The sequence below is a fragment of the Psychrobacter fulvigenes genome (assembly GCF_904846155.1).
GTDB lineage: Bacteria > Pseudomonadota > Gammaproteobacteria > Pseudomonadales > Moraxellaceae > Psychrobacter > Psychrobacter fulvigenes.
Genome location: NZ_CAJGZP010000001.1, coordinates 1,498,691 through 1,614,033 on the forward strand (window position 1 = coordinate 1,498,691; position 115,343 = coordinate 1,614,033).

78 protein-coding genes, 1 other RNA gene and 3 pseudogenes (2 of these 82 running past the window's edge) are annotated in these 115,343 nt (G+C 44.3%); 50 read left to right on the plus strand and 32 right to left on the minus strand.

The window, feature by feature from the left end:
- Positions 1–832, minus strand: partial view of a TonB-dependent receptor plug domain-containing protein gene (locus JMX03_RS06555; protein ID WP_201595367.1) — the start only. The gene continues 1,097 nt to the left of window position 1, outside the view; only the first 832 of its 1,929 coding nucleotides appear in the window; its start codon is at positions 830–832; the stop codon falls past the left edge of the window.
- 340 nt (positions 833–1,172) lie between these two features.
- Here JMX03_RS06555 and JMX03_RS06560 point away from each other — a divergent pair, with 340 nt between their 5' ends.
- Positions 1,173–3,092, plus strand: a complete 1,920-nt coding sequence (locus JMX03_RS06560; RefSeq protein WP_227695416.1) for a mechanosensitive ion channel family protein — start codon at positions 1,173–1,175, stop codon at positions 3,090–3,092.
- Positions 3,093–3,228: 136 nt separating this feature from the next.
- Here the strand turns inward: JMX03_RS06560 and JMX03_RS06565 are convergent, their stop codons facing one another.
- The 5 genes and pseudogenes from JMX03_RS06565 to JMX03_RS06585 form a co-directional block, all read right to left on the minus strand.
- Positions 3,229–3,861, minus strand: coding sequence for a DNA-3-methyladenine glycosylase family protein (locus tag JMX03_RS06565; protein ID WP_201595371.1), 633 nt, complete (start codon positions 3,859–3,861; stop codon positions 3,229–3,231).
- Between the two features lie 408 nt (positions 3,862–4,269).
- Entirely contained in the window at positions 4,270–5,001 is a 732-nt protein-coding gene (locus JMX03_RS06570) for a Smr/MutS family protein (protein WP_201595373.1), read from the minus strand.
- Positions 5,002–5,107: 106 nt separating this feature from the next.
- A pseudogene (gene trpC, locus JMX03_RS06575) lies at positions 5,108–5,977 on the minus strand (indole-3-glycerol phosphate synthase TrpC).
- A gap of 75 nt (positions 5,978–6,052) precedes the next feature.
- Complete coding sequence (gene trpD / locus JMX03_RS06580; RefSeq protein WP_201595375.1) at positions 6,053–7,159, minus strand: anthranilate phosphoribosyltransferase; 1,107 nt, start codon at positions 7,157–7,159, stop codon at positions 6,053–6,055.
- Between the two features lie 80 nt (positions 7,160–7,239).
- Positions 7,240–7,863: an anthranilate synthase component II gene (locus tag JMX03_RS06585; RefSeq protein ID WP_201595377.1), complete on the minus strand. Its 624-nt coding sequence runs from the start codon at positions 7,861–7,863 to the stop codon at positions 7,240–7,242.
- Positions 7,864–8,062: 199 nt separating this feature from the next.
- On the opposite strand from JMX03_RS06585, the gene JMX03_RS06590 reads away from it, so the two are divergent.
- The 3 genes from JMX03_RS06590 (at position 8,063) to JMX03_RS06600 (ending at position 11,476) form a co-directional block, all read left to right on the plus strand.
- A complete protein-coding gene (locus tag JMX03_RS06590) occupies positions 8,063–8,536 on the plus strand; it encodes a hypothetical protein (RefSeq protein ID WP_201595379.1) in 474 nt (157 codons plus the stop codon).
- 524 nt (positions 8,537–9,060) lie between these two features.
- Positions 9,061–10,470: a type I glutamate--ammonia ligase gene (gene glnA, locus JMX03_RS06595; protein WP_201574860.1), complete on the plus strand. Its 1,410-nt coding sequence runs from the start codon at positions 9,061–9,063 to the stop codon at positions 10,468–10,470.
- 205 nt (positions 10,471–10,675) lie between these two features.
- Positions 10,676–11,476: a DUF4124 domain-containing protein gene (locus JMX03_RS06600; RefSeq protein WP_201595381.1), complete on the plus strand. Its 801-nt coding sequence runs from the start codon at positions 10,676–10,678 to the stop codon at positions 11,474–11,476.
- Positions 11,477–11,644: 168 nt separating this feature from the next.
- Here the strand turns inward: JMX03_RS06600 and JMX03_RS06605 are convergent, their stop codons facing one another.
- A complete protein-coding gene (locus tag JMX03_RS06605) occupies positions 11,645–12,361 on the minus strand; it encodes an SIMPL domain-containing protein (protein WP_201595383.1) in 717 nt (238 codons plus the stop codon).
- Positions 12,362–12,630: 269 nt separating this feature from the next.
- On the opposite strand from JMX03_RS06605, the gene ffs reads away from it, so the two are divergent.
- The 10 genes and pseudogenes from ffs (at position 12,631) to JMX03_RS06655 (ending at position 25,821) form a co-directional block, all read left to right on the plus strand.
- An RNA gene (gene ffs, locus JMX03_RS06610) (signal recognition particle sRNA small type) lies at positions 12,631–12,727 on the plus strand.
- Between the two features lie 205 nt (positions 12,728–12,932).
- Positions 12,933–13,529 (plus strand): LemA family protein, encoded by a 597-nt coding sequence (locus tag JMX03_RS06615; protein WP_201595385.1) that lies wholly within the window; start codon positions 12,933–12,935, stop codon positions 13,527–13,529.
- Between the two features lie 50 nt (positions 13,530–13,579).
- Positions 13,580–16,591, plus strand: a complete 3,012-nt coding sequence (locus JMX03_RS06620) for a M48 family metalloprotease (RefSeq protein ID WP_201595387.1) — start codon at positions 13,580–13,582, stop codon at positions 16,589–16,591.
- Between the two features lie 123 nt (positions 16,592–16,714).
- Positions 16,715–17,635 (plus strand): hypothetical protein, encoded by a 921-nt coding sequence (locus tag JMX03_RS06625; RefSeq protein WP_201595389.1) that lies wholly within the window; start codon positions 16,715–16,717, stop codon positions 17,633–17,635.
- A 169-nt stretch (positions 17,636–17,804) separates the two neighbouring features.
- Positions 17,805–18,914: a 3-phosphoserine/phosphohydroxythreonine transaminase gene (gene serC / locus JMX03_RS06630; RefSeq protein ID WP_201595391.1), complete on the plus strand. Its 1,110-nt coding sequence runs from the start codon at positions 17,805–17,807 to the stop codon at positions 18,912–18,914.
- Positions 18,915–19,204: 290 nt separating this feature from the next.
- Entirely contained in the window at positions 19,205–21,037 is a 1,833-nt protein-coding gene (locus tag JMX03_RS06635; RefSeq protein WP_201595393.1) for an extracellular solute-binding protein, read from the plus strand.
- Positions 21,038–21,123: 86 nt separating this feature from the next.
- The gene (gene gloB, locus JMX03_RS06640) at positions 21,124–21,903 is read left to right on the plus strand and encodes a hydroxyacylglutathione hydrolase (protein ID WP_201595395.1); all 780 of its coding nucleotides are present in this window, start codon (positions 21,124–21,126) and stop codon (positions 21,901–21,903) included.
- Positions 21,904–21,945: 42 nt separating this feature from the next.
- Positions 21,946–23,016 carry a microcin C ABC transporter permease YejB gene (yejB, locus tag JMX03_RS06645; protein WP_201595397.1) on the plus strand — a complete coding sequence of 357 codons (1,071 nt, stop codon included), beginning with the start codon at positions 21,946–21,948 and terminating at the stop codon, positions 23,014–23,016.
- A pseudogene (locus JMX03_RS06650) lies at positions 23,016–24,098 on the plus strand (ABC transporter permease). The gene yejB and the pseudogene JMX03_RS06650 overlap by 1 nt, the downstream one beginning before the upstream one ends.
- A gap of 31 nt (positions 24,099–24,129) precedes the next feature.
- Positions 24,130–25,821 (plus strand): ABC transporter ATP-binding protein, encoded by a 1,692-nt coding sequence (locus JMX03_RS06655; RefSeq protein WP_455233741.1) that lies wholly within the window; start codon positions 24,130–24,132, stop codon positions 25,819–25,821.
- A 113-nt stretch (positions 25,822–25,934) separates the two neighbouring features.
- Here the strand turns inward: JMX03_RS06655 and folE are convergent, their stop codons facing one another.
- Positions 25,935–26,531, minus strand: coding sequence for a GTP cyclohydrolase I FolE (gene folE / locus JMX03_RS06660; RefSeq protein ID WP_227695427.1), 597 nt, complete (start codon positions 26,529–26,531; stop codon positions 25,935–25,937).
- A gap of 356 nt (positions 26,532–26,887) precedes the next feature.
- On the opposite strand from folE, the gene JMX03_RS06665 reads away from it, so the two are divergent.
- Positions 26,888–27,694 (plus strand): enoyl-ACP reductase FabI, encoded by an 807-nt coding sequence (locus tag JMX03_RS06665; protein WP_201574849.1) that lies wholly within the window; start codon positions 26,888–26,890, stop codon positions 27,692–27,694.
- A 144-nt stretch (positions 27,695–27,838) separates the two neighbouring features.
- A complete protein-coding gene (locus tag JMX03_RS06670; protein ID WP_201595401.1) occupies positions 27,839–28,540 on the plus strand; it encodes a YoaK family protein in 702 nt (233 codons plus the stop codon).
- 58 nt (positions 28,541–28,598) lie between these two features.
- Here the strand turns inward: JMX03_RS06670 and JMX03_RS06675 are convergent, their stop codons facing one another.
- Complete coding sequence (locus JMX03_RS06675; RefSeq protein WP_201574847.1) at positions 28,599–28,760, minus strand: hypothetical protein; 162 nt, start codon at positions 28,758–28,760, stop codon at positions 28,599–28,601.
- 412 nt (positions 28,761–29,172) lie between these two features.
- On the opposite strand from JMX03_RS06675, the gene JMX03_RS06680 reads away from it, so the two are divergent.
- From JMX03_RS06680 to mmsB, 9 genes are all read left to right on the plus strand, one after another.
- Positions 29,173–30,594: an SLC13 family permease gene (locus JMX03_RS06680; RefSeq protein ID WP_201595403.1), complete on the plus strand. Its 1,422-nt coding sequence runs from the start codon at positions 29,173–29,175 to the stop codon at positions 30,592–30,594.
- 217 nt (positions 30,595–30,811) lie between these two features.
- Entirely contained in the window at positions 30,812–32,011 is a 1,200-nt protein-coding gene (locus JMX03_RS06685; protein WP_201595405.1) for an MFS transporter, read from the plus strand.
- A gap of 256 nt (positions 32,012–32,267) precedes the next feature.
- Entirely contained in the window at positions 32,268–33,938 is a 1,671-nt protein-coding gene (locus JMX03_RS06690) for a fatty acid--CoA ligase (protein WP_201595407.1), read from the plus strand.
- A gap of 235 nt (positions 33,939–34,173) precedes the next feature.
- The gene (locus tag JMX03_RS06695) at positions 34,174–36,204 is read left to right on the plus strand and encodes a propionate--CoA ligase (protein ID WP_201595409.1); all 2,031 of its coding nucleotides are present in this window, start codon (positions 34,174–34,176) and stop codon (positions 36,202–36,204) included.
- 231 nt (positions 36,205–36,435) lie between these two features.
- A complete protein-coding gene (locus JMX03_RS06700) occupies positions 36,436–37,920 on the plus strand; it encodes a CoA-acylating methylmalonate-semialdehyde dehydrogenase (RefSeq protein WP_201595412.1) in 1,485 nt (494 codons plus the stop codon).
- A 194-nt stretch (positions 37,921–38,114) separates the two neighbouring features.
- On the plus strand, positions 38,115–39,275 hold the full coding sequence (locus JMX03_RS06705; RefSeq protein WP_201595414.1) for an acyl-CoA dehydrogenase family protein: 1,161 nt from the start codon (positions 38,115–38,117) through the stop codon (positions 39,273–39,275).
- A gap of 214 nt (positions 39,276–39,489) precedes the next feature.
- Positions 39,490–40,272, plus strand: a complete 783-nt coding sequence (locus JMX03_RS06710; protein ID WP_201595416.1) for an enoyl-CoA hydratase — start codon at positions 39,490–39,492, stop codon at positions 40,270–40,272.
- A 154-nt stretch (positions 40,273–40,426) separates the two neighbouring features.
- Positions 40,427–41,680 carry an enoyl-CoA hydratase/isomerase family protein gene (locus JMX03_RS06715; RefSeq protein WP_201595418.1) on the plus strand — a complete coding sequence of 418 codons (1,254 nt, stop codon included), beginning with the start codon at positions 40,427–40,429 and terminating at the stop codon, positions 41,678–41,680.
- A 256-nt stretch (positions 41,681–41,936) separates the two neighbouring features.
- Entirely contained in the window at positions 41,937–42,878 is a 942-nt protein-coding gene (gene mmsB / locus JMX03_RS06720) for a 3-hydroxyisobutyrate dehydrogenase (protein ID WP_201595420.1), read from the plus strand.
- Positions 42,879–42,980: 102 nt separating this feature from the next.
- Here mmsB and JMX03_RS06725 read toward each other — a convergent pair whose 3' ends face one another.
- Positions 42,981–43,739 (minus strand): IclR family transcriptional regulator, encoded by a 759-nt coding sequence (locus tag JMX03_RS06725; protein WP_201595422.1) that lies wholly within the window; start codon positions 43,737–43,739, stop codon positions 42,981–42,983.
- A gap of 764 nt (positions 43,740–44,503) precedes the next feature.
- On the opposite strand from JMX03_RS06725, the gene JMX03_RS06730 reads away from it, so the two are divergent.
- Positions 44,504–45,373, plus strand: a complete 870-nt coding sequence (locus JMX03_RS06730; protein WP_201595424.1) for a hypothetical protein — start codon at positions 44,504–44,506, stop codon at positions 45,371–45,373.
- Between the two features lie 1,241 nt (positions 45,374–46,614).
- Here the strand turns inward: JMX03_RS06730 and JMX03_RS06735 are convergent.
- The 3 genes from JMX03_RS06735 to JMX03_RS06745 form a co-directional block, all read right to left on the minus strand.
- A complete protein-coding gene (locus JMX03_RS06735; RefSeq protein WP_201595426.1) occupies positions 46,615–47,409 on the minus strand; it encodes a 4'-phosphopantetheinyl transferase family protein in 795 nt (264 codons plus the stop codon).
- Between the two features lie 124 nt (positions 47,410–47,533).
- On the minus strand, positions 47,534–48,094 hold the full coding sequence (pal, locus tag JMX03_RS06740) for a peptidoglycan-associated lipoprotein Pal (RefSeq protein WP_201595428.1): 561 nt from the start codon (positions 48,092–48,094) through the stop codon (positions 47,534–47,536).
- A 140-nt stretch (positions 48,095–48,234) separates the two neighbouring features.
- Positions 48,235–48,951, minus strand: coding sequence for a DUF6231 family protein (locus JMX03_RS06745; protein WP_201595430.1), 717 nt, complete (start codon positions 48,949–48,951; stop codon positions 48,235–48,237).
- A 301-nt stretch (positions 48,952–49,252) separates the two neighbouring features.
- Here JMX03_RS06745 and pepN point away from each other — a divergent pair, with 301 nt between their 5' ends.
- The 4 genes from pepN to JMX03_RS06765 all read left to right on the plus strand — a co-directional run bounded on the left by pepN (position 49,253) and on the right by JMX03_RS06765 (position 55,969).
- Complete coding sequence (pepN, locus tag JMX03_RS06750) at positions 49,253–51,895, plus strand: aminopeptidase N (protein WP_201595432.1); 2,643 nt, start codon at positions 49,253–49,255, stop codon at positions 51,893–51,895.
- Positions 51,896–52,132: 237 nt separating this feature from the next.
- A complete protein-coding gene (locus tag JMX03_RS06755; protein WP_201595435.1) occupies positions 52,133–53,701 on the plus strand; it encodes an inorganic phosphate transporter in 1,569 nt (522 codons plus the stop codon).
- 110 nt (positions 53,702–53,811) lie between these two features.
- Positions 53,812–55,656 carry a Na/Pi cotransporter family protein gene (locus JMX03_RS06760; RefSeq protein WP_201595438.1) on the plus strand — a complete coding sequence of 615 codons (1,845 nt, stop codon included), beginning with the start codon at positions 53,812–53,814 and terminating at the stop codon, positions 55,654–55,656.
- Positions 55,643–55,969: a hypothetical protein gene (locus JMX03_RS06765; RefSeq protein WP_201595441.1), complete on the plus strand. Its 327-nt coding sequence runs from the start codon at positions 55,643–55,645 to the stop codon at positions 55,967–55,969. The genes JMX03_RS06760 and JMX03_RS06765 overlap by 14 nt, the downstream gene beginning before the upstream one ends.
- A 51-nt stretch (positions 55,970–56,020) precedes the next feature.
- On the opposite strand, the gene JMX03_RS06770 is transcribed toward JMX03_RS06765, so the two are convergent.
- Entirely contained in the window at positions 56,021–57,103 is a 1,083-nt protein-coding gene (locus tag JMX03_RS06770) for a 3-deoxy-7-phosphoheptulonate synthase (protein ID WP_201574827.1), read from the minus strand.
- A gap of 267 nt (positions 57,104–57,370) precedes the next feature.
- Between JMX03_RS06770 and lpxB the strand changes: the two genes are divergently transcribed.
- The 3 genes from lpxB (at position 57,371) to JMX03_RS06785 (ending at position 61,125) form a co-directional block, all read left to right on the plus strand.
- On the plus strand, positions 57,371–58,666 hold the full coding sequence (lpxB, locus tag JMX03_RS06775; protein ID WP_201595444.1) for a lipid-A-disaccharide synthase: 1,296 nt from the start codon (positions 57,371–57,373) through the stop codon (positions 58,664–58,666).
- 227 nt (positions 58,667–58,893) lie between these two features.
- Entirely contained in the window at positions 58,894–59,676 is a 783-nt protein-coding gene (locus JMX03_RS06780; protein WP_227695430.1) for a ribonuclease HII, read from the plus strand.
- 255 nt (positions 59,677–59,931) lie between these two features.
- A complete protein-coding gene (locus tag JMX03_RS06785; RefSeq protein WP_201595447.1) occupies positions 59,932–61,125 on the plus strand; it encodes a spore germination YkwD domain-containing protein in 1,194 nt (397 codons plus the stop codon).
- 274 nt (positions 61,126–61,399) lie between these two features.
- Here the strand turns inward: JMX03_RS06785 and JMX03_RS06790 are convergent, their stop codons facing one another.
- Positions 61,400–61,981, minus strand: coding sequence for a DUF924 family protein (locus JMX03_RS06790; protein ID WP_227695915.1), 582 nt, complete (start codon positions 61,979–61,981; stop codon positions 61,400–61,402).
- Between the two features lie 184 nt (positions 61,982–62,165).
- On the opposite strand from JMX03_RS06790, the gene nspC reads away from it, so the two are divergent.
- Positions 62,166–63,398, plus strand: coding sequence for a carboxynorspermidine decarboxylase (nspC, locus tag JMX03_RS06795; RefSeq protein WP_201595453.1), 1,233 nt, complete (start codon positions 62,166–62,168; stop codon positions 63,396–63,398).
- A gap of 284 nt (positions 63,399–63,682) precedes the next feature.
- Positions 63,683–64,957: a saccharopine dehydrogenase family protein gene (locus JMX03_RS06800; protein ID WP_201595455.1), complete on the plus strand. Its 1,275-nt coding sequence runs from the start codon at positions 63,683–63,685 to the stop codon at positions 64,955–64,957.
- Between the two features lie 181 nt (positions 64,958–65,138).
- Here the strand turns inward: JMX03_RS06800 and JMX03_RS06805 are convergent, their stop codons facing one another.
- Positions 65,139–65,702 carry a biotin transporter BioY gene (locus JMX03_RS06805; protein WP_201595457.1) on the minus strand — a complete coding sequence of 188 codons (564 nt, stop codon included), beginning with the start codon at positions 65,700–65,702 and terminating at the stop codon, positions 65,139–65,141.
- Positions 65,703–65,817: 115 nt separating this feature from the next.
- Between JMX03_RS06805 and JMX03_RS06810 the strand changes: the two genes are divergently transcribed.
- A complete protein-coding gene (locus JMX03_RS06810) occupies positions 65,818–66,618 on the plus strand; it encodes a BPL-N domain-containing protein (protein ID WP_201595459.1) in 801 nt (266 codons plus the stop codon).
- Between the two features lie 98 nt (positions 66,619–66,716).
- Here the strand turns inward: JMX03_RS06810 and htpX are convergent, their stop codons facing one another.
- The 5 genes from htpX to tolQ all read right to left on the minus strand — a co-directional run bounded on the left by htpX (position 66,717) and on the right by tolQ (position 71,899).
- On the minus strand, positions 66,717–67,631 hold the full coding sequence (gene htpX, locus JMX03_RS06815) for a protease HtpX (RefSeq protein WP_201574819.1): 915 nt from the start codon (positions 67,629–67,631) through the stop codon (positions 66,717–66,719).
- Between the two features lie 435 nt (positions 67,632–68,066).
- The gene (locus JMX03_RS06820; protein ID WP_201595461.1) at positions 68,067–69,359 is read right to left on the minus strand and encodes a PD40 domain-containing protein; all 1,293 of its coding nucleotides are present in this window, start codon (positions 69,357–69,359) and stop codon (positions 68,067–68,069) included.
- 176 nt (positions 69,360–69,535) lie between these two features.
- Positions 69,536–70,564: a cell envelope integrity protein TolA gene (locus JMX03_RS06825; protein WP_201595463.1), complete on the minus strand. Its 1,029-nt coding sequence runs from the start codon at positions 70,562–70,564 to the stop codon at positions 69,536–69,538.
- A gap of 139 nt (positions 70,565–70,703) precedes the next feature.
- The gene (gene tolR / locus JMX03_RS06830) at positions 70,704–71,165 is read right to left on the minus strand and encodes a protein TolR (protein ID WP_201595465.1); all 462 of its coding nucleotides are present in this window, start codon (positions 71,163–71,165) and stop codon (positions 70,704–70,706) included.
- Complete coding sequence (gene tolQ, locus JMX03_RS06835) at positions 71,162–71,899, minus strand: protein TolQ (RefSeq protein WP_201574817.1); 738 nt, start codon at positions 71,897–71,899, stop codon at positions 71,162–71,164. The genes tolR and tolQ overlap by 4 nt, the downstream gene beginning before the upstream one ends.
- Before the next feature lie 699 nt (positions 71,900–72,598).
- Here tolQ and JMX03_RS06840 point away from each other — a divergent pair.
- From JMX03_RS06840 to JMX03_RS06850, 3 genes are all read left to right on the plus strand, one after another.
- Positions 72,599–73,894 carry an NCS2 family permease gene (locus JMX03_RS06840; RefSeq protein ID WP_201595468.1) on the plus strand — a complete coding sequence of 432 codons (1,296 nt, stop codon included), beginning with the start codon at positions 72,599–72,601 and terminating at the stop codon, positions 73,892–73,894.
- Between the two features lie 322 nt (positions 73,895–74,216).
- Complete coding sequence (gene putA / locus JMX03_RS06845) at positions 74,217–77,501, plus strand: bifunctional proline dehydrogenase/L-glutamate gamma-semialdehyde dehydrogenase PutA (protein ID WP_201595471.1); 3,285 nt, start codon at positions 74,217–74,219, stop codon at positions 77,499–77,501.
- An 11-nt stretch (positions 77,502–77,512) separates the two neighbouring features.
- Complete coding sequence (locus tag JMX03_RS06850; protein WP_201574814.1) at positions 77,513–78,205, plus strand: 1-pyrroline-5-carboxylate dehydrogenase; 693 nt, start codon at positions 77,513–77,515, stop codon at positions 78,203–78,205.
- Positions 78,206–78,395: 190 nt separating this feature from the next.
- On the opposite strand, the gene JMX03_RS06855 is transcribed toward JMX03_RS06850, so the two are convergent.
- Positions 78,396–79,853, minus strand: a complete 1,458-nt coding sequence (locus JMX03_RS06855; RefSeq protein ID WP_201577326.1) for an anion permease — start codon at positions 79,851–79,853, stop codon at positions 78,396–78,398.
- Positions 79,854–80,182: 329 nt separating this feature from the next.
- Here JMX03_RS06855 and JMX03_RS06860 point away from each other — a divergent pair, with 329 nt between their 5' ends.
- The gene (locus tag JMX03_RS06860; RefSeq protein ID WP_201595474.1) at positions 80,183–80,500 is read left to right on the plus strand and encodes a hypothetical protein; all 318 of its coding nucleotides are present in this window, start codon (positions 80,183–80,185) and stop codon (positions 80,498–80,500) included.
- 194 nt (positions 80,501–80,694) lie between these two features.
- On the plus strand, positions 80,695–84,927 hold the full coding sequence (gene hrpA, locus JMX03_RS06865; RefSeq protein WP_201595476.1) for an ATP-dependent RNA helicase HrpA: 4,233 nt from the start codon (positions 80,695–80,697) through the stop codon (positions 84,925–84,927).
- Positions 84,928–85,003: 76 nt separating this feature from the next.
- Here the strand turns inward: hrpA and JMX03_RS06870 are convergent.
- Positions 85,004–86,416: pseudogene (locus tag JMX03_RS06870) on the minus strand (aspartate ammonia-lyase).
- 238 nt (positions 86,417–86,654) lie between these two features.
- Between JMX03_RS06870 and JMX03_RS06875 the strand changes: the two are divergent.
- Positions 86,655–87,254, plus strand: coding sequence for a class I SAM-dependent methyltransferase (locus JMX03_RS06875; RefSeq protein WP_201577324.1), 600 nt, complete (start codon positions 86,655–86,657; stop codon positions 87,252–87,254).
- A gap of 32 nt (positions 87,255–87,286) precedes the next feature.
- Here JMX03_RS06875 and JMX03_RS06880 read toward each other — a convergent pair whose 3' ends face one another.
- Positions 87,287–87,616: a hypothetical protein gene (locus JMX03_RS06880; protein ID WP_201595479.1), complete on the minus strand. Its 330-nt coding sequence runs from the start codon at positions 87,614–87,616 to the stop codon at positions 87,287–87,289.
- A gap of 456 nt (positions 87,617–88,072) precedes the next feature.
- Between JMX03_RS06880 and JMX03_RS06885 the strand changes: the two genes are divergently transcribed.
- The gene (locus JMX03_RS06885) at positions 88,073–88,672 is read left to right on the plus strand and encodes an SAM-dependent methyltransferase (RefSeq protein ID WP_201595482.1); all 600 of its coding nucleotides are present in this window, start codon (positions 88,073–88,075) and stop codon (positions 88,670–88,672) included.
- Positions 88,673–88,710: 38 nt separating this feature from the next.
- On the opposite strand, the gene JMX03_RS06890 is transcribed toward JMX03_RS06885, so the two are convergent.
- Positions 88,711–89,202 (minus strand): M48 family metallopeptidase, encoded by a 492-nt coding sequence (locus JMX03_RS06890; RefSeq protein ID WP_201595485.1) that lies wholly within the window; start codon positions 89,200–89,202, stop codon positions 88,711–88,713.
- Positions 89,203–89,800: 598 nt separating this feature from the next.
- On the opposite strand from JMX03_RS06890, the gene JMX03_RS06895 reads away from it, so the two are divergent.
- A complete protein-coding gene (locus JMX03_RS06895; RefSeq protein ID WP_201595488.1) occupies positions 89,801–90,772 on the plus strand; it encodes an OmpA family protein in 972 nt (323 codons plus the stop codon).
- 96 nt (positions 90,773–90,868) lie between these two features.
- A complete protein-coding gene (locus JMX03_RS06900; protein WP_201595491.1) occupies positions 90,869–101,602 on the plus strand; it encodes a VCBS domain-containing protein in 10,734 nt (3,577 codons plus the stop codon).
- Between the two features lie 61 nt (positions 101,603–101,663).
- Here the strand turns inward: JMX03_RS06900 and JMX03_RS06905 are convergent, their stop codons facing one another.
- Positions 101,664–102,980 carry an IS4 family transposase gene (locus tag JMX03_RS06905; protein ID WP_265090456.1) on the minus strand — a complete coding sequence of 439 codons (1,317 nt, stop codon included), beginning with the start codon at positions 102,978–102,980 and terminating at the stop codon, positions 101,664–101,666.
- Positions 102,981–103,064: 84 nt separating this feature from the next.
- On the minus strand, positions 103,065–103,865 hold the full coding sequence (locus tag JMX03_RS06910) for a hypothetical protein (protein ID WP_201595495.1): 801 nt from the start codon (positions 103,863–103,865) through the stop codon (positions 103,065–103,067).
- 273 nt (positions 103,866–104,138) lie between these two features.
- Here JMX03_RS06910 and JMX03_RS06915 point away from each other — a divergent pair, with 273 nt between their 5' ends.
- The 3 genes from JMX03_RS06915 (at position 104,139) to JMX03_RS06925 (ending at position 109,173) form a co-directional block, all read left to right on the plus strand.
- Entirely contained in the window at positions 104,139–105,599 is a 1,461-nt protein-coding gene (locus JMX03_RS06915; protein WP_201595498.1) for a TolC family protein, read from the plus strand.
- A 105-nt stretch (positions 105,600–105,704) separates the two neighbouring features.
- A complete protein-coding gene (locus tag JMX03_RS06920; protein WP_201595500.1) occupies positions 105,705–108,011 on the plus strand; it encodes a type I secretion system permease/ATPase in 2,307 nt (768 codons plus the stop codon).
- Positions 108,004–109,173, plus strand: a complete 1,170-nt coding sequence (locus tag JMX03_RS06925) for an HlyD family efflux transporter periplasmic adaptor subunit (protein WP_201595502.1) — start codon at positions 108,004–108,006, stop codon at positions 109,171–109,173. The genes JMX03_RS06920 and JMX03_RS06925 overlap by 8 nt, the downstream gene beginning before the upstream one ends.
- Positions 109,174–109,284: 111 nt before the next feature.
- Here JMX03_RS06925 and JMX03_RS06930 read toward each other — a convergent pair whose 3' ends face one another.
- The 5 genes from JMX03_RS06930 to pnuC form a co-directional block, all read right to left on the minus strand.
- Positions 109,285–109,656 (minus strand): MliC family protein, encoded by a 372-nt coding sequence (locus JMX03_RS06930; protein WP_201595505.1) that lies wholly within the window; start codon positions 109,654–109,656, stop codon positions 109,285–109,287.
- A 219-nt stretch (positions 109,657–109,875) separates the two neighbouring features.
- Positions 109,876–110,757, minus strand: coding sequence for a DMT family transporter (locus JMX03_RS06935; protein WP_201595508.1), 882 nt, complete (start codon positions 110,755–110,757; stop codon positions 109,876–109,878).
- Between the two features lie 156 nt (positions 110,758–110,913).
- Positions 110,914–111,528 (minus strand): hypothetical protein, encoded by a 615-nt coding sequence (locus tag JMX03_RS06940; RefSeq protein WP_201595511.1) that lies wholly within the window; start codon positions 111,526–111,528, stop codon positions 110,914–110,916.
- Positions 111,529–111,652: 124 nt separating this feature from the next.
- Positions 111,653–112,270: an AAA family ATPase gene (locus tag JMX03_RS06945; protein ID WP_201595514.1), complete on the minus strand. Its 618-nt coding sequence runs from the start codon at positions 112,268–112,270 to the stop codon at positions 111,653–111,655.
- Positions 112,221–112,967: a nicotinamide riboside transporter PnuC gene (gene pnuC, locus JMX03_RS06950; protein ID WP_201595517.1), complete on the minus strand. Its 747-nt coding sequence runs from the start codon at positions 112,965–112,967 to the stop codon at positions 112,221–112,223. Before pnuC ends, JMX03_RS06945 begins: the two co-directional genes overlap by 50 nt.
- A gap of 235 nt (positions 112,968–113,202) precedes the next feature.
- On the opposite strand from pnuC, the gene tnpB reads away from it, so the two are divergent.
- The gene (gene tnpB / locus JMX03_RS06955; protein WP_201595520.1) at positions 113,203–114,351 is read left to right on the plus strand and encodes an IS200/IS605 family element RNA-guided endonuclease TnpB; all 1,149 of its coding nucleotides are present in this window, start codon (positions 113,203–113,205) and stop codon (positions 114,349–114,351) included.
- A 184-nt stretch (positions 114,352–114,535) separates the two neighbouring features.
- Positions 114,536–115,343, plus strand: the 5' portion of a protein-coding gene (locus tag JMX03_RS06960) for a beta-ketoacyl-ACP synthase III (RefSeq protein WP_201595524.1). Its footprint extends 338 nt past the window's final position; only the first 808 of its 1,146 coding nucleotides appear in the window; the start codon lies at positions 114,536–114,538; its stop codon lies off the right edge, out of view.

Consider the following 115,343-nt stretch of genomic DNA (forward strand, 5'->3'; position numbering starts at 1 on the left):
TATTATTAAAATCATCAAATTCAGTCGTTGATTTGGCAAACAGGCCAGTGGCACCGATACTGATACTATCAGTTAAAGGAACGCTAGTATTGATCGCAAAGTTGTTACTTTCAAAACCATCTTCGTCCTTGTTATTACCTGTTTGGTATTTAATAGCACTGATACCATCGGTTTGGTTACGACTGGCAGATAGACTGAGCTTGGCACCTGCTTCGTTTGCAAACTGCGCGGCTGCGCCATAGACGTAGTGGTCGTGTGAACCAACGCCAGCAGTCACAGAAAAATTGCTTTGATCAACATTACTACCTTTGGTAAATACTTGAATAACACCGCCCATTGCGTCAGCGCCATAAATACTAGAGCCTGAGGCACCGTATAATATTTCAATACGATCGATCTGATCGGTTGGTAATAAGGCTAAAGCGGGCTGACCTGTTGACATTGAGCCATAGCGTACGCCATCAATCAATATGAGTACACGCTTGCTATCATAACCACGTACATAAAAGTTACTGCTACTACCCATGCCGCCATCTTGTTTAATGCTGAATCCAGGCTGACGCTTTAGAACCTCTAAAGCCGTTTGCCCTTGATAACGCTTGAGTGCTTCACTATCAACGACGCGAGTCTGGGCAATGGTATTGCTGATTTTAGTTGGCGTACGCGTGGCGGTTACCACAATTTTATCAAGCTCGACCTGTGGCAGCTCGTTATCATTAACAGTACTAATGTCTGTAGTAGCAGCCATTGCTGTATTGACAGCAAATAAACCAAGCGCGCTTAAGATACTTAAGCGAAGATAGGTGGTCGAAGAAGAACGTAAAAAAATCATAAATAATCCAAAAGTTATCAAGCAAAAGTTACCAAAACGTTAGACAGTTACAGCAGCGCTTATTATCTACAAAAGTTACCACTTTATAAACTTATTTAACCTAATGTTTCTTCACGGTAAGCTGAGTTATTTTCATGACGAATCGCCATGTATGCACTTGAGTGCTGATATTGTTATTTATGTCAGTGGTTTATTATGAATGTTGGCAAGGTAAGTGTGAGAAGTAACAACACTGATGACTATAAAAACCTGCAATCAAAGCCACTACTGTGATAAATAATTGTTATCATAAGCAGATTTTATGATTAGTGGTCACACATCAAAAGCTAAGAGGTTTGTTTTGTCTATTAAGCACTATTCTATACCTAGTATTGCCTCGTCTGTATTGGTGCCATTAGTAAAAGCACCGCTAATGGTGGCAGTACTTCTAATTGCGCTGATATTAAGCTTGGTATTACCAAATAACAAGGCGGTCGCTGCTGAGGCAGGAGTGCTTGGTGTTGGCGGTGGTACTGAAGAGGTCGTCCGCGAATCGATACCAGACTCATTTGGGCGCGATACACCGCGGCAGACAGTACAAGGGTTCATTAGTGCCTTAGGAGAGAATGACTATCTGCTGGCGAGTAACTATCTAAACTTGTCCAAATCTGACAATCCCACCACAGAAGTGCGTCAGTTCAAGCAGGCGCTTGATGCGGGTGGCCGCTTTCAAGCTGACTTGCAGATTAATAACACGCCTGAGGGTAACTTAACCGATCAGCTGCCACCAAGCCAAGAGAATGTGGGTAGCATTAAGGTCGGTGAAAAAAGCGTGCCGCTGATACTTGAGCGTGTCGTGTCAAAAAATGGCGAGCAGTATTGGCAGTTCTCTTCTGAGACGCTCAGTTCGGTGCCAGAGGTGATCGAAAATACTGAGCCGACTTTGGTATCGCGTTATACCATTGATTCGTTAGAAGGTAAAAAGCTGCTTGGCTATCAGTTGGCAGATTTGGTGGCTGCCATCATCATGATTGTTGGTAGTTTTATACTGACTTATATCGTGGTTTGGTTAGGCTATCACTTGCTAAGAATTGCTTATCCACGAGTGCGCGGCGTACCATTACCCCTGCCAAATAGAGTCATATTGCCTTTATCTGTCGTGGTGATGGCACTGATGCTGTCTGAGATAATGGTCTCTGCTGGCGTGTCAGTAACGCTACGCGAGCCGATTAATCGTTTCACTGAAATTGCTTCTTGGCTGGCGGTAACTTGGCTGCTACTAAGGGTGATTGACGCTATATTCACCCGAGCGGTCAACCTAAGTTATAAGAAGAACTATACTGAACGAGTCTCTATCTTAGGTTTGCTGCGTAAAATCGTCAAAGCGCTATTATTAATATTTGCGGTTATTGTCATCTTCGGTAATTTGGGCTTTGATTTGACGACCGGTATTGCCGCATTAGGGGTGGGTGGTTTGGCCTTAGCCCTTGGTGCGCAAAAGACGATCGAAAACCTCGTTGGTAGTGTCGTGGTGGTTGCAGATTCGCCAGTGCGGATAGGCGACTACTGTAAGTTTGGGGATCAAGAAGGGACGATTATTGATATCGGTATTCGCTCATCACGAGTACGTACCTTGAACCGTACGGTAGTTACTGTGCCCAATGGCGACTTTTCATCGATGCAGATTGAAAACTTTGCCTCGCGTGACATGTTTCACTTTTTGCACAGTTTATACATAAAACGCAGCGCTGATATTAATGAAGTGTTCAAAATGGTGGGCGCTTTAGATAAGCTTTTGAAAGAGCATGAGCTGACCAACCAAGAATGGAATCAGGCCAATATTTTGGAGCTGCGTCAAGACTGCTATGTTATTCAACTAAGAGCTTACGTGAATTCTGTTGATGTTATAGAGTTCTACGGCAAACAAGACACATTATTGGTCGATATATTGACAAAAGTGAAGAGGTATAAAGTTGAACATGCGCTACCAACACAGCAATTAATTGTTGAACAAAGTGAGTTTGACCATCATATAGAAAACAGCATCGAAAATGATGCTATTGATTCTGTCGATGAGACATCAGAGGCTACTGATTATAGCGAAGCAGAGGCTGTTGAGTTGAAAAAGGAAGTTGATAACACTGAGGAAAACAAACAAGCTGATGATAAGCAAGCAGTGCGAAAGATTAACAGGAAGAAAGCTCGCCGCTATACGTTAGCAAAAAGGAAGTTTAGGTATGTCAAAAAGAACCTTAAAATCTCTATCTGGAACCAACCTTAATACTGACTTTAGGGGGCTTTTTAAACAGTTTGCATAGCCAGTTATAAAGATAATAGCCGCTCATATACTCATGTAATTAGTGCGATTATGGCTATTTTTACTACAAATCTGACTACATAACTTACTACATAAATTACTACAAAGGCACTGCGGTTTTATTACGTAAAAAACCGTAGTGCTCCCATAGCAGTAAGCTTGCGGCACTAAGGTGTGGCGACCAGTCTTGGGTTAAATTCTTTAGCTGTTTCGGCGTTGGGCGCTCTGTCAGGCCTAATAAATGCATGGCAGCGACTTTGATTGCCAAGTCATCGACAGCGAGTATGTCCGCGCGCTTTAGGGAGAATAACAAATACATCTCAGCTGTCCAGTTCCCAATGCCAGTCACAGCCGTAAGGGTCTTGGCTACGTCTTGATTGGTCATCGCTTCCAGTGCTGCAAAATCTATATCATGCTCTACTAAAGATCGAGTATAGCGGATTTTTTGCTTAGACAATCCTTGTGCTCGCAAGGTGTCATCGGTTGCTTCACGAATGGCTTGCGGAGCAGTCAACCCAGCATCTATGAGTCGTTGCCAGATACTTGCCGCCGCTGCCACAGACAGTTGCTGGCCAACCATCGCTCTCATGAGCTGCTGAAAGCCACCTGCATTATGTCTCAAGTTGGGTACGCCAACTTGCTCATAGATAGCAGCAAATCTTGGCTCGAGTGCAATGAGTTCGATGATATGCTCTTTTAGCTCTTTTGCAGTTTCGATGGTCTGTCGGCTCATAAGTGACTCATAATCAATAGTTTGAAAGGCAGTGGTAATAAACGGACAATATCTTAGATAGTTTAATAATACCAAACCCAAAAAGTGCGATTAACTTTGTCAAACTTGCTGAGCCTATTAGGTGTAGTGCTTGCACAAGTTTTCCGCGTTACTCTAATTTTTGGTAATGGTATAATATCTAAATAGTTATTTAAATAACTATAGTCAGCTGAATGTAAAACTGTTGTGGATTTAAACGCGCTACTGGTATAAATTTTACTTGCGTTCTGCGTATCCAGAGGCTGCGCAACCTATATTTTGAACAGAAAGCATCCCAGTAGCGCTATGATATTTTTAGAGTGTATGGACTATATAATCACAAAAAGGACTGCAAATTTGCAGTCCTTTTCTGTTTTTAATCATTAAGATTTATTTGCTATCGGCTTTAGGCTTTTTGAGTAGTACCAATATCGCGCCATTGCCACCATCTTTTGGCGGTGCAGAGCAAAATGCCATTACTTCTGGTATTTGACGTAGCCAACCGTTGACGCACGTTTTTAGAATGGCTTCACTGCCTTTACCATGGACAATTTTTACCATGGTTTCATTGTTTTGCTTGGCTTGGTTCAGTAGTTGGGTCATGGCCACGCGTGCTTCTTCGATGGTACAGCCATGAATATCGACCGCGTCATACCAACGTAACTGGCCTTTTTTGAGCTGATCAAAGATCTTGTTTTGCAGGGTAGGGTGTTTGTAAGACAAATACGCTTCACCAGCCACAGGGTTGAGTAGAGCCTGCATGTCCGATAAACCCGCACCTAAGTCTGCATCATCACTGCCTTGGGCGGCGGCACGTTTTGATAGGGTTGCTGCATCAAGCTTGTTCGCTTTTGTCGCACCAGCAGGTGAGCGCACGTTTTTGTCTTCTAATGGGTTGACGCCATGCATGGCTTGCATAAACAAGACTTTGTCGTCATCGACATGCTCACTGCCCAGCTGTTTGACGGTTTTTTTAACCTGCTTTTGGGTTGGTAATGAAACAGGCTCAGTGGGCTTTTGGTCTTCGCCGTCAGGTGATGTAGTATCGCGGCCTTTGCTCAGTTGGCCTTTGAGCTCTTTGAGCTGGTCTTGCATTTCTTTAGAAAATAGAGAGTTTGACATAAAAGTTAACGTATCATTGGTTAATGGATGAATGAGTAGATTAATCAGTTATACAGTTGATAACAGTTAATAATCAGGCTAAAAATATTGCAAATATGGTCATACTTTACGCCTGTGCTGCGACGCCCGCAAGTAAGGATTGTAACGCTTGTCCAGGGTGATCGGTCTTCATGAACTGCTCACCGATTAAAAAGTGCTGAATGTCGTGATTCAACATCAAACGAATATCTTCGCTACTATGAATACCACTTTCAGTAACTATCAGGGGGTTTTGCGCTGTAGCATCAGCATCAGCAGCTAATGCTTCGAGCAAGATGTCTTTTAAATTGAGCGTGGTTTGTAGGTCAACGTCAAAGGTATTTAAATCACGATTGTTAATACCGTAGATATTGTGCGCTGAACGAGGCAGTTCTAGTGCGCGCTCAAGCTCAGCCTGTGTATGGACTTCAATCAATACATCCATGCCTAGCTCGATACTCAGCGCATGTAGCTCTTGTACTTGCGTATCATCGTGACAGGCCATGATTAATAGAATGCAGTCGGCACCTAGTAAATAGGACTGATAGATTTGATACACATCAATCATAAAGTCTTAACGTAGCACGGGTAAGCTGGCGGTATTAGACGCGGCAATAAGATAGCTGTCATCGCCTTGGAAGTAGTCACGATCGGTGAGTACTGACAGACAGCTGGCACCAGCTTGCTCATATTGCTGGGCAAATAATGCTGGCGAGAAGTTATGATTGATAATGCCTTTAGAGGGTGAAGCTTTTTTGATTTCAGCAATAATACCGATGCCGTTTTCTTTAGTGCTCGCAGCTCGTAGGGCCGCTGCAAAGCCTCGGCGTGGTTTGTTGTCAGCGGCTACTTGTGCTTGTAAATCTTCAAGAGGTAATGCTGCACGAGCAGCTTTTACTTCCTCTTGTTTGGTAGCGACAATGCGTTGTAATACTGAGGGAATATCTGTATTGGTCATGCTCATATCCGAATATAATTAAATTTAAAAGGGCAGTAATGGCTACGTTTGCTTCTTTATTTTGTATGAAATAGGCTAAGCGCTCACCGCCAGCTGCTGTGTATATTTGGCTAAGGACTCAAGTTTGGCTAGCGCATCGCCATTTTGAATGATTTTTTGTGCTCGGCTAACACCATTAGGATAGTTGCTGGCAAGTCCTGCCGTATAAATAGCTGCTCCAGCATTTAGGGCAATCATATCACGCGCTTTGAGTACCGCCCGATCATAAGTATCTGCACCTGATAAAGCGGCGCGTATCAGCTCGAGACTTTGCTTAGGAGAGTCGACGTCAAGCCCGATAAGGGTTTGTGATTCGATACCCGCATCCTCTGGCATCAGCTCATATACAGATATCTCACCGTCTTTTAATTCAGCAACAGTTGTTGAAGTTGCTAAGCTAATTTCATCTAAACCATCTTTTGCGCCGACGACCATCACATGACGTGCGCCTAAGTTTTTCATCACTTTTGCGATAGGCTCGCACAGTTGAGCGGTGAATACGCCGATAACGAGATTGGGCGTGCTAGCAGGGTTGGTTAATGGCCCTAAAATGTTAAAAATCGTCCGTGCCTTTAGCTCACGGCGTACTGGATTGGCATAGCGCATCGCACTGTGATGATTGGGCGCAAACAAAAAGCCAATGCCTTCGTTCTCTATGCAGTCTTTTGCTTGCTCAGGGGTGAGCGCCAGACTGATACCCGCTTGCTCAAGTAAGTCGGAGCTGCCAGAGTTGGTAGAGACGCCGCGGTTACCGTGCTTAGCAACTTGCGCACCAGCTGCTGCTGCCACTAAGGCTGAAGCGGTAGAGACGTTAAATAAATTGGCTCCGTCACCGCCTGTACCAACGATATCGACCAGATAATCACAGCCTTTTGGCTCAATATTAGCCGCCAAAGCACGCATGGCACTCGCGGACGCGGTAATCTCATCGATTGATTCGCCTTTCATACGTAGGCCAGTCAAGATAGCGCCCATCATGGCATTACTACATCTGCCTTGCATGATGATAAGCATGACTTGATACATCTCATCAAAGGTTAGATCAATATGCTGAAAAATCCTGCCCAGTGCAGTCGTCAGTAGTTTATGAACATCGTCATCAGACAGTTGAGCAATATCATCCGGTGTAGTTGCAGTGGTCATTAGGGTCTCGCTTATTATTATCTTTTGTATGTATTTATAGATGTTTGGGTTGTCGTTAACCGTTTAGGATTGCTCAGTCTTTAGCCTACTTGCGGCAATTCCTCTGAGCTTAATACCGCTAATCTGTGAGTTTGCAAGAAGTTATTAAGCAGTTGATAGCCTGCCTCACTTAAGATGGACTCAGGGTGAAACTGTACCCCTTCAATGGCAAAGCTGTTATGGCGTATTCCCATGATTTCTTCAATGCTACCGTCGGTGTTTTGTGTCCAAGCAGTTATCTCGAAGCAATCTGGCAAACTGGCTTTGTCAATCACCAGTGAATGATAGCGCGTGGCTTGCGATGGGTTAGGCAGATCTGTAAACACACCCTGTCCATTGTGATAGACGGCGGACAAGCGTCCATGCATAACTTCACCAGCTTTGACCACCTTGCCACCGAATGCTTGCCCAATCGCTTGATGACCTAGGCAAATTCCTAAAATGGGAATGACGCCTTTAAAGGTATCAATGACTTCTAGCGAAATACCTGCACGATCTGGATCACAAGGGCCAGGGCCAATGACGATAATGTCAGGCGCTAGAATTTTAATCTGTTCGATGGTGACCTGATCGTTACGCCAGACGATGATATCCTGCTGCAATTCACCGAAGTACTGTACAATATTGTACGTAAAGCTGTCGTAGTTATCGATCATCAGAATCATTATGGTTTCAACCTATTGATGTGGTGGTGCTTATAAGCTTTGTATCTTACCACTATTTTGCAAGGTATCAAATGCGGCTAATAGTTGGCAGTCGTTTTCTGCTTATCAATGAGCAGAAACTAGCCGTGAGCCGTAATTTAGGTAGCTACTGTTATACCTATTGAAATGTTATGCCTATTTAAAAATTAAGAGGTAAGAGATGAAAATTTTTTATAGAGCGGTGTTATGTGGCTTGTTATTTTATATGCCCGCTTATGCTGTCGCTGTAGAGTTATCCGAGACTGATAAAGAGCTGATCCGTCATGGAATTATTGATAATACGCTTAGATATACAGATTTGGCGTTAGCAGCAGACTACTTTGGTTCAGTGACCAGTGCTGTTGCTGCCACTTTACCTATGCAGGTAAATAATCAATTGCAGGTTGAGCGTGTATTTATGAGTCCTTACTTTAGTGAGTTTACGTATCGTTATACCGTAGCATTTACTGCATTAGAAAAGAGGATGCTCAAAGAGGAGTTTTTATCTGAGCGTTCTATCAAGGATTTTTGTAACGATGATTATCTCTCGGAGAATTTCATGCCAGCGAATGGTCACATTTTAGTCTTTAAATATGTGGATGAGAGCTTTGATCCCATTGTCGATATCAAAATGAGCCCAAAGACGTGTCAGTAATCATCGAATATTTTTTAATAAGTAAGTAATACCAAACCCAAAAAGTGCGATAAACTTTGTCAAACTTGCTAAGCCTACTAAGAGTAGTACTTACACAAGTTTTCCGCGCTACTCTAATTTTTGGAAATGGTATAAATATAGTATATTTAGATGCACCATTTTAATGTTTTACAAATATAAAACGCACTAATTTGGTGCGATTTTTATTTAAATACAGACCATTATTGTGCATAATGTTTGAGTCTTATAAATTAGCAACGTTATTTTCGTACCTTTAATTTTCGCTTATCAAGTCTGAAGCTAGAGTAGGATTGGTCTACAGGCTTTTAGCCAAATTTCTTGGCACAGCGATTGCACTTTGTATTTTGTAAAAGCTTATTGCGATAGTCCAAGTGACAGATAAGCGAGGAAAGAGGTTATATCAGTTCAGCATTATTGATCGGATATTGCTAAAATAGCGCCAGCACTGTGTGCGCACAGCATATTAAAACGCAGAAACATGATAACCATTAGGGAGACCATTCATGTCGAATAAATTATTAGAGCTTATCGAATCATCAAATGCTAAATGGGTTGATTTTCGCTTTACCGATACCCGCGGTAAAGAGCAGCATATCAGCTTCCCAGCGCATAGCGTTGACGAAGAGGTGATGGAAGATGGCAAGATGTTTGATGGCTCATCCATCGCTGGCTGGAAAGGCATTGAAGCCTCAGACATGATTTTGCGCCCTGACCCCGAAACTGCTTTTATCGACCCGTTCTTTGATTCGGTGACTGTGGTAGTGACTTGTGACATTATTGAGCCAACGACCTTGCAAGGCTACGACCGCGACCCGCGTTCTATCGCTCGCCGTGCTGAAGAGTATTTAAAATCAACGGGTATCGGTGATACCGCATACTTCGGTCCTGAGCCTGAGTTTTTTGTATTCGACGAAGTGAAATGGTCGATTGAGATGTCAGGTGTCAGCCACAAGATTGTCGCTGAAGAAGCGGCATGGTCGACCAATAACGACTATGAGTGGGGCAATATGGGGCATCGCCCACGTGTCAAAGGTGCTTATTTCCCAGTACCACCAATCGATAGCTCACAAGACATGCGTTCTGTCATGTGTGAGCGTCTAGAAGAAATCATCGGCGAAGGCTGTGTTGAAGTGCATCACCACGAAGTCGCACCTTGTCAGTCAGAGATTGGTGTCGCGTTCAACACCCTAGTACGTAAAGCGGATGAAGTGCAGCAGTTGAAATATGTGGTACACAACGTGGCGCATCAGTTTGGCAAAACAGCCACCTTTATGCCAAAGCCTGTGGTTGGTGATAATGGTTCAGGTATGCACGTGCATATGTCTATCTCAAAAGATGGCGTAAATACTTTCTCTGGTGATGAATATGCTGGCTTGTCTGAGACAGCGCTATACTTCATCGGCGGTATCATCAAGCATGCCCGTGCGTTAAATGCGATTACTAACCCATCGACCAACAGCTATAAGCGTCTGGTGCCGCATTATGAAGCGCCGATTAAGCTGGCTTACTCAGCCTCTAACCGCTCAGCATCTATTCGTATTCCACACGTTAGCAGCCCAAAAGCGGTACGTGTAGAAGCGCGCTTCCCAGATCCTGCGGCCAACCCTTACCTCACGTTTGCTGCGCTATTGATGGCTGGCCTTGATGGTATTCAAAACAAGATGCACCCTGGCGATGCAGCGGACAAAAACTTGTATGATTTGCCACCAGAAGAAGAAGCACAAATCCCAACGGTTGCAGAGAACTTAGAGGTCGCGCTACAAGCATTACGTGATGATCATGAGTTCTTATTAAAAGGTGATGTGTTCACCGAAGAGATGCTAGAAGCATTCATCGCGCTAAAAGAGGAAGAAGTACAGCGCGTCAATGTCACTGTGCATCCTGTTGAGTTTGACTTGTACTATAGCTGTTAATTAGCTGTTAAAACTTTAAATTCTTGATTAAGAAGAACCAGTTGAGGGAATCTTAGCTGGTTTTTTTATGCTTGTAAAAAGAGACAGTTGGGTTAAATCACCAACTTTCTAGGACACACTTACTGATTTCACAAGTTAAATACCGCATAATAGTATTTGTAGCATTATATTTATTAATAATAAGCACTGATTAGGTTGACTGACTATGCACCCAACTTTCCAAGCAACAATAAAAACCCAGCCCATACTGCAATTCAACAATCATAAACTCACTGGGCTATTGCTAGGTTTGGTCATGGGTGCAGCAAGCCTTTGTGCGCCTATGGTCAATGCTGCGCCCATTTACAAAGTAATCGATGAAAAAACAGGCCATGTCACCTTTACCGATCGTCCGCAAAACTATGAGCAGGAAGCGGGTAAACAGATCAGTCAAACGGATGTAATTAGTAATGCTAACATTAATAGCAGCTCTAACAATGCACCTGCTGCAACACAAACAACAAGCTCGGCGGCGGTAACAACGCAATTAGCCGCCAATGCATCCACAAAAGCACCAGTGAACTATCAGCTAACAATGACTGAACCTAATGAGGAGCGCGCTTATCGCCGTCCAGCACAAAGCATTGAGGTGAATCTGCAATTAAAACCTGCGCTACAAGGTGGCGATAGGGTGGTTATTTATCTAGATGGTGATGAAGTAGCGCAAGGGCTTAGTGCTTCTATTGCGACGGTAGATATCATGCCAGGTGCGCATAATATACAAGCTATCGTCAAAGATGATGCTGGACGGACACTGGCGCAAGCTGAGCAGACGGTTTATGTTATTCAAAATACGCAAACACTGCAAAATAATAAGAAAATTGCCCAACAGCTTTTGGCTTATGAGCGTCTACCTTGGCATCAAAAAGTGTTGTTGAGGTTGCGTCAAAAAGAGAATAGTCAGCAAAATATACAAAACAGCCAGCCTGTGACTAATGATGCTTTTGCCAAAAAAGTTGGGAGATAGCTTAATTTGGGCAATAGATAAATATAGTATGACGCCTAAATTATTTGGTCTTTAGGAGTTGGAAAAAGGGGCAGTTACTGTGATAAGTAACTGCCCTTAGCTTTTGTTCAATGGTTCAAGAATTATTATAGCTCAGTGTTTAATTTATCCTGAATAAACTTAGCGCACTTATTTGGTCAGCTCAATCGTACCATCAGCAGAGACTGAAATGGTACTGTTGCCCGATTCAAAGCTTTGGCTAGGTACTGAGGCATCCGCTGCTTCTGCTCTCATATTCATGCTGCTATACATGGGGCGAGGGTAGTTGCTACCCGTATTTAGATTGACATTCACCACTCGGTAACCGCTCGCATCCCATGCGCGGGTTAGGTTTTTGGCTTGACTTTGAAAGGCGCGAGAAGCTTCGGTCATGAGCTTTTGTTCTATTGCATCTTTTTTGGTATCTGAGACCCCAAAGTTTAGGTTTTCCATGACCAAGGTTTCTTGCAAGTCGGCAATGAGCTGGCTGGTCGCTGCAAAGTCTGTGCTTTTTAAATCTATACTTGCCTGTCCTGTCCAGCCGATGATTTTGTCATTTTTGTCATAGCGAGGGTAGGTGCGCTGCTGACCCGTACTAACCGTTACGCTAGGGTAGCGTTTGGCAATTTTCATGGCGTTATTGATTGAAGTATTGAGCGTTGTGGCCAGTGCTTTAGACGTGGTTGCTTGCGCTTTTTTGTACATACTTGCGCGAACTTCATCATTTTGAATCTCTTCTTTGACTTCGGTTTGAAAAGTAAGTTGATTGTAGCCCGTTGGCTCTGCATGGGCGCTACCCATCATTACTGTCAGCAATGCAGCGGTACCAGTGGCTAGTGCTGCTTTATTAAGTAGAGTGGTTTTCATTATTATCTCCTAAGTGAGTGATGGTATTAATATTTATATGAGTCGTATAGTGATGAGCTCATTTTTATACTGACGTGACTATATTTACATTCATTTATTTATATTCATTTCTTATTCAACACGCCCTAACTAAAATAGTAAAATTTAAAAGTGCTGCTATGAGAATTTTGTCACTTAAGTTACAGGGTTCTTTGTCCCATAAATCAAACAGTTTTGAGCTAGGGGTTGCAATACTAAAAAATCCTTGTATAATCTGCAACTGGTGGCTCCATTGGTAGCCTCGCAACATTGTTCTATGAATCCCGCCAGGACCGGAAGGTAGCAACGGTAATAGTTATAATGTGTGCCGAGGATGTGCTGGTGGAGTCGCTTTTTTTTGCCCAAAATTTGAGTAAGGCCCTAAAAAAATATTAAGAATGCTAGATTGAGATAGTAAGCCCTTTATTATAATGGGCTTTTTTTGTGCCTGCATTTCGTCTGATTCTGAGGTTTCAGTGGTTCAGATGGGTTAAAATAAGATGATTAAATTTATCACTATTGGTATTAATACTGAAAGCTTTGAGGGTCACTTATGAAAACGTTCGTTTGGCTGTTTATTATTATTGCGGTGCTAGCTGTTGTTTTTGGCGTGTCGATATTTAACAAGTTGGTGCGGGCGCGTAACCAAGCGAAGAATGGCTTTGCACAGATAGATGTGCAGCTAAAGCGCCGTCATGATTTGATTCCAAACTTGGTAGAGACTGCCAAGCGTTATTTAACCCATGAAGAAGAAACACTGACCCACGTGATTAGTGCGCGGAATCATGCCCAAAGCTTGCAGGATTCTAGTAAGCATCAACCAGACTCGCTTGAGCATATGGCGCTATTTGCCAAAGCAGAGGGTATGCTGTCCAAAGCATTGGGGCAATTCTCAGCGGTCGTAGAAGCCTATCCTGAATTAAAAGCGGATAGCATGATTAAAGAGCTGATGGATGAGTTGACCAATACGGAAAATCGTATAGGTTTTGCCCGTCAGCATTATAATGACAGCGTAATGTTTTATAACAATGACCGCGAAGTGTTTCCAAATAATCTTGTCAGCAGCACCTTTGGCTTTCGCCCACTTAGCCCGTTAGTGTTTGAGGATAGAGAAGCAATTGCTCAAGCGCCTACCGTCAATATGGGCTGATATTTCATTATATTCAGATGCGTTTAGCTATCTTTAAGTCAGGCATATAGATGGATTTTTTTGGTGAACAGCGGACACGTACTCAGCGCAGCCTGTTGCTCTATGGGCTGTTTTTTCTCATCGTATTTGCACATATAGCAGTGGCGCTTGGGGTAATGGCGCTGCTGCTTACCTTATTTACTGGTGGTGTGTATTATTGGGCACTGGTACTGGTCATTGTTTGGACGTTGGCTAGCTTTATTGGTGGTAGCTTTTTAGAGTATCGCCGTTTAAAGGCCGGTGGTCGTGCTATTGCCCAGCGCGTGGGTGCGGTGCGTTTGTTTATTGATAACAGTCAGGACGCTTGGGAACATAGCAGCGGAGTCGCTCATCAGCATGAGTCTGTTGCCAAGGTTCGCTTTAGTGACCGTCATATAGCGGTACGTGATGAGCGTGATTTTCCGCCTGTTTATCGGCGTTATTATGAGATTGCCCAGCAGTTAGCCATTGCTTCGGGTTTGCGTATGCCGATTCTCTATGTGCTGCCTGATGAGCAAGGCATCAATGGCTTTGTCGCGGGTCGCCATAGTCAGGATATGGTGTTAGTTGTCACCCAAGGCGCGCTTGATAAGCTGTCTGATGAGGGGCTATACGGGCTTATAGGGCATGAGTATGGTCATATACTGCATGGCGATGCGACGTTCAATTTGCAGCTAATGGTGGTATTGGCAGGCTTGCAGATAGTCTATGACTGGAGTGATCCTATCAGTAATAAAGTCTCTGATTATAGTCGGCAAGGCAGTTATTTCAATAGCTCGATTGATAGCTCTTTCAATAGTGCTGTCAATCGAGACACGCCTTTGCCACAAAGCGCAATCGATAGTCGTGCACGCAGCACTGAGGCGCAGACAGCAAGCTTTACGAGCCATAGCGATTGGGTATCTTACTGGCAAACCCAATCGAACAGCCAGCAGTCGTCAGCTAAGAGCCAGTCACGATGGCTAGAAAATAGACCTGAGATTGATCGGCAAGCACCGCGCAGTGTTTGGACATTGCTGTTACATGGGTTGAGCTTTTCGAGTATGGCAAGTGCGCAGCTGATTAAGCATAGCTTTAACCGTCAGCGTGAATTGCTCGCTGATGCGACTAGCGTGCAGCTGACACGCTCGCCTGCGATCATGGAAACTTTAAAAGCCATTCATCAAGATTCACTTGGTTCACGCTTATCAAATATCGCTGATATTAACGGGCTGAGTCACTTCTTTTTTGCCAGCAGTGGGGCGGATCTGGGTGATGTTTCGTGGTTTGCTACGCATCCTAGCTTAAGCGAGCGTATGAGTGCCATCAATACCAATGCTTATCATGACTTTGCCGTTCAGGTCGCAAGAGAGAAGCGCATAAATCAGCAAAAAATAAAAGAGATATATGAACAGCGTCGTCTTGGTGATTGGGGAGCAATAAAAGAAAATAGCCTAAGCAGCAATAAAAAAGTAATCACACCCCAATCTCATATATCTAAAGTTCAATCAACATCTTTTAACCATGCTGTTGATAATAATTTCATCGAAAATCCTAATGATATGACTGACAATGAAGTTTCAGCTTTTTCTACTGATGAACCTAGCAGTAAATTGGAAACAGATGCAGGGCTTGAATTTGTCGTAGAAGACGATGTGGTTGTTGATGGGCGTTTGCAAGTAGCAGAAGATATTGGTACTTATCAGCTGTTAAAACCATGGATGGCAAAACCTGACAGCGATTTGCCATCAGCAGCTTTGATTAGTGTTGACGATATAAACAAAGTGACATTATCACAATATGTGCTCAATCACAGTCATCATCCATTAGGGGCGCAAGCTCTAATAGAAGCCATCATGCTTTGTCATCAAGGACAGGCAATATCTACGACTGGCATGTATGATTTAAAAGATATTTGGCTTGGGCTTCCAAACGATAGAGTATTTGCTGCTGACACCAATGCTAATACTAAGATGAAGACTGTTACTTTCAGTAACCCTCAAGTTTTAGCACATACGCTAGACCATAAATTATTAAAAATAATTGCAAATCTTGATAGACGTTTAGACAGTGCTTTGATTGCACTCGCTGTAAATAAACTACGCCAGCATGATTTATCAGAAAGCATCATTGATCAATTACGTCTAAAAAGCGAAACCAGTCATAGCAACCAAGCGCATCAACATTATGTAAAGCAGCAAAAATGTCGTACGATGCTGTCGCGCTATCAACAAGGCATGCTTGAGCTGTTTGGAAAACAGCTATCAGCTGATCTGACCAAAAGTTTTTCTGATAACCTATCAGATGAAAAAGATTTAATGGTTAATGAACAATCAATACCGACTCATTCAAAAAGTGCTTCAATCTCAACTGTAACGCAGCAAGCTTCACCAATTCTATCGTTATGGCAAGCACTGCATTTACAGCAATTACTGCCAATATTTTCCGAAATTTTAAATGATAATGATGGAGACACACAGGCTGAATGGCAACCGTTATTACAGAGGGGCATGAGTGATATATGTGCTCAGCTTGACCCTTCTGGACAGGTGTTTAACGGCCTTGATGTTGCTAAGAGAGCTATAGTGACGTTGCTTGCATACCGGCTATCGAAAGATGTCAAAGGTCAAGTGATATCGACGTTAGATAGCTCAATACATGTATCAGGGCTCGGCTATAATAACGACAGCGTTGCGCATTATATCGTCGATTTGCGCCGCCATGCGCGCCTGATTGATATTAATTTAACCACGGTCAGTGATGCCAACTTGCAGTGGTTATTGTTAACCGCTCAAAGTCTAAATAGCGTTCAGCTATTGGTTATTATTAATGCTGTGACTGTCTGTCGCGCGTCTATTGCTACGGACTCTATAATAGAGACTCAGGGCAAAGAGAATTATCCAGAGAGACAACAGGAAAGCCGTCAAATAGACTATAATGAGTATCGACAATGGCTAAGTACATTGCATACCGTCATGTTACACGATACGATAATCAGTCAGGATGAATACGACTGCTTGATGGTACTCGCAGAGCGATGGCTAGGCGTTCGCGAGCTTTTTTGAATGCAGCTTAGTTGACACCTCAGAAGTCATTCAGCAGCTATGATGAATACTTTGGTTAAGCTGTCAAACTGATCAGCACATCTTTAAATGATTCAAACAAAATAAGTAGGGTAATAGAGACACATGAGTGATATCCAAGAACCGCTAATTGTATTGCAGCGCCGTATGCAGCAGCGCCAAATCCTAGCGATGATGGGTATTGAGCAATGGGTACAGCCGAATTCAGCGACGTTAAATATTACGGATATTGAGGCGGCTGAAAGCCAATTTGGCTTATCAAATCAAAGCGCCTCTAACCAAAATATTGCACAACCAAGCGTTGAAGCAGAAGTCGTGGCGCGTTTAAATCATAACTCTTTAGACAATGAATCAGCAGACTCTATATTGGATACAGAAAATACGCCTGCTAGCGATTATGGTGATATTCAGAGTTATAATGACGTTCAAGATATTAACCAGCATGCCAATGAGCAAAGCCCAGTAAGCTATAGTTTTGACAGTACGACAAACCATGCATCGAACTCTCCAAGCAATAGCGACTCTCAAGATATCTTACAACAAATACCACAAAACGTTGAGCAAGCGGTCGCCCCTTTAATAGAAACAGTTACGACAACTTCCATTACGTCTATCAATAAAACGCATACCACCGATATTAGCAATGACGATAGCTTTAAAAAAGTAGCACCGTTTGACTTACAAGGTGGTCGCTATGGCGATTGGGTAATTTTGGTTGATATCCAAGCACTTAATAATGACAGCCAAAAGTTATGGCAAAATATCACGCAAGCATTGTCAATCACTTGCGAGACAACCTCATTTCCGATATGTGAGGGTATGGATACTGCCGAGCTTGCCAATGCTAGCCTTGCTGGATATGTGTTTAAGATTGGGCGCACTGAAGAAATAAAAGTAATGTCACTAACCGCACTGCCTGAAGGTCTTCACCATCCTAAACTTACTGCAGTACCCACCTTGGATGAGATGCTCGCTGATAGTAACCTAAAGCTTCAATTGTGGAAGCTGCTGTCGAGTCAGAGTTAAAGGCTGATGGCTTGCTGCAATAGCTATTGAACATAGCGATTAAGAATAAAATAGAGATAAGACTTACCTTAAGGGGTTTTAAAGCTGCAGTTCGAAAACTTGGCTTTTAGAACTTAGCTATTAAAACTTACATAACCACGATGACTTCATCATATTTAGGATATTGATTATGACCAGTAAAGCCGCTCCTAACCGTGTACCTAATTTTTCAGCGGGACCCGCTACGATACCGACCGCAGTGCTTGAGCGTGCGCAAAGTGAGCTGCTTGATTGGCAGGGGCGCGGTATGTCGGTCATGGAAGTAAGTCACCGTAGTAAAGAATATGTCACGATTACTGAAAAAGCCGAAGCTAAATTGCGCTCGTTAATGGATATTCCAGATAACTATAAGGTGCTATTTTTACAAGGCGGTGCCAGCTTACAGTTTTCAGCGATACCATTAAACTTATTAAATGGTGGGCGCGGTGACTATCTGACTACCGGTGCATGGTCAGGTAAAGCAGTCAAAGAAGCCAAGCGCTATGCCAAACTGGGTCTTGGTGAGGTTAATGAGGTCGCTACCGGTAAAGACAGCAATTTTACTAATGTGCCGGCTCAAAGCGATTGGAACCTAAGCGAAGATGCTGCGTACTTCCACTACTGCGCCAATGAAACCATTCATGGTCTACAGATATTTGAGCCACCACAAGTTGATGCGCCGATTATCGCTGATATGTCTTCTTGCATTTTGTCACAGCCAATTGACGTCTCTAAATTTGGCATGATTTACGCGGGTGCACAAAAAAACATCGGTCCAGCAGGGCTGATTATTGTGATTATTCGTGAAGACTTATTGGGGCAGGCAAGTGAATGGTGCCCGCTACTAATGAACTACGCGCATCAGGCTGAAAAAGAGTCGATGTCAAACACGCCAGCGACGTATTCTTGGTATTTGGCAGGGTTGGTATTTGATTGGTTAGAAGAGCAGGGCGGCGTTGAGGCTATTTATAAAGTGAACAAGCAAAAAGCAGATTTGCTCTATAAGACAATCGATGACAGCAGCTTCTACAGTAATCCAGTTGATCCTAAATATCGCTCTATCATGAATGTGCCGTTTACGTTAGCTGACAGTAGCCTTGATAAAGTATTTTTAGAAGAGTCAGAAGCTGCAGGTTTGATGAATCTAAAAGGTCATCGTGATGTGGGCGGTATGCGTGCCAGTATCTATAATGCGGTGTCGCTAGATTGGGTACAGCAATTGGTTGACTTTATGATCGCGTTTGAAAAAAAGCACGCTTAAGTCAGCACAGGCTTTAAAACAAAAGACGCAACTTTTATAAGCTGCGTCTTTTTTTATGGGCATTAGCGTTTTTTAAGCTAAATAATCTGTCATGTAGCAATCTTAACACTGCAAACCATTAGGTTAAAAAACTGAAGTTTGTTATGATAAAATTTTGCAGTAGTTATGAGAGCTTATGATATGGCGTTTTTTCGTTTAGTTCTCATTTAAGATGCAATACACTTTCAGTCATTAGGTAAATTCTCCATATATCCATTTGGTTTAGCAGAGGGGTTTGTTATAACTTTATTATGATAAAAAATACCATGCTAAAAACTGTCCTGTTAGTGGCAGTTGTGAGTTGGATTCCAGCCAGTATCGCGGTGCCAATCACTAATACTGCGCTTGGTCATAATAGTACCACCGAGTATATTGACGTGCCCTTTATGCCCTACGCCAATCCAAATGCGCCGACAGGTGGCACGCTCTCGCTTGATGCACGTGGTACCTTTAATGCGGCCAATAAATGGATGACCACAGGCGTGGCGATGGTTGGTACGGACTATTTATATGATACCTTGATGACTGGCTCACTCAACGAAGCCTTTACCATGTATCCGCAGCTGGCAAGCAAGGTAACTTATGACCCTGATGACACCAGTTGGATTATCTATCATATTAATCCTGCCGCGCGCTTTTGGGATGGTTCAGCGGTAACCAGTCACGATGTCAAAGCCACTTACGATGCGATACTGAATAAAGGGCCGATGTATATTCGCAGCTATTTGGGCGATATTAAAGACATTGAAATTATTGATAAGCAACGAGTGAAGTTTGTCTTTGCTTCTGATGACAATAAAGAGATTCTATTAACAGTCGGGCAGTTTCCTGTTTTTGCCAAAACTTCTATCGATGCTGACTTTGAAAAAATTAGCTTAACGCCATTGATGGGTAGTGGGCCTTATAAGCTTGGACGCGTTGATGCAGGACGCTCGGTCAGTTATATACGTGATCCTAATTATTGGGGGCGTGATTTGATGGTCAATCGCGGTCGTTATAACTTTGATATGATTAAGTTTGTCTATTATCAAAGTGATGAGATTGCTTTTGAGGGTTTCAAATCTGGTCAATATCGTTTCCGTCCGGAGAATAAAGCTTCTAATTGGGCAACCGGTTATAACTTCCCAGCCGTCAAAGCAGGTATGATTAACAAAGAAAGCATCAGCAGCGAAAATCCAGTACCGATGCAAGCACTGGTTATGAATATGCGCCGGCCAATTTTTCAAGACATTCGCGTGCGTCAAGCATTAACCGCAGCTTATGACTTTGAATGGATGAACAAGACCTTATTTCATGGGCAATATGAACGCTTGCAAAGCTTCTTTCATGGCTCAGAGCTTGCTGCTACGGGTATGCCATCTACTGCTGAGATGCAGGTGTTAACACCTTTATTATCTAAGCTTGAACCAATTCAACGTAAGGCTGTTACAGAAGAGTGGCAACTGCCCACCAGTGATGGTAGCGGTTTTAATCGCGAAGGATTATTAAAAGCCAGACAGCTATTGCTAGATGCTGGGTTTTATTATGACGATATGCAGCTATATCAGCCTGATGGCGCGCTTGCTCAGATTGAGATTTTGATGACGGGCGAAACCATGGGGCGTGTATTACTACCTTATATTCGTAATTTAAAACGCTTAGGATTCGATGCGACTCTCCGGCAAGTGGATGGTCCGCAATATTACGAGCGTGTGCGCCGTTTTGATTATGATATGGTGGTCGATGTATTCGCCCAAAGTCTATCGCCTGGTGCTGAGCAAGCGGCATTTTGGGGTAGTGCGGCGGCTGATGAGCCTGGCAATAGAAATACAGTCGGTATTAAAAACACAGTCATTGATGAAATAACAGTCGCACTTGCGAATGCTGAAAATCGTGACGAGATTGTTTTATATACTCAGGTGCTAGATCGTCTGCTGCGTGCTGGTCATTATTTAGTACCGTTATATGGCAAGTCTGGCACCAATGTTGCCTATTGGGATCAGTATCGTCATACTGAAAAGCTACCAACCAATGCCGTCGGTATCGACTATTGGTGGGTTGATAAAGAAGCAGAGGCACGTGTTAATCAATATTTAAAACAATAAATGATAGTGATTTTTAAGTTTTATTTCATATCAAAATTTTGATAAAAAACATTAGCAATAAAGATAACTACTGGTAAGGATTCAATATGAGTATTCGTATTCACCCGATCAAAGCGTTCAATGATAACTACATTTGGACACTCATTAATGAAAATAATAAGCAAGCCATTGTCATTGATCCGGGCCAAGCTGAGCCAGTCATTGCTTATTTAGAAGAAAATGAGTTGGAGCTGACCTCGATTTGGACCACTCATCATCATCATGATCATATCGGCGGCGTCGCAGAGCTACAAGAATCTTATCCGATGACGCATCTGGTCGCACACAGTGAGCATACGGTAGATGAAGATCAAACCATTAAAGATGGCAGTACGGTAAGTGCTTGGGGCTGCTCCGCGCAAGTTTGGGATGTGTCAGGTCACACTGCCAGTCACATGGCTTATATACTAGATATCGATGGTAGTAAGCATTGCTTCTGCGGGGATACCTTGTTTAGTGCGGGCTGTGGACGTGTATTTACTGGGACAATTGAGCAGTTGCATGAGAGCTTTAAGCGTTTAAATGGCTTACCAGCTGAGACGCTGCTGTATCCAGCTCACGAATATACTGCCAGTAATCTACGCTTCGGCCTATCTATTGAGCCTGCTAATGAAGCGATGCAGCAAGCATTGGCGCAAGCTGAAGAGAAAACCGCCCAAGGCATCCCGACATTGCCAGTCACTCTAGAGCATGAGCGCGCAATCAACGTGTTTTTGCGCACGCAAGAGCCGAGTGTGATTGCAGGTGTTAAGTCCAAAGTGACTATCGATGATGAGAAGTCTTTGACTGTATTTGCCGCTTTACGTGAGCTTAAAAATAACTTCTAAACGCTAAGTTGTCATACCTGTTTATTTTAGGAAGCTGCCATTATGGGTCGTTATATCTTAAAAAGATTGCTACTGATATTACCGACGCTATTTTTGATATTGCTGGCAAACTTTGTGATTGTCCAAGCAGCGCCTGGTGGTCCTGTTGAGCAGCAACTGGCACTGATCGAGCAAGGTGCAAAGGACAGTGTGCTCGGTGGTAATATCGGCGCGGGCAGTGCAGGCGGCAACGATAGCACTTATCAAGGTACGCGTGGTCTATCTGAAGAGATGGTTGCGGCAATTAATGCCCAATACGGCTTTGACAAGTCAGCCCCTGAGCGTTTTTGGCTAATGCTAAAGAACTATGCCCAGTTAGATTTTGGTGAGTCGTTTTTTAAAGGTCAGACGGTGACCGACCTGATTATAGAGAAACTACCCGTATCGATCTCGCTAGGGCTTTGGAGTACACTGCTGATTTATATGATCGCCATTCCACTCGGGGTTTATAAAGCCATGCATCATGGTTCGGGGATTGATAAATTCACTGCTATGCTGCTTGCTATTGGGCATGCGATTCCTGTGTTTGTGTTTGCTGTTATACTCTTGGTGTTTTTTGCGGGTGGTAGCTACTGGAACATTTTTCCACTGCAAGGATTAACTTCTGAAAACTTTGATCAATTAAGCGCACTTGGTAAAGTGAAGGATTACTTTTGGCATCTGGCATTACCGCTGCTAGCAAGTACAGTTGGTGGTTTTGCAGGCTTAACCTATTTGACCAAGTTTAGCTTTCTAGAAGAGCTGGGTAAGCAGTACGTACTCACCGCACGAGCCAAAGGCTTAGGCGCACGTCAGGTTCTATATGGCCATGTCTTTCGTAATGCGATGCTGATTATTATCGCTGGCATTCCAGCAGCTATCGTTGGGATTTTCTTTGCTGGTAACTTCCTCATTGAGATTATCTTTAAACTTGATGGTTTGGGGCTGCTTGGTTTTGAAGCCATTCAGCAGCGCGACTATCCGGTGATATTCGGTACGCTATTTATCTTTACCTTGGTGGGGCTGTTATTACAGTTAATCAGTGATTTAAGTTATCACTTGATTGATCCTCGTATTGATTTTGAGGGGCGTTAATGTCAAGTCATCCATTACCTTCAACGCCCTCAACCGTATCTTCTATTCCTATAGAAGAAAAACGCCGTTTAAATCCTATTTGGCAGGCACGCCTAAACCGCTTTCGCCATAATCGTCTTGGGGTGATATCGCTGTTTGTTTTTTTGGCGATATTTGTTATTTGTATGGCAGCCAATGTGATTGCCAATGACAAGCCACTACTGGTGCAGTATCAAAGCGATTACTATTTTCCAGTGTTAAAAGCATATCCTGAGACGACTTTTGGCGGGGTATTTGAGACCGAGACCAATTACAAAGACCCTGCGGTGCAAACGCTGATTAACGATCAGGGTTATTATGTGATGCCGCTCATTCCCTTTGCCGATCAGACGCCAAACGTTGAGTTGGGTATTCCCTATCCGGCCGCGCCTAATAACCAGAATTGGCTGGGTACTGATGATATGGGTCGTGATGTATTGGCACGGATACTTTATGGCATGCGAGTGTCACTGTTGTTTGGTCTGGCACTGACGCTAGCGGGCGCATCGATTGGCGTCATCGTCGGTGCGACACAAGGGTAATATGGTGGCTGGGTGGACCTGGCAGGGCAGCGTTTCATGGAAGTGTGGGGCGGTATGCCGCAGCTGTTTATGATTATTATTTTGGTCAGCTTGTTTAGCCCTAGTATTACTATGCTATTTGCGATGATGCTGTTATTCGGTTGGATGGGATTGGTCGGTTTGGTACGGGCAGAGTTTTTACGGGCGCGTAATTTTGATTATGTCCGTGCTGCTCGCAACCTTGGCGTTTCGGACAGTCAAATCATGCTTAGGCACATCTTGCCCAATGCGTTAGCCTCAAGCTTGTCCCAACTGCCGTTTATCTTAACCGCTAATATTATTGCTTTAACAGCGCTAGACTTCTTAGGGTATGGTTTACCGCCTGGGTCACCATCGCTTGGTGAGCTGATGGTACAAGGGAAAAACAACCTCGATGCCCCTTGGCTGGCCTTATCTGGATTTTTCAGCTTAACCTTTATTTTATCATTGCTCATCTTCGTTGGCGAAGCGCTGCGTGATGCCTTTGATCCGAGGCGCTCCTGATATGACAACTGATAAGATGATAAACGCTAATATGATAACTGCTACTGAGCAAAATAATCGTCTAAATGACAGTCATAGCAATACACAAAACAAGCTCATGCTGATAGTAGATGAGCTTAGCATCGCCACCAATGCAGGTACTGCTTTAGTCGATAAGCTAACGTATGAGCTTAGACAAGGGCAAACGCTAGCCATCGTTGGTGAGTCGGGCTCTGGTAAATCGATTGCCAGTCTCGCATTGTTGGGCTTGTTACCCGACAGTTTGACCGTTACCGGTGAGGTGCAATTAGCAGATGCAACAGGAATGACTGCATTATCTATAGCCAATGTCAGTGTCAGTGCCAGCAATAATAATAAGGCGCGTAACGCAGCACTACGTGCTGTGCGTGGTCAGCGCATCGGTATGGTGTTCCAAGAGCCAATGACGGCGCTTAATCCATTACATACGGTTGCCAAGCAAATTGCAGAGTCTCTGCATCTCAGCGGTGTAGCCAAAAAGCAATGGCGAGAGAGAAGTATCGCTTTGCTAGATGATGTCAATATTAGCGACCCTGCTGACAAGCTAAATCGCTATCCGCATGAGCTATCGGGTGGTCAACGTCAGCGGGTAATGATTGCTATGGCATTGGCACAGCAGCCTGATATCTTAATCGCTGATGAGCCAACCACCGCGCTTGATATCACCTTGCAACATGAAATTCTCGCCCTGTTAAATAACCTTAAGTGTCAGCACAATATGGCGATGGTATTAATCAGCCATGATCTCAATTTGGTTAGACGCTACAGTAATGAAGTCATCGTCATGCGCCAAGGTCAAACGATTGAGCAGGGGAAAACTGCAGATGTGTTTAGTCAGCCTAAAGCCGACTATACTCGCACACTTATTAAGCAAGACTTTGGGCAGGCGCTAAGTTTATTCGCTGATAGCAGTGAGCAACTAACCGTATTGCAAGTCAGTAACCTACAAGTGCAGTTTCCTGTAGAGAAAAGTCTATTTGGCGGTACCAAACGCTGGTTTGATGCGGTAAACAATGTCGATATGACCCTACACAAAGGGCAGGCGCTGGGTATCATTGGTGAGTCAGGCTCTGGGAAAACCACCATTGCCCTTGCGCTAAGTCAGTTACTCAGCAATCAAGCGCGTGTCAGCGGTCAGATAATGGTCAATGGACAAGATATTTCGGCATTATCAAAACGTGAGCTACGCACCTTCCGTTCGCAGATTCAAATGGTATTTCAAGATCCCTTCGCCAGTATTAACCCGCGTATGACGGTCATGCAGATAGTGGAGGAAGGATTGCTAGTGCAAGGCGTTGATAAAATATCCCGCCAGCAGGCAGTAATGGATAGTCTTGCTACTGTGCATTTGCCGTTAGCGTTTGCGCAGCGTTATCCACATGAGCTATCAGGTGGTCAGCGTCAACGCGTGGCGCTTGCGCGAGCACTCATTATGCAGCCAAGTCTATTGATACTGGACGAGCCCACTTCTGCACTTGATAGCACCACGCAAGTTACTGTGGTCAGTTTGCTGCGTGAAATTCAGGAAAAAATGCAAATTAGTTATGTATTTATCAGTCATGATTTAAAAGTAGTACGCGCCTTATGTCAGCATATTATGGTGCTAAAAGAAGGCGCGTGCATTGAGTATGGTCGTACTGAAAAGGTTTTTAATAATCCAGAGCATTCATACGCTCAGCAGTTATTGCAGGCAAGTGTGCTATAGCCTAAGTAAAAACTTGTTATAAACTCTCACCATATAATCAACAAAAAAGGACGCCTAAGCGTCCTTTTTCATATTTCTTAATGTGTTTGTCTTAACTATCAGTTAATAGATCCTTAAAACGCTGGTTGACGCTTAGGGACTGCATTTAAAAACTCATTGCGCGCTTGATTGTCATGAACAAACTCGCCTAGCATGGCCGTACTACGAGTCGTTGAATGTTGCTTGTTGACACCGCGCATCATCATGCACATATGGGCAGCATCCATGATGACAGCTACGCCGCGACAGTCTGTCACATCCATGATGGCCTGTGCTACTTGTTCGCTCAGGTTTTCTTGAATCTGTAGACGACGGGCAAACATATCGACGATACGGGCAAATTTCGATAAGCCCAATACTTGTCCATTGGGCAAATAGCCAATATGGGCAACGCCATGAAAAGGTAGCATGTGGTGTTCACACAATGAATAAAATTCAATGTTTTGTACCAAAACCAATTCACGGTTAGTCGATGGGAATACCGCCTCATTGACGACTTCATCCAAGTTTTGATGATAGCCTTGAGTCAGATGTGCAAATGCTTTTGCCGCCCGCATAGGCGTATCTACAAGACCGGGACGCGCCAAGTCTTCGCCAGTTGAGGCGATCAGCTGACGATAAGATTCGATGCTTTCTTGATAATCTGATGTTGTTATTGGGGTGTTACTCATAAGTTTGGCAGCCATCCAAAATGTGGGTATAGCTTAACGCTAAATCCTAAGGATCTGTTAGATAATCAAACAGACCCTAGTTATAAACAAAGGTTATAAAGGATTTTAGCAAAAATGTGCAAGCTGGGAAGGGCTGTGATTATACTTGAAATTTACCCAGTTTAATACTGCTAAGCCTAATGTTAAGCATTTAACCTAGCGCTAAAAATGCCTTAAAATGGTATTAGTTTACGACTGTTTACTTAATTTGATTCGTGTATAATGAATCATCTGATTATTTTGCTGCCATTAAGCAGTGTTTATTTATCATCTCGAATGTATTTTGCATGCATCCGATCGGTCAACAAGGAAATATTATGCTACTGCAAGGACAACGCTTTGTCGTCACTGGTATCGCCAGCAAACTCTCTATCGCATGGGCCATTGCCGAAGCGCTGCATCGCGAAGGCGCCTCTTTAATCCTAACCTATCCCAACGACAAAATTAAAAAGCGCGTCGATATGGCAGCTGAGCAGTTCGAAGCGGATCTTGTGCTTGAGTGTGACGTCGCATCTGATGACTCTATAGCTGCTTGCTTTGAGCAAGTTAGCAAGCATTGGGGTGATGGTATCGATGGTGTGGTACATGCGATTGGCTTTGCACCCATGGATCAGCTTGATGGCGACTTTACCAGTGCGACGACCCGCGAAGGCAGTCAGATTGCGCATGACATCTCTAGCTATAGCTTTGTGGCATTGGCCAAAGCCGCGCGCGAGCTGCTTGCCATGCGTAATGGCTCTATGTTGACCTTGACCTACGAAGGCAGTATTTCAGTATTACCCAACTATAATGTCATGGGCATGGCCAAAGCCAGCTTGGAAGCCAGTGTGCGTTATTTAGCGACTTCATTGGGCGGTGAAGGTATTCGTGTGAATGCCATTTCAGCTGGCCCTATCCGCACGCTTGCCGCAAGTGGTATTAAGTCATTCCGTAAGATGCTGGATATCAGCGAAAAAATAGCACCACTGCAGCGTAATATCACTCAGACAGAAGTAGGTAATGCCGCATTATTCCTATTATCACCATGGGCTTCTGGTATTACTGGTGAGATTATGTTCGTGGATGCAGGTTTTAATACGGTTGCTATTAGTGAGCAGCTAATGATGCTCGATGAACCTAAGTAACGATGCTCCGTAATGATGCTGCATCATAAGCTTTGATCATAAACGATATAACTTAAAATACAACGAAGACAGCCAAAAGGCTGTCTTTTTTGGTTATACTAATGGCTTTTTTTGATCATGAGCTTTTAGGCTTAGGCGGCGAATATGATAACCAGACTTCCAAGGTGGATATTTTGGGGCGGGGCGGTGTTGGCATTCAGCGCGGGCTGTGTCAATACCGCTGCTTTGATGGGTTTTACTAGACTGTCTGTCTCACATGTCACTGGAAACGTCAGTTTGTTTGCTGCTGCCCTTGCGTACCTTGACACCAGCAGTATACTTTTTATTGGCGCCGCATTATTATCATTTTTGGCAGGAGCGATACTCAGTGGGTTTGTGATTGGACAGACTTCGCTAAAGTTAGGCAGGCGTTATGGAAGTGCACTATATATCGAAGCCGCGCTGCTGCTGATTAGTTATTTGCTCTACCAACAACATGATTACTTGGGGCAATTAGCCGCTGCGATGGCTTGCGGATTACAAAACGCTATGGTTGCGACCTATAGTGGCGCGGTCATTCGTACTACGCACTTAACAGGGTTGACCTCAGATATGGGGGCTGCAATTGGCAACTGGTTAGCAGGACGTTCAATCAGTAAGCCTACGCTTGGCTTTCAAGCCATTATTTGGTACTGCTTTTGTGGCGGCGGCGTCGTGGGGGCATTTTTATATGCCAGAGTAGGCTATGGTGCTTTTCTTTTGCCTATCGCGATTGTGCTCCTTGCTGCGTTTATATATAACTATGCTTCAGACCATTTACCCGAAATCAGGCAGCCAGACTCAAAAAAACGCTCATCAAGCCGATAAGCGTTTTTGCATGCTTTTATAAAATAGGTTTTATGAGGACAAACAGATAAATAAAGACTTATTTATCTTCATCCTCACTATGATCTTCATGCTCGTGTAGACCTTGCATCATATCAAGCGCACAGTCATCCGTACGCTGCTGATCTTCTTTGGCAAGGTCATCTTGGTTAATATCTTTCGGTGCCAACTTAGTGGTTGAATCAACTTTATTGCGTGGCATAAAACACTCCTGTTTATAGTTATCAGATTACTATCATCAGTTGTTAAATTAATTAGCGGTTAACACTGATTTAATGACCTATTCAGTATGTAATATTGATTATTATTTGTACAGGGTTAGACTGAGCGAGTTTAGTGACTGTGTGTAAATGCGGTGTACACATGGTGTAACTTAGACAGTATCGATGCATTTAAGTATCATCGAGTGTTTTTTCGACCTGCAGTGCTGTTTGTCATAGAGTAAATAGGCTCTGTATTTGTTTTATAATGGATCGACTATAGCGATAGCGTATCAGTAGAAAACAGTTGCTGTTTTGTGAGCGCATTTTTAAATTTTAATACTTTTTAATACTAGGGCGTATTGAATATTGGTACATACGTCCTGTTCTAGGGTGCTGTAATAAGGACGTTTTATGTCAAAGCAAAAATTAGATAGTCATCTTCCTACAGATGGCAACGAGTATTTATTTACCGATACTTTCCCAAAGGGTACGGGTAAAGGGCTAGTCGTAGTCGCAATCGCTGCGATTATCAGTATGGTTATCTACAACGTATTACCATTCGATGTTAACGCCAATAAAGGCCTAGCAATGTTGTTTTTTATCGGCGCATTGTGGCTAACTGAGGCTGTACACGTCACCATTACCGCGATTTTGGTTGTCGTCGTGGGGGCGCTGATAGGCATTCCAGATTTCGATGCCAAGATTGGTTTACAGAGCTTTGCCAGTCCGACTATCTATCTGTTCTTCGGTGGTTTTGCGCTAGCAGCCGCTTTGCACGTGCAGCAATTGGATAGAAAGATTGCCTTAAAGATTCTGTCAATGTCAGGTGGCAAGCTTGGTACGGCGGTATTTTTGATCTTCGGTGTCACTGCGTTTTTATCCATGTGGATATCGAATACCGCCACCGCCGCGATGATGTTGCCCCTGGCTCTTGGTATCTTAACCCAAGTCGATCGTGAAAAAGATCGCGGTACTTTTGTGTTTGTATTACTGGGTATTGCCTACTCAGCAAGTTTGGGCGGATTGGGTACCATTGTTGGTTCACCGCCCAATGCGATTGCAGCAAAAGCGCTGGATATCGCCTTTGTCGATTGGATGAAGTTTGGTGTGCCAATGATGCTGGTACTCTTACCAGTCCTATTGGGTGCGATGTACTTTGTATTAAAACCCAAACTTAATCGTCAAGTGACCATCTCTGACGAAGCGCCTATTCCTTGGAACAAGCCACGTGTAGTGACCATTATTGTTTTTATTATCACTGCGTTGAGCTGGATATTTTCCAAAAAGATTGGCGCCGCACTTGATATTACTGATACGGATGCCATCATCGCACTGTCTGCCGCAGCCGCTGTGGTCAGTCTAGGGTTGGTATCATGGAAGGAGGTGTCGGACAACACTGACTGGGGTGTGCTCATGCTATTCGGTGGTGGTATAGCCCTATCGACAGTGTTAAAAGTATCAGGTGCCTCTTTGATACTTGGTGAGACGGTCGCCAATGCGTTATCTGTCGCACCGCTTATCGTGGTGATGATTGCGATATCTGCATTTATTATCTTTTTGACTGAGTTTGCCTCCAATACGGCTTCTGCGGCACTGTTAGTACCAGTGTTTGCCGCTATCGCTGAGCAAATGGGACTGCCTCGCGAAGTCTTGGTATTGGTCATTGGTATTGGTGCCTCTTGTGCCTTTATGCTCCCTGTTGCCACGCCACCAAACGCGATTGTATTTGGTACTGGCTTGATCAAGCAATCAGAAATGGTACGTACTGGAGTGATATTGAATATCATTGCGACATTTGTGGTTGGGTTATGGGCGTATTTCTTCTTAATCTAGTCAACAAATAGCCTGCAAAAAACCGATGTCTGACTCATAATGCATACATCGGTTTTTTTAATCCTTCTATTTTTTAAAAAGTAAGCTATGCTCTTAGCCATTGAGTTAATAAAATAAAAATACCTCTCATAAATCAAAATACCTTTCTTATGAATCTAATCCATAGCACCTACAGAACAACTCATACAATAGTGCTTAGCCAAATGGTGCGTCAGTAATGTCATTACCCATACCTACTTCTCAAAGTCAGTCGCCCTCTTGGGTTTTAAAGCTCACCATTGGTTTAATCGGCATGTTTGCCTTTTTGCAGGTCTATGCCATTCAAGCACTACTACCTGTACTGATGGTGGACTTTTCTGCAACCGAGGTGCAGGCAGGGATGGTCGTAGGCGCTACGGTGATGGCGATTGCAATCATGTCGCCATTTTTGGGCATGCTTTCTGATGCTATTGGTCGCAAGTCTTTCATTGTAGGTGCGTTATTGTTTTTAGCCATACCCACAGCGCTGATTGCTCAAAGTCCTACCATAGGTTGGCTCGGATTCTGGCGTTTTTTGCAAGGGCTATCTGTGCCTGGTATTACGGTGGTGACCATCGCTTACATAGGTGAAGAGTTTGAGGGACGAGCCGTGGCAGAGCTGATGTCGTTTTATGTCTCAGGCTCGGTATTTGGCGGTTTTATGGGGCGTTTTTTGCTCGGTCATTTGCATGAGTTTATCGGTTGGCGTCATGGGTATTATGTGATGGCAGCCATGACGCTGATAGGTGCGTTATGGGTAGGTAAGATGCTGCCGTCATCGCGCTGCTTTGAAGCCAATCCAAACTTTCGCTCAGCGATACAGACACTTGGCGAGCATCTGACCAATCGCTATGTGGTGACCGCCTGCTTGTTGGGCGGCTGTGTGTTGTTTTCGCTAGTAGGCTGCTTTACGTTTATTAATTTGCATCTTGCCGAGACTCCATACGAGCTGAGCACTGGGCAATTGGCGAATATTTTTGCAGTCTATCTCATTGGTGTGATTATTACGCCTTTAACGACATCATTGCTGCGTAAGTTTGGGGCGGCACGGATCGTGCGAGTCGCTGTTCTAATTTCAACGATAGGGGTTCTTTTGACACTGGTCACGCCGCTTTGGGGGGTGATTGCTGGTCTCATTATCATGTCATCGGGCGTTTTTATTACGCAATCAGCGACCATCAGTTATATTGCGGTCAATGTCAAAAAGGGACGCTCATTGGCATCTGGGCTGTATTACATGGCTTATTATGCAGGCGGCACTATGGGGGCGTGGATTTGCGGGATTGCTTATGCGCGCGGAGAGTGGCAGCTCACGGTTTGGTTGTTATTGTTCGTACAGATATTGGCGCTACTGGTTGCAAGCTTTGGCATGGTAAAAAGAAAAATGCAACCTGCCTAATAGGTGAGCTCGAAGCAGCCTTTGATAAGTTAAGCATGGACTAACACCCACTGATAAAGAGTAGAAGTATTATTTGTAGACACTGAGTTCAGCTTGACTTACGAGAGTATGCTTTACAGGGTATTGGTTTTTTCTTACTATCAATAAACACTATGGATTGTGTGTTTGCGTGTCATTACTAATGACTATTATTAAGTGGAAGCAAATGCTTATGTCATGCCTGTGTTCTTTTCAATGACCCACAAGGAAGTAAAAAATGTCCGATATCTATAAAAGTGCGCCATCAGCCTATGAGTTTCCGCTGCTTATTAAACAACTATTAAACCGTACCAAGACGGTGTCCTTAGAGCAAGAAATTATATATGCCGATAAAAAACGCTTAACTTACAAAGATCTGTTTGCGCGTATCAATCGCTTGGCGAACGTCTTAGCTGATCTAAACTTGGCAGCGGGGGATGTCGTAGCAGTGATGGATTGGGATAGCCATCGTTATCTTGAGTCTTACTTTGCCGTGCCTATGTCACAGTACGTCTTGCAGACAGTCAATATTAGACTGTCACCCGAGAAGGTGCTGTACACCATTAACCATGCCAAACCCAAAGTATTAATGCTGAACTCTGAGTTTGCCGCCTTGGTAAAAGACTATCAGTTTGAGAACTCGAGTATTGAGCATATCATTTGGCTTGATGACAATGGTATTACGGTTGAAGGCGTGTTTGGAGACAATCAAGGCCGCGTCATCGGTGAGTATGAAGCGCTTTTAGAAGCTGCTGACAGCACTTTTGACTTCCCTGACTTTGATGAAAACACCATTGCCACGACTTTTTATACCTCAGGTACGACAGGTGATCCAAAAGGGGCGTACTTTAGCCATCGCCAGCTGGTATTACATACCCTCACAGAAGCGGCGTCGCTTGGTATGTTGCCAAACAAACAAGGTGTCAGCTACGGTGATGTATATATGCCGATGACGCCGATGTTCCACGTGCATGCATGGGGCTTTCCATTTACTGCCACCATGATTGGCCTCAAGCAAGTATATCCTGGGCGCTATGCCCCTGATACTTTGCTAGATTTAATCTTGAACGAAAAGGTAAGTATTACCCACTGTGTACCTACGATATTGCAAATGGTACTCAAGGAGGCGCAAGATCGAGATGCCAACTTTAATGGTCTAAAAATGATCATAGGAGGCTCAAGATTGACAGAAGGCTTAGCCAAGAGCGCACTGGCACAAGGTATCGAAGTCTATACGGGTTACGGTATGTCAGAGACGGCGCCCTTGATTAGCTTGACTGACTTTAGCCTTGATGAGCCTGAGATGTCTGAGGAAGAAGACATCACTCGGCGCTGTATGACGGGTAAGCCAGTCCTCATGGTCGATGCACAAGTCTGGGATACTGACAATAATTCGGTGGGTCTCGGTAAAGAAAACACTGGCGAGTTGGTACTAAGAGCGCCTTGGCTCACCCAAAGCTACTTCAAAAATGACGATGCAGGTACTGAGCTGTGGGAAAATGGCTATATGCATACCCAAGATATCGCCTATATGCACCCCGATGGCTACATCAAAATCACTGATCGTCTCAAGGACGTGATTAAATCGGGTGGTGAGTGGATTTCATCGTTAGAGATAGAAACGATATTGTCCTTACATCCATCAGTAGATGACGTATCAGTGATAGGCATACGTGATAAGCAGTGGGGCGAGCGCCCATTAGCGTTGGTGGTACTTAAGCCTGGCAAAGAAGATACCACTGCTGATGACATAATCGCCATTGCAGAGCAAGCTGTCAGCAAAGGTATCATTCCCAAATACGGTGTGCCCAGTGACTTTAAGTTCGTAGATGAGTTGCCGAAAACCTCAGTCGGTAAACACGATAAAAAGGTAATGCGTGAGATGTACGCCAATCAGACGGGTGTCTAATTACTCAACACGCCTAAGCACATAGCAGTTTATGCGCTTAACAGTTGACCTTTATCTATAGCTCTGCTACATTTTAAACCGATACACATTAAATCGATACATTGTGTATCGGTTTTCTGTTTTAGTTATTGACAGTAGGCATGGATAGCCTATGCTTCGTTACGATACCACTCGTAAGAAATGACCTTATTTTATGGTGTTGCACCATATTTCGTTTACGCTAAGGATAGCCACTATGAGCGAACAACCCACTAATAAAGCTTCTCAATCCCTATCAGACTCTCAGCATTCCCCATCCTTTGCTGATATTTATCAATCCTCTATTGATAATCGTGAGCAATTCTGGGCCGAGCAAGCCCAGCGCATCTATTGGCATAAAGAGCCTGAGCAAATCCTTGACGACAGCAACTTGCCTTTTGCCAGATGGTTCGTCGGCGGTGAGACCAACGTCTGTTATAACTGCGTTGATCGTCACTTGCCCGACCGTGCTGAGCAGGATGCTTTTATTTGGCTATCGTCCGAGATTAACCAAGAATTGATTGAGACCTTTCCTGCAGTCGTTGATGCTTTTAGTGATTTGGGCAATACCGTCGAGTTTTATACCGACTATACCAAGCGCCGTCTGACTTACAATGACCTTTATAAAGAGGTCAACTACTTTGCAGATGTCTTGCAGCGTCATGGGGTCGGCAAAGGTGATCGAGTCATTATCTATATGCCGATGATTTTGGAAGCGGCTTATGCCATGCTGGCCTGTACCCGTATTGGCGCGATACACTCAGTGGTTTTTGGCGGATTTGCCGCGCACAATCTGGCCCTTCGGATGGATGATGCTGAGGCAAAAATGCTCATCACCGTTGATGCAGGCTTACGTGGTGGTAAAATTATCAATTATAAAAACCTAATCAATCAAGGCGTTGAGCAAGCCAATCATAAACCAGAGCATGTCTTGGTCGTCAACCGTGGTATCTTGCCTTTTGAGTCACAGCCGATAGATGTCGATTATGCCACTGAGCGCCGTATCAGCTGTGACGCCAACGCTATCGTAGATCCTGTCTGGCTTGAGTCTAACGAACCTTCATATTTGCTTTATACCTCGGGCACCACTGGCACCCCAAAAGGTGTGCAGCGCGATACGGGCGGTCATGCGGTGGCGCTTACGACGTCTATAGACTATATCCATGATGGCAAAGCAGGCGAGACGTTTTGGACCATATCCGATGTGGGCTGGGCGGCAGGGCATTCCTATACTATTTATGCACCGCTGCTGGCGGGTATGACCAGTATCATGTATGAAGGCCTCCCGCATCGTCCCAATCCAGGTATTTGGTGGCGAATCGTTGAGGCCAATAAAGTAAACATATTGTTCACCGCACCAACTGGCGTGCGCATGCTCAAAAAGCAAGACGAGACGTGGATGACCCGCTATGATGTCTCAAGTCTCAAGTCCTTCTTTTTGGCTGGCGAGCCGCTTGATGAGTCGACTGCCAGCTGGCTGACTGAGCATTTGGGTGTACCCATCTTAGATCACTATTGGCAAACCGAATCGGGCTGGCCTATCTTAAGTCATACGCCAAAATTCAATCACAAACCGCACAAGCAAGGCTCTCCTGGTTATCCAATGTATGGCTATGATGCACATGTCATTAACGAAGAGACTGGCGAGCCTTGCGCCGCTGGGGAAAAGGGGCTGCTTGCTATTACTGCGCCGTTGCCACCAGGTTGTCTGACCACCGTATGGCGTAATGATGAGCGTTTTATCAGTAGTTATTTTAACTTATTTGATGGCAAGCAATACTCTACCTCAGATTATGCGGTCGTTGATGAGGATGGCTACTTCCATATCTTGGGTCGTACTGATGATGTGATTAATGTGGCAGGGCACAGAATAGGCACACAAGAGATTGAGGAGGCGATTAGCACGCATCCTGAGATCATAGAATGTGCGGTGGTCGGTATTGCAGATGAGCTAAAAGGCGAATTGCCCATTGCCTTTTGTATGCTCAAAGATCATGAACAAGTCGCAACCACCGAAAACCGCTTTCGTCTTGAGCAGCAAATCATCGGAGCCGTGGTCAAGTCGCTTGGGGGTATCGCCCGTCCAGCAGCGGTTTATTTCACGCAAGCGCTACCAAAGACGCGCTCAGGTAAAATCCTACGCCGCTCTATTCGTGCATTAGCAGAAGATAAGCCAACGGGTGATATGTCAACGCTTGATAATCCACCTGCCATAGATGCGGTTAAACAGTCTATGAAGGATTATTAATGGATTCTTAATACTATGATCTATGAAAGCTCATGAGTCGTCATGGGCTTTTTTATTAAAATGCAATAAAGCACTTGACCCTAAATTCGATTTGTTGTTATAGTCAATAACGATACGAAATAAATCATTTTAAATAAAGTTTAATTAGCAGACGTATTTGGTTTTTAAGCTCTTTTATCAATATTAAGACGTCATATAATGGCAGTCTCGCAAACAAGATAAGGATATCTTATGCATCACGTTCAGCAGCTCATCAATGGCCAATTTGTGGAATCTAACACCAAAGAATGGATTGATATCACCGATCCTGCCACGCAAGAAGTCATCGCCAAGGTGCCACAAACCACCGACGATGAAATCAATCAAGCTGTCGCTGCCGCCCACGCCGCATTCCAAACGTGGCGCAAGACGCCAATCACCACGCGTGCACGTATCTTTTTAAAATATCAAGCCTTGATCCGTGAGCACATGGATGAGCTCGCAGAAATCCTAACCGCTGAGCAAGGCAAAACCATTGCCGATGCTAGAGGTGATGTATTCCGTGGTTTGGAAGTGGTCGAGCATGCAGCAGGCATTGCCAATCTACAGATTGGTGACTTTGTCGAAAACGTCGCCTCAGGCGTTGATACTTATAGCATATGGCAGCCACTTGGCGTTTGTGCAGGCATTACACCCTTTAACTTCCCAGCGATGATTCCGCTATGGATGTTCCCAATGGCAATTGCCACGGGTAATACTTTTATCTTAAAGCCTTCTGAGCAAGACCCAATGGTCACCATGCGTTTGGTCGAGCTAGCAGTGGAAGCGGGCGTACCTGAAGGTGTGCTAAACGTCGTACATGGCGGCAAGGCGACGGTTGATGCCATTTGTGATCACCCAGATATCAAAGCGGTTTCGTTTGTTGGTTCTACCGCTGTTGGGAAGCATGTCTACGAGCGCGCGAGCAAATCGGGCAAACGTGCCCAGTGCATGATGGGGGCTAAAAACCATGCCGTGATACTACCTGATGCCAATAAAGAACAAACGCTGAATCAATTGGCGGGCGCAGCCTTTGGTGCTGCCGGTCAGCGCTGTATGGCACTGTCCGTGGTGGTATTGGTTGGCGCAGCAGGGGAATGGGTGGACGATATTAAAGCCAAAGCAGAAGGCCTAGTGGTATCAGCAGGTAAGCATGATAAAGACTTAGGCCCACTGATTTCTCCTGCCGCAAAAGCCCGTGTTGAGCATTTAATCGGTACGGGTGTCGAAGAAGGAGCAAGCTTGGTGCTCGATGGTCGCGGTATCACTGTCGAAGGCTATGAGCAAGGTAACTTCGTAGGACCTACTATATTTGATAATGTCACTGCCGATATGCATATTTATCAGCAAGAAATCTTTGGCCCAGTGCTGTGCATCATGCGTGCAGCTGACCTTGATGAAGCGATTGAGCTACTGAATGCCAACCCACATGGTAATGGTACGGCTATCTTTACTCAGTCAGGGGCAGCCGCACACAAATTTCAACAGGATGTACAGGTCGGTCAAATCGGTGTTAACCTACCAATTCCCGTGCCGCTACCGATGTTCTCATTCTCAGGCTCGCGTGCCAGTAAGCTTGGTGATCTTGGCCCTTATGGTAAGCAGGCAGTACAGTTTTACACGCAAACGAAAACGGTTACCGCCCGTTGGTTTGATGATGAAGCCAGTCGCGGAGTCAATACCACTATTTCAATTTAATCAGCAAGGCTTGGTATTTGCGGTATAGCGTCCATTTCGCTTATTAATTGATTGTTTTTAATAGAGCATGGTTTTATCAATAGCGTTATGCCGCTGTTATACTGTAGACGTTGTTATACTGTATAAATCACATTGAATTGACGACTCATCAAACCTGAGCCACTTATTTGCTATGCACGTACAAGGATGACCTTATGGATTTTTCATTGACCGAAGACCAAATCGCCTTTCGCCAAACCGCCAGACAGTTTGCCTTAAAGGAGCTAAAGCCAAACGCGGCTGAATGGGATCGTACCTCACATTTTCCAATCGATGTCATCAAAAAATCAGGCGAGCTGGGTTTCTTAGGGCTGTATACCAACCCAGACTATGATGGCTTAGGGCTACCGCGCTTAGACTCTGCCATGGTGTTTGAGGAGCTGGCATGGGGTGATACGGCCGTTGCTGCCTATATGAGTATTCATAATATGGCGGGCTGGATGATCGGTGAGTATGGCAGCGATGTTTTGTGCAAAAAATATTTGCCCAATATGGTCAGCGGTGAGTGGCTTGGCAGCTACTGCTTAACTGAGCCCAATGCTGGTTCTGATGCGGCTTCATTACGCACCAAAGCCGACAAACAAGGCGACTATTATGTGCTCAATGGCGAGAAAACCTTCATCTCAGGCGCAGGCTCGACCGATGTATTGGTGGTCATGGCACGTACAGGCGGTGCAGGGCCAAAAGGTGTATCAGCATTTGTGGTAGATGCTGATAGCGCTGGTATCGAATATGGCAAAAACGAGCATAAAATGGGCTGGAAAGCACAGCCAACGCGCACCATCAGCTTCAAAGATGTCAAAGTCCCAGCAGAAAATTTAATCGGTGAGGAAGGTCAAGGCTTTCGTATCGCCATGAAAGGCTTGGATGGTGGCCGTATCAATATCGGTATCTGTGCGGTAGGTACCGCGCAGTCAGCGCTAGAGACCGCAACCAATTACGTGCAAGAGCGTAGCCAGTTTGGTAGTCCGATTGCAAGCTTGCAGTCAGTACAATTTAAACTTGCTGATATGCTCACCCAGACCATTACCGCAAGGCAAATGCTTTATTTGGCAGCTGATAAAGTCGATAACAATGATTCGCAAGCCTCTACCTACTGCGCGATGGCAAAGCGTCTCTCCACTGATCTTTGTTTCGATGTCGCCAATGAGGCCTTACAGCTGCATGGTGGCTATGGCTATCTAAGTGAATACCCGCTTGAGCGCCACGTGCGTGATCTGCGTGTGCATCAAATACTAGAAGGTACCAATGAAATCATGCGCGTGATTGTCTCGCGTCAGCTCATGCAAGATGATGCATTGAGCCAGTTGCGCTAGATACTATGTCAGCTTTTACCTGACTCTGAACTTATTATGAACTATCGTAGGCTGTGGCTTTAGCCCAGCTTGGAAACTTTACAGAAGCAAAATGCTGGGCTAAAGCCACAGCCTACACCGATAATTTTAGAATAGTTGAGAGTGGAGTAACTTTTATAACTTATTATCGCTATCACTAAATCATAGCAAATTCAGATAAAATAAAGGATTATTTATGACGGATTATACCAACCTGAAACTCTCGATTGACGGTCATACCGCCACCGTGACACTCAATAACCCACCCGCGCATACCTGGACGATGGAAAGTTTGCCAGCGCTCAAGCAGCTCGTTACTGACCTGAATGCCAATGATGATGTCTATGCTTTGATCATTCATGGTGACGGCGAGAAGTTCTTTTCAGCTGGTGCTGATCTAAACAACTTCTCCGACGGTGACAAAGGCCGAGCGATCAGCATGGCCATTGCTTTTGGTGAAGCGTTTGAAGCCTTGTCAGCTTATCGCGGTGTCAGTATCGCGGTCATCAACGGCTATGCCATGGGCGGCGGGCTTGAGTGTGCGTTGGCCTGTGATATCCGTATCGCAGAAGACCATGCACAGATGGCGCTGCCAGAGACAGGCGTTGGACTTTTACCTTGCGCAGGCGGTACGCAAAATCTGCCTTTGCTCGTTGGTGAAGGCTGGGCGAAGCGCATGATATTGTGCGGTGAGCGCGTCGATGCCGATACCGCACTGCGTATTGGTTTGGTTGAGGAAGTCGTGGCTAAAGGCGAAGGGCTACAAGCAGCACAGAAGCTTGCGCAAAAAGTCGCTAAGCAGTCACCCGTCGCTGTCAGCTACTCTAAAACACTTATTCAAGCTGCGAGAGATACCCCGCCTGCTCAAAACCTTATTAATGAGCGCGAAGCCTTTGTGAAGTTATTTGATACCAAAGATCAGCGTGAAGGCGTGCAAGCATTCTTAGAAAAGCGCAAACCTAATTGGCAAAATAAATAGATGGTAACTTGTAATTATTTCACCCCATTTTCAACTAGCTAGCTTTTTTTGACGTAGGCTGGGTTTTTAACCCAGCATTGTAATTCTGCAAAGTCTTGATGCTGGGTTAAAAACCCAGCCTACAAACTCATTCTAACTTTTGTAGGTCTTTTTTATGACAGCAACGAATAACAATAATCAACAGTCCACAGAAAACACCGAGCAACAAGCGCCAGTATTGTTCAATACCGAGCCAACAGATTGTGGGCATCTGCTTGGGATAATGACGTTAAATATGCCAAAGTCTCTCAATGCGCTTAGCGTTGAGATGTGTCAGTTATTATCACAGCAACTAGATGAGTGGCAAAGTGATGAGCAGGTAGTGGCACTGGTACTAAAGGGCGCAGGCGACAAGGCATTCTGTGCTGGCGGCGATATCCGTAAGCTCTATGACAGCATGTCAGAGACGGCACCGATGCCAAACCCTTATGCCACAGAGTTTTTTGGTAATGAGTATAGTCTCTATCGGCAGATGCACTTTTACCCGAAGCCCATCATCCTTTGGGGCGATGGCATTATCATGGGTGGCGGTATGGGGCTGATGGCGGCTTGCAGTCATCGTCTGGTCACCGAGCGCACGCGCTTTGCCATGCCTGAGGTGACCATTGGATTATTCCCTGATGCCTCTGGCAGTTGGTTTTTGCAGCGTATGCCAGCCAAAACTGGTCTGTTCCTAGGTCTTACTGGTGCCATGTGTAATGGTAACGATGCCATACTCTCTAACCTTGCAGAGTATGCCGTCGCTAGCAGTGATTATGATGCCATCATCCAGCGCCTGAAACAGAGCGATTGGCAAGCCGCAGCGAACAGCCCAGACAAATGCCACAACAATAGCGCTCATAGTATCGTTAGTCGTGCACTGGCAGCGCAGCCTGTCGCTGAGTTACCTGCTAGCAAGTTAGCAACCTATTGGCATCCTATCGGACAGCTGATGAATAGTGGCGGATTGGGCGATATTGATGAGCTGCTACAAAGCGATGAGGCGTTATCCAAGCTTGATGCAGATTTTGCAGCAGATAGCTGGACGCAGCGGGCAGTGGCAACTTATCGAGCAGGCTGTCCAGTGACGGTGGCTTTGACCTATGCGCTCTATCATAAAGTCACTGACTTATCGCTAGAGCAAGTCCTATATCTTGAAGCCAACGTAGCAGTACACTGTGCCGCCAATCCAGACTTTAAGGAAGGCGTCCGTGCATTACTGATAGACAAAGACCGCAATCCAAAGTGGTCACGTTCGTTGGCAGAGTGTCTCAGCGCAGAGGGGCAAGCGTACATCCATCAGCACTTTGTAAACCCTTATGCTAAGGGTGAGCATCCTTTGGGAGATTGGCTAGGGGATAAAGCCCTAGGCAGTCAATGTGTCCGCTGATTACTAGGGTCTGTTGAACATTCAAATATTAGGGCTGCTGATATAGTCGATGCACTTTAACAAGAACATAGCGCTACTGGGGTGCTATCTTTTGAAGTACAGTTGCGCAGCCTCTGTGATAACAGCACGCAAGTAAAATTTATACCAGTAGCGCGCTTAAATTTATGTAACAGTTTTATTTTCAACTGACTATAGATAAAATCAGTAATTAAATTTATACAATAGACTAATAATAAAGTCATCAAGGAGTGATGCTATGACTACAAGAGATGCAACTTCAAGCGAAGGTAAGACCAGCAAGCCAAGAATTTGTTTTATCGGTCTGGGTAATATGGGTGCGCCAATGGCGGAAAACTTGTTAAAAGCAGGTTATACGCTGAAGGTTTATGATTTGTCAGCAGAGGCGACCCAGCGCTTGCAGCAAGCAGGTGCCAGCGTAGCTAGTAGTCCTGAAGACGCTGCAAGCAATGCGCAAGTTGTGATCAGTATGTTGCCTGCTGGTCGACATGTACATGCGGTGTTCTTGGGTGATAGTGGTTCGAACGGCTTACTCTCAACCTTGCCCAAAGGCACACTGGTCATCGATAGCAGTACCATAGCCGCTGCTGATGCGCGTAAGGTAGCAGATGAGGCCACTAAGCTTGGCATAGGTTTCTTGGACGCGCCAGTATCTGGTGGTACTGGCGGTGCTATCGCAGGGACTCTGACCTTCATCGTTGGTGGTCAGCCAGCGGCATTTGCCAAAGCTAAGCCGATACTGGATGTGATGGGCAAAAACATCTTCCATGCTGGCGATCACGGTGCTGGACAAGTTGCCAAGATCTGTAACAACATGATGCTAGGTATCTTGATGGCAGGCACCGCAGAAGCCATCAATTTGGGTGTCAAAAACGGTCTGGATGCCAAGGTGCTATCAGATATCATGCTGCAAAGCTCAGGTCGTAACTGGGCGTTAGAGGTCTATAACCCTTATCCGCAAGTGATGGAAAACGTCCCATCGAGCAACAGTTATAAAGGCGGGTTTATGGCCAATTTGATGCAAAAGGATCTCAATCTGGCGATGGAAACAGCCAAAGATACTGGTGCTAAGACCCCGATGGGTGCCAAAGCCACTGAGCTTTATGACGCGCATGTGGTGGAGCATGGGGAAAAGGATTTTTCTAGTATCATGGCGCTGCACGATAGCTCAGTTCTCTAGTCTACTGTGCGTCAGCTTCTTTAAACTCAATAAAAAACGGTCTGCGTTATCATCGATAGCGCAGACCGTTTTTTATTGAAAAGTATATTTTGAGGACAGACCCTAGTCTTGCAGTTCATAAACAAGTGCTTGGATGTCCCTTGCAGCAGCTTGTAAGCGTGGCACATGGACCATTAGCTCATCTAGCGTTATCCGTATGGTGGGCGCATGCACGTACAATGATGCCAAATAGCGTGATTTTTTGTCTAATATAGGTACCGATATCGCTACCATCTCTGAGATAAACTCCTCATTATCAACGCCGATGCCCGTTTTGGCAATATTATCCAGCTCAGTATTTAGCGTCTCAATATCTATGATGGTGTTTTTGGTAAACTTAGTTAAAGGCAGGTTTCGTAGCATCTTACGGCGGCTAGCCTCTGACAGCTGGCTTAGATAGAGCTTGCCAGTAGCAGTGCACCACATGGGTGACTTTGCGCCGACTGGTAAGTAGATTTGCAGTGGTAGAGAGGTCGCTACGCGATTGCTATAGACCATATCCATATGATAGGGAATGCCAATACCGCAAGTCTCTTCGATATCATCAACCAACTTTTGCAAAATAACTTGCCGCTCGTTAAAAAACTGCCGCTGCTGCCAGAGTGCCACGCTTAGATTGCGTACACGCTTACCAGGGATAATGCCGCCACCGATATCCACCGCGACAAAGCCTTCTTCGACCAAGTTTTGAATCAAACGATGAATGGTTGGTTTGGGAATATCAAGCTCTTGCGACAGCTCAAGGGGAGTGATGGGTTTGGGGGCATAAGATACCGCTTCTATAATCTCTAATACACGGGTAATCGATGACACTTTAGGCATAAGAATAGCTCGAAGATAATGAATAAAAAGTAACCCAAGTACAGAGCATTAGCACATTAATTGGTAATATAAACGACATATCATAGCTATCTTATTTAGATATCCTTTATAATCTATGACGTGATGACTGCATCATGTACATTTTAACCAATTTTTCAATTAATTAAAATGATATAAAACAAATCATTTATACGTTTTTGGCATTTATAAAAACCTCAAGCGATATACAACTGAGATATAAGCGAGATATCGAGAAAAAAACATGAGTTTGTTTACAATCTGCCTGTATATGTAACCCTTGATACGTCAACTCACAAAGTATAACAACATAGAGCCCTAGGTAATATAACTACTACTGAGTTATGTGACAAATCATAGTATAATCAATGTATTAAATAAGCGAAAACCTCTAATACTTGATTGCACGATTTCTCATAGATGGCTTTATGTATATGATTGGCTGTTACGCGAACAATAATAAAACCGTTCCGATAAGAAGCTGTCAGTCGATGCGTATTTCTCTTTGATACCGCTGAGTTACTTTGGGAGTATCGTGTAACCGAATTTCGATGTTTGGCGGGTTCAAGTAGTAATTATTACAATACCTATGCAATCTTTACATAATGGTAAATAAAATGTGCGTATATAGGGGTGACTTTTTGAGCCAAAATTGTTTTAATCGCCTCAACAAAATGATTGTTTGAAAATACAATAAGACAATCTTTTTTTGTGGGCTAGATATTTCATACTTTAGGAGAACACAGATGAAACTTATTAAATTAACTGCTATTTCTGCTGCTGTTTTGGCATCAACTGCTGCACTAGCAGCTGAGCCAGTTGTCGTCGTTGATGGTAACGACGCAGTGGTATACGAAGCTGAGCCAGTTGCTGTTGCTTATGAAGCAGAACCTGCTAATGCTGGCATGATGGGCAAAACTGCGGGTGCTGTCCGTAACACGACGGGCGCTGTCGTTGGTGGTACCAAGACTTTCTTTAACACGGCTGTAAACCCAGCATCTGTTAGTGCTGAGATCGGTACACTAGGTTATGGTGCCAACATCGCTTGGTCGCTAAACGATAAGGTTGAACTACAAGCTGGTTGGGCAGGTGGTGATGTCTCTGATATCAAAGACAATTTTGATGTAAATGATATCGAATATGATATTGATGACGCTGACTTTAGCAACCCATACCTAGGCGTACAGGTACGTCCAGCAGCGAACTGGTTTACCATGGGCGCGGGTATCATCGTTCCTGACAATGATATCGAAGTAACCGCTAATGCCACAGGTCCAAACTATAGAATTAATAATGTCGATTATAATTATGAGGATACAGGCTCGTTATCAGGTACAATAGAGCATCGTAACAAGCTAGCGCCTTATCTAACAGTTGGTTTCCGTCCAAACATCGGGAACAATTGGGGTGTGTTCGGTGAAGTTGGTGCGGCTTACCTAGGTAAAACAGACGCTACAGTAACTGCAAGTGGGTCAGGTCCAGTTAGAGTTACAGGTGGCTCAACTACTACTGTCGATGCCAGTGAAGTCGCTGCTATTGCGCAGCAAGAGCTAGAAGATAAAAACTGGTTAGAGTGGATGCCAATTGTTAAAGTTGGTGCAACTTACCGCTTCTAAGCTAATCACAGTCTAAGTACTGTCATTAGTTAGCAAAAAAAGAACGACCCTTTTTAGGGTCGTTTTTTTATGTCTATAGATTTTAATTTTTATAGATTAATAGCGTAGACCATCATGACGCGCTATAGAGTTATGGAACTTATCATTGTACATGGTATGACATGCCTATATTAAAGCCATTGTATGCAGGCTATTTAAGCTCACACTGTCTTACTGTGTATAGTATTTCTAGCATCACCACCATATTGCTGTACATTTCATAAAGTAAGCATGAGTAACTTTTAGTAAGTTTTTGTTCTTTTGATGGTTTAGTATCATTTGGGTCGTTATATTGCTCGGCTACAATTTTTATCCTGTGGTTACTATGCTTGATGACATTGAGTGTAATGATACTGAAAAAATATATCTATATTGTAATTATGTAGGCAGAGAGGTATTGCATACTCGCCAGCGTACTCACATAAGATGGTCATTGCTCTTGTTCCAATTAATCATCACTGGCGGTTTATGGAGCCTTGTGGTTCTTCACCATTATCTGTTTAAGAGATCGTGGAAATGTACCGCCTGTGGACAGAGACAATAGAGTGAGCACTTTGTCTGTATTTGAGCCGATTATGGTCTTATGACTTTTTGATAAATGTGCCACACGCGCATAAAAATCTCTGCTATACATCAGCTCTAAAATCTCACTGCTAAAACATCAATTAATTCGTATATATGGAATGAAGAATTAATTTTGTTATAAGAATAGACTAAATTCGGTTCTATGGATATACTAATATCCTCAACCAACAAAAGTGTATTCTTAAACTGCTATGTGTGATGACATCGAAGAGAGATACGGGTATTGCGAGATTGTAAATAGAGAGGTAGTGTACACTCGCAAACGCACCAAACAAAACTGGGCATTGATTGTATTTCAGCTACTGATCACTGGGGGTTTGTGGGTTATTTTTATAGTTCATAATCTGTTGTTTTCTGCACCATGGAAATGCAGTGTTTGTGGGCGAAGGTATTATTAATTAACAAGTCCTCCCTATCTTAAAGCTATCAGTCGATGGTTTATTATTAAAACTACTTAACATATGTATCATTGTTATCAAAGCGACCCTAGTCAATCCTAAATAAAAGAAGCATAACCACCGTAGCGTGCTACTGATATCAATCAATCTATAAATCAACCAATCTTGCTCACCTGTCGTAACTGCTTAACCAAATCAGCTGCTAACAATAATAACGGTTCAAAAAACGATGATGACCTGTTGGGTCGGCGAAAATACGATTTGATAGCCAGATTCAGGGTGTTCAGAAAATCCGATTGCCGCGCTATTTGACTCAATATCTAAGTCGCTAATGACAGGCGCGTAGTTCATTCCTAGGCCTTGCGCCAGCGTATACTGATGAACCTTGATAAAGCTCTCTTTTACTTGCCACAATAGCTTGGATGCTAGAGGTCGATTTGCCGCTGGTAACAAGTTGAGCTTTGAGATCTCATCAGAATGATAAAATCGCTGCGCTACATGCCACTCCACATCATGAGTTTCGATATCGATACCAACCGCACGTCGATAGCTGATCGCGACTGCAACCTTGCTATGTGAACGGTCACCTGAGTGGCTAAAGCATACATAATACCTGTGCTCTGACAGCTGATAAGGGAACTGTGACTCGTCCAAGGTATCATCAATATCCAGTGTCAAAAGCAGCTGCTGCAGTAGTAAACGCACACCAACACGCTGCTGCTGGCGTTTATTCTGGGCATCTTTGTGTGCTGATACTGGCTGTTGCTCAGCAACGTATTGCCAAGCAATATTGCTAAGATCAATTAAGGGATTGTACTTATTAGCATTGCTGCTATGAGGTGTAGCGGGTACTCGCGGTGTCAAAAAGGGCGATAAATGATGAGCGTGTGTGGGCTGCGCCATTGAGCTAACATCGGCAGTGGCACACCATGTTGTGGCGTCAAGCTGAGTATATTGAATCCGACTGAGCTTTAGGTTTTGCATAGTCTGTACATATCTATCAGTAAGTTTCATTAAAACTGCTTAATCAAAAATTTCCATCCAAACCGTTCGATCAAAATAGAAAAAGCCTAGCAATATGCGTATTGCTAGGCTTTTATTATATATGCTGTGAGTGACTAATTGTGATTAAAACACCTTAGTAAGACAGCTCAGCGCGGCGGTTTTGGGCATGGGCTTCTTCAGTAGTACCAGTGGTGGCCAGACGCTCTTCACCATAGCTGATGACACGGATATTGTTGGCAGGGACGCCTTGGGCAGCTAAGTAACCACTGACAGACTGTGCACGGCGCTCACCAAGTGCCATGTTGTACTCGCGGCTACCGCGCTCATCAGTGTGACCTGCGATAAGCACGCCTGCTGCTGGGTTTGAGCTGAGCAGACTGGCATGCTGATTTAAGATATTGGCAGCATCTGCTCTGATATCACTTCTATCAAAATCAAAGTAAACCACAGCTTGTAGATTGTCAGCAGCAGTCACGATGGCATTTGGATTATCGACGATGATAGCGCCGGTATATCCTGCTTGAACGCCTGGGATACCCAAAGGCGCGACCACAACCTCAGAGGTAGAGCGCTTGGTAGCACACCCTGTAGTGAGTGCTACAGCACTTGATAACACAGCCAGCGCTGCGATTTTAGCAAAGCGACTGCTGTTAGAGATAGAGACCAGCTTAGATGAAGTTTGAATAGTTGACATGTCGAGCTCCTAAATTTTTAATCAATTTGTTATTGTTAAAACTGCTTATAAGAAAACCTAGGCAATTGCTACCCATAATAGAATCGTTGTTACGTTATGTAAATAGCATTACTGTAAATGATGTCAAATTCAAGCAGTTTTTACCAACGATGCTTGTCCCAGTTTTCAGGATTGGCCCAATAATCGCTATTCAGCCAGTTAGGCAGTTTTTTATAATCATATAAGTTAAATTGCCACAAGGTTAATGATGGCTCTGATCGTGCAGGTGGTAGTGAAGATGTTATGGGTAATTGAGTCTGCTCCAAAAGATCCAGCGGGGTAAAACCATAGGCGCGCAAGTCTAATGCCTCATCAAGAGCGACGAGCATGTGTGCCGCATACAGATCACGGTAACGCATGAGTAGTGGTATATGCTGCTGCAGGGTCTCAGCTGATAGGTTTGGTAACCAAAAGCAGGCGAGTTGATGGCGCTGCGGTATCGGCTGCATGGTAAGCTCTTGTAGGGTAAACAAAGCCGCCTCGTGAACTACATCTTCTTTATCACCATTGACAGCACTATCCTTCTGGTGATGGTTAGCGAGTAGGGGTCGCAACTCGCTGAGTGCTTGTTGATTCTCTACTGCCCAAAGTAGCTCAGGTATTGGCTTGGCTATAGACTTGGCTAAAGATTGATTATGAGAGGTTTGTGCCGCCTGTCTCGAGTCTTCAGACAAAATGTCACATGCTTTGTTAGGATTGTTAGGATTGTTAGGGGTGTTTGGACTGCCGGGCGTGGGCAATAATGCCTGTATATAGTCGTGTAAAAACATTAGGGTAGTGGTATTCAGGTCGGTAGTGCTTGCCGATCGGTCAGTCACAGTGTCTTACCAGTTGGTTAGGGTTTTTGAATATAGCTAGTATAAAATATAAACAGTAGGTTTGCTGACTGAGTTTCTATACTTTGAGGATGAGTAGTCTTTGGCTTTTGCAGCCATTAAGTCTTAACGGCTATTGAAGTTTGACAATATTAGGCCAATCTAGCATTAGAGTTGAGTATCATGTAGCCTATGGCTCAACACTCATATTTTGTATTGTAAAAATAACAGTATTGCATGAACAGCCACAAAAAAATCACAACCCAACAGTCCCAAAAAAACAGCCAAAATAATAGGAATACCCATGTCTATCACTGCAACCGATGCCCCAGCTATCAATACTAGTATCAATCCAGAACTGCCTGATGTACCGCCACATGCTCCAAAGAAGATCCATCTAAAAGACTATCAGCGACCAAGCTATGATGTAGATACGGTCGATTTAGACATTAGGATTTTTGACGATCATGCGCTGGTAGATAGCAAGCTGGTTATGAATCGTCAGGCAGCAGGCGATTTGGTGCTATATGGTGAAGATGTAGAGCTGCTAAACATAAAGATCAACGGCGAAACGCTTAGCGCTGACCGTTACAGCCAACATGATGGCAAGCTGACGATTACCGATGCGCCTGAGCAGTTAACGGTGCAGCTGCAAGTACGGATTTGTCCGCAGACGAATACGGCACTGGAAGGTCTATACATGGCTGGTACTGGTAGCGAGACCATGTTTGTCAGTCAGTGTGAGCCAGAAGGCTTTCGCAAGATTACCTTTTATCCTGATCGTCCTGATGTGCTTGCAATCTTTACCACGCGCCTTGAGGCCGATAAGCGCTATCCAACATTACTCGCCAATGGTAATTTAATCGAGCAGGGTGATGTCGCTGATGCACCAGAGCGCCATTATGCTATCTGGCATGACCCGACCAATAAGCCAAGCTATCTGTTTGGCTGTGTGGTGGCAGACTTGGATGTGCTTACGGATCACTATACGACCAGTGAAGGTCGCGAAGTGACACTTGAGCTATATGCAAAAACCGAAGACATCGATAAATGCCATGTCGGTATGCAGGCACTCAAAGACGCCATGGAGTGGGATGAGGTCAATTATGGCCGCGCCTATGATTTGGATCGTTATATGATTGTAGCGGTCAGTCAGTTCAATATGGGGGCGATGGAAAATAAGGGCTTAAATATCTTTAATACCGCCTGTGTCTTGTCTAGCCCTGAAACCACGACGGATACACGCAGCTTCAATGTCAAAGCGGTCATCGCTCATGAGTACTTTCATAACTGGACAGGCAACCGCATTACCTGCCGCGACTGGTTTCAGCTGTGCCTAAAAGAAGGCTTGACCGTCTATCGCGATCAGTCGTTTTCAGCAGATCATCAATCAAGCGCGGTGCAGCGTATTGATGATGTCGCTACTTTACGTGCCCATCAGTTTGCAGAGGATGCAGGGCCGCTTGCGCATCCAGTGCGCCCAGAGAGCTTTGTGGAAATCAATAACTTCTATACCACAACCATCTATGAGAAAGGCGCGGAAATCGTACGCATGTTGGCCAATACTTTAGGCCCAGAAAAGTTCCGCCAAGGGACCGATGAATACTTCCGTCGTTATGATGGGCAAGCGGTGACGGTTGAGGACTTTTTATCTGCATTGAGTATTGCTGATAATAAAGTCGAAGACTTTATCCATTGGTACCGTCAGCCGGGCACGCCAGTCGTTTCAGGTCATCAAAACTATGACAGCCAGACGCAAACACTAACCATTACTTTGAGTCAGCAGACGCGTCATGTACCTGGGTTTGATGCTCCAAAGCCCTTGCCAATTCCTGTTGCAACGGCGCTGTTTGACTCAGATTCTGGAGCTATTATTAGTGAACGTATGTTATTGCTGGAGCAAGCTGAGCAAAGCTTTAGCTTTGAAGGTGTGAGCAGTGAACCTATCGTCTCATTACTGCGCGATTTTAGTGCGCCAGTGCAGCTCAATTATGACTATCAAGATGAAGACTTGGCGTTTTTGCTCAAACATGAGACCAATGGCTTTAACCGCTGGCAAGTGACACAGCTACTGGTCAATCGTATCTTACTACAAAATCATAACCCTAGCGTTTATTTACAAGCGCTGGCCGATACCTTGCCACAGCTAGCCATAGAAGATGCAATGTTGGCGGCGCGTTTGCTCGATATCCCCTCAGCACGTGAACTGGCTTCTGCCATTCATAAAGATTATGACCCAGAATTAATCAAACAGCAGCGCGATGGCTTGTATCAACAAGTCGCAGATTCGTTAGCCGAGCAGTGGATGGCGCTCTATGAGCAGCTACCGATACAGGCCTATGAAGATAGCCCTGAAGCGCGCGGCGCACGTGCCTTGCGTAATGTGATATTAGATATGGCTTTGACGGCTAACGTTGCCAATGCGGCTGAGTGGGCGCAGCAGCAGTATGAGAATGCTGGCTGTATGACTGAGCGTTTTGGTGCGCTAAAAGCAATGGTCGATCATCAGGTTGCCAGCGCAAATGATTATTTGGCTGATTTTTATGAGCGCTTTCAAGAGGATGACTTAGTCATTGATCTGTGGTTTAGCGTGCAAGCATCTGCTGATAAGGTCAATACTGATGATATTACAGCGCTGCTCAATCATGCAGACTTTGATTGGAACACACCCAATCGTGTGCGCTCAGTGATCAGTGCCTTTACTACGCAGCCCACTGTTCTATGGACATCAGAAGGCTTGGATATCTATACCGATGTGATTCAAAGGCTCGATGAGGCCAACCCTGTGCTAGCTTCACGGTTATTACAGGTGCTCGCGCGTTGGTATACTTTGATTGAACCACGTCGTCAAATGGCACAGGAGCAATTAATAGAGCTGCAAAAACAAGCGTCATCAAAGCATGTGCTTGAGAGCTTAGATAGCGTGCTAGGGGCAGCGAAGAGTTAATCTATGGGCAGATATTGACGTTTTGAGATGTTGAGTATTAAAAAAAGCTAAACTGGTTCGCTGGTTTAGCTTTTTAAATGCCCATTATTTAATAACCTTTGAATTAAAGCTATACTGATAGTGTGGATTTAGTTATTCTAAGAACACCTTGTAGATAAATCAGCACACCCTCCAAAATCTGGTTGATATCCTTTTATCAGATGTCTCTTTTATCCAGCAACAAAAGGCATGTGTGGCATGGATCTAAAAAGTATTGAAACAATTGAGAAAAAGTCAGGCTTTAGTCGCGGAGAAGCGCTGCGTATGGCTTGGGTATTGGCATTTATCATGGGGGTGATGCTGTATACCCATTTTAATACTGCTGATGTGCCTGGCCGTATGATGCTGATCGTAGCGGCGATGATTGGCGGCTATATGGCATTGAATATCGGTGCCAATGATGTTGCCAATAATGTCGGACCTGCTGTCGGTTCGCAAGCTTTGACCATGGTCGGGGCGATTATTATTGCGGGCATATTTGAGGCAGCTGGGGCATTGATTGCTGGCGGGGATGTGGTCAGCACGATTAAAAGCGGTATCATCGATCCCAGTATGATTCAGGATAGTTCGGTTTTTATTTGGGTGATGATGGCGGCCTTGCTGGCAGGCGCGGTGTGGCTGAACTTTGCTACGGCAGTAGGCGCGCCAGTATCGACCACGCATTCTATCGTCGGCGGCGTGATGGGGGCTGGCATCGCGGCTGGGGGCTGGGGCATCGTCAACTGGAGTCAGATGGCGGCGATAGCATCTAGCTGGATCATCTCTCCGGTCATGGGCGGGGTTATTGCCGCCGGCTTTCTTATGCTTATCAAACATACCATTACTTATAAAGACGACAAAATAGCAGCGGCCAAGCGTATGGTACCGCTGCTGATATCATTAATGGCATGGTCATTCACCACTTACCTCATCATGAAAGGGCTAAAAAAGCTATGGGAGCTGAGCTTTCCCATGGCGCTGGGCATGGGTTTTGTCGTTGCCATTGTCATTTATCTAATTATCAAACCTTTAATCGCCAAAGCCGCTGATAAAATTGAAAATGATAAAAATGCCATCAATTCTCTTTTCACGGTGCCTTTGATATTTGCCGCGGCTATGCTTAGCTTTGCTCATGGAGCCAATGACGTTGCCAATGCTGTAGGGCCACTCGCGGCGATTAGTGATGCGATTACCAGCGGCGGCATCGCTAGCGAAGCCTCTATTCCTTTGTGGGTGATGATGGTCGGCGCGATAGGCATCGTACTAGGTCTAGCGCTATTTGGCCCCAAGCTGATTCGTACTGTGGGCTCGGAGATTACCGAGTTAAATAAGATGCGTGCTTTTAGCGTGGCTATGGCGGCATCGATTACTGTGATTATTGCTTCACAATTGGGCCTGCCGGTGAGCTCTACCCATATCGCTGTGGGCGGTATTTTTGAGGTAGGGTTTCTGCGTGAATATATCAAAAAATCTTACGATATTATGGTCAGAGAGATTATGGAGCATCATAAAGCGTCTGAGCATGAAGTGGTCGAGGCGTTTTTAAAAGACTTTCAAAAAGCGTCAGTGGCTGGCAAGCATAGCATGCTGCAAACGTTAAAAGAAAATAACACAGCAACTCACTTTACCAAGCGCGAAAGAAAAAATTTAAAAAAGGTCTACCGCCGTGAGTTAGTAAAGCGCTCGGCACTGCTTAGAATCGCCGCTGCTTGGGTGATAACGGTACCAGCTTCTGCTATTTTGGCCGCCTTAATTTTTTATACCATCAGAGGTGCATTGCTGCCTTAATAAAACAGCATTTTTTCATTTGGTTTTTGGTTTTTAGGATTTGAATTTTTAATGAGGTCTTTAAAACAGCTTTTTAACATAAATTGTATCATCAGCAGGTAAGCCATCGCATGTATAGAAGAATAATACTGCTCACTGTATTCTTAGTTTTATCTTATGGTTTTTGGATCAGTCCTAACCTAAAGCAAATCAGTGCGGGTGTGGCGATATTCTTGTTTGGCATGCTAGCGCTAGAGGAGGGCTTTAGAGCTTTCACTGGTGGACTGCTTGAGAAGATTTTGAAAAAAACCACCACAGGTCTTTGGAAAAGCATGAGCTTTGGGGTGGTTACCACTACCTTGATGCAGTCTAGCTCTTTGGTCTCTGTCATTACCATCTCGTTTTTGTCCGCAGGTTTAATCAGTTTGGCATCGGGTATTGGTATTATTTTTGGCGCAAACTTAGGGACGACGACAGGGGCTTGGCTGGTGGCAGGCTTTGGCCTAAAAGTCGATATTGCCGCCTATGCGATGCCCATGCTGGTATTTGGGATTATTTTAATACTACAAAAATCTAAGCATCTAAAAGGCGTGGGTTATATATTGGCAGGCCTAGGGTTTTTATTCCTCGGTATCCATTATATGAAGGAGGGCTTTGAGCTCTTTCGGGAGAATATTGATTTAACCGCTTATGCCATGACGGGTCTCAAAGGCTTGCTGCTCTATACCTTGATTGGTATCGCGGCAACGGTGATTATGCAATCAAGCCACGCCACCTTGGTGCTGATCATAACCGCTTTAGCGAGCCAGCAAATCACTTATGACAACGCCTTAGCACTAGCCATTGGCAGTAATATCGGCACCACCATCACCGCGATAATCGGTGCCATCAGTGCTGGGGTCAATGGTAAACGGTTGGCTGCCGCGCATCTGGTCTTCAACGTGATTACAGGTTTGGTGGCAATTGCTCTGATCTCACAATTGATGCTATCGGTTGACTGGTTGTCCGAGCGCTTAAACATAGCGGCTGACAATTACACCCTAAAACTGGCGGTCTTTCACACCTTATTTAATCTATTAGGCGTCATTTTGATGGTGCCTTTCATCGGTAGGCTGGGTGATGCCATTACCAAACTGCTCCCCGATAAAGCTTATGCGGTTGCTGAACCCATGTATTTAAAAGACTCTGCTTTGGATATTCCCGAGCTTGCCGTAGAGGCCGTCCACAAAGAAATCCTAAATCTAGGTGATTACTTCTTTGGGATAATATGTCATGGATTGAGCTTTAGGGTAAAAGATATTCGCTCAAATACACCGATACAAGAGGTCATAGACTCTTTTGAAAAACCCATTCCTGTCAATTTGGATGAGGAATATACCAATAAAATAAAAGGGCTTTATGTAGAGATAGTGAACTATATTGGCAGAATAAATAACGAAAACATGTCTGCTGCGCAAAGTAATGAGATATTCGAGCTACGCTCTGCGGGCAGAAGTATGCTGGCCGCCATCAAAAGCACCAAACATCTCCATAAAAACCTATCCAGATACTTGAGTGATCCCAATCCCTATGTGCGCGCTGAATATAATAAAATCCGCTATCGCTTAGGGACTATTCTTAGAAGCTTGGCTGAGATACAAGAGGATCCCGATGAACTTAGAACGGTGCTACCAACCATTGAGGCAATGAGGGTGGATATAATGCAAGCAGATCAGCGTTTTGTCTCTGATATGAATCAACTTATTCGCGAAAGAAAAATCACCGGCGCTATGGCGACATCCTTGATGAATGACAACAACTATACCAATAATATCGCCAATCAGTTGCTTGAGATTGCCACGATACTGTTTAAAAGTGCTGATGCAGACATGCATGAAGTGGAACAAAGCCTCATGCTAGATGAGCAAGAAACTGCCGATGCTATTGCCGCTCGTAAAATCAAAGAACAGGAGAGTGTGACCCATGAAAGCCAATAAAATAATGGAAATGGCAGACGAGTATTTGGGAGCCGAGAACCGTAAGCGTAAAGAAAAGATAAAGTACTTAAAAGAAGTTCTCAAAAAGCTAAGGAAACGGGAAAAGAAGCTGGAGTTAAAGTTTGCAGAGGACGACAGTAATAAAGAGAAGATATCTAACGAACTCGCCTTGATTCATGCACATAGAAAAAAGGGACTAGACCTGTTACAGCAGCTTGAAAAAGAACGTAAAGAATCCAAACTGGCAAAAAAAGCAGCCAAGCTAGAAGCTCAAATAGAACAAACAGAGCAAGATACTAAAAAGCCCCTCTAATACCATGAGTAGAGTACTAGAGGGGCTTTTTGGTTTTCATAAAGTACAAGGTTAACGATTAGGCAATACGTCTTTTACCATGTCACGTAAATTGTGTAGAGCAGTAACCGTGCTGTCCCAGTCGAGGCAACCATCAGTGATAGATTTACCATACTCAAGCTGACTCAAATCAGCGGTGAGCTTTTGATTACCGCCTTTGAGATGACTTTCTATCATCATACCGATGATGGACTTGTTACCGTTTTGAATCTGCTCAGCAACGTTTTTGATGACCATCGGCTGTAAGTAGGGGTCTTTACCAGAGTTGGCATGGCTTGAGTCGATCATAATCTTGGAGCTAACTTTGCCTTTGGCGAGCTCGTTTTCTACTTGAGCGACCGCAGTTTCATCATAGTTAGGCTTACCGTTACCACCGCGAAGTACCACGTGCGCGTAAGGGTTACCTTTAGACTTGATGATAGAAACCTGACCGTCTGCCGATAGACCTAAGAAGCTATGACCGGCTTTGACCGCTTGCATGGCGTTTACCGCGACTGTCATGCCGCCGTCTGTACCGTTTTTGAAGCCGACAGGACATGATAACCCTGAGCTCATCTCACGGTGTGTCTGACTCTCGGTAGTACGTGCACCAATCGCTGACCAGCTGATCAGGTCTTGCATGTACTGCGGCGTGTTTGGATCTAGTGCTTCGGTGGCACAGGGCAAACCTTTTTCGTTTAGATCGATCAGGAGTTTACGAGCAGTACGTAGGCCTTTTTCGATATCAAAGCTGTCATTCATGTCAGGGTCATTGATCATGCCTTTCCAGCCAACTGTGGTGCGCGGCTTTTCAAAATAGACTCGCATCACGACAAAAATACTGTCTTCGACTTCTTTTGCTAATACGGCCAAGCGATCAGCATATTCGTGTGCTGCCTTGATATCGTGGATAGAGCAAGGGCCGATGACCACAAACAGGCGCTTATCTTCACCGTTCAAAATATTTTGGATGGTCTGACGACCTTTTAAGACAGTATGATAAGCTTTATCTGTCAATGGAAGCTCAGTTTTTAGCTCAGCTGGAGTGATCAAAGGGATGAATTGTTCAATATTCACGTCATCAATATCTGCGTTGTGAGTAACTGGTGTTGTCATAATTATACGTCGTCTAGCTAATTTATAGGGATATTCATTATGGGGTGAAAAACGTCCGTTGACAAGGGCAGTCGGCAAGATTATTGACTGATAACAGGAATGTCACAACCAAAACTTTGTTATACTTGCCCGCCATTTGAGTCTGTGCAGTCATTTTGAGCCTGTATGGCTTGGCTATTGTGACTGTCGTCACGTATGATTGTTATAGCACCTGTCTGCTGTATCATTATGTTATCTATTATGTCCTACCCATATAGAGAGTTTGTTATGACTGATTCTGTTACGCCCCTCGTATCTACATCATCTGTTATAACGGATGCCCAGATTGAGAATGAGGGACAAAAGAAGCCACTGGTCATTGGTATCGTTGCAGGCGAGGTGTCTGGCGATAGTTTGGGCGCAGACTTTATGCAGCAGATGAATAACTTACGGGATGATGTCGTTTGGGTCGGTGTGGGCGGTGCAAAAATGCAGGCGCAAGGACTGCAAAGTATCTTTCCGTTATCACGCTTAGCGGTGATGGGTCTGGTAGAAGTGATGGCACAGTTGCCTGACTTATTGAAGGCGCGTCGCGAGTTGTTAGAAGCCTTTAAAGTCGCTCATATCGATTGGTTTATCGGTATAGATGCCCCTGATTTTAACCTACGTGTCGCCAAAAAGCTGAAGCCAAAAGGCGTATTCTGTGTGCAGTATGTCAGTCCCTCGATTTGGGCATGGCGTGAGTCACGTATCCACGGTATCAAGGCGGCGACCAATCTGGTGCTGTGCTTGTTTCCGTTTGAGCTAACAGTATATGAGCGTCACAATCACCCTGCGATCTGCGTCGGACATCCGCTATTACGCACGATCAATCAAAGGTTAGTAGATACACCGACCAATCAGCTGCGCAGTGAGCTGGTTTGGCATAATGATGGCTTGCAGCAGTTTTTTATTGAGCGCTTTGATGACGTCAGTCAGCTTATTTGCGTCATGCCAGGGTCACGCCGCGGGGAGATTACCGCTATTTTGCCTTTGATGCTAGATGGTATCCAAAGACTGCTGTTACTTGATCCTAAGCTGTGTTTTATCATTCCAACCGTTGATCAAAACCATCAGTATATCGTCCAAGACGTCATCGATCAGCGCTCAGAGCAACTGCGTGGCGCCATTGTCGTCGTCTATGATGAAAGCCAGCCAAACTTTAGTCAACAAGCGATGGCGTCTTCTGACATTATTATGTTGGCATCGGGTACTGCGACGTTTGAGGCGATGTTACTCGAGCGTCCGATGGTGGTCATCTATCAGTTAAATCAGCTGACTTATCAGGTTGCTAAGCGTTTGGTAAAAGTCCCTTATGTGGCACTGCCTAATATTCTAGCTGGCAGCGCAATTGTGCCTGAGCTGGTCCAAGAGCAGGCCAGTGGCGATAATATCTGTCGTACCGTGATGCGGCTGTTACAACCCCGTGCCTATGCTGAGCAACTGCAAGATCTGGTGACCACCAAGCAAGAGCTACAGCAACAAAGCAACCATGACCCTGCAAACAGTGTGGTTGCAGAGTGGTTCGCTCAAAGAAAGTCTTAACGACGACTCATTGAATTACTAGAGAGTGCGCTAATAAAAACTACCTAAAAGTTTAATAAAAATTTTCATAAAAAGTCTAATGCTATGAGTAATGAGTGTCATCTAAAAAGCAATATCGAAAGTCGTAACAATACTGACGTTGGTCATGATAAAGAGGGCAGGATTAAAGATATTACGACTATTAATCGTCATATAACCATATCGATGTCAAAGGCCAATACGTTAGCTTGGTGGCTCCGATTCATCTAACAGGCCAGCTGCATGTTACCGATGAGTTTCTACAGGACTTATCTAAATTAAGCTTAGACGTAGAACGTCGTCCATTACAAATAGGCGTTGATGAAGCAGGTCGCGGGCCTTTGCTCGGCAGCGTCCATGTGGCTGCTGCCATATTGCCAACGACGTGGTCAGGTCTGATTGAGATGCAGCCATTGAAAGACACGCCACTATCGATACTGACCGACTCTAAGCAGCTCAGTGAAAAAAAACGCGACATGCTTTATCCCATCGTGCAGCAGCATGCTGTTGGATATGTCGTGGCTGAAATTCCAGCGGCGGTGATTGATCAGGTGAATATTCTGCAAGCAACTATGCTCGGTATGCGACTGTGTACAGAAGAGTTATTAGTCGTGGTCGCAGAGCATGTTGCGCGCGCTACAAATGCTGTCTCTTGTCCGATACAAGCGCAAATACTATTCGATGGCAATCGTTGCCCTGAGCTTGATTGTAAGCGACTGGCGGCATCAAAAATAACGCAATCAGCTATCGACTGCCAAGCATGGGTAAAAGGCGATGCGCGTCATACCAGTATCGCAGCGGCGAGTATATTAGCCAAAGTCAGTCGTGATCAAACCATGTATGATTTGGACTCTCAGTACCCGCAATACGGTATTGCTAAGCATAAAGGCTATCCGACTCGCGCTCATATAGAGGCGATTGAGAGTTATGGGGTGTTGTCAGAGCACAGACGCAGCTTTGCACCTGTGAGGCGAGCGCTCGAAAATACATAAGCGGAAGTTTTAACCAGTCAGCTGTATACTAAAATAGCCTAAGCAAAAATATTAAATTATCCACGCTGATCTTAAGTCATATTCATTACATCTCTTAAAGTAATCCTCAAAACCCATATGATATGATGTCAAACTATTTTCTACAGAAGGTATATTTGTGGTTATAAACGGTGATTGCGTCCTAAATTGGCATAATTATTGCTCATTTTAATCATGGTTGCCCCACATACTTATACAGTTACTTTAGGATAAATGATGACATTTAATACTTCAGAGAGAAGACTTGCCATTGCCCTTTTTGCGGCGCTGTTTTTGACAGCTTGTGGTGGGGGTGATAGCCCGAGTAACAGCAATGATGGTAACCCTACACCTTCGATACCAGAAGAGCCTTCTGAGCCTATACAGCCTAATGTGCAAACTGAAAATGACAAAGCAATCGCTAGCAATGATGCTATTGCCGCACTGGTTGCAAGTAATACTATCAGTCTTGCGCGTACCAGCTGTGGTCTCGAGGGTTTAGATAATGATCCAGCGCTTGAAGAGATTGCTACCAAACACGCTAACTATATCAAGCACGTATTTGCCAACAGCACGCCGACAGCATTTAATGCGCACTATGAAGGTGAAATTAAAGACATTAAAGCATGGACAGGAAAAAACAACCCGTTTTTTACGGGTAATATATTTGAGGATCGTATAAGAAAGGCAGCATATCCTAATGCAATGTATGGCGTAACTGAGAATATCGGTCATACATATTATTATAGCTCTGCAGGTAATATTGCGACGCCTGAAAATGCCGCTGAGTCAATGGCCAAATCCTTACTGGCAGCACCTTATCATCTGCGCTCTTTGATGATGCCAAGTTTACGTTTGGCAGGGACGAGCATGGTTACTTATACACCTTATGGCAAAAAAGCAGCTTATAACAAAGGCTATGTTTTAAATCACAATGCAGCTGCAACTTCAGCCATTAATAATGCAACTTTTAAAGGTGTTTTTACTTACCCTTGTCAGGACGTCAAAGGTACGGTAACGGCTCTTTATAATGAAAGCCCTAACCCAGTCAAAGACACTGGTCGTGACTTATATATGAATCCTATCGGTCAGCCTGTCTATATTCATGTACCATTGGCCGCCAGCATTAAAGTCAGTAATGTAAAGTTCCATGACGTCAAACGTAATATAAATGTGCCCGTTCAATTGCTTGATGCTGATAATGACCCATACAAAGGCCATACTAACTATCAGCTACCAGTAAACGAAGCATTTATTATGCCGCTCACCGATGATCTACAGAGCTGTGACATGCAACGTGCCCCAAATCAAAGTCAGCAATGCGGGCTGTATAGTAATAGTGAGTATCGTGTCAGCTTTGATGTGTTAATCGATAATAAAACCTTAAATAAACAATCGTTTACTTTTACCACCGGTGAGGTGACTTATTAGCTATAGTCGATACTAAATAAAATGGATAGGTTATTTAATAATGCGAAATTGGTATAAGTCTTCTAGCTTGCTGTGCCTACGCCGACAGAGGCTATAAAACCAACATTAAAAAACTAAGCATCCCAGTTCCGCTGTATATTTTTCATATTAGACTGACTATAAGTGACCTAGATAGCATAGAGCAATAAGGGCGGAATCAGATAACTGGTTCAGCCCTTCTTGTTTAGAAAGTGTTTTCAGCTACGAAACGTGTAAACCTCTGCAAACTGCTGTCTTAAAATGATGAGTTCGGCTGCTTTAAGAAGGCTTCCTCTTCTTCAGTCGACTCACGATCTAATACGTCGTTACGATGTGGATAACGGCCAAATCGATCAATGATTTCTTTATGACGGTGTTCAAAATCTAGGGTATTTGCATCATTTAGCTGCTCGAACAGCGGCAGATAGCGTTCATGTATCATCGTTGACTCAGAGTGCATAAACGGCATAATAATAAACCTGCGCCACTGCATCGGCAAATTATCAAACTGAGGCTGTTTAATGGCTTCTTGTGCCAATACCAGTGCCATGCCATCCTGTGCAAAAGCATCCGCTTGCCCGCGACATAGATTGCGTGAAAACTGATCTAACACAATAATTTCTGCCAGTCTTCCAGCCAAAGCTGTGATAGAGCTGTTGCTGTCTGTCTGTGATGTTGCAAGCCGCCAAGTCACACATTCACCATGTTTTGCAGATTGCCAAATGTTGCCAAACTTCTCTTTTATCTGCTTATCAAAGTCGTCGTTTTGCGCAAACCAATATTGCTCATTGTTTTTATCAAACCAAAAATCCAAGACTGCACGCGCATCAGAGTTCAGATGCGTTAAGTCAATATTATTTGGATCGAGCTGAGATAAATTGGCTTGGCTAGTAGCGGTGGAATAATCGGTTGAGAGTGACATAAAATATTCTAATTAAGATGGATTTAGTCTACTATAGCGCAAATAACTAACCCTGTCATGGTCTGTCATGCTGCCAACAGCAGCTATTAGGTAACCTCTTATGAATCCAAAAAATTCGCTACAAAGCAATAATTTATCACTACTACCAACGCCATATTATCTGCTAGATGAAGCGGCAATCGTTGCCAATATGCAGATTATCGCGCGTCTGTGTGAGTTGTCTGGCGCCAAGGCATTACTCGCGCTCAAATGCTTTGCCACTTGGGGGGTGTTTGATGTGATGCAGCCTTATTTGCATGGTACGACCTCATCGTCGCTCAACGAAGTGCGTTTGGGCTATGAAACCTTTGGCAATAATAGTACTGATAATAATGAAGGCAATGACAAAGATAAAAAAGAAACGCATGCCTATAGCGTGGCCTATAGCGCGGATGAAATCGATGAAGTTTTAAGCTATGCAGATAAAATTATCTTTAACTCAATCTCGCAGCTAAATGCTTTCAAAGAGCAAGCCCGTGCACAGAACATTCCAGTAGGGTTGCGATTAAACCCAAAGACCAGCAACTCGTCATTTATCATTGCTGATCCTGCGCGGCCTTTTAGCCGTCTTGGTGAACATGACAAAGATAAAATTGCCGCCGTGCTTGATGAGATTACTGGGGTGATGATTCATAATAACTGTGAGAATGATAGCTTTGAAGCGTTTAGTGCAAGCTTGGCTGATATCGAAGACAGATTTGGTAATGTTTTAGCCCAGTTAGAATGGGTAAGCTTGGGCGGTGGTATTCACTTTATCGCGCCTGATTATCCGCTGGAAAAATTAGCAGCTCGTTTAAAAGGCTTTAGTGAAAAATATGGCGTACAAGTTTATCTTGAGCCGGGTGAGGCAAGTATCCATGGCGCTGGCTCATTAGTCACCACAGTATTAGATACCATGCACAATGAAAAGAACTTAGCCGTCGTCGATGCCTCTATCGAAGCACACATGCTTGATTTACTAATTTATCGTGAGTCAGCGCCAATTGCGTCTATTAATGTAGAATTAATGGATATTATGCCTGTCAATAAAGACCAAGTAGATGATGCCCCTGAAAATACTATTATATACGGTCGTTCTTGCTTGGCAGGCGATATATTTGGCGAGTATGTACTACTTAGCCATTTACAAGTGGGTGATAAGATTACGTTTGGCAATGCCGCAGGCTATACCATGGTAAAGAAAAACTGGTTTAACGGTGTCAATATGCCCGCAATCGTTATCCGTCGCCTGGATGGTAGTATCGATATTCAGCGCGAGTTTGATTATCAAGATTACAAAGCCAGTTTGTCTTAATTTAACTGTTTTATTGGCTTGTTTTATACTATTAAAAACAAAGGCTTAAGGCTATTTTTCGGTAAGTTTAATAACTATGTTTTTTATGCATTATTTTTACCGATAACTGAATAAAAGTTGTTATAATCGCCTCGGGCAAATAGCCATTAAAAAAATGGTGCTTGCCCGACGGGTGCGTGGGTTTTCCTCGGTCTTCCTTTTTAATTCACGCATATCATTCACTCGTTTCTGTTTTGCATAGCCATATCAATGGTATCGACAGGGACACAAAGGAGGATTGTTCATTGAACACAAACCAAAAAACCAACCAAAGCAAAAAAGACGTACTCATCATCGGAGCAGGCGGTGTCGCTCAAGTGGTCGCGCATAAGTGTGCGATGCATAATGATGTGCTCGGCGAGATTCATATCGCCTCACGTACTAAAGATAAGTGCGATGCCATCGCTCAAAGCGTAAAAGACAAAGCGAGCTTTAAGCAAGCTGCTGTCTTGCATACGCACCAAGTCGATGCTATGGACAGCCAAGCTGTCATCGATCTTATCAACGATACGGGCATTCAAATCCTAATCAATGTCGGCTCGGCATTTATCAATATGACTGTATTAGAAGCTTGTATTGAGACGGGCACTGCCTATATCGATACTGCCATTCATGAAGATCCACGCAAGATTTGTGAGACGCCGCCATGGTATGACAACTATGAATGGAAACGCAAACAGCGCTGTGCGGACAATAATGTAACGGCAATCTTAGGTGCAGGATTTGATCCAGGTATGGTCAATGCCTATGCGCGTCTTGGCTATGACATGATGGATGCCGGTTCGGTGACTGATATTGATATTATCGATATCAATGCAGGTAGCCACGGAAAGTACTTCGCGACCAACTTCGACCCTGAGATTAATTTCCGTGAATTTACCGGTACGGTCTACTCTTGGCAGGACAGCAAATGGCAGTCTAACAAGATGTTTGAAGTGAAGCGTACCGATGATTTGCCAGTCGTTGGCGTGCAAAACAGTTACTTAAGTGGTCATGACGAGATTCATTCCTTATCAGCCAATTTAGACGTGCCGAATATTCGCTTTTGGATGGGTTTTGGTGAGCACTACATTAATGTCTTCACTGTACTACAAAGTTTAGGTCTGTTGTCTGAGCAGCCGGTGATGACTGCGGAAGGACAAGAAGTGATTCCGTTAAAAGTGGTCAAAGCTGTATTACCAGATCCAAGCTCTCTTGCGCCGAATTATACGGGCAAGACCTGCATCGGTGACAAGGTTAAAGGTAAAATAAACGGCGTTGATACTGAAGTATTTATCTATAATATCTCAGATCATAAAGAAGCTTATAACGAGGTCGGTAGCCAAGGTATCTCTTATACCGCAGGCGTGCCACCTGTTGCTGCTGCGATGCTGGTTGCGACTGGTGAGTGGGATGCTGGCAAGATGGTCAACGTTGAAGAGCTGGATGCCAAGCCATTTATCAATCTATTGAATAAGATTGGTTTGCCAACGCGTATCAAAGATAGCGCGGGTGATAGAGCATTAGAGTTTGATATTTAATACGCTATAGCTGCTTAAGAGCAACCTATCTATTATTGAATCGAGTTTGTTATTGAATCCAGTACAAAAGATTGGGTAATTAATTGCAAAAGGACTGAACTCTGTATTCAACAGGGTTCAGTCCTTTTTATTTAAACGACAATATTTAATTAGATCGTTGGGCGCTTTAGTACAGCTATGATTATAGCTTTGAGAAAAACTTATGCGTTGGTACGACTAGGGCAGCTGCCAATACCGCTTTGATAATGCCACCAATGATAAACGGATACAAACCAAATTGTAGGACAGTTCCTTCTGGTACAAACAAAGATAAATGCATCAGACCAAACACAAAAGTAGCGGCAGTTGCGATAAGTGCAACCACAGTGCTCATAAAGTAGCTCTTTAATATGCCTTTATCACTGAAATACCCTAAAATGGCAACCGTGGCAATAAATCCGTACAAATAGCCACCTGTAGGGCCAAAAAAGGCAGCAATGCCTGCAGAGCCATTGGCGAATACAGGAAGACCGATAGCGCCTTGGAACAAATATAGAAGTACTGCTGCTACGCCAGCCTTTCTACCTAATGAGAGACCTACTACCGTAACAGCAAGGGTTTGGCCTGTGATGGGTACTGGGTACATTGGTACTGAGATTTGCGCAAACAAAGCGATCATCAAAGATCCAAAAATGGCTTTAATAAAAAAAGCGGCCTGCTCATGAGAAATAAGCCACTGTTTAGTCGATGTTAATACGGTTGACATAGGTATTCCTTTCTTATTGATTTATAGTGTACGGATGTATACTTGAATTAAAAAAATATACTATTGCTCATTGAGTTGCAACTTTTTATTTTAATAGCTTTGGGATCTAACTTTTATGACAAAGAAGGCAATCAGTATCTGGGTGTATGATGACGAAGGTGTTAGTGAGTTGAGCGTAAGATCTGCATTAGCAACTGCCAAAACGAAACTGTCAGCAAACTATACTATACAAGTGAGTACTATCTCTAGTAAAGATATTCTGGATAACAAACTCAATGAGGAGACGCAAGAATTAGGTGTTTTGATTATGCCGGGAGGCGCGGACCTACCTTATTGCAAAAAGCTTAACGGACTTGGCAATGATATCATTCGTGACTTTGTTCATCGTGGTAATCTTTATATCGGTATCTGTGCAGGCGGTTATTACGGAGCTCGTGACATTGAATTCTTTGGTGAGGGTTATGAGATTAGAGGTGCTCGTGAGTTGGCTTTCTTTTCGGGAACAGCAATCGGTAGCATAAAGTCGTTGACCAATGGGCAGCTGTATGATGAGAAAGTAACTTCTAAGGCTGTCATTAACTTGGACTATGCAGATGGAAAGCAAGACGAAGTGTATTATCATGGCGGCTCATATTTTTTGAGCGATGAAAATGCTGCTTTTGATACGTTAGCTACGTACAGTGATGGTGAAAATGCCGTTATCAGCGGTGATTTTGGGCGAGGGCAGTATTTACTCTCAGGCGTGCATTTTGAGCTGTGTCCTGAGGTCTATGAACAATATGCACTCGCGCAAGCAAATGCTACTGATATAGAAAAAGAAAAGTCTTTGTTATCGGCCATCAGTAATGAACGCTATGGCGCGCTTATATACAAACAAATTGAGAATATGATTGCAGAAGTATTTAATAACAACTGATAGATGCGGCGTAGGGTATGCACGCTACGCATCTATCAGTTTAAAGCCATACCAGTGATATGCAGTAGCATTTCAAGTGTTTTATATCACGCTTCTTACTATGCCTTACTAGGATTATACTTCCTCAACGCCGCAATACGGTCATCAAGCGTTGGATGTGAGCGGAAAAGGTTGGCGATACTAAAGCCTGTAGACTGCCCTGAGGAGATCGCAAAGGCTTTCATGCTTTCTGGCATTTGATCTGGACGTTGTGCAGAAGGACGCAAGGCATCAAGGGCACTAATCATTTTGTCTTTACTGGCAAGCTTTGCACCCATCTCATCAGCACGAAATTCGCGTAGGCGTGAGAACCACATCACGATAGCAGATGCCAAGAATCCAAGCAGAATATCCATCGCAATACTGGTAACAAAGTAACCAATACCAGGGCCATCGCTGGTATTCTTAAAGACAGTACGGTCAACGAAGCTACCGATAATACGGGCAAAGAACATCACAAAGGCGTTTACCACTCCTTGGATGAGTGCAAGGGTCACCATGTCACCGTTGGCCACATGACCAATCTCATGCGCCAAGACTGCTTCCACTTCGTCAGGTGTCATGTTTTGTAGTAGGCCAGATGACACCGCAACTAGCGCCTTGTTTTTATTCCAGCCTGTTGCAAACGCATTTGGCTGGGTGTTATTAAAAATCCCCACTTCTGGCATACCAATATTGACTGCGCGGGCTTGTTTAGCGACGGTATCTACCAGCCATTGTTCCGTGGCATTGCTTGGCGTTTCAATGACAACCGTTCCCGTTGATCTTTTTGCCATCCATTTTGAGATAAATAGCGAAACCATCGAGCCAACCATGCCGTATATACCGCACATAATGGCAAGACTGGTGTAATTTAGCCCACCTGCGCTGTGTACGCCACCAATCCCAAAAAATCTGGATAAAATACCAAACACGATGCTAAATACCACAATCACCGCTAAGTTGGTTAATAAAAACAATCCAATACGCATCATTACGCTAACTTCCTAATTCAAATTTAATATTTTTTATGTTTTATGTTTTAACTTTACATTAAATGGCGTTGTTTTGATAAATAACAATCCCAGTTAATGTCTAAACATTACTGGCTGTTTATTAGTTTCTGCTGAGTGGGTAACTGTTGCCAATATTTAACCATGTTAAAAATCATAGGATCATAACTAAGAACACATCACAAAAAACGCCCGATATATTATCGAGCGCCTTTATTATATTAGGGTGTGTCCTCATTTTGAAAATGATAATAAAAATGAGATAAATTGAAGTCAAACAAGGAAAATAACGCAGATAATATCGGGATACTAGCCAGTTATTTGACGCCGTTTGGCAAAATTTAGCCATTTTTAGTCCATTTAGATGCAATCGTTCAGATTTAGGACACGCCCTAACGACCTTACAAAATAATAGAGTTATTTAGGACTTGCTGACCATACTGGTGAGCGGATGATACCTTGTCCTGACTTGCCAAATGCTTCGCCACCATTTAGAGATTTGATGGTCAATACCCCTTTACCACCTTGGATAGAAGCGTAAACGACACGTTTGCCATTCGGTGAGAAGCTTGGGGCTTCATCAATGCCAGTATTACCAAGATTGGTGGTCACTGCGCCATTGCTATTCATAATGGCTGCTGAACGACCACTTAAAAAAGCAATTTGGCTACCGTCACTATTGAACTGTGGGCTGGTCGCATAGCCACTATTAGACACTTGCGTAGTACGTCCAGTCCCAAACTCATGACGATAAATTCTCGGCTGGTTAAACCCTGTTCTATCAGAGACAAAAACAAAGGACTTGCCGTCAGGCGCATAGCTTGGCTGTACCTCACTGCTTGGCCAGTTGATTAATCTTCTAGGTTGACCGCCGCTGGCACTTATCTCATAAATATCCGCGCTGCCTTGATAGCTGCTAGAGAATAATATTTTGCTACCGTCAGGTGAAAAAGAAGGACTTAAATTACTGCCAGGGAAGGGTGTCAGAACGTTAGCACCGCCGCCACTAACGTTTTGTACATAGATGGTAGGATATGATTTTTCACGCTGCACACTATAAGCGATACGATTACCATCAGGTGACCAAGCAGGCGAGAAGATAGAACCATTGACTTCGGTGATGGTTCTGGCGTTTTCACCATCAGCATCCATGACCTTTAGGCGAGAGACTTTATCTTTACCGCGTCCAATTTCCTCGATATAAGCAATACGTCCTGAGAAGTCACCCGGCGTGCCAGTGATCAGCTCATAAACTTTATCGGCGATGACATGACCAGCATAGCGTAGGCTTTGTTGGTTGTTATCTGCGGTTAGACTTTGCTTGCCTTCAAGCACTTGGCCTGATTTTATCTCTATCACTTCATAATCAATAACAATTTTGCCTCGATTGCTACGGGTGCTACCAACCACTAGATAAGGAATACCTAGGCTTTGCCATACTGGTAAGGTGCCTGCTAGCTCACTACTACTGCGCGGCTGTTGCGGCAGATCTCGACTGGTGACCGTCAGCTCCGTGCGACTCAAATCATTTAAAATAACAGGTGAAAGTACGCTATCACCTGCAAAAGGTACCAAAGCCACTTGGTTCTGCTGTACTGGGATCTCATAGTCTAATTGTAATACAACAGGTTCAGCGAACACACTAGGAGCAACCAGTAGGCCCGAAGCGCTGGCAAGTAATGTTATTAATAGTTTTTTGTGAGTACGCATAGCCAAATCAGGCTCCTAAAATCGTTAATAGATAAGTATGATGATATTTTAAGGGGATTATTACGTTAAGACAATAAGGCGTTCAGTGCAAGTTACTTAAGCAATTTACTTAAGCAGGTTATATAAGCAAATTACTTAAGAGGATATTGGCGATAATCTAAAAAGATGACACTCAATTAGTTGCTACCGTTAAATTGTACGGTAAAAGTAGGGTATTTAGGGTCGTCGACATCGATTGGGAAGTTACGTGTATCAAGCACTGCTTGTTTGGCCGCCTCGTTCACGGCACTGTCAGAGCCTGACGCAGAAACATTGACCACATCGCCTTTGCTATTGACGGTAATGGTCAAGGTTGCCCGTTGAGTAGAGCCTTTAGCAGCTAATGGTGGGCTATAATTGCGCTTAATTAAATTGATGATTTCGCTGTTACTAGTACCTCGGCTGCCACTTGAGGCAGAGCGACTACTGCCTTTTGCCGTGCTCGCAGTATTAGAGTCACTAGATACCGTGGACTGACCCTCTGATAAGTTAATGTTCTTGTTTGAACCATCCGAGCTGCCCGTGTCGATTTTTATATTACGATCGCTGCTGGTAGGACGCTCAATCTTAGGTGGGTTGTTCTCCTTGTATCTAAGCTCTCTAAGCTTCTCACGTTCAGCTTCAAGCTCTCTTTGTTTGCTTTCATCGATACGCTGCAGCTCTGCTAGCGCGGACTCGTCTAGCTGCGCTGCCATTTCAGCTATATTGCGCTCATACTCTTGATTTTGTTCAAGCAAGCGTTGTCGATGTTCTTGTGACATAAGCATCGGTTCATCAGCATCAGTATCAGCAAGGTCATCTGAGCGCATAAAAACTGGCACTCTTTGCGAGCTTTTCCCAGCGCTATCTTGAGTGGCATTATTACTATTGTTTGCACTCATTTGTGTGACAGAGGCTGTGTTGTCGCTACTGGTTGTACTTTCACTGCTACTAGCAGCTTGTGCAGCAGCGCGATTGGCCAATATCTGCCCTTGCATCTCAGCCAGTTGCTCTGGTGATACCATGGTTGTTTCAATGCTGCCAGCTGTCTCTATTTCAGGGCTTTGATAGGTGTAAATTAATAATCCAAGCACAATGCCGTGTGCCAGTACGCTGAGTAGCGTAGGCAGTGTTATTCCATCACCTTCAGGCTGGGTTGGAACATAGACGACAGGCGCATTATTCATGATTTGAGTACTCATTAGCTTGACAAATCAGACTATCTGATAGGTTGATACAGGTATGTATAGTGTTGAGTTTAAACGATAATATGTTTTTATGGTAATATTTTTAATGGACATTGTTAATGGACATTGTTAATGGAAGTTATTGTAGCTGAGGTGTTGGCAGTGGTGAGCCAGTTAATAAGCCTACCTTTTGAATACCTGCTTGCTGCAAGTTTGCCATTAATGCCATGATGGCACCGTATTGGTTGTTTTGATCAGCATTGATCATCACTTGTATGGGTGGCTCGCCAGCATTGTTATTTTGCATCTGTAAATTCGATAAAGTACTAATCAGCTCAGGCTCACTGATGGGCATATCGATATTGTTTTCATAGCTGATAAAGATCTCGCCGCTGCTTGTTAAGGAGATGATGACAGGCAGTTGGTTTTGGCTCATGGCATTGGTCTGCTCTTTGGGCAAGTCGACATCGACCCCTGTGGTCAGCATCGGCACGGTCACCATAAATATCACCAATAGCACTAACATGACGTCGATATAAGGAACGACGTTCATTTCAGCATTGAGCGCTTTTTTTTCACGGCGATAGGGACTGTGTCTCATAGGCCTTTCACCTGAGCGACAGTGGCTCTGCCTTCAGCAATGGCAGTTTCTCTCTCCATCGTATTTTGGCTGCTGGTTTCGCGCTGTAGCATACCGGTCATCTCATCGCAAAACAAAGCGCGTGACTCATAGAGTCGACTTGACTTGGCGGTAAAGTGGTTATAAGCCAGCACTGCAGGGATGGCAGCGAATAGCCCCATCGCAGTTGCAATCAAAGCTTCAGCGATACCTGGAGCGACAGAGGCGAGGGTTGCTTGCTCTGTCTGCGATAGACCTAAAAAGGCGTTCATAATACCCCAGACCGTGCCAAACAAACCGACGTAAGGCGCAACCGACCCGATACTGGCGAGCGTCGCTATACCTGACTCAAGTAGCTGCTGCTGACGACCGAGTCCAACACGCAGCTTACGCTCAACACCATCAATAATGTCATCTTTGGGTTGGCGTTTTTTATGCATTCTTAAGTATTCAGAAAACCCGACATAAAAAATTTGCTCAAGCCCTTGGCGCTCAGGTGAGCCTTGAACGCCTTGATAAAGCTTGGCTAAATCCTCACCTGACCAAAACCAAGTCTCAAACTGCTCATCGAAGTTTTTGGCGGTGCCGAGACGCGCACTCAAGCGAAATATAATCACCCAGCTGACCAAAGAAGCCAGTAACAACAGCGCCATCACAATCTGTACCAACAGGCTAGCTTGGGTAATAAGATCTATAATATTTAATGATTCAGGCATGTAACGGACTCGCTAATGATTAACAATAACTGATTAAGCAGCTTTGCTGAAATCAGATAAACCCCAAGGAAATATAACGTAATTTTTATGATAGATACTATAACTATATTTTAACTGTCTAGTTTACTTCTAAATGAGACAAAGGTCATTTATTAATGCATTAAATAGCCACTCAATAGTCATTTTGACGAATACTCAATAGAAATGGTCAAAAAGGGCTTTTTTATCTAACGTTAGAGATGTATTGTGGTTTTGGACCCGCAAGGCACGGGTAATGATTGAATTTGTGTGCTAATTTCTCTAAAATGTTGCGCTTTGTTACCGCTGCCTTTTTATAAAGACGTCGCAAAACTTTTGCTGACGTCTTAGGGCGTGTTGAGCATTCGACCATGGCACTGACAGAGACTATTTTTTAGGCGGTTCAAAGTTAAAAACAGTAAGCTTAGTCATTCTAAGCGTCTATTTTAAACACAGAAGCGGCAAAAAAGAGTCCTGTCCTTTCAGGCTGAAGCTAAAATGCTCCCATACTTTGTTGCAAGTCTAGCTAAGGTATCAACATTATCTTCGACTTGCGCCTTGTCTGGAATCATTTTAGCTATCAGCAGTGCCTGTTTGTGAGTGTTCAACACGCCCTATTTATTTCAGGCGCTTATAAATCGGTTCTTTTCACTAGTCACTAGCAAGCTGGGCGCGACACTTATGAATGCAATTGAACGTTATTTTGGGATCAACGGTGAAAACACCACGATCAAAACGGAAATCCTAGCCGGTATTACCACCTTCTTGACGATGGCTTATATCATCTTTGTCAACCCTAGCATATTAGCAGAGGCGGGTATGGACAAGGGCGCGGTATTCGTCGCGACTTGTCTTGCCGCTGCGGTAGGCTGTTTTATCATGGGTATTTATGCCCGCTTGCCAGTGGCCTTGGCACCAGGTATGGGGCTTAATGCCTTCTTCACTTATGGTGTGGTCTTGGGTATGGGCTATACTTGGCAGACAGCACTGGGCGCTGTGTTTTTATCCGGTTGTCTATTTATCCTGTTAAGTTTATTTAAGATTCGCGAATGGATCATCAATGCCATTCCGTTAAGCTTGAAGCAAGGTATCGTCGCTGGTATTGGGGCGTTTTTGGCGTTTATTGCCCTTCAAAGCTCGGGCATTATTGTTGGGCAAGATGCAACGCTAGTGACGCTGGGCGATATGAGGTCATTCTCGCCAATGATGGCGGCCTTAGGCTTCTTTGTCATTATAGGACTGGTGTACAAAAAAGTACCAGGAGCTGTGACCATAGGCATCTTACTGATTACCGTCATCAGCTTGCTGACAGGTCATACTGAGTTTGCAGGCATCATGTCAGCGCCGCCCTCCATCGCGCCTACGCTCATGCAGCTTGATATTGCAGGTGCCTTTGACGTGGCGATGATCAGTGTGATTTTTGCTTTCTTATTCGTAGATTTATTCGATACCACAGGCAGTTTGGTTGGTATCGCCAACAAAGCGGGTCTCATTGACAAAGACGGCAATATCCCAAATATGGATAAGGCGTTATTGGCGGATTCAACAGCGACCGTTGCAGGCGCTATGCTCGGTACGTCATCAACCACCAGCTATATCGAAAGTGCCTCAGGGGTTGCTTCAGGTGGCCGTACTGGTTTGATGGCTGTGACCGTTGGTGTGCTTTTTGTGCTTAGTATTTTCTTTGCACCGCTGGCAGGTATGATTCCAGCCTATGCAACCGCTGGCGCAATCTTCTATGTTTCAGTATTAATGTTATTTACTCTAAAAGACATCAATTGGGAAGACTTAACAGAATCAGCCCCTGTCGCGGTTGTATTACTGCTCACGCCGCTCACTTACTCAATTGCTGATGGTATCGCTCTTGGGTTTATTACTTATACTGCCGTCAAGCTGATGACAGGCAAGTTCTCTGACATCACCATCCCAGTCTGGGTGCTTACATTTGTACTACTGGCAAAGATTGTACTGTTATAAGTCTCAATCTTTATTCTAACTCTTCTAAAGACCCTTCTTATTCATTAAGTAATAAGAAGGGTCTTTTTTTAAGATAAGTTCTCTGTCACTAACTGTATTTATACTCGATGCTACTCAATCATCATAGAGGATAAAACCTATTCGTGGTAGCATGATCGGGTTAAGCGCATCACCTCAATCAACGCCGTAGAGGTTTTTCTTATAGTGAATGAGCAATGGACTGTTTTCACGATCAACAACAATAAGAAGAAGGCATTAATGCCGCTTAAAAGCCCTAGCGACCATTTAGCATGGTTTTTTAAACGACAGTTGTGGAGTTGCTATGAACCCAATAGATCAATTTACCCCCAAAGAGCCCATTTTATTTAAGCCCACTGACTTGCTTACCTCTGAGTATATTACCAAGTCAAGCGATGAGCTGTATGCGCGTATCTCACCACTGTATAGTGTGGATGAAGATCGCTGGCTCACCGAGCTGCTGCCACTGGCGAAGCCGACTGACAAAGAACGAGAGGATGCCAGCGAGCAGACGCGTAAGTTGGTAGAGCATGTACGCAGTGATGGCAAAGCCGTGAAGATGGTCGATTCATTGTTGCTTGAGTACAGTCTTGATACCCAAGAGGGTATCTTGCTCATGAGCTTGGCTGAAGCCTTGATTCGTGTGCCAGACAGTTATACGGCTGATGCCCTTATCCGTGACAAAATGAGTGTCGCTGATTGGAAAAAGCATTTAAAAGATGATAATAATTTTATAGTCAATGCCTCGACTTGGGGCATGATGATGACTGGCCGGGTAGTCAGTATTGATAGCAGTACCACAGCGTCTGGATTTTTGGATCGTATGACCAAAAGAATGGGCGAGCCGATGATTCGTGCTGCGATGCAAAAAGCCATGCGCATCATGGGTCATCAGTTTGTGCTGGGTGAGACCATTGAAGACGCTAATAAAAACAGCCAGCCATATCGTAATAAAGGCTATACCTATTCGTTTGATATGCTTGGCGAGGCAGCCGTTACCAATAAAGATGCTGAAAAATACTTTAATGACTATCTACATGCGATTAAATCGACTGCCAATGTCAAGGTCAAAGAAGGCATGCCAAAGCCGTCAGTCTCTATCAAGCTCTCTGCCCTGCATCCGCGCTATGAAGCCACACAAGAGGCGCAAGTTCTCGGGTTATTACGTCAGCGCTGTATGCTACTGATTGAAGCGGCACGTGAAGTCGATGTCGATCTCAGTATCGATGCCGAAGAAGCAGATCGTCTGGAGATTTCTTTAAAGCTGTTTGAGTCCTTATATCGTGATGCGTTGACCGCTGGCTGGGATGGACTGGGTCTGGTCGTGCAAGGTTACTCAAAGCGCGCTATTGCGATATTTGCATGGCTGGCACGCTTGGCACAAGAGGTCGGTAATCGCATTCCAATTCGCTTGGTCAAAGGCGCTTATTGGGACTTTGAAATCAAGTTGGCACAAGAAAAAGGCCTGTCAGGCTATCCAGTATGGACGCGTAAGGAAGGAACGGATGTCGCTTATCTTGCCTGCGCACGCTACTTACTATCTGAGTATTTGCGCGGTCTTATCTGGCCACAGTTTGCCACTCACAATGCGCATACCTTAGCATCTGTGATGACCATGAGCACGCACAAGGAATTTGAGTTCCAGCGCCTGCATGGCATGGGTGATGCGCTGTATGATCATATCTTACAATCATATAATATTCCTGTACGTATCTATGCCCCCGTTGGCGCGCATCAAGACTTGCTGCCATACCTAGTGCGCCGTCTATTAGAAAATGGTGCGAACAGCTCATTTGTCCATCAGCTCCTAGATAAATCTTATCCAATCGAGCAGCTCACTGTCCATCCGTATGACAAGCTGTTGGCGAATGAAACTTTACACAATCCAGCGATACCCTTACCGCTAGATATCTATGGCAAACGCCGTGCCAGCTTTGGTCCTAATATATTTGTAGAGTCGCAGTGGCAGCCATTCAAAGATGCCATTGACAGTTATATGGATAAGACGTGGTCAGCGACGACGATTATCAATGGCCAAGCGATTAGCGAATATGAAGTGGATGGCAAAAAACAAAAGCTTGAGAGCCATAGCGTGCAAGCGCCTTGGAACCATGAAGTCATCGCTGGTGAAGTACTATATGCCAATGCTGAAGTCGCGCGCCAAGCCATCGATGCAGCAGTCGCAGGGCAGCAAGAGTGGCAAGCCGTTCCTGCTGCTAAGCGTGCTGAGATATTACGTAAGGTCGCTGACTTATATGAAGAGAACTACGCTGAGGTCATGGCACTATGCCAAATCGAAGCGGGTAAAACCACCCAAGACGGTATTGATGAGATCAAAGAAGCAGTCGATTTTTGCCGTTTTTATGCCGATGAAGCTGAACGTTTAGATGGCGTTGCTCATGAGTTTACCGACTTGGCAGGTAATCAGTCGCGTCAGGTCTACAAGCCCCGTGGCACCTTTGTCTGTATCAGTCCTTGGAACTTTCCATTTGCTATTTATAGCGGTCAGATCATGGCGGCCTTGGCGGCAGGCAATACTGTGGTGGCAAAGCCGGCTGAGCAAACCAGCTTGGTGGCGCACTTTGCTGTGCAGCTTATGTATCAAGCGGGCGTGCCGACAAGTGCGCTACAGTTCGTAACGGGCGGCGGTGAAGTTGGCGGCGCCTTGACAGCAGCAGATAACATAGCTGGCGTGGTCTTTACTGGCTCGACGCAAACGGCTCAGCGTATCAACCAAAGCTTAAACGACCATGCACAAGCCAGCGGTGAGTTGCCAGTATTGATTGCCGAAACGGGTGGTCAAAACGCTATGATTGTTGATTCAACAGCATTGCCTGAGCAAGTCGTACAAGACGCTGTACTTTCAGCATTTGGCTCAGCAGGTCAGCGCTGCTCGGCATGCCGTATTCTGTGTATCCAAGAAGACATCGCCGACAACTTGATTGAACTGCTGCAAGGTAATATGGCAGAGTTAGTGGTCGGCAATCCAACGTATGTCGCAACCGATGTAGGCCCAGTCATTGATGCGACGGCTAAGAAGTCTCTTGAAGCTCATATCGAACGCATGCAGTCTGAACCGACAGCCAGTATCTTGGCGCAGACGCCGATGAGTGCGAACTCAGTGGTTAGCGAAGCGCAGTCCACCTTTGTGTTGCCAACTGCAATCGAAGTGCAAAATATCGATGTGATTGGTGGTGAGCATTTTGGCCCGATACTCCATGTATTACGCTATCAAGCTCGTGACTTGGATAAGCTGATTGACGCGATTAATGCCACAGGATATGGGCTAACACTAGGTATTCATAGCCGTATTGAAAGCGTCTCTGAGCATATCGAGCGCCGCGCTGTGGTAGGAAATACCTACATAAACCGCAACCAAATCGGTGCCATCGTCAACGTACAGCCGTTTGGTGGTTGCGGCTTGTCTGGTACAGGGCCAAAAGCAGGTGGTCCACATTATGTAGCCCGCTTAATGCGCCTCACTAATGAATCATTGATCCCTGAAAAACTGAGCTCTGAAAAACTAAGCTCTGAAAAATCAGCCACTAAAAGCATGATGGCTTCATCCACTCAAGCAGCAATCGCATAAGGAGTAACAACATGGCGACTGAATTTAAAAAAGATCATGCCCAGGTTTGTGAAGCTTGGCGATTACTGAGCGCGGTAGAGCGTGCGGTCTATCTGGAAGCAGCGATACCCAAGCTGGCACTGCTGACAGGTGATGCCAATAAGGCGCGCCGCCTGTTCAATCATTTGTTAAGCGCAGCACCCAGTCTCGATGAAGTGCATCGGATGACAGGCGCTACTGGCGAGTCTAACGACTTGTATGTGACTGCACGTGGCAAAACCATGGTCATCGGTGGCGAGTCAGCCAAGGCAATGGCAGTGCTTGGCCAGCTTATCGCGGCATTATTAACGGGTAATGAAGTCATATTACATTGCCCAAGCCAAGAAGACATGTGTGAAGCGGCCGCAAAAGCGCTTTATGCGACGGGTATCAGTGATAATGTGTTGAGTGTTGCCAATGATTCACAGACGGTCACTTTGTTACATATCGATCGCCTCGCGCAAGTAGCCGTGGCAGGCAGCAGTGCTGAAATTCAAGAAATCAGTCAGACACTGGCTAATACTGACGGTATCTTAACGCAAGTAATAGCCGTGACAGATATGGAAGGCTTTTTAGAAATGCTCACGCCAGACTATCTGTATCGCTTTGTCACTGAACGCGTTATTACGATCAATACGACGGCGATCGGTGGTAATGCGAGCCTGCTAGAGTTGGGTGCAGATTAATGTTTCTGATACTCCTATAATCGACCTAGTATAAGTTTTCTTTTCTATGAAGGCTAAACTCTGTTAAAGCGCATAAAAAAGAGGTCTATCCATTGATAGACCTCTTTTTTTCTAATCTTTAAGAGCTAAATATTTATAAGTAGAAAGCTTTTAAAGCAGCAAGCTTTGGTAAGTTTAATAATGGGTCAGCTTAATAATATCCAAGGACTTTCCACCAAATCAAACCAGATCCAATCCAAATTACCAAGTTGACTACACTCATGACGGCTCCAATAGTCCACCATTCACGTAGCGTGGTATAGCCTGAGTTAAAGATAACAGGCGCGGTACCTGTCGCATAATGAGTCAACGTCATCATGATGTTACCTGCTGCAGCCAGAATTAAGGCGTACAACATAGGAGGCGCTCCTAAACTCAGACCAACTGCATAAAAAGCGGCAAACATAGCGGTAATATGAGCAGTGGTACTGGCAAAGAAGTAGTGCATATATAAATAAACCAGAGTCAAGATGGCCACAGCACCCATCCAGCCTACACCAGTTAGCCCAATGGCAGATTCGATGCTAGAAGAAAACCAAGAAATTAATCCGAGCTTGTTTAGATAGTTGGCCATCATCACCAGTGCGCCAAACCAAATAATGGTATCCCATGCTGACTTTTCTTTTAGCACATCTTGCCAAGTCAGGACGCCTGTGATGATCAGTAGCGACAAACCCAAAAAAGCCGTCGTGGTAGCGTCTACTGATACCTGCTCACCAAATATCAGGGCAGGTATGTTTGCCCAGAGTAATAACATCAACGCAAAGACGCCAAGCATAATCTTTTCGTGAGTACTAATCTTGCCAAGCTTATCCAAATTGTCAGTAGCATATTGTCTAGCGTTGGGCGTTTCTTTGACTTCAGGCGGATATACCATATATACGACCAATGGCATAACTAATAAACAGAGAATACCTGGCACAAACATGGCCAGTGCCCATGTCGTCCAAGACAGCTCAATCTGGCTACCAGTGGCTTTGTTTACCAAGTCGACTACTAACGGGTTGGGCGCAGTCGCTGTGATAAACATCCCAGAGGTAATAGGGTTGGAATGATAGTTCACCATCGCAAGGAAACGGCCAATTTTATTTTGTGTGCCTTCCTCAGGTGTGGAATGGAAGCTGATGGCGATTGAGCGCATGATGGGATGAATGATACCACCACCACGGGCAGTATTAGATGGCGTGATAGGTGCTATCATTAGCTCTGCTGCGGCGAGAGAGTAACCAATGCCAAGGGTTTTTTTACCAAATACTGAGATGAAGTAATAGGCAATGCGAGAGCCTAGCCCCGTCTTAATCAGTCCTCGCGATATCATGACAGAGATACCGATGAGCCAAATCAGCGGACTCGAAAAGCTCGATAGCGCATCATTAATGGCTTGTTTGGGTGTATCCGCTGTGACTCCAGTGAGAGCGACCAGTGTCACGGCTATGATAGCCAGTGCTCCAAGTGGTAATGCCTTACCAATGATCGCTACAATGGTCGCCACAAATAATGCCAGTAGATGCCAAGCATTGTCTGTGACGCCTTCTGGTACTGGAATCACGAACCAGATAATCAGTCCGATGGCGATAGCAATGGCTGTTGACACGGGATTAAAGGGCAGTTTGTTTGATGTATCGGACATTGGAACTCCTAGTACTCTGATAGTATACAAAGTTTATAAGTACAGAAGATTTGTAAAAAACTTACTATCTATAGGTGCTTAGATAATAGTATAACCTGTGTTTTTGAGCAGAGTTTCACTGGTAACAAATAACAAATAAAACTTTAATACACAGCTGTCTCATTGTTATTTGTGGTACTTTTTAACGGCTCATATTCAGAAACCAAAGGTTATAACGCATTTTAATCATGAAAAAACAGGCAAAATCGCTGTTATTTCTGAGATTCACAGTAATATCTTTGAATATAAATAAAGGGAGTTACCATCGTATGGCTTTAAATATGTATTTTAAGAACGGCATGATTCGTAAAACACACTGCCAAATCTCTGATGACTTAGTGCCGACTCTTTATCAGATTCATGATAATGCCAATTTTCCGCAATTAACTTGGCTCATTAATAACCTTTATGACAATCCGCAGATTGAGCCAGACATTGCGACGGCATTGGCTGATGAGATGATAGCGTTTGAGAGGTTGATACTCTCCTTGCACTTGCCTTTTCCTATGGAGTCACTGCAAAAGCTGCAGACCTTTTTTAAAGAGGCTGCTACTAAGGAGCAGACTATCTATACTAGTGGTGACTGACTTTGTTATTTAGGCGGTATGTGAACTTTCTTTAATGGGATTGATAATACAGTTGTCAGTGCCATTAAAGGGAGCGTCTTTAAAAATAGCTCAAAGAAGTCTCAGTTGCCAACCAAACGCCACAACCAACTTGAATCACACCTCCATAACCTCCATAATCTAAGCACTTTCTATAATAAATAGCCTAAGCAAATATGCCTAATAATTTTCAAGACTCTGAAAACTCCAAACAACCAGTATCTGCACAGCCTACTACTCACATAGCCAATGCTGAGCGTCCAGTTGCGCCGTTATCTTCTGGCGCTGCCAATAATGCTGATTTGCCCGTACTTGCCAAAGACAAACACTATCTAAGTCGTTTAGAGCGTGAGCTGGCGCGTGCCGCTGTCGCTAAGAATAAGAAAGCTGATAACGACTCTGACAATAAAGCAGAAAAGGAACTCGTCAAAAAACGGGCTCAATACGACAAAATAAAAACCCGCTCACAGCAGGCGGTGCAAGCGCGTATCGATAGTATTCCAGACAAGTTAGCGGAAAAGCTCAATCTAGAGCTGCCAGTCAGTCAGCGTGCAGAAGATATCGTGCAGGCTATTCATGATAATCAAGTCATCATCGTTGCAGGCGAGACTGGCTCTGGTAAGACCACACAGTTGCCAAAGCTTGCAATGCTGGCAGGTCGCGGTATCACGGGACAGATAGGGCATACGCAGCCGCGCAGGTTAGCAGCACGCAGTGTGGCGAACCGTATCGCAGAGGAGCTGGGTGAGCAGCTCGGTCATACGGTCAGTTTTAAAATTCGTTTTAATGAGCAAGGTACTGCGCAATCAGTTGTTAAATTAATGACCGATGGTATTTTATTGGCTGAATTGGGTCATGATCGATTTTTGAGTAAATACGATACCATCATCATTGATGAGGCGCATGAACGTAGCTTAAACATTGATTTTATTATGGGTTACCTCAAAAAGCTACTGCCTAAGCGCCCCGATTTAAAAGTCATTATCACTTCTGCAACGCTTGATACCAAGCGCTTTAGCGAATACTTTAGCCGCTATGACAGCAAGTTTAAACGCCAAGTGCCTGCGCCTATTTTTAATATCGAAGGTCGCAGCTTCCCTGTAGAGGTGCGTTATCGTCCGTTGACTGACGAACCGGTTAATAGCTCTGATGAGGACAGCTACGACGACTTTGAAGAGAACCTGCCACGTGCGGTGGTTGCTGCCGTAGAAGAATGCTTTAGCGATGCGCAAAGTAAAGGCCATGCCGATCAAGCCGATATCTTGATATTTGCGGCGACTGAAGCCGAGATTCGTGAGCTGCAAGAGGTACTTGAGCGTCATGGACCCAAACACACCGAAGTGTTGCCATTATTTGCGCGGCAGACTTATGAGGAGCAGCAACGTATCTTTCAGCCGTCAGGTCGAGGTCGGCGTATCGTTATCGCGACCAACGTTGCTGAGACGGCACTGACCGTACCTGATATTCGTTACGTCATCGACTTAGGGTTTGCGCGTATTTCACGCTATTCCTACCGCTCACGGGTTCAGCGTTTGCCGATTGAGGCGATTTCACAAGCAGCAGCCAATCAGCGTAAAGGTCGCTGTGGCCGTGTCGCACCAGGCGTTTGTATTCGTCTGTACAGTGAGGAGGACTTTACCAGTCGTCCTGAGTTTACCGAGCCTGAAATCTTGCGTACCAACTTGGCGTCCGTCATTCTACAGATGGCCAATTTGCGTTTGGGCAGTGTCGATGACTTTGCCTTTATTGAGCCACCTGATAGCCGATTGGTCACTGATGGTCATAAACTGCTTGATGAGCTGGGTGCGATTCCCTCAAAAAGTGAACAGGCTGATGCTAAGCCAAGTGGCAAACGCAAACAAGGCCTTGACCATCTGCGTCTGACCCGTACCGGTCAGCAAATGGCACGCATGCCGATCGACCCACGACTGGCGCGAATGCTGGTTGGTGGTAGCGATTTTGATTGTATGCGTGAGATGCTGATTGTGGTTGCTGCGCTGGCGGTACAAGACCCTCGTGAGCGTCCTGCGAATAAGCGCACGCAAGCGGATCAAAAGCATGCCTTGTTCCGTCAGGATGATTCTGATTTCTTATTCTATTTGAGTCTATGGAAAGCCCTATTTGAAAAAGACGAAAACGGCAATAAATTGTCTAATAATCAGCGCCGCCAATTTGCCAAAAAGCACTATCTCAGCTTCCCGCGCGTGCGCGAATGGCATCAAACCCATCGCCAATTGCTGCAAATGGTCACCGAGCTCAAGCTTAGCGCAGATAAAGGCAACGGTAAGGATGCGCTCAATAGCGACCCTACCAGCGTTGACGATGAAGAGATCAAAGCGGTGCGATACGCGCATTTACATCGCGCTTTGATGACAGGGCTATTATCCACCATCGCCCATAAGACTGAAAATCGCGGTGAATATCTGGCAGCACGTCAGCAAAAAGCCAAGATATTCCCATCCAGTACCGTATTCAAGCAGACACCGCCTTGGGTAATGGCGTTCCAGATGGTAGAGACATCTCAGGTCTTTATGCGTAACGTCGCCAAGATTGAGCCTGAGTGGATTATCTCGGCAGCGGGCGACTTGCTGAAATACCATTACTTTGAGCCGCATTGGTCAAAGAAGACAGGACGGGTCAAAGCCTACGCCCAGGTTAGCCTGTTTGGACTGATTATCATCAGCAAGCAGCTGACCAACTATGAGCAAGTCGATCTGAGTGAGTCGCGGGAGATATTTATCCGTGATGGTCTGGTGTCGGGTAATTTTGGCCGTCAAGCGCCGTTTCTGCAGCATAATATGGATAAGATTGCCCATGTTGAGCGCATTGAGGATAAGTTGCGTCGTCGTGATTTGCTGGTCGATGAAGAGGCACTATATCAGCTCTACGATAATAAAATCCCCGAGCATATTGCCAGTCGTAAGGCTTTTGAAGACTGGCGTGCCGAGGTAGAAAAGAGCGATAGTAAATATCTGTTCTTTACCGATGACGATGTGCTCAACAGTCAAGCGCCGACCACAGGCGATTTCCCTGAAGTTTGGCAGCTGGGCGATTTACGCTTGCCGCTGCGCTACGTCTTTGACCCAGCCAGCGATGATGATGGGGTGACCATTCGCGTGCCCCTTGCCGCACTGCCGCAGCTGGATGCTATCGAGCTGTTATGGGGCGTACCTGGTTGGCGCTTTGAGCTAGTATTGCAGCTGCTCAAATCCTTACCCAAAGAGATTCGTCGTCAGATCGTACCGATTCCTGATACCGCTGACAGCTTGTTCGATGAGTTAGAGCCTGAAGGCGAGCAAGGTCTGCTCAAGCAGCTTTGCCACGCGCTTAACCGTCGCGGTATTATGTCGGTGACGCCTGATAACTTCAATCCTTCTAGCATTGACCGCTATTTGCAGCCGCAAATCTGCGTGGTCGATGACAAAAACCGTATCATTGAAAAGGGTCGCGACCTACAAACACTGCAGATTCGTCATGCCAGTGAGACCAGTCAAGCAGTGACCGAGCAGCAAGGCGTGCATACTCAGTTCCCTGAACATTTTGCCTTTAGTAAGAATCGGCATAGCGCAGGCGTAGTGATGAAGCAGTTCTCCGCCTTGGTCGCTGACGAGGCAGGCGAGGCGGTCTCGATTCATCAATATACTGACGTGAATGCCGCTCTAAAAGCGCATCGCACTGGGGTTTTGACCCTCATGAAAGGCAAGCTTGGCTCGAAGAAAAAACAGCTGACCAGTCAAATTGATAAGATATTCAAATTGGCTTTTGCTCCTCTTGGTGATATGGAGGCATTGAAGACCATCGTCATTGATGCGACCTTAGATGCCACGCTTGAAGAGCATTACGTATTGTTTGATCACGCCTCAGACCTGCCTGAGAACGCTGATGACAAAACGGTTGGATTGAGTGAGGAGCTGCCCTTTACAGCAGAAGAGTATCAGCAAACCGAAGAAGTCGTGTTAAAGAACTTCCTATTGACTGGCCAAAGCGTCATCAAGACTCTCAAAAATGTCTACACACGCTGGCAGCGCGTTCGCCAGAGTCTGCTGATGCTAGACCGTGAAGTGTTCGGTGAGTCTATCGATGATATCGAAGACCAACTGCAAGATTTGCAGCTGTCAAAATTCATCTATCAGATGGATTATAGCCATTGGCAGCAGTATCCGCGCTATCTTGAGGCGCTAGAGGTGCGTATCGAGCGCCTTGAGCACAACCTTGAATCCGATCTCGATGGTGTCTACGCGCTGGACGTGCACATGGAGCGGTTGGCAAATCGTGCTAGTGATGAGGCCATCAGTGAGTACCGCTGGATGGTGGAGGAGTATCGTATCCAACTATTCGCCCAGCCGATGAAAACTCGCATGGCAGTATCACCGAAGCGGCTCAGTAAGATGTGGGATAGGGTGAGTTAAGGTAATGTTTTTACCGTATTAAAGAAAAGGCTGGGTTAGCAATTGCTAACCCAGCCTTTTCTTTATCAAAAATCCGTTAAGGCGCTAATTTAGCCTTTGGATATACCATATTGGCAGGAGATAATAGATTGTCTAAGGTCTCTTTATCCATGAGTTTCTCTTCTAGCACGATGTCATAAACACTGCCGCCTGTTTCTTGCGCTTTTCTCGCCACATAAGTAGACGAGTCATAACCAAGATGCGGGTTCAGCGCAGTGACCAGACCGATATTATTAAATACTTGCACACTACACATATCATTATTCATCATCAGCCCATCGATACAGCGGGTGGCAAACATCTCACAAATATTGGCCATCATGCTCATACCAGTAAACAAGTTAAAGGCAATCACTGGCTCAAAGACGTTAAGCTGTAGCTGACCATTTTCTGAGGCCATGACAATAGCGCTATCAATACCCATCACATGAAAGCAAGCTTAGTTGACCACTTCTGGAATCACAGGATTTACTTTACCAGGCATGATTGAGCTGCCAGGCTGCATTTCTGGTAGACGATATTGTGCTAACCCTGCGCGAGGGCCAGAAGACTGCAGGCGTAAATCATGAGCGATTTTAGATAGGCGGGCAGCGAACAGACGCACATTACCAGACAAAGCAACATAAGCACTGGTATCTTGCGTCGATTCAATCAAATCCTCAGCGATGTAGTAGGGTCTGCCAGTCAGCTCTGTCAAAGTCTCAGCACACAGATCAGAATATCCAGCTGGAGCGTTCAAACCAGTGCCAATAGCTGTACCGCCCATATTGATTTCGTGAAATAGCGCACGACTAGATTCGATACGCTGCATCTCTTTTTTTATCATCGTTGCAAAGGCATTAAACTCCTGACCTGCTGTCATAGGTACTGCGTCTTGCAAGTGCGTACGACCCATTTTTAAATGATCAGCGAACTCTATGCTTTTATTTACCAAACTTTGATGCAACATTGCCATTTTATCTAGCAAGCGCGTGCAGTAGTCATCTAGCGCCACATTTAAGGCAGTTGGGTAGGCGTCATTGGTTGACTGCGAGAGGTTGACATGGTTGTTTGGATGCACATGCTGATATTGGCCTTTTTCATAGCCTAAAATTTCTAACGCTCGGTTGGCAATGACCTCGTTAACGTTCATATTGGTTGAGGTACCTGCGCCGCCTTGGAACATATCGACAATGAACTGGTCGTGATATTTGTCAGCGATTAAGTCGTCACACGCTGCAACGATAGCGTCTTTGACGGTGTCATTTAGCACACCTACTTTATTATTAGCAATGGCAGCGGCTTTTTTGACAGTGGCAAAAGCACGGATAAAGGTAGAAAATTGATTCAAACGTACACCACTGACGGTGAAGTTTTCAAAAGCACGTAGCGTTTGAATGCCGTAGTAAGCATCAGCGGGAACATCACGATGGCCGAGTAGGTCATATTCTTGGCGAGTAGCAGTAGTCATTAAAATTCCTTCAATAAAAAGCCCTAGTTGAAATGTGCATATCTTATCATTTTTATAAAAAATGGCAGTTTGTAAGATTAGATTGACCACATGCCCGAGTAAGTCAATCCAGCCAACATTATAGTATAAGCTTTTTGAGTTGCTATTAATAATGAATAATTATTGTATGATGCATAATTAAATAACTGAATTAAATAATTGAGTTAAGATGGTCTCAATCATGAATAAGGAAAACATAATGTGGAACGAACGCTATAGCGAAGCCGAGTATGTCTTTGGTACAGAGCCCAATGACTTTTTAAAACAAGAGTTCGTCATAATACCTGCAGGCGGGCGCGTGTTGTGTTTGGCAGAAGGCGAAGGTAGAAACGCAGTGTTTTTGGCTGAGCAAGGCTATCAAGTGACAGCCATGGATTTATCTGATGTGGGCTTAAACAAAGCTTTAAAACTGGCCAGTGAAAGAGGCGTTGAAATCACCACGCAAGTAGCGGACTTGGCTGACTATCAGTTTGGGAAGGAGCAATGGGATGGCATCGTTTCCATTTGGGCGCATATGCCTGAAGCGGTTCGCCAGCATGTCCATGCTCAGATTGCGCCTGCCTTAAAACCAAACGGCGCATTCATCGTTGAGGCTTATACCGAGCAGCAGCTCACAATGGATGCTGTTGGCGGGCCACCTGCGACGCAAAGAGAACGCTTTGGGTCGTTAGAGAGTTTGCGATTAGAGCTATCAGAGCTTGAAGAGGTCATGGGTGTTGAGACATCACGTATGATATCAGAAGGTAAGCGCCATCAGGGAGTCAGCGCCGTGGTGCAGTTTATCGGTCGTAAAAAATAACGCATGTGATTGGCTAAAAGTATTTGCCGTTATCAATTGCTAAGCGAGTTTTTGAGCGTATAGACGCTATAAAATAAGAATGATAACAACGCTAATAGAGCAATAAAAGGCGTGAAGAACCAAATCAATATATTGATTATGATTGCTGAGAGTAAGTTATTAAACATATCAATATCGGGAATCAGATATTCGCCAACGACATCAACCACTCGCTTCGCAATAGGGAATAATAAAGTGCTCAAAGCCAGCAGGTAGGTATGCTTAGTCAAACTAGGGTCATTCGTTAGTACACCAAAATAAAACAAGGTAAAAAATATGGTGCTTAGTGCCCAACATTTGAGTGTGTAGTTTAAACGTAGCATAATAGACCTCCTGATATATTGCTTGTTAGTAATGTTGTGGGACTGGTCTAGATGAGTAGGTAAGATATATATTCTATAATATGAATATATAGGTAAATAGTCAACTATTTTCTGTTAATGAGATAATAGATGAGAACTGATATATATTTTTAAAACAACAAATCCGCTAATTTATAATGGTTGTTGATAATAAATGGCTTATAAAAGTCATCTAAATCTACTTTTGAGTATTGTTACTAGATATTGAAGTAGGTAGCTAGTAATTACAGTGGCTAAATAGCCTAAGCTGTTTATTTTTAAGCGACTTAAGTTTGGTTGTAAATCTAGTTCTCAGTAAGGTTCTATAGAAAGGCTATTTTGAGCAAGTTTGACTTGTGAGTAAGTCTTCTGAGCAAGTAAGGCGGTCTAACTAGAAGTGTGAAACACTAGTAATTGTTAATTAATAAGGAAAATTATATGTGGGATCAGCGTTATAGTAATGCAGAGTATGTCTATGGCACAGCACCCAATGATTTTTTGAGAGAGCAGTTTCAAAAGATACCTGCAGGCGGGTATGTCCTGTGTCTGGCAGAAGGAGAGGGTAGAAACGCGGTATTTTTAGCGGAGCAAGGTTATAAGGTTACAGCCATTGACCGATCGGAAGTCGGCCTCAATAAAGCGCTAAAATTGGCCTGTGATAAAGGCGTTGCGATCATTACTCATGTGACAGACTTGGCTGATTATGCATTGGGTGAGGCGCAATGGGACGGTATTGTTTCTATCTCAGCGCATATGCCAGAAGCAGTGCGCCAGCACGTGCATGCACAGGTAGCACCTGCATTAAGACCAGGTGGTGTCATGATTCTTGAGGCTTATACTGAGCAGCAGCTTGAGATGGAAGGAGTTGGTGGGCCGCCTGCCTCTCAAAAAGAGATGTTTATGTCGTTAGAGAAGTTGCGAGCAGAGCTTTCTGATCTTGAAGAAGTTAAGGGTGATGAAGTTCAGCGAAATATTTCGGAAGGTAAGATGCATAGTGGGCCTAGTGCAGTTGTGCAGTTTGTCGGTCGTAAAAACTAAACGGTACCTTGTGGTAATAACAAGCAGCAAGCTTTTGCTTACGACAGTTCACGCCAGTGCAGCCACAAGCGAGTATCCAGCTCAAGCTGATGATAGTCGGGCTCCATATGACAGCATAGCTGATAGAAAGCTTTGTTATGCTCATGCTCTTTGAAGTGTGCCAGTTCATGCACGACAATCATGCGCAAAAACTCAGCTGGAGCCTCTTTAAATAAGCTCGCGACTGCGATGCTGTTATGGGACTTGAGTTTGCTGCCCTGTACTCGAGATTGAAAGGTATGGGTACCCAAGGCATGTTTAAGTACTTTGAGCTTGCTGTTATAACTGACTTGAGTCAGAGGTCCGCTTTTACGCATATATTGATTTTTTAGATCATTTACGTATTGATATAGGGCTTTGTCACTTTGTATTTGGTGCTGGCTAGGATACTTCTCTTTAAGATAACTCCCCAGTTGACCATTGCTAATGAGCATTGCTACTTGGCTGTGAATGTGCTCAGGGTAATGAGCGATGTATTTTAGAGTAGTCATCTGCTGTATCCTTCTAAGACTTGCAATGAATAGTTGGAATAAATAGTTTGTAACTCGCTCTGATAAATAGGTATGTGCTTTCTAAGCGCTGTATATCTGGTTTCCTATATAACTCGCTGTCATTTTGGCGGTTACCGAGACGCTCTAGTAATCATGCTAAGTTCTCGTTTTTATTCTCTATGACATTTTTACACTATCTATACATTATAGAAATGTATTGTGTCATGATTTGTTTGTGACATTTCGGGTCAAAATCATTTTATCTTGTTACTTTCCGAGCTAAGTTGCCTCTTAAGGTCTTTAAGTTGCCTCTTGAGGTCTTTTAGGTAAACACATACTCTATATAATAAATAGCCTGAAAGGTGTTACTGTTAGCAGCTTACAGAGATAATTCAAATAACAAAAGCCATTGGGATTTAACATACTGATTCTTCGGCGCTATATTCAATGGACTTTAAACTATAATACATAAATATCTTTATTAGTACTGAGTACTCAGCAAACAAGAATTATTGTATTTTTTATAAAAAATGGCACGAAACTTGCCAAATATATTTATTAACGATCAATTTGATAAGCGATTATTTAGAGGTTAGTTATGAGAAAGGGATTTAAAAACACTATTGCTGCAGTTGCCTTGCCTTCTGTTTTATTTGCTATGTCCTCTTGCGCTATGATTGGTGGTATCGATAATGAAGGGAACACTCGTCGTGTTGATGGTGTGATGTGGCACAACCAAACCGATACGGATATCAACGACGTATTAAAAAAAGAAGTGGCTAGTGACAAAGCCCGCTTGGTGTTTATTCGAGAAGATGATGACTACTCTGAGCAAACCAGTGCCAATATCGCGGTAAACAATCGGTTTCAAGTCAGTTTGCATGCAGGCAACTATACGATGGTTGAGTCCTGTGCTGGTATCAATCAGTTGAGTGCCCATGCCACTGGTTTTAAGAATAATAATTTATTGGCAGACAAAGAAGACTATGCATTAACCGGCGGGCAAACCTACTTTTTTCATATCAATATGAACGAAAAAGGACAAAGCACATTAGAACAGATTACCTCCCAAAATGCCTTGCCATTACTGTCGCAAAAGCGTTATCAAAGCCATCAGATCAGTCGTGTCGTTCCTAACTGCCCACCATCTATAGCAACTATACAACCTATAACTCCCCCTCCAATGGTAGAGACACAAACACCAGTCTTGGCTGAGAAAGTGACTATTGATCTTGAAGTACTGTTCGAAACTGATAAAGCCATTGTGCGCCCAGAGTATTATGCAAAAATAGCCGAACTAGCAGAGTTTATGAAGCAGTACCCTAATACGGTTGTAACTATTGAAGGGCATACGGACAGTCGCGGTAAGGATGATTATAATCAAGCCTTATCACAACGCCGAGTAGATGCGGTAAAACAGGTATTAATCTCTCAATTTGGGGTTAGTGTTGAGCGTCTAAGTGCGATCGGTTATGGAGAGTCACAGCCCAGAGCAAGCAATGATACCGTAGAAGGTCGACAACTCAATCGTCGAGTTGTCGCTGTGGTTGAAGAGCGCTCGGGCAACTAATAATTGTATTAACTTTTGGCAAATAAAGCTGCCTAATATGAACATATCTCAATCTGTATTATTTGACTTAAAAAAATAGAAGGTATAAACAAGAATATGAATACTATTATCGTGAAGACTAATGATGCCACTCAGACCGTAGACCAAGTACAAGTAGTGACTAAAGATGGCAAGCCTACAATCATCACCGCTATGGATAAAGTGAATTACGAGTTTCATGATACTGCTATAGGTCGTGCACCCAACCATATTATCACTAAGCGCCTTAAAAATGATTTACATATCTCATTTGAAGAAGACGGTGAAGAAAGTGATCTTATTATAGAAGGCTTCTACGATAGCGCAGACAGTGCATTGCTTGGTATTGCTGAAGATGGCGAGTACTATTATTATATTCCAGATACTGGTGAGACCTACGACTATGTAACTCAATTAGAGATAGGTGATATTGAGGGTCAAGCTTTAGGAGGTCAGGAATATGTAGCAGTTGCTGCCATACCTTGGTGGATACCTGCCGCAGCTGGTCTGGGAGCAGTAGGTATCGTTGCGGCTAGCAGTAGTAATAATAACTCGTCAATCACTCCACCTGTTAATCAGGCACCAGTTGCCAAAGACGATACGGCAGAAGGCGAAACGGGTCAGCCTGTCATCATTGATGTGGTGGCAAATGATAAGGATCCTGAAAACGATCTAGACCCAACAAGTGTTAAGCTGATCGACCCTGTTACGGGCGATGAAGTCACCAGTTTAGTGGTAGATGGCGAAGGTACTTGGGAAGTAGATAGTACTACTGGTACAGTCACCTTTACCCCAGAGGCAGGTTTCACTAATGACCCAACGCCAGTTGATTATGTAGTATCTGATAAAACGGGTTTAAAGTCTAACGAAGCAACCATTACAGTCGATTATCCAGCATTAGTCAGCATTAGTGGTACCACAAGCTTGAATGAAACCGCCGCAGATGGCAGTGCCAATGAAGCGACTTATACCATCAGCATCAGCAAACCAAGTACGGAAGATACGGTGATTGAAGTCACCATTAGTGATGGCAGCACCGAAGGGTCAGCGGACTATACCGCGCCTGTCACCCAGCTTGTGACTATCCCAGCGGGTCAAACGACGGTTGGTATCAGCGTTCCGATTGTGGATGACAATCTGTTTGAAGGCCCCGAGGACTTTACCGTTACCGTGACGGATATCACTTCAGGTACGGCAACGATAGGCCCTGATGACAGCGTCAACACCACCATCTATGATGATGGCACCACCGATGGCACAACCCCTGTCGATCCTAACGATCCTACGCTAGGAGATGACACCCCAGTGGCACCTATTACTGCCACTAAAGCCACCGCCATAGAAGGGGTGGACAACACCTTAGAGTACACCGTTGAGCAGGATAACGAGAGCAACCTTGCCACCACAGTCACTGTTAAAGTGGCGACGGGCAGCAGCGAGGTTGAAGCGGCGGACATTGCTTCTATTGGCTACATTGATGCCACAGGCAGTCCTGTGACCATTACCGACAGCGCCGCCATCCAAGCGTTACTAAATGGCACCACCACCTTGCAAGTCAAAGTACCTGCAGGTAGCACAGCTGCGCCTAAAATTACGGTTATCGTCAAAGATGATGCCATCTATGAGGACAGCGAGCAGCTGAGCTTTGTTATCGACAGTGCTGATAATGCCGATATCGACAGCACCGTCGCCACTGGCACCATTTATGATGAAGACCGAGTAGCTGGTAGTGAAGATCGCTTAGGCGACTTTACTGATGGTGATGAAGCGCAGAGCACCGATCAAGGCACGCCTGTGAGTGGCAACTTACTGGATAACACCTCAGAGACCGATCCGAGCATCAGCCTGAGTGTCTCGAACGTGCAAGTGGATACCGATGGTGATGGCGTACTAGACACCATCCCAACAGATGGCACCCCAACCGCCGTCACCGATGTCAATGGCGACCCGATTGGCAGCATCACCGTTAATGCTAATGGTGACTACACCTTTACCCCAGATGCTGACTTTACAGGTGATGTCCCTGTGATTGGCTATGAGGTGGTTGATGGTAGTGGCAACGTCCTTGACGATTCTGTCTTAGACCTCACCGTTCTTCCAGGGCCAGTTACCATTGAGATTGACGCTACCAAAGACCGCGCTATTGAGCGTCCAAGCAATGATGACACCTTAGAGTTCACCATCCGCCAAAATGTGGCCAGTGACCAAGATACCGTTGTTAACGTGCGCCTAGATGCAGCAAACAGTCCTGATATTACCGCCGGTGACATTGCGCGTTTGCAGTACACCAAAGCCGATGGCAGCGTGGTTGATACTACTGATCAGGGTGAGATCAGCGCCTTCTTAGCCACTGGCGACGACGTCTTAATCGCTGCGGGCAGTAAAGAGAGCCTCATCACTATCAGCGTTGCTGATGACAGCGTTTATGAGCAAACTGAAGACTTAGGTCTGATCATCTCCAATGCTGTTAACCCTAATGGCGTCACCATTATCACCGCTACTGATAGCGGGGTGATTGAGGATGAAGCGGCACAAGATGGCACCCCACAAGAAGGCGACCGTCCGACCGTTGGCATTACTGCGAGCAAAGCCACCGCCATAGAAGGGGTGGACAACACCTTAGAGTACACCGTTGAGCAGGATAACGAGAGCAACCTTGCCACCACAGTCACTGTTAAAGTGGCGACGGGCAGCAGCGAGGTTGAAGCGGCGGACATTGCTTCTATTGGCTACATTGATGCCACAGGCAGTCCTGTGACCATTACCGACAGCGCCGCCATCCAAGCGTTACTAAATGGCACCACCACCTTGCAAGTCAAAGTACCTGCAGGTAGCACAGCTGCGCCTAAAATTACGGTTATCGTCAAAGATGATGCCATCTATGAGGACAGCGAGCAGCTGAGCTTTGTTATCGACAGTGCTGATAATGCCGATATCGACAGCACCGTCGCCACTGGCACCATTTATGATGAAGACGCTGCAGACGGAACACCGCAAGAAGGCGACAAACCGACCGTCAGCGTTGGCGATGCCGTTGCCACAGAAGGCGGCGACTTAGTGCATCAAGTCACCGTCAATGGTGAGACAACGCAGGCGGACGTCACCTATGAGTTTAACCTAGCGGATGGCAGCACTAATCCTGCCACAGCGGGTAGTGACTATACCAATGCCCCCGTATTTAGTAACGGCGTCATCAATAATGGCGATGGTACTATTACCGTTCCTGCTGGGGTCACTGACTTTACCGTCAGCTATCCGACACTCAATGACAGCATCCTTGAGAACGATGAAACCACCACGATTACCATTGGTAATGACAGTGGCATCGGTACGATCTTAGATAACGACACCGCGCCGACATTAACCATCACCGATAACAGCGTCACAGAAGCTACAGGTACGACCGTTAATGATACATTTGAAGTTACTGATCTCCAAAGTGTGACAAGTCTAACCATCAATGGACAGGAAGTAATCACAGCAATTACAACACCTGTTACCATTGTAGGCAGCGCGGGCACGCTAGTAATTACTGGTTACGACACAGTAAATGAGTCATTCACTTACGAATATACAGAAAACGGCAATGCAGAAGATCATAGCGCTGGTGCGGTATTTGATCAGTTTGACGTGGTATTAACCAACACCATTGGCGATACTATTAATGACACCTTAGATATTGAAATCATCGACACCGCACCGACTGCTAATGATGACAAAAACACCATTAGCGAAGAAACAGATATCGTTTCAGGCAACGTGCTTACGTCAACGGGTGCCGCGACAGATGATGTGGCTGATGATCTAGGTGCTGATAATTCAATAACAGCAACTACGGTAACAGCAGTGGATGGTAACACTGGTGCAATTGGAAGCGGTACACAAGGTCAATACGGTGAACTAACGCTAGATGTGAATGGTGAATATACCTATGATGTTGATAATGCCGCTATACAGTATTTGGCACTAGGTGAAAGTTTAACAGAAACCTTTGAATACACCATAACCGACGCTGATGGTAGTACTGATACTGCCAAGCTTACCATTACTATCACCGGCACTAATGATCAACCAACCATCACTGCTGATAGTAATGACAATATTGCGAATATATCTTTCGTCGAGCAAACAGGTGACTCAGTGATTACTCAAAGTGGCATTATTGCTTTTAGTGATATTGATGTCAGTGATACGCTGACACTGGGTTATATTGAAGGTGAAAACCAATATACCTTTGGTCAAGGTAATACAGCCTTGACTGATCTAACTGTTCCGCAAAAAACTGCGCTAGAAGATATGTTCTCAGTTGCTCAAGCGAGCAATAGTAATGATGGCACTTGGAACATCAACGCCACTTCCACGGCACTCGATTTCCTCCCAGAAGGCGAAACCATCACCATCCGCTACGCCGTACAAGTGAATGATAATAAAGGAGTGGATACTGCTGCTAACGGTAACGAAATCAGCACCAGTGAAATCCGTTACGTGGAAGTCACTCTTACAGGTACTAACGATGGTGGTATTGCGTTGGCTGATAATACGATTACCATCAATGAAAACGGAACGACAACTAAAAGTGGCAAGCTAGCCACTATTTTTGATGCAAATGATACTGATGACCCAGATGTAGGCGAGCAGCTAACGGTAGAAAGCTTCCAGATTGGTGGTGGAACCGCTATTGCTGTAGATCCTGTCAATACAAACAATACCGCTCAAAATGTTGTCATCAACGGCAATACAGTTGGTACCGTAAAGTTCAATAGTGACGGAACTTACGAGTATAAAGCGACCAGTGACTATAGTGGTACACTACCTGTCATCACTGCGAACGTCTCAAATGGTGTTACTGGTGCTACTCGTGAAACAGATAGTCAGACCTTAACAATTACTGTCAAGCCAGTATCTGACAAGCCTATACTTGCACCTAATAAAACAGTATTTATAGACGAAGATAATACCAAAGCATTAGGTCTCAAAGCACCTATTATCAAAGACGCGATAGACCTTGATGGTACAGGTAACAATACCGATAACCCTGAACGCATTGGTTTAATTACTTTAAGTGGTGTCCGTGCGGGCACAACGTTGAATTATAAGCTCAATGGCGTGGACAAAACTATAACATCAACTGGCGCTAATATTACAATTAAGCTTGATGATGTGCCTACTATTAATAGCGCAGGCACTGCTACCGCTACTATGTCAAAAGCTGATTTTGAGGCAATGACACTCACACCGCCTAAAAATGATGCCACTAACTTTAATATAAATATGTCAGTGACGGAATATGAAGTTAATGAAAGCGGTGATATTGCGCGGGTTGACGCCAATGGCAGTCTTGTTAACACAGGTGGCACAGCTGTTGCAGGAGCGACATCTACAACCACTATCAAGGTCGATGTTCAAGCCGTGACTGATAGTAATGATAAAAACCAAAGTGGTGATGATGCTAGCTCGTTTGGTTATGACCAAAATGAAGTTGTTGGGGATACTTTAGCCGTAACACTCGAAGAAGGGGAATCTGTTGATTTACCAATAACCACTACCTTTGGTGATTTAGTAGGTAGTGCCGCTAAAGGCGATGCTGAGACTTATGGCTTTGTGATTACAGGTCTAGTCCCTGGCGCCATTATTAACTTCACACCTGCTGGCAGCTCTGAGTCGCTTCCCCCATTCATCGCCGATGAGAATGGTCAGGTATTGATCGGTATTAATGCTGGCTTAACTTCTACTGATTTTGTAGTCAGTGGTAACTCGGAGCCTAAAATCACTATTCAGACTGGGAAGTTTGATTCTCTAGATATGAATGGTGTGGAAATATCGCTATATACTCAAGATCATGACCCTGATTCAGCTATCAAAAATACCTCTGTAGAGCTGATTGGTACAGTAAAAGTAAATCTCACCGTCACCCCAGTTGCTGGTCAAGTTGAGCTTGATAATCAAGGTGTCACAACCAAAGAAGACACTGCTGTCACCCTTGATGAGTTTGGCTTTAAAGTGCTGGATGATAAGGATGGCGCTGGTGCAGAATTTATCACCGATATTAGTTTTGTCCTACCAGAAGGCTGGACGTATACTGATAATAGCAATAATGTAACGGTAGGGGCAGTTGGTGGAACATCAATATCGATTAGCGGCATTACTGCAAACGACAATTTTAATTTAGATGCTTATTTGCAAGACTTCTCTATCACTCCACCAGCGCATTCGTCATTAGATGCAGACTTTACCTTTACCGTTACTACCCAAGATACTGATGATGATGGCGGTAATACAACCACTGGAACGCCAGACAACCCATTCACCCAAACCGTTGTCGTCACCCCAGTCGCTGAAAAAGTTGTTGACGATAATGGTGACGTAGTAGACAGTGACGGCGATGGTACACCTGACCTAACCATTAATCCAGATAAAAATTACACGACCAAAGCAAAAGAAGACGCAGCATTTGATCTTAATAGTGATGGGTTTGACCTACAAGGCTATTGGAACAACCAAGATACCTCTGAAGATACCTTCGCCCATATGACCTTTGGTAATAAGAGTGATAGCGGCTTCACCTCAGTTGAAGGAGCAGTATTTACTTATATCAATCGCGATACGGGTGAGACGATCAGCCTGACTGACAACGGCAATGGTGTCGATATTCCGATGGAGTACCTAGACACCGTCACCGTAACCCCGCCGCAAGACTATAGTGACTTCAACCTTGCTAGCGGTGCCGAGACAGCAGTCAAGGTCGAGGCAAAAACTGTCGATGTTGACGAAGATGATGACGATAATACCGTAAGTGAAGCCACCAGTGGCGAAAGCTACCTAACCTTTGAAGTCGAAGGCGTGGCAGATCCTGTAACCTTAGCGGTTGATCCAGCGTATGGTGATGAAGATCAGGCGCTGGCGCTTGGTAATGAACGTGATAACGACTCACCAACAGCGGTTATTAATCCTACCGATGGTATCCCACTCAATATCCGACCAAGCTCACGTGATAATGATGGCTCTGAGACTTATGAGGTTCGGATTAGCAATATTCCAGATGGGGCAATATTATACGTTGGCTCAAACCCAGCTGCCTTAACGCTAGATACCAGCCCTAATGCTGAACCAAATACATATACGGCCATCATATCAGGCTATACTGTAGATAGTGCGCCAGACTTGTATTTCGTCCCACCCGAGAACTTTAGTGGCACTGTGCCTCTCAAGGTTCAAGCGAAGAGTATTGAGAGCGATGGTGATGAATCAGATTTCTTCCCAGCAGGTACCCTAACTGATCCAGCATTGACACTACCAGTTAAAGTCATTGGCAAGGCAGACTTAATAACCAATGACGACTTAGCAACCGACACAGATACCATCGATGGTGTGGATTACACACATAACTACATCACTGACGAGGCAACGCTAGACAGTACAGGCAACCATCAGATTGCCTTATCGAGCGTATTTGCTACTGTTGAGGATATCGAGGCATATGATGGTGACAGCCCAGCTGCTGAGCAGGTGGTCTATCGGGTCGAAGACTTACCTGCTAGTTTTAACTTAACTGGTGCAGGGGTCACTTTCTTAGGTGGCAGTGGTTCTGATCGAGTATGGTCAGTAACCCTAGAGGCGCTACAGAATAATACCGCACAATTAAAGACACCAGATAACTTCGCTGGTGAAATTAACTTTACCATCACGGGTACCACCACCGAGACCAAATCTGGTGACAGTGTGACTCATGATACCAAAGACGTTTCTATTCTAGTGACCCCTGATGCTGATGATGGCACAGTGAATAATCCAGAGGTCGTTGCTACTGAAGATATATGGGCGACTATTGACTTTGAATCAGCCTTTATAACGACAGATCAGGGTGACTCAGCGACAGGAACAGAATCACTTGAGAGTATCACGCTATCAGCAACTGATCTAATAGATAAAGATGTCGTTTTACGTGTTGACGGTAGCGAAGTGGACTTAACAACTAATCCACCACCAATTTTGACATTTACGCCCGATCAGACAATCGAGATTATGTACGATGAGGATAAACGCCATAGCGATGATGATGTCAGTATAGACTTTGACTATACTTATACTGACACCGCTGAGCTGACTGATAGTTCACAGATTAGTGCTTCTAAAATAGGCAGTGCAACGGTAGACGTGACCTTCCAAGCGGTCACTGATGCACCAAGCATGAGTTTAGAGGTTACCGATGGCACCATTAATAATAGCGGTACGGATAACTTTGCCAAAGTCACTGTTTCATTAACCTCAGATGATAAAGACGGCTCAGAGAGCTTTACTCGCCTAGAGGTCACTGATGTTCCTGATGGTCTAAATGTAGTGGGCGGTATTTTGTCAAATGGTATTTGGTACGTTGATGTTCCTAATGATCCAGCTATTACCGACACTGCAGCGACTTATGAGCTAGTGCTTGAGCGTAACGACAGCACAGTCAATATACCTGAAGGTTCTCTCAATATTAAAGTGACGGGTATTACGCAGGATATTAATGGTCAAGGTAGTGACGGTAGCGAAGCGCGTGTAACCGAGAGCTTTGAGATCGCAATAGAGAGGACAGATGGTGGTGTCACACCTGTCAAGCCTGACTTAATAGATAGCTTTACTAGCAAGGCAGAAATACCAGCACAGGTAGAGGATACTGGTTTTACTCTTGGCGACATACTAGATGCGACTCTAAATCCTGCGACCGCTAACACGGTCAGATCTTATACTTTCTCATTGACTGATCTGCCAGCAGGCACTGAAGTATCTACTGATAATCCAGCTATAAGCGTGCAGCAAATTGGCGGTAAATGGATCATCAGTATAGATGATGCAAGTAGCCTCAGTCCAGAAGACGCACTTGATGCAGTGACAGTGACTCCGCCGAAAGATTTTAGTACCAACGTCACAGACGATAGCCAGGATCTTACCTTTAATGCCAACTTTACTGCGTTGGATAAAGATGGTGGCGAGGAACGAGTGCAGGTTGACGACGTCAAGGTTGAGATCAAGCCAGTTACGGATCCGATAGACAATGATGGTAAAACCACGACAGTTGATACGGATGAGGACACCAAAGTAGAAATTGAGATCGACTTAACCAACACGGCTGACGGTAATAATGTTGAGATTATTAATAATAAGCTATATCTGCAGCTGGATGAGTCTGGTCTAACGACTGATAATGGCACTAGCGGAAAACTAACGGATGACAATGGTAACGACTTGACGCTTGTAACATTGGCAGATGGTGACGTTGCTGATATTCCAGCTGGTGATTATTATATCGTAGATGTCGGCACGCCTATTTTTTATGAACCTGCCGAAAATGAAGACGGCACGGCAACAGTTGATGTCTATGCCGCTCATAAAGAAAGTCATAATATCAGCGGACATGACAGTGGTACAAAGACTTATAAGCACAGTTATGACGTCACAGTCGAGTCGCAGCCAGACAATCTAAGTATTACTGATAAGAGTGATCAATCAACAACCACTGCTAGCGGTAATGAAGATACTATGATTGCTATCGACTATAAGATTGCGACTATCGATAAAGACGATACCGATGCCGTTACTGCCATTACCTTAGACAATATCCCTAATGGTTATCTGATCTACTATACCGATACTAATGGCGATCCCGTCTTGGCAAGTAACAATGGTAATTCTGGTGGTAATAACTCATGGTCTATTGACGCCTCCAAACTGGGTGATATCAATCCTGGCGAAACGTCAAATATATTCATCATGCCACCGGAAAACGTCAGTGGTATCGTGTCTGGTATCGAGATGAAAGTGGTCAATGACAGCGGGATGATCAGTGCTCCGCTAGAGATTGATCTTGAGGTCAAACCAGTCGCTGATGGGGTAGCTGCTAATCCTTCTACTATTCTTGGTAGTCAGGGTAAGTGGACCACGCTGAATCTAAACGCAATTATGCAAGATACGGATGGTAGTGAGACCGTTAATATAGTTGTCACTGATAATGGTGTTAGCTTAACCGATGATGTCTTACGCTTTAGAGTGAAGAGTACAGGTGAAATGTTGACTGCCGTGTGGGATGATGTCGCTAACAGCTATACCATAACGGGTATTACTCCTGAGCAAATCAATGATTTACAAATTCAGTCTTCCATACCGTTAAAAGGCGATCTGGACTTTGCGCTTAGTACTACCGATAAAGCTACAGGTATGGCTGATAGTGTATCAACTGAAGTGACCGAAAAGGTATCTGTAGATATTGTCTTTACCAAAACCTTTGGAGGCACACCTGAAGATGATATCTTTGATGCCTCAGGACAGTCCGTACCTGTGAATTATAAAGGCGGCGCAGGTGATGACACCTTAATCGGTGGCAGTGGTAATGACTTCCTTGATGGCGGTACAGGTGCTAATACGCTGATAGGCGGTGCTGGTAACGATAAGTTGGTGTTCTCTGCTGATAACCTACTGATGGATGGTGGCGACGGCATCGATACCTTGCTGATCAATACCGCTGGTACGACTATCGACTTTAGTAGCTTTGATAGTAGCGTGATTGATAACATGGAAGTCATAGAACTGGGTGTTGGCGCGCAGTCATTGTCTAATCTTACTACCAGTGATGTCATTGAAATGACAGATAGCAACAATGAGCTGTTTATCAATGGCGATAATGCTGATAATGTGGAGCTGTCTGGTAATGATTGGACAAATACCAATACAACCACTACCCAAAACGGTAACACTTATGAGGTTTACAGCTTTAGTGATACGAATGGCAGTTATAATGTGATGATTGACACTGATATCACTACCACAGTGATATAACGCAAAACATATCAGCAATAGCAATATCCAAAAAGCCATACCTGTGAGTAATGCCAGTCAGTTAAGGCTGACTGGTATTTTTTTTGGGATATTTTTGTGGTTTACCCTTAACCACCCTCGGGCAAGATCGCTTTCTGCGTTCAGGAATGACAAACAATTTTCCTTCCTCTAAAACTGCATCTAACAACTTAGGGAAGAGTCCTGCAGCCTGTAAAGGCGCAAACCGTAAAAGATCAACAATCGTAATAGACACCATATGAAAGCTAATTCGTAGAGGGCTAACCTTAGCTCTAACTGCCATATATCGCATCAAACGTCTTATCAGATTATAAGCAATCATAAGCCCCCAGAACTCTTGTAACACAAGCTGTGGCAGCTTACTTCTTAACAACAGCCCCTGCTGTAGATCAGACTTAATTTCCCTAAAAGCCATCTCGATCTCCCAGCGCTGCAAGTACAGCTGTGCCACTTTATCCTTAGTAAAGCGTTTATCATCTATTAAAGAGGTGATGTATCGTCTTATCTTACCCTCATAACGACACTCAATTAATCGAGCTTGCCAAGTATCGGGTAGGTTTGGATTTTTCTTTTGAGCTTGGGGAGAAACCGGCATTTGTATCAAGTAGTCCCCTTCACTAAAGGTTTCAATCACAGTGTAACGCAGATTATCTTTAGCCCGCATGAGCCAGTGACTGTTTGGATGGGTTTGTTGCCAACTAATCAGTAGGTCTGCTGAGAAATAGGCTCTATCAAAGAGCGTAATGCTGTTGTCTTGAATATTTAGCTGACGGGCTAATGTGATCTCTCCTTGACCCATATCTCCAAGGGTTGTGTCAATGATCTCATGCGTGTCAGTATTGATCAGGCATACCGAACGCATTTGGGGATAGGGCGCCTCTTTAGTTCTGCCTTTGCTTGAACTAAAGTACTGAAGGTTCTCATCAGTATAGGGTAGTGAGTATACGACACCGTCTACAGCTTGGACGCTAAGTCCCATAAAGTCTTGCTGCTGGGCTCGTGATTCTGTTTGGTAGTGAGCACTTAGTTGATGAAATAGCTGCTTTAGAGGCTCATGCCCGAGGCGTTGTCTTGCTTGTACCACTGCACTGGGTACGCAGGCCTGTGAGTCTATATTAAGCCGCATCTGCTCTGTGATATACCAAATTGAACGGTTTCGATATAAAGCTGTGCCGATGACTATCCAAACAACGTGTTCGGCAGGTAGCTTACGCCTTCTAATGCTCGCCTTGCCGGTATACTCTAAAGCTTGCTGTATCCACTCAGGGTCTATTAATTCACTAAATTGTTCTAGGGTGTCTGGAATCCTTTTATGCGTCTCATTAATAGCGTCTTGTAGTCTCATAGTAAAATAGCCCATCTACTTATTAGATGGGCTATTTTATTACTTTTATTGAGTTTTTGCCTTAACTGACTAGCATTACTACCTGTGATGGCTTTTTTGTTATCTTAGGTCATCCGTCTTTTGCAGGTCAGCAGTGGGTGTGGTCAGATAATCGTAAGTTAAGCCCGATACAGGCTCTTTTTCTGCTAAAATTACTTCTGATTCGGACTTTGGTTTTGAAGTGGCGTCAAGCTTTGACTGAGTCTCTAGCATGATGGCTTGTTGCGTATCTATTTGTTGTTGATTGCGCTGTTTGATCTCATTGATTAGCGTTGAGAGCTGTTCGCTGTCTTTATCGATATCTGCATTTAGCTGCTGAGTTTCTTGGGTTTGCTGCAGTCGATATCCAGACAGATTTTGTTGCTCACCATTGACAGCTCTGTTATTGATAGTCGTCACTGAAAGATCATCATTGTCATCGCTATCCTTGCTCAAAGAGGCCCTGCGCTTTGTCTCTATAACAGACGGCTCTTGTGACGAAGTGGGCTTTTGGGGTGGTGTATGCTCTTGCGGTTTATGGTTTTGGGTCGCAGTATTGTTGTTTGATACGTGGGCTGCTGATGCGGTAGGTTCTGTATTTGCGCTCACTTTAGCGGTAAAAACCTCTGTATCATCAACTGTGACCTGATCAACCGCTATTTGATCAATTGTGATTTTAGTGTCTTCTGCTATCATAGGTTTGCTGGTAATAGGCTGGTTTTTATTTATTAAGGCTTGCGATTCAGACGTTTTTTTGTGGTCGAATACGGTAAAATAGACAACGATTGCCAGCAAAGCATGCAGTAATAGAGCCAATACGATGGTTAGGATCGGCTGATCTTTTGGTTTGCTCGTTGGCGTAGGCGCTGAAGGGTGAGGCATAGAGTAATCCATATGTTGACGCTGAGGCTCAAAACTTTTTAATAAACGCTTCAATACGTCTTTAAGCATTGATAATCATCACGATGAACTTTGTTATTATCTAAAAAACAATAGCAGCAAAGAAGCCATAATATCATGTTGCACTTTTATTTTTATCCCGATCAATCCCAAGCAATGATCAAAAAGCCAATGTTTAAAAGGTGCTTTATCATAAAAAAACTACGTCATAGCTTATCACCTTTGGTATCGACAACCGCAATAGGTATGTTACTGATGACGCTATCAAGTGCGGCATTTGCCAATGCTGATATGCATGTCAACACCTTGATCAGTCAAGCCATCCAGAGCCATCCGCTGGTCGGCGCGGCGCGTGCAGAACAACAAGCCACGACTGAGAGTATTCGTGCTGCCAAGCTAAATATGCTACCTGCTCCTACCTTGTCATCAGGCTATGATCGCGACGATGGCATGGTCTCTCAGCTGCGGCTGCGCCAGTCTTTATGGACTGGTGGCAAGCTGACGGCGAATGTCAATCAAGCCGTCTTTGATGATAAAGCGGCGACAGAGTATGTATACGAACAACAAAACCAAGTTGCTAAGACCACGATTGAAGCGTGGCAAAGCTATATCACAGCTGTGTCTAAGCAGCGTGTCTATTATGATAACTTGCAGCTGCTGACTGAGTTTGAAGAGATGATGCAACGCCGTGTCAGTCAAGGAGTATCGGCACGTATCGAAATGGATTTAGTGACCAACCGTATATTACAAGAGCAAAATGCTTATCAAGCGGCGGTAGAGCAGCAGCGTATAGCGATGGCGCGTTTAGAGCAGATAACTGGCCGCCGGCTATCAGCTGTTGAGCTACCAGTACCGAATCTAAGCGAGCTTGTCAGCCAAGCTAAAGGGTACTCACAAACCTTTGAGCAAATGGCTTTTGATCAAGCCAGTTTTTACAACCCTACTGTAGTAAAAGAACACTATCAAGTTGAGGCTGCTAAGCAAGGGGTAAAGTCATTACAGGCAGCGCGTTATCCTACTTTTTATGCGCAGTACGAATACGACTACTATCATGATAAAAATAAAAATAACAATCAAAATGAGAGTGATGGTGAGTTTTCTATAGGTCTGAGCTATGATCCAGGGGCGGGCCTATCTAATCTGGCGCTGGCGCGGGCATCAGAGTCGCGAGTGAACAGTCTTGTACAGTCAAAAGAAGCATCAAGACGTTCAGTGCTTGAAACCATCCAAACTCAGTATCAGCAATTTGCCAGTGCCAAAGATCAAGAGCACTCCTTGATCGCTGCAGTTGCAGGTGCGCAGATAGTAGTCAGCTCTTACCGTCGTCAGTTCATTGCTGGTCGTAAATCTTGGCTTGAAGTGCTCAATGCAGTACGTGAGCATTCTCAGTATCAGGCACAGTTGGTTGAAACCCGAACTTCTATCATTGCAGCTTATTATAAGCTGCAAGTTGATTTTGGTATGATGTCTTGGCAGAAGTTTGATCAAAGTCGTCAGCCAGAGCCCTTATTCCATCCGCTGGATCCTGTTAAAAAATGGCTGACCCGTCAAGATGTGGCAAGACAAGCGCCTGATCAGGCAGTCATTCAACCTATCGTTATGAAAGAAGAGGATAAAGGTATGGTAACTTATCCTATTAACGATCCTATCAGTGACGCTTTGAGTAATAACTATCTTAGCGATACCAGCACAGGCTTGCTAACAGATAGCCCTTAATCCTTTTGCTTTCTAAATCGTAAAACGTTTATGAATAAATAAGATGACTTTTATTCGCGTTACTTATCTATTTAACTACCCGTTAATCAGTAGGATATATTTATCATGAGTACACCTGTCCCAGCTTCGAGTGACCCTACATCTGACAGTGAGCTGACAGCAAATCCTACTTCAAATTTATTGACACTTGATCCCGATGAGCAAACAAATGAGCAGGGGGCACAGTTGGCTGCGGCGCTACACACTTTGCTCACTCAGCAAGGGTATCCTGTTGATAGTGTGCGTCTTTACGGAGTGATACATCAGCAGACAGAGCTGACAAGACTGGCAAGTATTGTCAAGATATTGGAGCAGTTAGGAGTTGATCAGCTGCCAGAGGCTTTACCAATGCCAGATGCGGCATTTTTGCCTTTATTGGCTTTACATCCCGTCCAGGGATGGGGGGTAATTCATCAACAGACCCCGCAGGGGCTGTGGCAGTTTAGCCAGTCTGAGAAAATTAGTGTTCATCCAAGTGATGCGTTTACACAATTACTGCGTATTCGCTTAGAAAGCGAGCCCAGCAAGCGTAAACAGCTGTCTTTTGACCAACTATTAAAAAAAGATCTAAAAAACTATCGTGGTATTGTCGTTGAAGCGGTAGTAGCGTCATTTTTGATTAATATTTTAGCATTGGCAGTGTCGCTTTTTTCGATGCAGGTTTATGATCGTGTGATTCCAACCCGGAGTGAATACACTCTCATTATTTTAGCCAGTGGGGTGGGTCTCGTCATCTTGTTTGAAACTTTTATGAAGTTTGCCCGATCCAAGATTATGGATAAAGTAGTGGTCAACTTAGATCAATACCTATCTCGCGAAGTTTTTCAACGCTTGCTGAATGTACGTATTGATCAGATGCCAGGTTCGGTAGGGTCTATGGCAGCACAGCTACGCGGTTATGAGCAAGTGCGTGGGTTCTATACGGCAAGTACGCTATTTGGTTTGGTTGATATACCGATGGCGATTATATTTGTGACGCTCATTGTCATTATTGGCAATCCGTTGGTAGCCCTAGTGCCTATTTTGGCTGCTGTTGTCGCAATTATAATAGGATTCAGTGCGCGCAAAAGAATCGATAGTATTGCGGCGGTTGGCGCGTCAGCTTCTTACCGTAAAACTGGTATCTTAGTTGAGACCGTAGAGGGCGTTGAAACGATAAAGGCTGGATCAGGCAACTGGAAGTTTTTGTCACGTTGGCTTGATGTGATGAGTATCACTACCAAAAACGATCTGGACATGAAACATGCCAATGATAACTTGAGTTTTTTGTCGCAGATGATACAGCAGACCAGCTATGTAGGCATTGTGATTGTTGGCTCGTTTGTCGTGATGTCAGGAGATATGACCATGGGTGGCTTGATTGCCTGCTCTATTTTAGGCGGTCGTATTCTAGCACCAATTATGGGTATTCCCAATCTACTGGTACAGCACTCACATGCCAAAGCAGCAAAGCTTAATATTGAGCAGCTGTTCTCGCTAGAACAAGATAACCACGGGGTCAGTCATCCGCTATCGCCCAGTCATATCTCGGGTAATTTTGACCTAGATAAGGTAACTTTTAACTATCAAAATAATGACCAGCCTGCATTGGCTATTAACAGACTTCAAATAAAGGCGGGCGAGCGCATCGCGGTTTTGGGGCCAATCGGTTCTGGTAAGTCGACTTTGTTAAAAGTGCTATCAGGATTGTATGCACCTACTCAAGGCCGAATATTATTAGATGGACTTGATATTCAACAGATTAGCCGCGAGTCTTTAAGCGCGCAAGTCGGCTATCTACAACAAGATCATCGTCTATTTGAAGGTACTTTACGGGAGAACTTATTGATTGGCCTACCAGCCCCAAGTGATGATGTCATGCGTGATGCACTCATAAAGACGGGGTTGATTAAGTTGGTTGCCAGCCACTCTAGTGGCTTAGACTTGCCGATCAGTGAAGGAGGTAAGGGGTTATCAGGTGGTCAAAAACAACTGGTGGCGTTTACTCGCTTAGTACTAACCAAGCCTTCCGTTTTGTTGATGGACGAGCCGACAGCCTCTATGGATAGTCGGCAAGAAGCTCAATGTATCGAAGTACTTAGCAAAAATTTTGGCAGGGAGCATACTCTAATTGTTGCTACCCATAAAATGCCACTATTACGCTTGGTCGATCGTATTATTATTATGGATAACCAACAAATAGTAATGGATGGGCCCAAAGAAAAAGTACTTGCACAGTTAAAAGGTAATGATGATCAAAAGAATACAAAGAGGACTTCAGTTAAGATTAGTAACCCTAAGACGCGCATAGTCAGTAAAGACACTTCAAGCATTGAGCTAAAAACCGATGATCAATCTCATCAAGATGATAACCTAGGGCCAAATAATGAATAACTACCAACATAAATCTCATGATCCTAAAATTGGACGTACACGGATTATTATTTGGGGCGCGCTGATTGGAATAATTGTGTTAGTTGTTTGGGCTTATTTCGCCCAAATTGACCAAGTGACACGTGCAACAGCAACGGTCATCGCTAGTGCGCGAACGCAGGATATTCAAGCGGTAGAGGGTGGGGTGCTGACTGAGATATTGGTTAAAGAAGGTGAGAAAGTCACTAAAGGGCAATTGGTTGTCACACTTGAAGAAGAGCGGGCACAAGCAGCAGTGGCCAATGCCAGCTCTAAAATAGCAGCGCTGAAGGCTAAGCTGGCGCGATTAGAGGCTGAAATATATGAGCGACCATTAAGATTTCCAGATGACATAAAAAGCTATAGTGAGTACGTCGGAAACCAAACCCAACTCTATAATCGTCGTCGACAAGCGATTGACCAAGATGTCAGCTCCTTACAAAAGATGATGGTACTGGCGCAGCAAGAGCTCAGCATGAATGAGCCGCTATTAGAATACGGTGATGTCAGTCAAGCTGATGTGATCAAATTGCGCAGACAAGTGGCTGAGATCCAAGCCCAAATCACCAACAAGCGTAATAAGTATTTTGAAGAAGCACAGTCAGAGATGACCAAAGCCCAAGAAGAGCTGGACACTGAGCTTGAGCAGCTGCGTGACCATTCACAAGTGTTAGAAGAAACCAAACTATTTGCACCGACAGATGGCAAGGTTAATAATATTTTGATTACCACTATCGGCGGCGTTGTGGAACCTGGCGAGGTTATTATGGAGATATTGCCGACCAGTAGTGATCTTATTGTTGAGGCCAAAGTCAGCCCAGTGGATATCGCTTATGTAAAAGAACAACAAGCAGCAACTGTTAAGCTTGATGCTTATGATTATTCTATTTTTGGTGCTATGAATGGCACAGTAACATACATCAGTCCTGATACATTGATGGAACAAACGCCCAAAGGAGAAGAGCCTTACTATCGTGTGCAAATAAAAATCACCGGTGCTGAGTTCGCTGAGCGTAGTGATGAGATTGTGATCAAACCAGGGATGACTGCTTCAGTGGATATCAAAGCACAAGAGCGTTCAGTCCTTTCATACTTAACCAAGCCTATTACTAAGACTTTCTCTGAAGGCCTAGGAGAGCGCTAAATATGTCCTAGCAAAATACGGCCATAATAAATAGCAAAAGAAAAACCTACGTAATGAATTTACGTAGGTTTTTCTCTATCTAATGGCAATAACTGTGATTGTTATTATTGATTAAAGCTCACAATTAACGCTGTACGTCTGACCATTGTCTGAAGTGATAGTCATCACACCAAAGTCAGCTTTAGTATGCCAGTCATAAGTTGTTTTAGGGTTAACGTTGTTGACATAACGAGCGCCAGAACCTGATACTGCTTGTTCCATCATGACTTCGGCGTTATTTAGGCCGACTTTAGGCAAAGTAACGTTTAGCTTTGCCGCTTGACCGCTCGCTGAGTAGGCAGCTGTAACCATACCATCATCTTCACAAGTAAAAGACTGAACCACTTGTTGGGCGTCAGTGCTTGGTGCGGTAGTAGTAGGTGCATTCGTTGCACAGGCTGCTAGTAATACTGCGAAACGTGCTACGGCTAATAGTTTTTTCATAATGTTTTATTCCTCAAGTTGGTGGGTGAGTGTTAGTTGTGACACCGAGCAATATGATACAACAGAAGATGTAATTTCATGTTGTGATTAGAGTTCATGAAGGTAATTTTTACGACCTTTTTCGTGAGTATCTTGTATACAGGAGTTACTACCTAGCGTGCGTTATTCTATTGAGTGCTAAACTCTAACGTGCAAGCTTTGATAGTCCATTTATGCTATTTAAATTGGTGCTTTTGAAGTTTTTTTATTTAAAATAAATACCAGTACTGCCCCTAAGATCACCGAGCTTGCTATTACAAACTCTAGAGTCAGCTGCTCAGACAAAAACACCACGCCTAATACCGCTGCAAGTACTGGCACGCAAAGTTGTACGATTGCCGCTTGCGTGTTTTTTAATAATGGCATGGCCATATACCAAATGCTATAACCAATCCCAGAAGCGATTGCCCCTGAGGCGCAAGCAAGTAATATGCCTTGCATGCTGATCTCTCCGAGCCTACTCATCGCTACTAATAACAGTATAGGAACCGCTACAAGGCTTCTGATGAAGTTAAAACCAGTAGCGCGAAGAGGGGACACACAGGACTTACCGCGTATGCTATAGACTCCCCAAGCGCTACCGCTAATCGCCATGAGCGTCGCTGCTGATAATGAAGGCATCGCTGCCGAAGGTAGCATCAAATATATAAATCCTGCTACTGCCACTATAAATGCCAGCCACTGCAAGGCGCTTAACTGCTCTTTTTTATAAATGCCCCAACCAATCATGGTGAGCTGCACCGCTGAAAATAAAATGAGCGCGCCAGTACCCGTATCTAGCTCTACATAAGCGATTGAAAAACACAGCGCATAAATGACTAAGCTTGTGCTACTTAACCAACTGCCTTTTTCCTTTACAGTTGCACCATCAAGGCTACGGTTAAGCTTTAGATACTGTGTATGCACTGCGATGATAATACCAAGGCAGGCGGCAGCGCTTATTAGGCGAATAATGGTAAAATTCCATGCGTCTATATATCCTTCTGCTAAGGCCATTCTGCAAAATAGAGAGTTTGCGGCAAAAGCGATTAACGCAATGACCGTATAGAGCGTGGGTTTCAAAAGTAATTCCTAATAAGTTCTAAGCTGGGCTAAAAGTACCAGCCTACGCCAATAAAGTGAAAGAGTTGAAAGTGGCGCATGAATAAACCTTAATAATCATAATAAAAAATAGCCTAAGCAAAAATAAAAATCTAAACCAAAAAATCAATATCTATATTAAAAACTTACTATGCGTAAGTCTAAGATAATTTGTTCTAAATGCGCTTTACTTTGAGCACTCCAGATATTATAAAAGCAATTATTATTTGGTATGACAAGATAAGCTAACCAATTTGCCGAAGGATCGCCGCCTTCATGACCATATCCCACTTTACTGCCATCTTGATAATTAACATTATAAGGCCAGTTGTCAAACGTTTCGTTAGTATTCGTAGTACCTGCATTTGCAATCCCATACGCACTGCGCTTATTCGGCAAATCGTAAGCAACTCCCCAGCCTCCAGCAAAATTAGCACGACGGACGCTATGACTAGCAAGATGTGATGACGCTTGCTTGGGTAGGGCTAGGATAGGGCATAGTGCTTTATTATCGGATTTCGCCCACTCTTGTCGATAAATAGCATCTGTTTCACTATTTTTAATAACAGGATTGGCCCAAGGTGCTCTAGGAGTTGCTGTGTGGCCGTCGTTAGCTAGAGCACCAGTAGAAGGTTTTGAGAGAGGAGGAGCCTTGGCTATAGGCTTTGAAGAAAGCTCAGACTGACAAGAGAGTAGACCAATACACAGCGTTATTGAAAATAGAGTGCTTAGTAATTTATAAAAAAATTTCATAAGTACGCCTCGTTAGTCAGATAAAAATAACCGAATAAGACAATCAAGGCACATGGATCTAGCCCTTTAGTTTTATATTGTTTACTGTCTTTTAAGGTTTGTTTGTATTTTTTAGTTATCGCTATCAATTCTCACTAAGCCATTCAGTTACCTGCCGAACTCGCTCCTCTCTATTACCACCAATTCGCCTATATTTTTTGTTGTGAGTCTTTAGCTGACTGGCAAAATAGGCACTCATCTCTTTACGCTGATGAGGCGCATCACGTAGATCATCAGCGACCCAAGGTGTATCCACTTCGGTTAACAAGATCAAATCATAATGATGCGCCAAGGCCGCTTGGGTTAGCGCTTCAGGACAATCGGCATAGTACCAATTGGAATAGACCATCAGCTCAAATAAGCTGGTATCACAAAATAGATAATTTTGCTTCTCAGTTTTTTGCGTGTTCTGACTGTTTTTGCTGGCTTGAGCGGCTTGTTTGGCTCGTGTGTTTTCTAGCGCTATTTGACCTTGAGCGATGGGCAGTAAGTCATCCCAAGTGCAAGTGGCTTGTTCATTATCCCATTTGGCTTGCAAATAAGTACGCATATACTCACTCACCCAAGGGCTATCAAAATGCGCGGCTAAATCACGGCATAAGGTGGTTTTGCCCGTACTCTCTGCGCCCAAAACAGCGACTTTAAAGACGGATTTAAGCGTATACTGCGTAAGATTGAATGCGGTAGCGTCGTTGCCATTCATAATAAGCCCAGATTGCGATGAGAGTAAATACGGCATATTGTAGTGCAGTAAAGGTGAGACCTTTATAAAAATATAATGGTACTGAAATCGCATCGGCGACTATCCACAGCAACCAATGCTCGATTTTGCGGCTGGCCATTAGCCACATGGCGATCAAAAACAGCGCGGTGGTGAGCATATCGGTATAATCGACCCAAGTAAACAGATGTAGGCCGAGTACCGCACCGTCGAAGCTAAAGTTATTATTAATCACTGGGCGGAAATAGTAAACCAGCGCCACAAAGCTGACAGTAGCGATAGATAATAGTGCCATTGTCGGTAGGTCACTGGCTTCAATATGCTCAATATCGATGTCGTTTGAATTGGGATTATCGGTATCAGTACTAGTATTGGTGCTGGCTTTAACGTTGGTGTTTTTAATATGGGTGTCTTTATTTTTCGTCCAGTTATACCAGCCATACAAACCCATTAGCGTATAATAGGCATTGATAAACATATCACCAAACAACTGCCATTTCCAAAGTAAGTACACAAAAATAGCGGTACTGACTAGGCCAATGGGGAAAACCAGCACGCTAAGCTTGCGCGCGAGCAAGACACTGGCGACCCCAAAGACAACGGCAATCAGCTCCAGTATGATAAATAGGGTTGGATAGTCGGCATATTGCCCGAATAGCCAATTAGAAATCTCTGTCATCAGCGTTCCTAGTCGCTATTGATAAATGCGCTATTGATTATAACGTAGCAACAGGGAAGTGGCTTAGTTTTTATGGGCTATCAAAGCAAATTTGATTATTTGTAACAAAGTATTAGAAAAATAATTATATTCAGGCATAATAAGGCATTGGTTTTAACATTTTTAGTGCAGAAGTCACCCACCTCTTAGGTGGCAAGATGAATGCGTCAGACTTTTGATATGGTATAATAGCTTCATGCCAAAACAAATCCTAAAAGCCCATAAAGTCAGATTGTATCCTAATGAAGAACAGCAAGTATTTTTTGCTAAGTCATTTGGCTGCACGCGCTTTATATGGAATAGAATGCTAGCGGATAAAATACAGCATTATCAAGATACTAAAACAGAATTAAAAAATACTCCAGCTCAATATAAAAAAGAGTTTGACTGGCTTAAAGAAGTCGATAGCTTGGCACTGGCCAACGTACAACAAAACCTAAAAGCGGCTTATAACAAATTCTTCAAAGGCTCAGGATTTCCAAAGTTCAAGAAGAAGGGGCAGCGTGACAGCTATACCACCAACAACCAAAAAGGTACAGTGGCGATAACAGCTAACAGCGTTAAACTGCCTAAAACTGGTCATATCAAAGCCAAGTTTCCAGCCAAGATAACTGGTTTGATTAAGAGCGCCACGGTCAGTAAAGAGCCTACAGGTAAGTATTTTGTCAGTTTACTGGTTGAGACTATGGTAGAGCCATTACCAAAAACGCATTCAAACATCGGCATTGATTTAGGACTGACAGACTTTATCGTCTTATCGGACGGCAGCAAAGTCGCCAATCCTAAGTTTTTGTCTAAGCTACAAGCGAGATTGGCAAAAGAGCAAAAGATATTAGCCAAACGTAGAGAAGTCGCTAAGACCGCCAATCGCAAGTTATCAGAGAGCCGCAACTATCAAAAGCAAAAGGTCAAAGTCGCCAAAGTATATGAGAAAATAACCAATAAGCGCCGCGACTTCTTACACAAACTCTCAATCAATATCATCAAAAACCACGATGTTATTGCTATTGAGGACTTAAATGTCAAAGGCATGGTTAAGAATAAAAAGTTAGCCAAAGCGATTAGCGATAGCTCATGGTCAGCGTTTACCACCGTGCTGGCTTATAAAGCAGAATGGTATGGTAAAGAGCTTGTCAAAATAGATAGATGGTATCCATCTTCTAAAACCTGCTCAGGGTGCACTCATGTGCTGACTAAGGCTGATTTGCCATTGTCAGTAAGATCATGGAATTGCCCAAGTTGCTTGCAAAAAAATGATAGAGACATCAACGCTAGTATCAATATCCTTAATGAGGGTTTGAGACTGGCAACACTCAAAACCGTCGATGCGACGGGGTTAGCTTAGTTCATTCACTTAACCGCTATTGCAAAACATCGCAAATAAGTATGAGTGTTACCTAAGAAACCGCTACCTCTTTAGGTGATCGGTAGCTCATGTTTACAGTTATGCACCGAAAGTAAACGACACCTACTTCTTACCTTTTATGCTTAATCACTAAGCGCAACAGTAGTAGACAAGGAAGCTTATCATGACGACTTGTATTACCGGCACCGGCCTGTACATCCCCCCTTATAGCATCAGCAATGAAGAGCTGGTGGAATCATTCAACCAATATGTTGATAATTATAACGAACAGCATGCTGACGAGATAGCAGCAGAGACGGTGACTGCACTTGAGCATTCCTCAGCGGCATTTATCGAAAAAGTATCTGGCATTAAATCGCGCTACGTGATGGAAAAAGACGGCATCCTAAATCCTGAAATCATGGCGCCAGTCATTGCCTATCGTAATCTGGGTGAAGAGCTGTCTGTCATGGCCGAGATGGGTGCTGCTGCGCTGAAAGACGCGCTTGCTGATGCCGGTCTTGAAGCCAACGACTTAGACGGTATTATTCTTGCCTGTTCGAACTTCCAGCGTACTTATCCTGCCGTCTCTATCGAGATTCAGAATGAAATCGGTATGGTTGGTGGTTTTGCCTATGACATGAACGTTGCCTGTAGTGCGGCTACTTTTGGTCTATCACAAGCACATGGCTCAATTGTATCTGGTCTTGCCAAACGTGTCGCTGTGGTCAATGTCGAAATCACGTCAGCGCATCTAAACTGGCGTAACCGTGACAGCCATTTCATCTTTGGTGATGTCGCAACCGCGTGTATCGTAGAAGAGTTGGATACACCAAAAGGTTATGAAATCGTAAACTGTAAGCTGTTTACTGAATTCTCTACCAATATCAAAAACGAATACGGCTTTATGGATCGCTCAGAGTTCTTGGCAGCCGAAACGCAAATGTATCCAGATATCAAAGAGCCCGTCACGGATAAGCTGTTTTTACAAA

What these genes read in the sequence shown, in the direction of transcription:
- JMX03_RS06665 (WP_201574849.1), top strand. Translation starts at nt 26,888, where the DNA reads ATGCTACTGCAAGGACAACGCTTTGTCGTCACTGGTATCGCCAGCAAA.
- JMX03_RS06895 (WP_201595488.1), top strand. Translation starts at nt 89,801, where the DNA reads ATGAGAAAGGGATTTAAAAACACTATTGCTGCAGTTGCCTTGCCTTCT.
- JMX03_RS06770 (WP_201574827.1), bottom strand. Translation starts at nt 57,103, where the DNA reads ATGACAACACCAGTTACTCACAACGCAGATATTGATGACGTGAATATT.
- JMX03_RS06735 (WP_201595426.1), bottom strand. Translation starts at nt 47,409, where the DNA reads ATGAAACTTACTGATAGATATGTACAGACTATGCAAAACCTAAAGCTC.
- JMX03_RS06700 (WP_201595412.1), top strand. Translation starts at nt 36,436, where the DNA reads ATGCATCACGTTCAGCAGCTCATCAATGGCCAATTTGTGGAATCTAAC.
- glnA (WP_201574860.1), top strand. Translation starts at nt 9,061, where the DNA reads ATGTCGAATAAATTATTAGAGCTTATCGAATCATCAAATGCTAAATGG.
- lpxB (WP_201595444.1), top strand. Translation starts at nt 57,371, where the DNA reads ATGACTGATTCTGTTACGCCCCTCGTATCTACATCATCTGTTATAACG.
- JMX03_RS06850 (WP_201574814.1), top strand. Translation starts at nt 77,513, where the DNA reads ATGGCGACTGAATTTAAAAAAGATCATGCCCAGGTTTGTGAAGCTTGG.
- JMX03_RS06885 (WP_201595482.1), top strand. Translation starts at nt 88,073, where the DNA reads ATGTGGGATCAGCGTTATAGTAATGCAGAGTATGTCTATGGCACAGCA.
- mmsB (WP_201595420.1), top strand. Translation starts at nt 41,937, where the DNA reads ATGACTACAAGAGATGCAACTTCAAGCGAAGGTAAGACCAGCAAGCCA.
- htpX (WP_201574819.1), bottom strand. Translation starts at nt 67,631, where the DNA reads ATGATGCGTATTGGATTGTTTTTATTAACCAACTTAGCGGTGATTGTG.
- JMX03_RS06920 (WP_201595500.1), top strand. Translation starts at nt 105,705, where the DNA reads ATGAGTACACCTGTCCCAGCTTCGAGTGACCCTACATCTGACAGTGAG.
- JMX03_RS06570 (WP_201595373.1), bottom strand. Translation starts at nt 5,001, where the DNA reads ATGTCAAACTCTCTATTTTCTAAAGAAATGCAAGACCAGCTCAAAGAG.
- JMX03_RS06635 (WP_201595393.1), top strand. Translation starts at nt 19,205, where the DNA reads ATGATAAAAAATACCATGCTAAAAACTGTCCTGTTAGTGGCAGTTGTG.
- pepN (WP_201595432.1), top strand. Translation starts at nt 49,253, where the DNA reads ATGTCTATCACTGCAACCGATGCCCCAGCTATCAATACTAGTATCAAT.
- JMX03_RS06625 (WP_201595389.1), top strand. Translation starts at nt 16,715, where the DNA reads ATGAGTGATATCCAAGAACCGCTAATTGTATTGCAGCGCCGTATGCAG.
- pnuC (WP_201595517.1), bottom strand. Translation starts at nt 112,967, where the DNA reads ATGACAGAGATTTCTAATTGGCTATTCGGGCAATATGCCGACTATCCA.
- JMX03_RS06690 (WP_201595407.1), top strand. Translation starts at nt 32,268, where the DNA reads ATGTCCGATATCTATAAAAGTGCGCCATCAGCCTATGAGTTTCCGCTG.
- JMX03_RS06605 (WP_201595383.1), bottom strand. Translation starts at nt 12,361, where the DNA reads ATGAAAACCACTCTACTTAATAAAGCAGCACTAGCCACTGGTACCGCT.
- JMX03_RS06590 (WP_201595379.1), top strand. Translation starts at nt 8,063, where the DNA reads ATGAAAATTTTTTATAGAGCGGTGTTATGTGGCTTGTTATTTTATATG.
- JMX03_RS06900 (WP_201595491.1), top strand. Translation starts at nt 90,869, where the DNA reads ATGAATACTATTATCGTGAAGACTAATGATGCCACTCAGACCGTAGAC.
- JMX03_RS06880 (WP_201595479.1), bottom strand. Translation starts at nt 87,616, where the DNA reads ATGCTACGTTTAAACTACACACTCAAATGTTGGGCACTAAGCACCATA.
- JMX03_RS06600 (WP_201595381.1), top strand. Translation starts at nt 10,676, where the DNA reads ATGCACCCAACTTTCCAAGCAACAATAAAAACCCAGCCCATACTGCAA.
- yejB (WP_201595397.1), top strand. Translation starts at nt 21,946, where the DNA reads ATGGGTCGTTATATCTTAAAAAGATTGCTACTGATATTACCGACGCTA.
- JMX03_RS06705 (WP_201595414.1), top strand. Translation starts at nt 38,115, where the DNA reads ATGGATTTTTCATTGACCGAAGACCAAATCGCCTTTCGCCAAACCGCC.
- tolR (WP_201595465.1), bottom strand. Translation starts at nt 71,165, where the DNA reads ATGAGACACAGTCCCTATCGCCGTGAAAAAAAAGCGCTCAATGCTGAA.
- hrpA (WP_201595476.1), top strand. Translation starts at nt 80,695, where the DNA reads ATGCCTAATAATTTTCAAGACTCTGAAAACTCCAAACAACCAGTATCT.
- JMX03_RS06945 (WP_201595514.1), bottom strand. Translation starts at nt 112,270, where the DNA reads ATGAATGGCAACGACGCTACCGCATTCAATCTTACGCAGTATACGCTT.
- JMX03_RS06765 (WP_201595441.1), top strand. Translation starts at nt 55,643, where the DNA reads ATGAAAGCCAATAAAATAATGGAAATGGCAGACGAGTATTTGGGAGCC.
- JMX03_RS06730 (WP_201595424.1), top strand. Translation starts at nt 44,504, where the DNA reads ATGAAACTTATTAAATTAACTGCTATTTCTGCTGCTGTTTTGGCATCA.
- JMX03_RS06925 (WP_201595502.1), top strand. Translation starts at nt 108,004, where the DNA reads ATGAATAACTACCAACATAAATCTCATGATCCTAAAATTGGACGTACA.
- JMX03_RS06670 (WP_201595401.1), top strand. Translation starts at nt 27,839, where the DNA reads ATGATAACCAGACTTCCAAGGTGGATATTTTGGGGCGGGGCGGTGTTG.
- pal (WP_201595428.1), bottom strand. Translation starts at nt 48,094, where the DNA reads ATGTCAACTATTCAAACTTCATCTAAGCTGGTCTCTATCTCTAACAGC.
- folE (WP_227695427.1), bottom strand. Translation starts at nt 26,531, where the DNA reads ATGAGTAACACCCCAATAACAACATCAGATTATCAAGAAAGCATCGAA.
- serC (WP_201595391.1), top strand. Translation starts at nt 17,805, where the DNA reads ATGACCAGTAAAGCCGCTCCTAACCGTGTACCTAATTTTTCAGCGGGA.
- tnpB (WP_201595520.1), top strand. Translation starts at nt 113,203, where the DNA reads ATGCCAAAACAAATCCTAAAAGCCCATAAAGTCAGATTGTATCCTAAT.
- JMX03_RS06910 (WP_201595495.1), bottom strand. Translation starts at nt 103,865, where the DNA reads ATGCCTCACCCTTCAGCGCCTACGCCAACGAGCAAACCAAAAGATCAG.
- JMX03_RS06860 (WP_201595474.1), top strand. Translation starts at nt 80,183, where the DNA reads ATGGCTTTAAATATGTATTTTAAGAACGGCATGATTCGTAAAACACAC.
- JMX03_RS06840 (WP_201595468.1), top strand. Translation starts at nt 72,599, where the DNA reads ATGAATGCAATTGAACGTTATTTTGGGATCAACGGTGAAAACACCACG.
- JMX03_RS06875 (WP_201577324.1), top strand. Translation starts at nt 86,655, where the DNA reads ATGTGGAACGAACGCTATAGCGAAGCCGAGTATGTCTTTGGTACAGAG.
- JMX03_RS06890 (WP_201595485.1), bottom strand. Translation starts at nt 89,202, where the DNA reads ATGACTACTCTAAAATACATCGCTCATTACCCTGAGCACATTCACAGC.
- JMX03_RS06755 (WP_201595435.1), top strand. Translation starts at nt 52,133, where the DNA reads ATGGATCTAAAAAGTATTGAAACAATTGAGAAAAAGTCAGGCTTTAGT.
- JMX03_RS06785 (WP_201595447.1), top strand. Translation starts at nt 59,932, where the DNA reads ATGACATTTAATACTTCAGAGAGAAGACTTGCCATTGCCCTTTTTGCG.
- JMX03_RS06725 (WP_201595422.1), bottom strand. Translation starts at nt 43,739, where the DNA reads ATGCCTAAAGTGTCATCGATTACCCGTGTATTAGAGATTATAGAAGCG.
- JMX03_RS06905 (WP_265090456.1), bottom strand. Translation starts at nt 102,980, where the DNA reads ATGGGCTATTTTACTATGAGACTACAAGACGCTATTAATGAGACGCAT.
- JMX03_RS06565 (WP_201595371.1), bottom strand. Translation starts at nt 3,861, where the DNA reads ATGAGCCGACAGACCATCGAAACTGCAAAAGAGCTAAAAGAGCATATC.
- JMX03_RS06675 (WP_201574847.1), bottom strand. Translation starts at nt 28,760, where the DNA reads ATGCCACGCAATAAAGTTGATTCAACCACTAAGTTGGCACCGAAAGAT.
- JMX03_RS06715 (WP_201595418.1), top strand. Translation starts at nt 40,427, where the DNA reads ATGACAGCAACGAATAACAATAATCAACAGTCCACAGAAAACACCGAG.
- JMX03_RS06655 (WP_455233741.1), top strand. Translation starts at nt 24,130, where the DNA reads ATGATAACTGCTACTGAGCAAAATAATCGTCTAAATGACAGTCATAGC.
- JMX03_RS06820 (WP_201595461.1), bottom strand. Translation starts at nt 69,359, where the DNA reads ATGCGTACTCACAAAAAACTATTAATAACATTACTTGCCAGCGCTTCG.
- nspC (WP_201595453.1), top strand. Translation starts at nt 62,166, where the DNA reads ATGAATCCAAAAAATTCGCTACAAAGCAATAATTTATCACTACTACCA.
- JMX03_RS06930 (WP_201595505.1), bottom strand. Translation starts at nt 109,656, where the DNA reads ATGAAAAAACTATTAGCCGTAGCACGTTTCGCAGTATTACTAGCAGCC.
- JMX03_RS06695 (WP_201595409.1), top strand. Translation starts at nt 34,174, where the DNA reads ATGAGCGAACAACCCACTAATAAAGCTTCTCAATCCCTATCAGACTCT.
- JMX03_RS06805 (WP_201595457.1), bottom strand. Translation starts at nt 65,702, where the DNA reads ATGTCAACCGTATTAACATCGACTAAACAGTGGCTTATTTCTCATGAG.
- JMX03_RS06680 (WP_201595403.1), top strand. Translation starts at nt 29,173, where the DNA reads ATGTCAAAGCAAAAATTAGATAGTCATCTTCCTACAGATGGCAACGAG.
- JMX03_RS06760 (WP_201595438.1), top strand. Translation starts at nt 53,812, where the DNA reads ATGTATAGAAGAATAATACTGCTCACTGTATTCTTAGTTTTATCTTAT.
- JMX03_RS06940 (WP_201595511.1), bottom strand. Translation starts at nt 111,528, where the DNA reads ATGAAATTTTTTTATAAATTACTAAGCACTCTATTTTCAATAACGCTG.
- JMX03_RS06825 (WP_201595463.1), bottom strand. Translation starts at nt 70,564, where the DNA reads ATGAATAATGCGCCTGTCGTCTATGTTCCAACCCAGCCTGAAGGTGAT.
- trpD (WP_201595375.1), bottom strand. Translation starts at nt 7,159, where the DNA reads ATGACCACTGCAACTACACCGGATGATATTGCTCAACTGTCTGATGAC.
- JMX03_RS06620 (WP_201595387.1), top strand. Translation starts at nt 13,580, where the DNA reads ATGGATTTTTTTGGTGAACAGCGGACACGTACTCAGCGCAGCCTGTTG.
- JMX03_RS06685 (WP_201595405.1), top strand. Translation starts at nt 30,812, where the DNA reads ATGTCATTACCCATACCTACTTCTCAAAGTCAGTCGCCCTCTTGGGTT.
- gloB (WP_201595395.1), top strand. Translation starts at nt 21,124, where the DNA reads ATGAGTATTCGTATTCACCCGATCAAAGCGTTCAATGATAACTACATT.
- JMX03_RS06615 (WP_201595385.1), top strand. Translation starts at nt 12,933, where the DNA reads ATGAAAACGTTCGTTTGGCTGTTTATTATTATTGCGGTGCTAGCTGTT.
- JMX03_RS06810 (WP_201595459.1), top strand. Translation starts at nt 65,818, where the DNA reads ATGACAAAGAAGGCAATCAGTATCTGGGTGTATGATGACGAAGGTGTT.
- JMX03_RS06585 (WP_201595377.1), bottom strand. Translation starts at nt 7,863, where the DNA reads ATGATTCTGATGATCGATAACTACGACAGCTTTACGTACAATATTGTA.
- putA (WP_201595471.1), top strand. Translation starts at nt 74,217, where the DNA reads ATGAACCCAATAGATCAATTTACCCCCAAAGAGCCCATTTTATTTAAG.
- tolQ (WP_201574817.1), bottom strand. Translation starts at nt 71,899, where the DNA reads ATGCCTGAATCATTAAATATTATAGATCTTATTACCCAAGCTAGCCTG.
- JMX03_RS06710 (WP_201595416.1), top strand. Translation starts at nt 39,490, where the DNA reads ATGACGGATTATACCAACCTGAAACTCTCGATTGACGGTCATACCGCC.
- JMX03_RS06915 (WP_201595498.1), top strand. Translation starts at nt 104,139, where the DNA reads ATGACGCTATCAAGTGCGGCATTTGCCAATGCTGATATGCATGTCAAC.